The organism is Bradyrhizobium sp. SZCCT0153, from assembly GCF_018129995.1.
GTDB lineage: Bacteria > Pseudomonadota > Alphaproteobacteria > Rhizobiales > Xanthobacteraceae > Bradyrhizobium > Bradyrhizobium japonicum_G.
Map to the genome: position 1 here is coordinate 1 of NZ_JAFCKS010000012.1, position 115343 is coordinate 115343.

Sequence of the window (115343 nt, forward strand, 5' to 3'; positions counted from 1 at the left end):
CGCGCGCATCAGCCATCCGCAAGGCGACGGGGGCAATAGTGCATCGCTCCCCGGGGAGAGCGCGACATAAGCCGTAAAGCCACTGCGCAGGGCTTCGCAGACGGCAAAAACAGCAGAGAAATCAACGAGGTGTTGCCGTTGTGTCCTCCGTTGTGTCGCGATCCGGCTGGCCAAAAATATCTTCCATCCATAAGCATCCCCACCGTTGGGAAATTTCCCAGTATCCGGGCCGCCGAGGTGCGGGCTGCCGGAAAACCCACACCCTCCCGCTCCAGCACCGCGCCCCGCGCAAGCTCACGCAGCGCCTCGGCGACCTCATCATCGGCGCCCCCGTACTCGCCCGGACATCGCAGCTTGATCTCGCTCAACCAACACCCGCGACGCCCTGCGACAACCGAGTTATCTGCATCACCAACCGATACTTGCGATCCGGTCCGGCGGCCTCACGGCTGCCGGACCGTTTCAGCTTTGGGGCTCTAGGCCATGTACGTCTACGCGCCAGCCGCCTGATGTCCGCTCAACTTCCAACAGCGGTCAAAAAGCGGACGTGTGCCGAGGTCTCTGAAGGGCCAATAGGCGACATCACAGTTTATCTTTTCAAGTGCGAAAAGCTGGTGCAGACAACCTCGTAACAAGGGCCGTCATCGAAGCAAATCATTAAGTGCCGAATATTCTCTTTCTGCGATCTGTCGGCAATCTGAGACCACAATTCAGTACGCCCTAAATCCACGAGCTTGCCGTAAGCTGACCGGATCATCTCTCGTGTTAGAGAGGTGAGATAGGTGCACTTGAACAGCTCGGTCCCCTCAAAAGAAAGATCGTGATATTCAACCACATCAACATCATCCCTCAGCACCACTAAGGAAATGGCCAAGCGCGTGATACGCTTCGGCAACTGCTCAATTCTTGTAGATTCAACCTGAGTGGGAGGGACCGGGACCTCCCAAAGTGTTGCTGTCATGAACCTAGCCTCTGCGAATTATCTCGTCCGATCCCCGTTCAGCTTGCATGCAGTCCTCGATGACTGCAATGGGTCAGAAGCAGCCCTCAGCAAGCACTGCCGTGAAGGTCAGCTATGGCGCAGAAGCGGAAGTCAGCCCATAGCAGAATGACCTTCCTGACTTTGCCGACCGTGGTCGGGCTCGTCTTGGTTGTCTCCGCGATCTGGCGGTCCGACTTCTCCGGAGTCGCTTTCACCAGCTTCTCGACCAGCTCGCGTTTCTGCTCGGTGGTGAGATGGCGACGATGGAGGTTGGCACTGACGACATACTCGTAAGGATCAATGTTTCGAACGTCGAGAGGCGACAGAAGCGCCCAATTGATCTCTCCGTTGCCAGTGATCAGGTTGGTGCCAACCGCCTCCATTGCGTCGAGCCTGTTGATGCCATCAAGCAAGACGTCATTGTAGAGCGCAATCCCTTCGCGCAAACCATGTCGCTTAATGTCCTCGCCCAGCGCGAGCAGCTCGTTCTTCGACATGCGCGGAAACATCTCAGCGGCAGGGTGAATCGGCAGGACGTCGCGCCATGATTTCGATGCAGCTTTCGCCATGATGTGATCTTCTCCGATCTGCTTGCTCATTCTCCGCTTGTCAGTTTTCCTGACCTGACAAAGAAAAAGCCCCGGACGATGCCGGGGCTTGTGTGCGCGTGGTGATGATGGTGCGTGTCGTGTCATTGCGCGGCCTGCTCGCGGGCACGGCGCTGCTTTTGATTCCGGTGGAAGATGTCGGTGACCAGCGGCTGCGACTTTGCGGCTTCGGTGCGCGCCGTTCGCCACTCCCTGTCCTCTTCGCGGCTGATCAAACGTTTGCTACCGACAAGATAGCCGCGCGGCATATCGGCACGATGCTTGTAGAAGGCCTGCAGCGAGATTTTGTTGCGGCGGCAGAACTCATCGACGGTGTACGAACCATCATCGTCATCCGCGTCATCGTCGGCGTCGGACTTGCGGGCCGGACCGGCTTTCTTCTTGCCGCCAGCGGTGCTGATCTTCTTGCCAGTGGTCTCGGGACGGGCCATCGCGCTCTCCTCCAAATCGGCGAAGCAGACTTCGCCTCATGCATAAGCATCGACCCATCGACGGCGAACGCAAGCCCCGCCGAAAAATATTGCGGTCTACAAGTCTCGGCGGGCTTTCACTCGCAATCATTGATCAGATTTCCTGACAACCCGCGACGATTGAAGACACAAAAAAACCGGCGGAGACCGCCGGTTTTCTCAAACGTTGCGCTTCACTCACGCCGCGCGCATCGGCGTCACGTTGTCCGGCAGCTCATCCTGTAGCAAGCCGATGCGCGCGTGATCATCGGCATGCTCGGTGATGTAGCGGCTGTAGTGCATCTCGATCATTTTGACGCTGGTGTCGTGCAACGCCGCGACTAACCGCACCGGCGCTCTTTGCAGCAACCGCCTCACGATGCTGGAATGCCTCAAGGCGTAGGCCGTCGTTTCAGGTCCGGCACCGATCGCTTTGACGACTTTGTCGATCTGACGGTGATAGGTTTGGCCGGGATTGTCGGGCCACCGCGTGCCGTCACTCTGCAGCAATAGCGGCGCATCGTCGGCGCGGCCCTTGGTGGCCTCTCGCAACTTCACCGCCAGCGCAGGCGTGATCGGCACACTGAAGCGCTCAACCCGGCGCGCCGCACGATTCTTGCTGCCGCCCTTGCCGGATCGCGGCATCGATAGTTTCGGCTTGGTCGGATGGTCATGCAGATCGGCCACCAGCAAGCGGATCACTTGGCTCGGCCGCGCGCCCGTGATCGCCAGCACGTCACTGAGCAAACCGAGCGAGGCATCGAGCCCGTAGGCTTCGGCGACGAATTCCCGGACCTTCCGATCCGTCAAGATGACGTTGCGCGCCTTGCCCGCGTCGGGCAGCGCGGACAAGCCGATTTGCCAAGCGGACCGATTCTCGGCGATGCGCTCGGTCTTGTCGAGCTGCGCGGCCAATTCCAGCGCGGCACAGACGCAACGACAGAGACGGTTGACCGTTGACGGCGCCATCTTGCTGAGCAGCCCATTGCGCCATTTCGTCAGTTCATCGGCGCCGAGCAGGGCCACCGGCTTGCTGAGCAGCACGCTGGTGAGATGCAGGCGCGGCCAGAGCGCGTTGTAGGCGTTGGCTTGCCGCGCCTCCAGATCGCTGCGGTAAGCCTTGAGCGCGGCATCGACGCTGAGCGGCGCGGCCTCGGTGCCGCCATCCTCGCCACGTGCCAGCTTGCGCGCGGCGTCCTGCGCTTGATGGAATGACAACACCCGCTTGCCGTCGCTGTCCTCGAAATCGTCGGCGAGTGCGAAGGCTTTCGTCCAGTAGGCGCCGTGGCCGTCGCTGCTTTTCAAGACCCATGTGCCGTTGGTCTTGTTGCGCCGGTATAGCAACGCGACGCCACGTCCGAGCGATGGGCCGTTGTACGGACGGCGGCGGATTTGCAGTTTCGATCTTGCGGTAGGACTTTCGAGTGCCGAGTGTCTGACCTTGCGCGCCATGATGATCCCCGTGTGTCTCGCGATGTGTCGCGATATGCATCCGAAGGCTTAAGGAAGCCCTTGGAAGCATGTAGCGATAATGCGCGACGGATCAATGGCTTAGCGGGCATGGTGCCCGCCTCAGGCATCCATACGCCTGTTTATTTTCCCCTGCGCAGGGAAGGCCGGATGTCCTGGCTACACCTGTATGCCGCTGTGCAGATTTCCTACTGCAACTTCGCACAGTGGACCGCGGGTGCCAGCCGGCACCCGGTCTTCCCTGCGCCCTCTTTCATGAGGGTGAGTCGATCAAGCAAAGCTCGGGCGAAATTCGCCGCGAGGATGCGAGCCCATGTCGGTCATTCGACAACGCTCTCGTGCCCCGGACGCTGCGCAGCACGAAGTGATGCGCTGTAGAGCTTGGGGCCCATGCCGCCGTGATCCGTGTGGTCTTCTGGGTCCCGCCTCTGCGCGGCAGCGCAAGAACGCTGCAGCGCTTCCGGGACACGAGCGCGGCGGACGCGCTCGGCGCCTTCGCACAACCGTCATGGTCTCTAACGCGCACTAACCAACACCCGACTTAAAACTGTCATAGTCGCCGAATGGAACCTGCGCCCGAGCGCTCTTTACACGTCCTTAAGCGCGCCTGCATTGGATGCCCTCGGAAAGTGCGTTGGGGACTGCCATGACTGCCGCGAAGAAAGTGTCGGGAAAACCGGCCGCCGAAATGTTTGACGACATCCCGGTGCTTCAACGCAAATGGCATGCCGCGTTGAAGCCGGGCGAACGGCTGCCGCGCTACGAGGACGTGATGCTCGGCAGCCTGGGACGGCTCGCCGACCACATCGCGCTGCTCAAGGGCGACGGTGCGCTCGAACTGTCGCGCAGCGGACGTTATGTGCAGAAATGGCTGGGCGAGGAGCGCTGGGACATACCGGTCGCCGGGCTCGCGCCCGATTGCGCCGCGGCGCTGTCGGAAGCGGTGGCCGGCGCACTCCACAACGGACGGCCGCACCAGGCCAGCGCACATTGCGTTCGCGACGGCATGGTCAGGACCTACGATCTGCTGGCGCTGCCGACGTCCTCGCGCTGGGGCGCGACGCTGGTCGGTGCCTACGTCAACGAGCGGGGCGCGCAGTACAACCTGCTGGATGCGATCTTCGCCTCGACCGACGACGCCGTGGTGTCGCTGGCGACCCTGCGCGACGCCGGTGGACGGCCGTTCGACTTTCAAGTCGTGCACCACAATCAAGGCGCCTCGAAGCTGCTGGGAGCAGGACCGCATACCCTGCAATGGCAACGACTCCTCGATGGTGAGAGCCTGCTGTCTTCGCCCGAGGTGATGGATCGATTGCGCGAGGTCATTGCGGACGGCGCCCCTCGTTGTTTCGAGATCGATAGCGATGGCCGGAACCTGCGGCTGAGCGCCACCGCCTTCGCCGACATGGTTTCGCTGACGATCTCGGATGTCACCGTGTTGAAGCGGCGCGACGCCTCGTTCCGCCTGCTGTTCGACAACAACCCGATGCCGATGTGGGTGTTCGATGCCGAGACCAAGCAGTTCCTCGGCGTCAACGACGCGGCGGTCCAGCATTACGGTTACAGCCGTGCCGTCTTCCTGCGCATGAGGCTGCACGAGATCTGGCCGCAGGACGAGTGGGACAGCCGCGCCGAGGCGCTCGAATGCGTCGGCGACACCTATCACTCCTCGCGCAACTGGCGGCATCTGCGCGCCGACGGCAGCGAGATCGAGGTGCTCACCTTCGGCCGCCGCGTTGCCTTCGACGATCGCGACGGTTATCTGGTCGCGGTGGTCGACATCACCGAACGGCGCAAGGCGGAGGCGCGGATCGCCCATATGGCGCACCATGACGGGCTCACCAACCTGCCGAACCGCGAATATTTCCAGGAGCGCCTGAAGCAGGCGCTCGACCAGGCCGCGGGGAAACGGGTCGGCGTGCTCTACATCGATCTCGATCTGTTCAAGAACATCAACGATTCCTTCGGCCATCCGGTGGGCGACCGCCTGTTGAAGGAAGTCGCCGCACGTCTGGGCACCACGGTCCGCGGCGCCAATATCGCGGCGCGGCTCGGCGGCGACGAGTTCGCCGTGATTCTCGCGGCCGATGTCTCGCCGAACGAAGCCAGCGCCTGTGCGAGCCTGCTGATCGACATGCTGAAGGCGCCCTACGAGCTCGATGGCCAGGAGATGGTGATCGGTGCCAGCATCGGCATCGCGCTGTCGCCGGGTGACGGCGTGACGTCGGAAAAGCTGATGCGCAACGCCGACATGGCGCTGTACCGGGCGAAGTCCGACGGTGGCGGCGTGCATCATTTCTTCGAGCGCGAGATGGATCTGCAGGCGCAGAAGCGTCGCGACATGGAGCTCGATCTGCGCCGCGCCTTTGCCAATGGCGAGTTCGAGCTGCACTACCAGCCGCTGGTGTCGATCGCCTCCGACCGCATCTCCGGCTTCGAGTCGCTGTTGCGCTGGCTTCACCCGGACAAGGGCATGATCTCACCGGCGGAGTTCATTCCGGTCGCAGAAGACATCGGCCTGATCACCCAGCTCGGTGAGTGGGTGCTGCGCGAGGCCTGCGCCGAGGCGGTGAAATGGCCGGTCGACGTCAAGGTCGCGGTCAATCTGTCGCCGGCGCAATTCCGCAGCCGCAATCTGGTTCAGGTCGTGATCTCGGCACTGGCGCGGTCCGGCCTGTCGCCGAAGCGGCTCGAGCTCGAGATCACCGAGTCGATCTTCCTGGCCGAGACCGACGCCAATCTCGCCATCCTGCATCAGTTGCGCGAGCTCGGCGTCAGCATCTCCATGGACGATTTCGGCACCGGCTATTCCAGCCTCAGCTATCTCCGCAGCTTTCCCTTTGACAAGATCAAGATCGACCGCTCCTTCGTCAAGGATCTGGCGCTGCGGCCCGATTGCGGAGCGATCGTGCGCGCGATCTCCGGCCTCGGCCGCAGCCTCAACATCACCACGACCGCGGAGGGCGTCGAGACCGAGGATCAGCTCGACTGGCTCCGCGCCGAAGGCTGCAACGAGGTGCAGGGCTTCTTGTTCAGCGCGGCGCGGCCTGCTGCCGAGATCGCAAAGCTGCTCGCCGATTTCGGCCGGCGCGCCTCACGGGCGGCGTAGCCCTTCGGGATAGCAGTCATAGACCAGCGCCTTGAACGCGGGCGTGATGCGGCCACGCTCGTTCTGGGTCTGCTGCATCAACAGATAGACCATGTCGAGCTTGGGATCGACGCCGAAATAGGTGCCGCTGCCTGAGTCCCATTTCAACTCGCCAAGCGAGCCCGGCGGCGGAGGTTTCGCATTGCCGGGATCGGTGCGCATCGCGAGGCCGTAGCCATAGCCGAAGCCGTCGCCCGGGAAATAGAAATAGTCGCGGGCAACGCCGGAGCCCGGCCCGATGTGATCGGTCGTCATGGCCTTGAAGGCAGCAGCGCTCAGATAGCGCTTGCCCTCGAACTCGCCGCCGTTGAGCAGCATCTGCGAGAAGCGCTGATAGTCGCTGATGGTCGAGAGCAGCCCGCCGCCGCCGGACTGCCATTCGGGATGGTCGAGGCGGTCGCGCTCGGCGGCGAGCAGGATGTAGTCGTTCGGCAGCGGCCGCGCCATCCGCGCGAGCTCGTCTTCCGTCGCCAGCGTGAACTTGGTGCTGCTCATGCCGAGTGGATCAAAGATGCGCTGCTTGAGGAATGCGTACAGCGTCTGCCCCGAGATGATCTCGATGACGCTGCCGAGCACGTCGGTGGAATGGCCGTAGCGCCACAGCGTTCCCGGCTGCCGCGCCAGCGGCAATTTCGCGATGCGCTCGGCGAATTCCCTGTTGTTGAATTGCCCCTCGAAGATGTTGGCGGCCTTGTAGGCCTGCTCGACCCATTTGCCGCCGATATAGTCGTAGCTGATGCCCGAGGTGTGCCGCAGCAGATCCTCGATGTTGACGGGACGGACCGGCGGCACGAGATCCACCGCCAGCGTGCCGTCGGGATTGGTGACCTCGAGGCCCACCTTGGTATCGGCAAAGAGGGGGATGTATTTCGAGACGGGATCGGCGAGCGCGAGCTTGCCGTCGTCGATCAACATCATCGCGCCAAGGCACGTGATCGGCTTGGTCATGGAGTGGATGGCGAAGACCGTATCGGGCGTCATCGCGAGGCCCGTCCTGGTGTCGCGCACGCCGAACGTCTTCAGATAGACCGGCTTGCCGTGCTGCTGGACCAGGATCACGGCGCCCGGCAGCCGGCCGCTCGTCACCTCGTTGTCGAAGTACGCCGTGATGCGGTCGAGCCCGTCGGACGACGGCGCCGGGATGTCGGCGGCGCGGCCTCGCGCCATCGTACCTGCAAGCAGCGCGGCCCCGACCAGAAATTCACGACGCATCATCCGGGCTTCCTCCCTCGCCGGGATCAAAGCCGCAAGACGTCGGGGGCGTCAACAAGCCTTCGATTAAAATCGCGTCACGATTTCAGAAAGGACCGGTCGCGGGCGGTCCTCGCTCGGCTTGGTCGGCTTGCCGATATGGACGAAGCCGGCAAGCTTCTCGTCCGGCTTGAGGCCGAGACCGTCCAGCACGTCGCGATCGAAGGAGAACCAGCCGGTCAGCCAGCAAGCGCCGTAGCCGAGCGCGGTCGCGGCCGTGACGATGTTCATGACGCTGGCGCCCGCCGACAATTCCTGCTCGAAGGCCGGCACCTTGGGATGCGGCCTGGTGAAGCTGACGATGCCGATCACCAGCGGCGCATCGGTGAGGCGTTTGCGCTCGGTCTCGACATCCGCCGCGGGCGCGCCGGGATTCTTCCGGGCAAAGACCTTCGCGATCACCTCGCCGGCGCGCTGGCGCGCATCGCCCTCGAAAATGATGAAGCGCCAGGGCGCGAGCTTGCCGTGGTCGGGCACGCGCGCCCCGATGGTGAGGATCGTCTCGAGCTCGGCCGGGGAGGGGCCGGGGCCGGACATCTCGCGCGGCTTGACCGAGCGGCGGGTCTTCAGGAGTTCGATGGCGTCGGGCACGGAGATCTCTTTCGTCATAGGGAGTGGCAACTCCTGTCACCGAGATAGGTCGGCGACGAAGCAACCGGAAGGTTGTTTCGAGAGATTGTAAAAAGACGGACGGCCGGATTTGCGATGCGGCCTCGGTCAGCGTTTGAGGATTTTGCCGACATAGTCGTAGACAACGGGCACGCCGTCGATCGTTTCCGGCAGCAGGCTGTCGTCTTTCGGAGCGGTTCCAAGATTGACCTTCAGGGCCGGGTCGTCGCCCTTCAAGCCGATGCCGACCCCGACCACGTCGAGGCCCTTTGGCATCAACGCGCTGAACCGTTCCTTGGCGCGGCGAACCGCCGCCATCTTGGTCTCGTTCATGGCCGTAATCTAGTTGCCATGCAGGTCGATTGCCAGCCTCTTGAGCACGATTGCGAGCGGATTGGCATAGGTGAGGCCGCGGCCGTTCGATCCGCCGGTTTCGCTGCCGGCGAACAGCAGGGCACAGCCGCGGTTCTCCCCATCCAGGATCAGCGAGCCGGAATCGCCGCCCGCACTGAACGAGGTGGCGCCGGTGGATTCGATCTCCACCTGGTCGTCGAACGAGATCATTCCGAGGTCATACTGGATCACGACCTTGTCGAGCTCGATCGCGCTGATCCGCCCATGGGTAACGCCGGTGGTCCGTCCGACCTTGGATACCGCCATTCCGGGGGACAGGGGCGCGATGCGCGCCCCGGCGAGCGTGCCGATGCCTTTGTAGTCCAGCGGGTCTGCGTCGATGCCCTTTGACAATGCAGCGATGGCAGCGTCGAGCAGATTGGCGCCATTGGGCCGCAGGTCCACCCATTTCGTGAGCTTGGCCACCGCATCCTTCATCTTGCCCTTGTCGAAGGCGCCCGCCTGCAGAATGGCGTCGCCGGCTTTGGCGTCGTTTTCGTTCGCGAGCACATGGTTGTTGCTCAGGATGACGTCATGGCCGGTCTTGCGTTGCCTGGCGATCGCACCGATTGTTCCCGCCGTGATCTTGAAGTGTCCGACGGAACAGCCGCACTGAAGCGGCCGCTGGCGCTGGCGATACCAAGGCAGGGCGTGCTTGGCGATCCGGCCGACGAAGCGGACATCGACCTCGTTCTTGGCGCGCTTGCGGATATTTTCCAGCAATCCGCCCGATCGCTCCAGCGAATGGCGCTGCAATCTGACAGCGAGCCTGACGTCATTCTCGGTTTTTCCCGGTGCAACACCCAGCGCGACCAGGGGTTCGGCATTGGTCAGCTTGTGCAGCGCGAAGGTGGTGACCGAAAAACCGCCGGCGGCGCTGATGGCGGCCACGGCGGGAGGCACGACCTCGCTGGCGATCTCCAGCTTCAATGCGCGCGCGGATTCGAGCTTCATGCTGATCCCCCCGTCATGACGACGGAGGGATACTACATCTTCAGGTTGCGAAATCGAGTCGCAAAGCGTCGCAGGGACGCGCGGCTGCTAGCCGGCCGCACGCGCCCGTTTCACGTCCGGCGGGGTCGCCTCGTCGACGAGGGCGGCGATGGCCTCCACCGTCGTCGTTACCTTCTGGCCGTCGCTGCCGAGCCGGCGGACGGAAACCGACTGCGTCTCGGCCTCCTTCTTGCCGACCACGAGCAGCGCCGGGATCTTGGCCAGCGAATGCTCGCGGACCTTGTAGTTGATCTTTTCGTTGCGCAGGTCGATCTCGGCCCGAAGCCCCGCGCGCCGGACCTGCTCCAGCACCTGCTTGGCATACTCGTCGGCCTCCGACGTGATGGTGGTGACCACCACCTGCACCGGCGACAGCCAGAGCGGGAAGTTGCCGGCATAGTGCTCGATCAGGATACCGATGAAGCGCTCCATCGAACCGCAGATCGCGCGATGCACCATGACCGGCGGCTTCTTGCCGCTGTCGTGGTCGATGTAGAACGCACCGAACCGTTCCGGCAGGTTGAAGTCGACCTGGGTGGTGCCGCACTGCCAGTCGCGGCCGATGGCGTCGCGCAGCACATATTCGAACTTCGGCCCGTAGAAGGCGCCTTCGCCCGGATTGATCTCGGTCTTGATGTGATTGTTCTGCGACTGGATCTCGCGCAGCACGGTGGCCATCACGCGCTCGGCGTGGTCCCACATCGCGTCGGTGCCGACGCGCTTCTCCGGCCGCGTCGACAGCTTCACGGTGAGATCGCCGGTGAAGCCGAAATCGGCGTAAGTCGACAGGATGAGCTCGTTGATCTTCAGGCACTCGTCGGCGAGCTGGTCCTCCATGCAGAAGATGTGGGCGTCGTCCTGGGTGAAGCCGCGCACGCGCATCAGCCCGTGCATGGCGCCGGACGGCTCGTAGCGATGCACCACGCCGAACTCGGCGAGCCGCAGCGGCAGGTCGCGGTAGCTCTTCAGGCCGTGCTTGAAGATCTGCACGTGGCCGGGGCAGTTCATCGGCTTGAGCGCGAACCAGCGCTTGTCCTCGGCTTCGTCACCGGCCGACTGCGCCGCGAACATGTTCTCGCGGTACCAGCCCCAATGGCCCGAGGTCTCCCACAACGACTTGTCGAGGATCTGCGGCGCGTTGACCTCGTTGTAGTCACCGGTCAGGCGCCGGCGCATATAGGCGATCAGCTGCTGGAAGATGGTCCAGCCCTTCGGGTGCCAGAAGACGACGCCCGGACCTTCCTCCTGGAAATGGAAGAGGTCGAGCTCGCGCCCGAGCTTGCGATGGTCGCGCTTTTCGGCCTCCTCGATCTGCTTGAGATAGGCGTCGAGGTCCTCCTGCTTGGCGAACGCCGTGCCGTAGATGCGGGTCAGCATCGGGTTGTTGCTGTCGCCGCGCCAATAGGCGCCGGCCACCTTCATCAATTTGAAGGCGTTGCCGACCTTGCCGGTCGAGGTCATGTGCGGGCCGCGGCACAGATCGAACCAGTCGCCCTGATAGTAGATCTTGATCGGCTCGTTGCCGGGAATGGCGTCCACCAGCTCGACCTTGAACGCCTCGCCCTTGTCGCGGAACACCTGCTTTGTCTTTTCGCGATCCCAAACCTCCTTCGTGAAAGGTTTGTCGCGCGCGATGAGCTCGCGCATCTTCTTCTCGATCGCGGCAAAGTCTTCCGGCGTGAACGGCTCGTTGCGGAAGAAGTCGTAATAGAAGCCGTTCTCGATCACGGGGCCGATGGTGACCTGCGTGCCCGGCCACAGCGTCTGCACGGCTTCGGCCAGCACGTGGGCGCAGTCGTGGCGGATCAGCTCGAGCGCGCGGGGATCGTCACGGTTGATCAGCTCGATCCCGGCATCGGCTTCGATGGGATCGTCGAGGTCGCAGACCGCGCCGTCGAGCGCCATCGCAACCGTGCGCTTGGCCAGCGACGGCGAAATGCCCTTGGCGATCTCGAGGCCGGTGATGCTCTTGGCGTATTCTCGCCGGGCGCCGTCGGGGAAGGTGAGGGTGATCTTTTCCAGCGGGGTCACGGGCCTCAGATTGCTGAGGCTGTACTGAAAGCCGGATTCGGATTTGGGCTGCTCGGACTTGGGTTGGTCCTTGGGCTGGTCGGTCATTGCTTTTCTCCTGAGGCTCACTCCTGCGAACGAGCGCAGGTAAGCGGGAACGAGCGATATATCAGGCGATTCGGCCTGCGCAATCCGGCATTTCCAAGAAAGTGGCGCGCAAAAGCCGGGGCGGTGCTCCAACTATTTCGCACGGCGCCCTTTAACCGGCCGGAGGCGTGTTCTACATGCAGATGCATGGAAAAGTCACCTGCCGCCGGCCGTTTCGCGCCAACCGCCCTGATGCTCGGCAACCTCGTCACCGGCTGCTCGGTGCTGGCGCCGGCGGGGATGCTGCCGGAATTGGCGACGGGGCTCGACGTCAGCATCCGTGCCGCCGGTCTTCTGCTCACCTTCGGCGCGATCATCCTGTGCATCGGCTCGCCGCTGACGGCCTGGCTCACCAGTCGTATCGAGCGGCGGACGCTGCTCACCACGACGCTGGCGGTGCTCGCTTTCGGCAATCTCGCCTCGGCCTTTGCACCCGACTATGCGAGCCTCCTCGTTATCCGCCTGGTGATGCTTGCGGTCGGCGCGCTCTATACGCCGCAGGCCGCCGGCACGGCGGCGCTGATCGTGCCGGTGGAGCGGCGCGGCAGCACCATCGCCTATATCTTTCTCGGCTGGTCGCTCGCCGCCGCCGTCGGCCTTCCGCTGATCACTTTCATCGCCAGCCGCTACGGCTGGCGCGCGGCCTATGGCGAGATCGGCGTGCTCGGCTGCGTCAGTTTCGTGCTGTTGCTGCTGCGGCTGCCGGCGGGGTTGAAGGGGACTCCGGTGGATCTGAAGACCTGGAGCGCAGTCAGCCGCAGCAGGACGATCCTGCTGTTGCTCGCGATCACCATGCTGCAGATGTCCGGGCAGTTCGTGGTGTTCACCTTTATGGGCCCGCTGCTCAAGAGGCTGACCGGCGCCGGGCCCGATGCGATCGGCATGGTATTCGCTCTCTACGGCCTCTGCGGCTTCCTCGGCGTCGTCATCGCGACCCGCATCGTCGACACCTCGGGACCCTATCGCACCTCGCTGCTGTTCACTTGCCTGCTGCTGGCAGGGATCACGGGCTGGGCGCTCGGCGCCGGCACGCTCGTGTTGATGGCGGGTGCAGTCGCGATCTGGGGCCTCGGCTTTGCCTCGACCAATTCGATGCAGCAGGTGCGGCTGGTCGCGGCCGCGCCACAACTCGCATCGGCGACCGTCGCACTCAACACCTCCGTTCTTTATGTCGGCCAGGCGGTCGGCTCTGCCGTCGGCGGATTGCTGTTCGCCCGCGAACTGCTGCATGCGCTCGGCTTCGTTGCGGTCGGTTTCGTCGTGCTCGCGCTGATCCTGGTGGTCCTGACCCGGCCCCGGCCGGCAACCGCAGCTCCCGCCTGAATCCCGCCTTTTCGCGTGCGCAAGGTGCTTGGCAAACCGCGCGCCGGGGCGCTAGAAGGCCGGTCATGGGGACCAAAGAGAGTTGACTGAGATGAGGATGATTCTGGCGGTTGCCGCGGTGCTCTATTCAGCCTCCGCGTTCGCGCAAGCCGACAAGCCACCGATGGTCGGGGACAAGCCCTTGGTGCAGGTCAAGCCCAAGGGGACTAAGGCGGGCACCAAAGAGGCAACGGCCAAGCCGGCCGCGGCGCCGAAGGGCAAGCCGCAATCGATCGCGGCCCGACTCCAGGCCTGCCTCGACCTCGATGACGGCACCAAGGACCGGCTCAATTGCTACGACGCCATTATTCCACCGACGCCGAAGCCGAAGCCGGCGAAGGCCAAGGGCTACGCCGATTGCCGCTTCTTCAAGGAAGAGGACGAGCGGCTGGCCTGCTTCAACGGCTTTGCCGAGAGCATTCCGAAACTGCCCAAGACCTAAAGCCGAAATCTGAGGCCAAGGTCTGAGGCCAGGGTCTGAGGCCAGGATCTGAGCCCAAGTCTTGAGATCCGGGAGCCGGACGGTCAGTCGCTGATCCGGCTCAGCACGGCCCTGAAGGCAACGCCAGGCACTTGCAGTGCGGTGCCCTCGAATTCCGCGGTCTCGCCATCCTCCCGGCCGGCGAGCGTCAGGGTGATCCGGTCGATGCCGAACAGCGCCTTGAAGGACGGGTCGTCATTGTAGCGCTCGGTCGAGATCTTGACCTTGATGCTGTCGCCTTTGCCCGTGTAGGTGCCGACGAACGCGAAAGCGGAATTGCCGCCGCGCATCTTGCCGTCCGTCACATAGACGACGCCGCAACCGGTGCCGTGAACCGTGTGGAAGTCGACCTTGTACAATCCTTGACGCACGACCTGTCCCCGCAGAATTCCTATGGCAGCTTGGCCGGCAAACTATGTTCGTTGCCAGCGGAAACAATCCGGTGGCTCCCGGGGATGTCGGTCATCAACATCACATTTTGATCAAGGTCCGAGTCAGTTGCAGGCACGCTTGGCCAAATACCGACTGGCGCAATATTGCAAGCCTAACGGCTCGACGCGGATGGATTGGTGGATGCAACGCGCGTCAACGCGAGTGACGGCGTCGCCGACATCTTCACCAGCACGTCCTTGAGCGGGTCGCGTGTCCAGGCGCGCGTCACATAATCACGATGGGTGATGCCGTCACCGGTTTCGACGAACACCACGCTGCCGGGACGCAACGGGCCGTCCATGTCCTCGGAGACGCTGATGCCTTTCTGCCGCAGCATGCTCATCAGCTCGCGGTCGCGCCGAGCGGTGTAGCGGGTGTAGGAGCTGACGAAGAAGCCGGAGCGGTGGCTTTCGATCCAGGAGGCAAACTTGTCCATCTCGCCATAGACGGCGTCGAGCAGCACGACGCCGCGGACACGGTCGCTGATGCCGCCGACCTCGAGGCTCCAGGCCGTTGGCAGGAAGCCGCCGCTGTAGCCGACGATCACGATCGGCATGCTGGCGAAGGCGCGGGCGCTGTTGGGATCGCCGGTGAGGCGGGCAAGATGGTCGGCCGATTCCGCCATGAAGCGCTTGAGGCCGCCGGGTTGCCAGAACTTGCCGGCGCTGGAATCGGCGGCATCCACCGCCATTTGCGGTGCGAGCAGCACGGCATTGGCGCCGGAATCGGTGATCTGCTGCGGCACCAGCTGCCGGTCGCGGACGTCTCGCTCGAGCGTCGCGCCATTGCCGTGGAAGAACACCACGATCACGCCCGGCTTGCGGACGTCGAAATGCTCGGGCACGTGCATCAGCACGCGGCTGTCATTGTAGGTCTCGTCCTGCCAGAACACGCGGCCCGAATAGCTGCGGTGGCCGCGGCGCTCGCCCTTGGAGATGTTGAGGAAGGGGGCGTCGGAAGCGGGGTTGTTGCCGAAATAGGGGAAGGCGGACGACTTCATGCTGACGAGCGTGGTCAGGTCTTCGCGCAGCGGACGCTGATAGGGAGCCTGCGGTGCCAGCGAGGCCACCTTGTAGGGCGCCTGCTCCGGCTGCTGCTGCACGGCGCGCTTGGGCGAGAAGTCCGACATCTGCCGTTGCAGGAAACTCTCGCTGGCCGAGGGGAAGCGCTCCCTGAACTGCGGGGCCGGGAAGCGATCCTCGAACGTGTCGCTGCTTGCGACCTGCTGGTTCGTCTTCGCAACGACCTGCACGTTGGCCTGCGAGTTCGTCGCAAGCGCCGCCGGATTGGGCGCGTTGCCGCATTGAACCAGCGTCAGCGACAGCGGCACCAAGGCTGAGATCAAGACGAAACGGAGCGCACGACCGTGCAGACCGGACGTCGTCCGGTCTGCACGAATGTCAGCTCTCAGGTTCGGAACGGCCCCGATCATCCACCCATGACCCCAAGTCATGTCCACAAGCCCAGCGGCAATGTTTAGGCTAATTGAGCCGACGGGCGTTTAGGCGACGTTAAGTGTCCGGACAAACTTCCCCACATCCGGAACGCTCAAAAGGACCACGCAATCGTGTCCTGATTGTGGGGAAGGAAAACGGGCTTCTCCGATGCTTGCGCGGGTTTATTGCCCGAGGCCATGCGCAAGGGGTGTTTGAATACCTATCCGGCCCGCCTCATTTAACCCTTGTTAACCCTGCTTGAATTGACTGGACCAAACTGCACGATGCTCCCACGAGGCGTACGCCTGAGGTTGAGGACCCCGATGACGGCATCAGATGCGGGTACGCCGCCCTGGACTGGCCGGCTGACCGGAAGCGGCTCCGGGGTTTCCGTTCTGGTCGCAACCGCCATCGTCGTTGCCGACATGATCGGGGTCGGCGTCTTCACCAGCCTCGGTTTCCAGGTCAAGGACATCCCGTCCGGCTTCTCGATCCTGTTGCTGTGGACCGTCGGCGGCATCGTCGCGCTGTGCGGGGTGTTCTCCTACAGCGAGCTCGGGGCGATGTTTCCGCGCTCGAGCGGCGAGTACAATTTCCTCGGCCGCGCCTATCACCCCGCCTTCGGCTTCCTCGCAGGCTGGGTCTCGGCGACGGTCGGCTTTGCGGCGCCGGTCGCGCTCGCCGCGATGGCCTTCGGCGAATATGCCAAGTCGGTCGTGCCCGATCTGCCGCCGATCCCGCTCGCCATCGGCGTGGTGTGGCTGGTGTCGCTGGTGCAACTGACCGGCGTCAGGCACTCCTCGACCTTCCAGTTGATCTCGACCATCCTGAAGGTCGTGCTGATCGTCGCCTTTCTGGTCGCGGGCTTCATCATCGGCGTGCCGCAGCCGATCGCCTTTACGCCGCAGCCCGGCGACCTCGCGCACATCGTCAGCGCGCCTTTCGCGATCGGGCTGGTCTTCGTGATGTACTCGTTTTCGGGGTGGAATGCCGCGACCTACATCATCGGCGAGATGAACATGCCGCAGCGGGACCTGCCGCGCGCGCTGCTCGCAGGCACGCTGATCGTGCTCGTCCTCTATGTCGTGCTCAATGCGGTGTTTCTCTATTCCACGCCGGTCAGCTCACTCGCCGGCCAGCTCGACGTCGCCAGCGTCGCCGGCAGCGCCATCTTCGGCGGCCTCGGCGGTCGGATCGTCGGCGCGATGATCTGTTTTGGCCTGATCTCCTCCATAAGCGCGATGATGTGGATCGGTCCGCGGGTGATGATGACGATGGGGGAGGATATTCCGGCCCTGCGCGTGTTCTCGAAGCGATCGGTGGGCGGTGCGCCAGCCTATGCCATCCTGTTTCAGCTCGCGGTCGCCAATCTGCTGCTGTTCACGCGCAGCTTCGAGGCGGTGCTCGACTTCATCCAGTTCGCGCTCTTGTTCTGCTCGTTCTTCACGGTCGCCGGCGTCATCAAGCTGCGCATCACCGATCCCGACCTGCCGCGGCCCTATCACGCCTGGGGATACCCGTTCACGCCGCTCATTTTCCTGCTCGTGACCGCGTTCATGATGTACTACCTGTTGACCGAGCGGCCGGTGCAGTCGCTGGCGGGGATGCTCGTCATGCTCTCGGGCCTGTTGATTTATGCCGTTTTCCGCAGGCGGCCGGTCGCCGCCGGCACGTCACACAATCGCGAATAGACATGTTTCGACCCATGAGAATTGCGGCCGTCGCTCTCGCCCTGCTGGCTGCGGCCGCCTCGTCCGTGCACGCCGCCGACGCAACCTTCGATGACTCCGCGCGCTTCCTTGCGGGCATGCAGCCTTCGGCGGATTCGCCGCTGGTGCCGCTCACGAAGGATCCGGGCTGGCAGCGCCACGCGAAATTCTTCGATGGCGCCTTCGCCCAGCTCGAGCAGCGCCAGCTCTCGAAGATCCGGAGCTGGGCCGACGTCAACCTGGCCGCACCCCGTCCGACCATGTTCTACATGTTCAGCGGTCCGGATTTCCTCTATGCCAATGCCTTCTATTCCAAGGCGAGCACTTATGTGCTCGGCGCGCTGGAGCCGGTCGGCGCGGTGCCCGACCTGACACGGCTGCCGCGCGGCTCGGTCGGTGCCGCGCTCTACAATGTCGAGCGCTCGCTCGGCTCGATCCTGAGCTTTTCCTTCTTCATCACCAAGCAGATGAAGGTCGATTTGCACACCAACCAGGTCAACGGCACCTTGCCGATCCTCTATGTCTTCCTGGTTCGCTCCGGCAAGACCATCCGCAATGTCGAGATGGTCGCGCTCGACGACAAGGGCGGGATCCATGTCGGCAACGACAATCCGGGACCGAACGCGACGCGCGGCGCCCGTATCACCTTCGCCGGCAGCGACGGCGAAGCGCGCACGCTGTATTATTTCTCGACCGATCTTTCCAACCCAGGTGCGCGCGCGGCGGGCTTCCTGAAGTTCTGCGGGACGCTCGGTCCCGGCAACAGCCTGATCAAGAGTGCGTCCTATCTCTTGCACTCCGGCAACTTCACCGTCGCGCGCGACTGGCTGCTCGCCAACAGTGCGACCATCATCCAGGACGATTCCGGCATTCCGCTCGCGAACTACAATACGCGGCAGTGGCGGTTCTTCCCGTTCGGCCGCTACCTCGGACCGATCAATGAATTCCCCGGCCGCTACCAGGAGCGTTACGCCGAGCTGTTCACGCGCGCCCAGCCGATCGATTTCGGCGTCGGCTACCGCTGGCGCATGCACGAGTCGAACCTGTTGCTGTCGGTGAGGGTGCCGGGGTCCGAGACGACGCCGGGTGCGGAGACCACCTCATCCGCCGAACCGGCGCCCAAACCACAGCGTCCGAAGCGGCCGCGTCCGCCCGAACCGGTGCCGCCGCCGGCACGCTTTTTCTGGTTACGGTAGAACTCGCCGACGTCAGCCCACCGGGCTCTGGGCCACGACGACCAGAACCTCGGCCTTCTGCCGGCCGAGGCTCCTGACCTCGTGAGGGGTCTCGCCTGAGAAGTACAGGCAGTCGCCCTTGCCGAGGACGAGATCTTCGCCGTCGAGCTTGATCGCAATCTTGCCGTTGACGACGAACAGCAGTTCCTCGCCTGCATGCGAGGCGCGCGTCGCCGATTTGTGCGGCGGGCTGAGGAGGAACGGCTCCATCATCTTGCGGGTGCGGCCGGTCGCCAGCGGGACCACGCCGAACGTGTCCTGAAACAGCGGCACGTTGCCGCCTTCGCGGCGGAACAGCGTATAGCGCGGTGCGGGCTCGGCGTTCGGGTCGAAGAAGTTCGCGACATTGACCTCGAGCGCGGCCGCCATCCGCAGCAGCGCTGCGAGCGAGGGGATCTTCAGGTTGCGTTCGACCAGCGAAATGTAGCCGCGCGTGAGGTCGCTCTGCCTGGCGAGTTGATCCAGCGTCAGGCCCTTGGCGATCCGCGCCTGACGGATATTGGCCCCGACGGCTGTCGCTTTGCTGACGTCAAGCACGCATGAGTCTCCTGAACTGCTGATGCCTCTTTTGCAACAGATGCCGGCCGACTGCCAGCCCGGCGGTCCGCACCGCGGGCGCGGGTCCCCCGACACCTGTATTCCAATGGAAAACTTATGCGCAGAAATTTCGAGCACAGCCGCGGATATTGTGAGCAGACAGGCTGGTATTTTGCAGAAGATCGCCGAAAAATGGTGCAAATGATGCGTATTGCCGCGATCCGCAGCATCTGCCGCGTTCTGCGTCGTTGATTTCCAACAGTAAACATGATCGATTTTACCGCCTTGGCTGCCGATGGGCTCCACGGACAGAACCAACTGCTTTCCCTGGCGCCGGTACTTTTTGGAGAGATCGATGACCGTAGCAGACGACGTCACCCTGAATGTAGCGCCGGACGAAGCGGCGAGCTTGCGACGGATCGTGTGGTCGAGCGTGATCGGCACCGCGGTCGAATGGTACGACTTCCTGATCTATGGCACGGCGACCGCGCTGGTCTTCAACAAGGTCTTCTTCGCCGCGGGCAACCCCACGCTCGCCACCATCGCGGCCTTCGGCACCTATGCGGTCGGGTTCCTGGCGCGGCCGCTGGGTGCGGCAATCTTCGGCCACTACGGCGACCGGGTCGGCCGCAAGGCGATGCTCGCGATCACGATCATGGTGATGGGCATCGGCACCTTCCTGATCGGCCTGCTTCCGACCTATCAGCAGATCGGCATCGCGGCGCCGTTGCTCCTGATCGGCCTGCGTTTTCTCCAGGGCATCGGCCTCGGCGGCGAATGGGGCGGGGCGGTGCTGATGGTGGTCGAGAATTGTTCGACGCATCGCCGCGGCCTGCTCGGCAGCATGGTGCAAGTCGGCAATCCCATCGGCAATCTCGCCGCGATCGGCATGTTCGCGCTGGTGGCGAGCCTGCCGGAAAGCGAGTTCATGGCTTACGGCTGGCGCATTCCTTTCCTGCTGTCGATCCTGCTGGTGGGCGTCGGCCTCTACATCCGCCTCAACATGGAGGAGACCGCCGCCTTCCGCCAGGTCCAGGCCAAGAAGGAGGTCGCGAGCCTGCCGGTGGTGGAGATCTTCAAGCACCATCGCGGGCCCTTCTTTACCGCGGTCGGACTGAAGATTTCGGAGATCGCCTATGCCAGCATCGGCGGCGTGTTCGTGATGTCGTACGCCACCGCCAATCTCGGCCTGTCGCGCTCGGTGGTGCTGAACGGCGCGTTCGCCGCCTCGCTGGTTGCGCTGATCGCCATTCCCTTATTCGGCTGGCTGTCCGATCTCCTCGGACGCAAGACGATGTTCTATGCGAGCTGCCTGTTCTCGGCGTTATTTGCCTTCCCGCTGTTCTGGCTGCTCGACACTCGCAATCCCACCATCGTCGTCTGCACCATCGTGATCGCGATCACCTTCGGCCAGATGGTGATGTTCGGCATCGGCGCGCCCTGGTACTCCGAGCTTTTCTCCGCGCGGCTGCGCTACAGCGGCGCCTCGCTCGGGTTTCAGGTCGGCGCGGCCCTCAGCGGCGGGTTGACGCCGCTGATTGCGGCCTCTCTGATGGCCTGGAGCGGCGGTGCAACCTGGCCGGTGTCGCTGCTGCTGATCGCCTGCGCCGTCGTCACCGCGACCGCGACCGCGTTTGCGCCGGAGATGGCGAACAAGGAACTGACCTGATCCCGCGGCGCGCCGCTTGTTGCGGCGCACCCATCACCTCTCGAGGGGAAATTGTCATGCTTGATATTGTCAGCGCCGGCCCGGCGCAGAGCGGCGCAGCACAGCTCGGCTGGACCGGCGTGGTCCGCTTCCTTCATCTTGCCCCGCGCGCGTTCCTGCCGATGCGCGCAGCGGAATCGATCACGCTTGTTGCCGGCAGAGGGATTGAAGGCGACCGCTACATGGTCGGCCGCGAGGAAGGTTTTTACTCGCACAAGCCCGAGGAGGGCCGCCAGGTCACCCTGTTCGAGCTCGAGACGCTGATCGCGCTCAAGCGTGATGCCGGCATCGAGCTCGGCCCCGAAGAGCACCGCCGCAACGTGACGGTCGAGGGCGTGCCGCTGAACCATCTGGTCGGGCGCCGCTTCTGGCTGGGCGAGACCTTGCTGGAAGCGACCCGGTTGTCGGTGCCGTGCCGGCACATCGAGGAGATCACCGGCAAGGCGATCTTCGATCCCCTGATCAATCGCTCGGGCCTCAACTGCAGGATCCTGCAAGGGGGCGCCGTCAGGCTCGGCGACACCGTGCGGAACGCAGCATGAAGTTGCGTCCGATCACGACGATCAAGACGGTGGTCGCCGGCATCGAAGAGGCTGGCGCCGGGATAAAGCTGTTCACGCTGACGGATCCCGATCAATGGGAATTGCCGCCCTTCAAGCCCGGAGCGCATATCGATCTGCACCTGCCGAACGGTCTCGTCCGCACCTATTCGCTGTGCAACGAGCCCGCCGACAACACGCGCTATGTCATCGCGGTGAAGCGCGAGACCGATGGACGCGGCGGCTCGCGTACGCTTCACGACGAGATCAGGATTGGCGAGGTCATCGGCGTCTCGCTGCCGCGCGGCGGGCTGGAGCCGGGCGGGCAGATTGCGCGCCATGTGTTCGTCGCAGGCGGCATCGGCGTGACGCCGTTCCTGTCGATGGCGCGGCACCTCGCACGAACGGGGGATGCCGACTTCACGCTGCATCTGATCGTGCGCGAGGAGGTGCCGCTTGCGTCTCACCTGGCGCCCTTGATCGATCAAGGTCGCATCGTCGTGCATTGCACGTCCCGGGGAGGACGTCCGGATCTTGCGGCGCTGGTTGGGGAGAGCGCAGCCGAGACGCTGGTGGCCTGCTGCGGGCCGGAAAGCATGATCGGCGATTTCGAGCGCGTGACCGCAGCGTGGCCGGCGGCGAATGTTCATATCGAGCGCTTCGTCGCGAAGCCACCGGCCGTCGACCCCGACGCGAAGCCGTTCACGTTGGCTCTGGCGCGCTCGGGAACCGAAATCCCGGTTCGCGCGGGCCAGAGCATGCTGGCCGCCTTGCAGGAAGCAGGTGTCGACATCGCGACGTCGTGCTGCGGCGGCATCTGCGGTGCCTGCAAGGTGGGGTGGCTCGAGGGCAAGCCCGTACACCGCGACCGCATCCTGTCGCCGTACGAGCGCGAACGCTATCTCATGGTCTGCGTCGGCGGATCGGACGCCGATCGGCTGGTGCTGGATCTCTGACGTCTGGCCTACCAGTGCACGCTCTGGCTCGGCACGATGAACGCCGTCGTGCTGGGCGGCGTGGCCAAACTCATCGCCAGATACCATCCGGAGCCGACAACCAGCACCAGCAGGGCGATGATGGCGAGCATGTCGAGGGTCCTGGGGTCGTGACGCCCCCTGGAGCCGAGATTTGGGCCAGGCCTGAAGCGGAAATGAGGGCTGATTTTCCAGCGCATTGTTGTTTCCTCCCGGGGGAGCATCAGAACAATGCGAGCGGTGAGTTCAGGTTCCAGTCAACGCCGCGTAAGCACGGGCAAAGCACTGCAGCATGCTTACGCGGCGTTGACTCCGCGCCACCGGCCGTAACGCCAGGGCAAGTACCAGCGTGCACCCTGTGGCGCGATCAGGGGCACGTTGTCGATGCCCGAGGTGCCGAAGGGGTTGCAGCGGAGCAGGCGCGCGAGTGTCATCCAGCCGCCGGCCCACAGTCCGAACCGCTCGATCGCCTCGTCGCCATAGACCGAGCAGGTCGGCAGGTGCCGGCAATTGTAGCCAACCAGCGGCGAGAGCGTGTGGCGGTAGAGCCAGATCAGAGCGCGGCCGAATCTGCGCGGCAGCCGGAGCGCACCCGCGACGGGATTGGAGCAATGCTCGCAGGCTGAATGCTTCATGGGCGCTTTGCTGCGATCGTGGGCGAGGTTTTGCGCGGTTCCGGCGCAGGGAACCTTAAGCTGTTGTTTGCGCGCCATATTTTGCATGGTTTTTGGGAGCAGTGCAGCAAGTACCTATGGACGATCTGTATTCCCACGGATACCATTTTTGTGACGTTCATGTGAGACTCACTGGAACGTCAGAGCGGGACTTGCCTGAATCGGCTCGAACTTAAAGGCTTGGGCTTAAAGCTTGGGGCTTGGGGAAGGGACCAGTTTGAAACTTCTGAAGTCGCTCAATCTTCGCGGCTGGTTGCTGGTGGGAACCGCCGCTTGTGGAGTCGTGTTGGCTGGCGCCGTCGCGACACTCGGGTCGTCAGCCCGAGCCGGTGCTGCCCTCGAAGAGCGCAAGCTGCCGATGAAGTTCAACTGGATCGCCTGCGAGCCGAATTGCCGCGGTTGGGTCAGCGCGGTCGGCATCATCACCGCTGATACGCCCAGAGATTTCGAGGAGTTTTCGCGTGGACGCCAGCTCGGCGGCGCCACCGTGGTGCTCGATTCCAGCGGCGGTTCCGTCAACGACGCCATCACGCTCGGCCGCCGCTTCCGCAATCTCGGACTTCTGACCACGGTCGGGGTCAGCGTTCAGAGCCGCGGCGGGCAGACGGTCCGTGCGGCGGTCGCGCCTGAGGCCTATTGCGAATCCATGTGCGTGTTCCTGCTGCTGGCCGGCAAGAAGCGCTACGTGCCGGAGGCGGCGCATGTGCGGGTCCACCAGATCTGGATGGGCGATCGCGCCGACGACGCCAAGGCGGCGAGCTACAGCGCGCAGGACCTGATGATCGTTGAGCGCGACATCGGCCGGCTTGCCAAATACACCTTCGACATGGGCGGCGCCGGCGACCTGCTGTCGCTCGCGCTCAGCATCCCGCCGTGGGAAGATCTGCACGAGCTCGACACCGGCGAGCTCAAGCTCACCAATCTCGTGACGACCGATCTCGTGGCCGACGTGCTGCCCCATGTGGATATCTCCGCCCCGGCCATGGTGGAGCTTGCACCGAAGACGCAGGCCAGGTTCGGTTCGGAACCGGAGCAGCCGGCCAAGTCGACCAAGACGGCGGAAGCCCTGGTGCCGACGGGTGGCGTGGTGGCGACGCCGGGTGCAGCGTCCCAGAAGTAGCCTCAGACCCCTGATTTCATTTTCGGTCGCTGTGAAGCGACGCCCCCGGAATCAGCTTTGTGCCGAGGCCGGCTGCCTGGCCTTCGCCTCGATCTGGCCGATGGCATCGACCACGGCATCGAAGGTCAGGAGCGTCGAGGCATGGCGCGCCTTGTAGTCGCGAACCGGCTCGAGGAACTTGATCTCTTCCCATTTGCCTTGAGGAGGCAAGCCGTTCTCCTTCAGCATCTTGCGAACGGTTTCGCGTAACTCACGGAGTTCACTCGCAGTCGAGCCGACCACGTGACTTGCCATGATGGATGAGGAGGCCTGTCCCAGCGCGCAGGCCTTCACGTCGTGCGCGAAGTCCGTGACCCTGTCGCCCTCCATCTTGAGGTCGATCTTCACGGTCGAGCCACACAATTTGGAGTGGGCGGTCGCAGTGGCGTCGGGATCCGACAGCCGCCCGAGGCGCGGAATATTCCCGGCCAGCTCGATGATCCGCTTGTTATAGATGTCGTTCAGCATGTGATGGAGTCCAGCACTTCCTCGCCCGATCGGCCTTGGCGGGCGGCGTCCACGGTCCTATATAGGGACGGAACTGGCGGAAAAACAGTCCAGCGGCGTGCCGGCGGTGATCCAGAACCTCGCGGCTGGCGTTACCAGCAGGCCTTTTTCGCCGATATTGTTCTGTTCAGGCGTCCGGCGGCTTCGCCGCCCCGTCTGCCGGTGACACTCCGGCCGCAAGGCCGTCGAACGGAGTCGATATGGACGCTGCAATCAAATCCATCCGCCCCAACAAACCTTCCGACAAGCAGACCGAGGGCCGCCCCGCGGAGCTTGATCCTGCCGAATTCCTCGCCGCCGCCGTCCGCGCCGACCAGCCGCGCCCCGCGCGCGCCGAAGCCGAGCAGGCGGTCAAGACGCTGCTCGCCTATATCGGCGAGAACACCCAGCGCGAAGGCTTGCTGGACACGCCGCGTCGCGTGGTCGAGGCTTTCGACGAACTCTATCAGGGCTACCACCAGTGTCCGGCCGAGGTGCTCGACCGCACGTTCGGCGAGACCGCCGGCTACGACGATTTCGTGCTGGTGCGCGACATCGAGTTCACCTCGCAGTGCGAGCATCACATGATGCCGTTCTACGGCAAGGCGCACATCGCCTACACGCCGGTGGAACGCGTGGTCGGCCTGTCCAAGCTTGCCCGCCTGACCGACATCTTCGCCCGCAGGCTCCAGACCCAGGAGCATCTGACCGCGCAGATCGCGGCCGCCATTGATGAGGTGCTGAAGCCCCGCGGCGTTGCCGTGCTGATCGAAGCCGAGCATACCTGCATGTCGGTGCGCGGCGTCGCCAAGCATGGCGCCTCCACCTTCACCAGCCGATTCACCGGAATGTTCCGCGACAATCCGGCGGAGCAGGCCCGCTTCCTGTCCCTCGTGCGAGGCCTGCAGCGCTGACCTCGCGAATAAATTGGCGAGGTTACTGTGTCCGCTCACTCCCATGAGACCGAGGAAGGGCTTTCCTTCCTGCCGCGGTTCGACGCAAGCGGCCTCGTGACGGTCGTTGCGACCGACGTCGCTACCGGCGACGTGCTGATGGTTGCCCACATGAATGATGAGGCGCTGCGCAAGACGATTGCGACCGGCGAAGCTTGGTACTTCAGCCGTTCGCGCAATGCCTTGTGGCGAAAAGGTGAGACCTCGGGTCAGACCCAGCGCGTGGTCGAGATCCGCACCGATTGCGACCAGGATGCAGTCTGGCTACGGGTCGAGCAGATCGGCGCGGCATGTCATACCGGGCGCCGGTCATGCTTCTATCGCAAGGTCGAGGCTGATGGCGGCGGTGCCAGGCTTGTCTTTGTCGATGCGGGCAGGCTGTTCGATCCGGACGTGGTCTACAAGAAATAGCCCTGCCGTCATCCGGGTTCGTGCTTCGAGCGCCCGGAACGGGGGCGAGAGCCGAGTTAACCCCGCATTAACCATACCTGTCCCACGGTGAGACGACAGGCGCCGAATTGCCGGCGCTCTCAACGCCGCGCGGGGCGGGCACTTCATCATGTCGGTCGACAATTCCAGTGCCTCTCAGACGGCGGTTCTCGATCCGTCGCGGGCCCGCGTCGCCGGTGCGATCAAGCAGGCCTCGAACATCACCGGCGTCAGCTTCCAGTACATGCTGACCACCGCCAAGATGGAATCGGATTTCGATGCCGCGGCGGGAGCCACTACCTCGTCGGCGCACGGGCTCTACCAGTTCATCGACCAGACCTGGCTCGGCACGGTGAAGGAGGCTGGCACCCAGCTCGGCTACGGCAATTATTCCGACGCCATCTCCAGGACCTCGTCGGGTGGCTACACCGTCGATGATCCCGCCATGAAGCGGTCGATCATGAAGCTGCGCGACGACCCGGAAGCGGCCTCCAGCATGGCGGCAGCGCTGACGCAGTCGAACAGCTTCAAGCTCACCGGGCTGCTCGGCCGCAGGCCGAGCGACAGCGAACTCTACATGGCGCATTTCATGGGCGTCGGAGGCGCGGCGAAATTGATCGCCAATGCCGAGGACAATCCGCAAGCGGTCGGCGCGCGGTTGTTTCCCAACGCTGCATCCGCCAATCGCTCGATCTTCTACGCCAAGGACGGCCGCGCGCGCAGCGTGTCCGAGGTCTATTCGGTGCTGGACGCGCGCTACGCCAGTGCGGCAAATTCGAAAACCACCCGAAGCGCGATGGCCATGTACGGCGGCGCTCCGTCGACCACGCAGGTCGCAAGTGCCAACGGCGTGCAGCCTGCAGCGCCGGTGATCGACAATGCCGCCTATCTCCAGACCTTTCCGAACACGCGCGCCGTGACGCCCGTCAGCGCGGTGTCGTCGACGACGGTCGCGGACAATGCGCCGAGCACGCCGGCGTTTCGCTCGATCTATCAGCCCGGCGATGCCACGCAGCCGGTCTCGACGACCGTGCAGACATTGTGGGGCAACAATGCCTCGCTCACCGCGGCCGCATCAGCGACGCCGGATGTGCGGCCGCCGCAGCCGCTCGATCTCTTCAGCGATCGCAGCGGGACGTTCTCAAGCTAGTCCATGCTCTCGTCTCGCAGGCACCGCGGGACCGAGCCGGGCCAGTGAAAGCGCTTTTGTTCCCTTAACAAAACGTCAATAAAACCAGCCAGTTATGGTGAACGCTTTGTTAAGCGTCGTGGTTTATTTTGTGTTGCGGGTGACAAGCCGTCACCGTTTTCGTTGGGTTGCGTAAGCCGGAAGCCCCATGATTGTTCGGCAGTTCATCAATTGGATCAGGACGGCGCCCGCCGGCGAGCGGGCCGAGGCAACACGGGCGTTGGCCCGGGCCTGGCTGATCTCGGATCTTTCCACAGACGACCGCATCGCCGCCGAAGGCGCGCTGCTGATGCTGCTCGACGATCCCTCGCCGCTGGTGCGGCAGGCGATGGCCGAGGCGTTCGCGCGCAGCACCGACGCGCCGGCATCGATCGTGCGGGCGCTGTCGGCGGACCAGCCGACCGTCGCGCTGCCCGTGCTCGAACATTCTCCGCTGCTGATCGACGCCGATCTCGTCGATATCGTCGCGACCGGCAACGACGAGGTGCAATGCGCGGTCGCGCGCCGCATCGCGCTACCGGTTTCCGTCTGCGCCGCCATCGCCGAAGTCGGCTGCGCGGCGGCTGCGCTCGAGCTGATCGAAAATCCCCACGCCGAGCTCGCGCCGTTCTCATGGGACCGTATCGTCGAGCGTCACGGCCATCTTGCCGCGATCCGCGAGGCGATGCTGGTGCTGGAGGATCTGCCGTCTGCCACGCGCGCCGCGCTGGTGGCAAAACTCTCCGAGACACTGGCGCAGTTCGTCGTGGCGCGGAACTGGCTGAGCGCGGATCGGGCCGAGCGCATAGCGATCGAGGCGCGTGACCGCTCCACCATGAACATCGCGGCGCGCTCGCGCGGCGAAGACATGCAGGGTCTGGTGCGCCACCTGCGCATCACCGGCCAGCTCACCGCGGGGCTTATCCTGCGCGCGCTGCTGTCGAGTAATCTCGACCTGTTCGACGCGGCCCTGGCCGAACTCGCCGATCTGCCGTTGGCGCGCGTGTCCGCATTGCTGCACGATCGCGGCGGCAGCAGCCTGCACGCGCTGCTCCGACGCGCCGGCCTTCCCGAGGCGACGTTTGCGGCGTTCCAGGTCGCGCTCGATGCCTGCCACGAGCAAGGTTTTGTCGATACCGACGACGGCGCGGCGCGACTGCGCCGCCGCATGGTCGAGCGCGTGCTCACCCATTGCGAGACCGACCACGGCGCGACCGAACCGCTGATGGTCCTGCTGCGCCGCTTCGCCACCGAATCCGCGCGCGACGAGGCGAGGCTGTTCTGCGACGAGCTCGCCGCGGACGAGGCGATCGACCCGGTATACGGCGATCTGATCGCGGCATAATACAAAGTCTGCGATGGGGCAGGCCGGAAGATACAAACTCCGTCATTGCGAGCGCAGCGAAGCAATGCAGAATCCCTCGGTGGGGACAGTCCGGATTGCTTCGCTACGCTAGTAACGACGCGAGGAGAAAGTCGGGCCCTTATGCCGCGGGCACGATGCTCGGCGCCAGGATCGCCTCGAGATGCTCGGGGCGGTCGCGATTGACGTGGGCGAGATAGTCGTCGGCGACCTTGCGCAGGCGACGGCTGAGCTCGGCGGAGACGCTGATGCTGTCGAGCTTGGTGTTCTCGTGCACGATGGCGAGGATGGCGTTGATGTGGTGCGTGAACAGCTCGGCCGGCACCTTCTCGAGGTCGGGGGCGTGCTCGATGACGCGGCACAGGCTCTCGGCAATTCCCGCCGCCGCCGGGTAGCCGAAGGTCGCGGCATCGCCCTTGATGTCGTGCGCGGCGCGAAACAGCTCGTCGCGCCTGTCCTTGCTGAAGCCGTCGTGCCGGACGGCGACGTAGGCGGCCGACAGCCGGGCGACCTCGGTCGCCATCCAGTCCTTGAACTCGCTGGAGAGGCCCGCGAGCGCCTGCTCGGCGCGGCCGACCGGATCGTCCATGTCCTTCTCTTCGACTCGGCGCATGACCTTGCGCAGCGGGTTGGGCTGCGTGATGACCTGATGCGTGGCGAAGGCCGTGACCTCGATGTCCCTTGCGCTGTTCTTCGCCATGATGTCGGCCTCGATCGTGAGAGACGTTGCGCTAGATGGAGGAGCGGGCCTTGTCGAGCAGCGAGGGCTGCTGCAGCACCTCGTGCTTTTCGCCGACGCGGCGCTCGGGGCCCATATAGGCGGAGTTGGTGTTGCGGCGCCGATCCGGGCCGAAATAGGTCTTGGTCTTGATGAAGGGGCGGGGACTGGCGACCACGTTGAGGATGCGCTGGTAGAGTCCCTTGGCCGAAATCGGCTTGGCCAGGAATTCGGTGACGCCGGCATCGCGCGCTACCGTGACGCGGCGCTTCTCGGAATGGCCGGTCAGCATGATGATCGGCGCGTAGGGATTGCCCTTGGATTCCGGCTGCCGGATCATCTGCGCGAGCTCGAGCCCGTCGAAGATCGGCATCGCCCAGTCGGTGATGACGATGTCGGGCACGTAATGGCTGTACATTTCCAGTGCGGTCGCGCCGTCCTCGGCCTCGTAGACTTCGCGCGCGCCGAAGGAATGCAGCAGCGTCCGCAGGATGCGGCGCATGTGCGGATTGTCGTCACAGACGAGGAAGCGCAGCTTGTTGAAATCGATGCGGAACATTGAGCCCGGGCCGAAGCGGTCAAGTTTCGTTAACCATATCTCGCCGGGAGTTAATGAAGGGTTGCGATTGGCCGCCTGGCCAGGCGCTCAGGAACCGAACTGCTCGCGCAGAATGCGCTCTTCCAGGCTGTGACCGGGGTCGAACAGCATGCGCATCGAGATGGTCTTGTCGGACAGCACCTCGACGCGACGGACGTCGCGCACCTCGTCGTGGTCGGCGACCGCCGCCACGGGCCGCTTGTCGCCCTCCAGCACCTCGATGACGACATAGGCGGTGTTCGGCAGCAGCGCGCCGCGCCAGCGGCGCGGCCGGAAGGCGCTGATCGGTGTCAGCGCCAGGAGAGCGGCGTTGATCGGCAGGATCGGGCCCTGGGCCGACAGATTGTAGGCGGTCGAGCCGGCCGGCGTCGCCACCATGATGCCGTCGGCGATCAGCTCGGACATGCGCTCGCGCTCGTCGATCAGGATACGCAGGCGCGCGGCCTGGTAGGTCTGCCGGAACAGGGCGACCTCGTTGATGGCGTGATGCAAATGGACGCGGTCGTTGACGTCGGTCGCGCGCATCAGGAGCGGGTGGATTTCGGATTCCTGCGCCGCCTCGAGCCGGGCCCGAAGGTCGACCGTCGAGTACTCGTTCATCAGGAAGCCGACGGTGCCGCGGTGCATGCCGTAGATCGGCTTTCCCGAGTGCATGTTCTGGTGCAGCGTCTGGAGCATGAGCCCGTCGCCGCCAAGCGCGACGACGACGTCGGCTTGCTTCGGGTCGCAATTGCCGAAGTCCCTGGTGAGCTGGCCGAAGGCGGCTTGGGCCTCGCTGCTCGGGCTGGCGACGAAGGCGATCCGGTCGTATCGCGCTGGCTTTGTCATGGCTTCCGGGCAGGGCCGCTGGCTGGAGAAAGTTCCGCCGCGCTCGTCTATACGACCTGGGCCTCGATTGTCGAGGATGACCACCGGTCAAGGCAAACGGGCGACTGCCCATCCCGATTCAGGAGCAGAACCGGGCCGATTTGTGCCCGATGAGCCGCTCTGGGCGCCGCAGCACCGGCGATCCCCCAAACAGTCGCAATTCTGCGCTAGCCTTACGATCCGCACCGGTTCTCGCAGCCGGGCAGGGAGAACGAACATGGTCACGAGCATGCTCCGCCGCGCCACCCTGGTGCTGGCGGTATTGGCTTTCGCCCTCGCGGGATTTGCGCACGCGGACGATCCGCCGCAGCCGCGCGCCGAGGCGGCCGCGTCAGCCGGACAAAAGGGCGGACGTGGCGGCGGCGCGCAAAACGCGGCACCGACTTCATCGTCGGCCGCCGAGCTGCATCGTCTCCCCCCGGATTCGACCACGAAGCAGACGCTCGAACTGCCCGGCCGCACCCTCAGCTTCGCCGCGACCGCCGGCTCTATCCGCGTGTTTGACGGCAAGGGTGAGCCGCTCGCCGACATCGCCTATACGTCCTATGAGCTCGACGGCGCCGACCGCGCGACGCGTCCGGTGACGTTCCTGTTCAACGGCGGGCCTGGCGCCTCCTCGGCATGGCTCCAGTTCGGCGCTGCGGGTCCGTGGCGGCTGCCGCTCGATGGCGAGGCTCTGTCGCCGTCGGCCTCGCCCGAGGTGAAGCCGAACGCGGAGACCTGGCTCGACTTCACCGATCTCGTCTTCATCGATCCCGTCAGCACCGGTTACAGCCGCTTCGTCGCGAGCGGCGAAGACGCGCGAAAATCGTTCTACTCCGTCGACGGCGACGTCAATTCGATCGCGCTGGTGATCCGCCGCTGGCTGGAGAAGCACGATCGGCTGACCTCGCCGAAATACGTCGCGGGCGAAAGCTACGGCGGCATTCGCGGGCCGAAAGTGGTGCGCCAGTTGCAGATCCAGCACGGCGTCGGTGTCAGGGGATTGATCCTGGTGTCGCCGCTGCTGGACTTCCGCGAGTTCACCGGCACCAGCCTCCTGCAATATGTCGCGACGCTGCCGAGCTATGTGGCGGTCGCGCGTGAAGCCAAAGGACTGGTCACGGGACCTGTGAAGCGCGCCGATCTCGCCGACGTCGAGGCCTATGCGCGCGGCGAATTCCTGGTCGACCTCGTCAAGGGCGAAGCCGACAAGGAGGCCACCAATCGCCTCGCGGACAAGGTCGCCGGGCTCACCGGCATCGACCAGGCGGTGAGCCGCCGGCTTGCCGGCCGCTTCGACGTCGGTGAATTCCGCCGCGAGTTCGACCGCAAGCAGGGCAAGGTGACTGGACGCTACGACGCCTCGGTGCGCGGCTACGACCCCTATCCGGATTCGAGCAGCTCGCGGTTCGGCGATCCCTCGGGCGATGCGCTCCAGGCGCCGCTGACGAGTGCCGCGGTCGATTTGCTGACGCGCAGGCTCAACTGGCGGCCGGACGGCTCCTACGAGGTCCTGAACGGCGCTGTCGAAGGCCACTGGGATTTCGGCCGCGGCATCAACCCGCCGCAGTCGGTCTCCGAGCTGCGCCAGATCCTCGCGACGGATGCGAAGCTGAACGTGCTGGTCGCGCACGGTCTGTTCGATCTTGCCACGCCGTATTTCGGATCGAAGCGCGTGCTCGACCAGTTGCCGGCCTTCGCGACCCAGCGGGTCAAGTTCGTCGTCTATCCCGGCGGCCACATGTTCTATTCGCGCGACGGTTCGCGGCAGGAGTTCCGGAGCGAGGTCGAGGCGCTGATCAGGGAGTAGGCCGACGCTTGCGCGGCGGATATCTCCGCGCGATCTCGCGCGCGACGACTTTGGCCGGCTTCACATTGGCGCCGGCGATCCAGATGTCGCTGACCTTGCCGCGCTGGTCGCGCACGCGGCGCACCGGCTCGCCGTGGCTGGAGTAGCCGGCGGCCCAGGCGAGCGTGCCGGTGTCGCGGCCGGTGACCTCGATCTCGGCGGCATCCATGAACGGATTGTTGAACTGGGGATTGGCGACCAGCACGCGGTTGCCGATCGGCACGAGGTCGCTCGCGCCCCAGATCGTCCACCAGCGTCCGGTCCAGTCGCGCACGCGCCGGGCGGGTGCGCCGCGGCTCTGGAAGACGCGCAGGATCTGCATCGCGCCATCCATCCAGAACGGCGCCGCGCCGTCGATGGAGTTGCTGAGGATGCTGATCGCGAGCTCGCAAGACGGGATGGAGCAGGTCCGGGAGATGTAACCCTGGAAGCCGCCGCCATGGCCGAACCAATCCCAGCCCTCGGTCTTGCCGGCGTTGACGCCAAGGCCGTAATAGCCTTCGAAGGTTTGCGGGATGCGCCAATGGTTTCGCGTCATCTCGCGGCGGCTCGCGACCGACAGCACGCTCTTTTTCGCATTGGGGGCGAGCTGCGCGAAGAAGCGGGCCGTGTCGCCGGCGGTGGCGACGAAGCCCGCGGCTGACGCCATGGCATGCGCGGGATTGTCGCCGGGGATGACGCATCGCTCTCCCAGCGGCACTTTTCGCGTGTGGCCGCGCGCGAAAGCCGCGCCTTTGGGCAGCGGAGCGTCCGGCTCGGTCTCGCGAAGCCCTGCGGGCTCGATGATCTCGCGTCTGATCCAGACCGGGTAGGGCTCTTTCGTCACCGCTTCAATCACGAGGCCGATCAGGCCAAAACCGTGATTGGAGTATTTGAAGCGCGTACCGGGCTCGATCGCGGTGGGTTGCTTCAGCTCTGCGAGCAGCTCCTTGGCGTCGAGATAGGGACGGCTGTCGATGAACTGGCCGGAATCGGCGCCGTCACGCGTCAGTCCCGCGCTGTGCGAGAGCACCTGTGCCATCGTCGTCTCGGCGACGCGGGGATGCAGGCCGCCGACATATTGGCCGATCGTGTCGTCGAGCCTGAGCTTGCGCTGCTCGCGCAGCTTCACGATTCCGGCGGCGGTGAAGCTCTTGGAGTGCGAAGCGATGCGGAAGCGGTGGCGCGGGGTGAGCTTCTCGCCGGTGTCGAGATTGGCGAGGCCGAACGCATGCTCGGCGACGACCTCGCCGCGATGGGCGAATGCAACGATGACGCCCGGCTGCTGGATTGTCGTTAACTGGAATTCGATCCAGGAGCCGATGTAGTCGATCGCGGATCGCAGCCACGGGTCCATTGCGCACCAATTTGCGAGAAGATTGATGCGAGAGGCTAGCCGAGAAAGCAGAACGGGCACAACCCCGAGGTTGTGCCCGTTCGCTTCGTTCGAAGATGTGACGTCTAGTAGACGAGGGTCGCACCGGTCGGCTTGTCGAGCGCGGCGGCGAGCGAACGATACTCGGAGCTGTCGGCGCCGGCGAGCGAGGCGATCTTGTTCAGATGATATTGCGCCTGTTCGCGGTTGCCCTGCTCGAGCTGCCAGAGGCCGTAATACTGCCAGGTGCGGACGTGGTTCGGATCGTCCTTCAGCGCCAGCTCGTAATAGACCTTCGACGACTGGTAGTCGCCGAGCTTGCGATAGGAGTAGCCGATCAAATTGGCGACGTCGGCGACGTCGTCACGCTTGAGCGACTTCAACTGGTTGATCGCGCCGGTGTAGTCGTGGCTGTCGTAGATCGTGGTGTAGGCGGTGCGATAGGCCGCGAGGAATTTGGGATCGCTGATGGAGGAGCTCTTCTTCTTGCCCTTCTTGGTCGAGGTATCGGATTTCGGTGGCGAAGAGGGCTCGTCGCTGCCCGCGGCATAAGCGCTGGTCAGCACCGGCGCCGCTGCCAACGACACGGCGACAAGTCCCGGCACAAGAAGCATTGAGAGTTTGCGCATCTAAGTTCTCCCGTATGGAACGTGGCGATCCTACACGATTGCCCAAAGACCGGAACACCCGTCGGGCAAAAACATTCCCGGCATCCCGGCCTATTCGCCCTGCGGGCGGATGACAAACTTGTCATCCAGATGAACGGAAGCCTGCTGCGGGCTTCAGATTGGGTTCAGTGCGTGCCCTCTAGGCTCCGACCTACGATCGAAGGGTAGGCGAGAGGGCGCCCGCCTCAAGATCCTTCCAAGAGGAGACGAACCATGTTGAAGACCATTTCCGCAGCCTTGCTCGCAGTTTCCGTGATCGCAGCTCCGGCCTTCGCCGCCGAGGCCGGCAAGACCACCACGACCGCGCCGGTGATCAAGGCGGACCAGAGCCAGGCCAAGATGTCGACCACCGCCGCGAAACCCGACGCCGGCGTCAAGGCTGACGCCAAGGTGGATACCAAGTCGAAGGCGATGAACGCCAATGCCGCGGTCACGCCCGACGAGCACAAGACCGTGCGCGCGCACCGTCATCACCACAAGCATCTGTCGGCCAAGAAGTCGCCGAAGGCGCAGCCGGACGTGACCAAGCCGGCGACCGTCGAGAAGCGCAGCTAACGCCTGATCCCGCGCGGCGGCATCCCATTGCCCGCCGCCGTGTGTGGATTCAGGTCCGACCCGTCGTCTCGGCGCCCGTGCGAAAGCGGACGTCGGCGGCGGGCCGGTGCGTTGTGCGCGAGCCCTGCCGGCAGGAGCGAATTCCCTTCCCGCAACCTTGGGGCTAGAACGTCTTCCGAGTCTGATTGAGCGGAGAGCGCGACCGGTGGGGCGATTGGCTAAACGTGCGGTGAGCTTGGCATTGATCCTGGTATTGCCGTTGGCGCTCGCGGCATGTTTCGGCAGCGACGGGGACCGTCCAACCCTGATGGAGGGGACGCAGGCCGGCGGGCCACAGCCGTTCCCCGACAATTTCCGCAGCGATACGCTGGCCCTGATGCGCAGCTATCTGAACAATCCCGTCGGCGTGCGGGACGCCGGCATGGCCGAACCGGTGCTGCGCGAGGTTGGCGGCCGGCAGTTCTACGTCAGCTGCCTGCACTTCACGCCACGCGAGACTGACGGCACCTACAAGGCCATGCGGGAGCGCGCGGTCATCTTCGTCAACGGCCGGGCGGACCGCGTCGCCGATCGCACGAGCGAGCAGTGCGCGGGCGCGGTTTACGCACCCTTTCCGGAACTGGAAAAGATGACGCGGTAGCGCAAAGCCCGCCTTCATCGCCTGGTGGTAGGACAGAGGCCGCCGGCGCCGTGGATCACATTTCGGCGAGCCTTGAACGGGGTGATTTGACCTTGCGACAAATTGTTACGGCAGGTTTTGGGCGGACGACAAAATGAGTCGGCACAAGGCCACGTGATGGAACAAAATCGCGTTGTTGCCGCTCCGTCACAGTCACGAACGATCAACGTTCCGGCATCGCCGCGAAGCAACCCAATTCACGCCACGTTGTTTCCTGAGTGTCGTAATTGAAAGAACGGGGATGATGATGAAAACGATTTTGCTGGGTGCAGCTGCCCTGCTTGTGCTGGCGGCGCCGGCCGCAGCAGCCGACATGCAGCCGCGCACCTACACCAAGGCTCCGGCCTATACGCCGCCTCAGGTGATCTACAACTGGACCGGTTTCTACATCGGCGGCCATGTCGGCGGCGCCTTCGCCGGCGACGGCACCTTCCAGTCGAGCGACGCGCGCTTCCTGGGGGGTGTCCAGGGCGGCTTCGACTATCAGTTCGCGCCCAATTGGGTGGTGGGCATCGAGGCCCAGTATTCCTGGCTGCCGACCAACAACAACGGCGTCACGTTCCCGCTGGGTACGCAGGTAACGTCCAACACCGATCAGATCGGTTCGGTGACCGGCCGCATCGGCTACACCTGGGGACCGGCGCTGGTCTACGCCAAGGGCGGTTACGCCTGGCGCAACAACAGCCTGGGCGTCAACGTCGCGGGCGTGCCGCAGACATTCACCACCACGGGCAACAGCAAGGACGGGTATACCGTTGGCGCCGGCCTCGAGTACATGTTTGCGCCGAGCTGGTCGGCCAAGGCCGAATACCAGTACTACAACTTTGGCAGCACGACCTTCACCTCCACCTCCGGTCCGCCCGATGTCATCGGCGTTCGCGGCCGGGAGGACGAACATACCGTCAAGGTCGGTGTGAACTACCGCTTCGGCTGGGGCGGTCCGGCAGCATCGCGCTACTGACGCGTCGCCAGCGACCACGATCTGCCAAAGGCCGGCTCACACCGGCCTTTGGCTTGCCGCCCGGTTTGCCAGCCGTCTGTTTGTATTGCGTGAACCATCTGGCGCGTCATTTGCAAGCAAACGTTCCGGCGCGCGCTTTCTCACGCGCGTCATGGAGCTTGGGTAAAGCAAAAATAATTTTTGCCGCTTACGGAACTCGCGCTCCGGAACGCGTTATATGAGAACCGGGCTGGTGGGACGACGGACATGCGTATCTTGGTGTCGGCAGTGGTGGTCTTGTGCTTTGTCTCTCTGCCGTGTTCTGCCCAAACAATCCTCAAAATCGAGCCTCTGATGCTGGCACCCTATGAGGTGGCCTTCGTCAAGGACGCCTCTTGTCCCTCCGGGAAGGTGCTGAAGGTCACCGGCGCGATCCGTGGGCTGCACCGGCGGAAGGCCTGCGTGGCCCTGGCGGGCGAGCAGGCCTCGCTGGCGACCGCGACGCCCTGAGCCCCCGTCGGCTTTGACTTCCGGCTTCGGGCCGGATCCTACGAATTCAGCTCAAGCTCCACCCGGGACTGGCGATCGGCCTCGGCCTTGTTCTTGGCGGGGTCCTCGCCCTGCGCGGCGCGGCAGGGCTTGATCTCATAATCATTGTCGAGCACCCGGCGTGGCCCGGCGCGGTCGTCGTCGGCGATGACGTCCACGACCAGACCGCTCCGTTGCGCGATCTTCCAGACGTCGGACTCGCTTGGATAGGCCTTGCTGATCTGGGCGTCGTTGCAGAACAGGGCGTAGGGCATTCTTCCCGCTCCCGGAAAGCCCCTTAACGACTTCAAAGGGCTTGGGGTTCCGGCCGGCGGACCGATCACGCGGCCGTGATCAGGAGTGCGTGGGTTATGAGTCCTTAACGACTCCTGAATCCCGAAAAAAAGAATCCCCGGGACTCATTTGGCGGAATCAGCGGATGTTTTCGGCCATGACGAGCGACCTGAAAACCTCCTGCGGGCACATGCTCCTGCCGTTGACGCTGGCGCTGTTAGGTGCCTGCGCGGCCAATCTCTGGCTGGTGTGGTCCTGGCTGTAGGCCCTGGCGGGCGGTCCGGCTCTACTTTTCGGCCGGCGGGCCGGGCGAGACATCTAGGATGGCGGCGCGCAGCTTGGTCAGGGTGGCCGCGCAATATTCCTCGCGCTCGCGCTCGAACCGTTCCTGATGCTTGCGGAAATTGGCGATGCGGGCCTGCATCTCGGTTCGGAAGTCGTAGCCCGCGCGCGGCGGTGGGAGAAGCGAGGGCTGCGGCGGCGGAGCGGGCCGCTCGGACTCGTCGACGGACTTCGTATCGACGGACTTGGTATCGACGGACCTGGCGGAGACGATCTCCACCGGCGCGGCGGGTGCAGCCGTCGGGATCCCCAGCTGATGGAGGTCATCCTTTTTGCCGGTTACCGATTGGACGAAAGCCATCGTCTGCGCGATCAGCTCGTCGCGTTCCCTGATCCACTTCATTGGTGCACCTTTGCTGTGGCTATTCCAGCAAAGCCGGCCGGCCAAATCAAGAAGATGTCCGGTGGGGATTGCATATTCTTCCCGCCCGCCCGACAGTGGGGGATGGATGCCAAAGCGGACCATTCGGACGAAGCGATGGGCCTGAGGCTCGTCCGCGCGTTCCTGTTGCTGTCGCCCGACAAACGGGCGGAGGTGATCGCGTTCGCGGAGGAATTGGCGCGCGCCCAACGCCGTCCCGATGAGGCCGCGGAAGTCTCGCCGAGGTGAGCGCTACCGCTCTCGCGGATTGAGGTTGGGCTCGAACGGCGCCCCGACCACCCGAACCGGCGTCGGAGCGGTCACGTCGATCGCCGCCCTCTCAGCCATCTGCCTTGCCGGAGCGGGCCCGGGTGCCGGTTCGAGCAGCGCAACTGCGCCGGCCAAGGCGCCGCAGCACAGCGTCACCGTCGCCAGCAGAAACATGTTTCGGTTTTCTTCCCTGATCCGCATGGGCCGACAACTGCCGACGCCGGCGACCGGTTCCGGCCGCCGATGCCTGATTGCGCCCTGAAAACAGGCTGAAGCTGACGCAAAGCTTACGCCAAAACTCCAATTGGTTAGTTTTCCGTAAGACTACCCGCGGCATTTGGCATCAAATCTTAACGTCCGCTGGTTCCAATGCCCGTTGCTGGGATTATGCGTCGGCGGAACGGCTGTGATGAGCTTTTTGAACAATCTGAAGATCGTGTGGAAGGTCGCGCTGATCGTGGCCGTGATGGGATGCGCGCTCGTCGCCGTCGCCGCATTCGGTACGCGCCAACTCTCCGCGACCGTCGACGGCTTCGCCGAACTCTCCGCCTTGCAATCCTCGGCGCTCAACCTGACGCGGGCCCAGCGCCGTGCCGAGACCTATCATGCCGCGCTCTATGCGGTCTTCACCGAGGCGACGGAGGCGGGCAACGCCAACCGCCTCAAGACCGCGGCCCAGAATCGTGACGAGATCAGTCAATTCCTGGCCGCAGCGGAGCAGGACGATCCGGCACGCGCAAGCGACATCAAGGGCATCGGCGACCAGCTCAAGGGTGTGTTCAGCGGTTGCGACCCGGTGCTCCAGGCCGGCTCGCAAGCGAGCAACCCGGAAGAGAACGCAAAGGCCGCCGCCCGGGCGCACAAGGAGTGCGATCCGTTGATCGACGCGGCCTTGGCGCGCATCGTCAAGTTTACGGGCGAGACCGCCAAAGCGGTCGCCAAGCGCAAGGAAGCTATCGAGCGCGACGCCAAATCCGCGACCTCGACCGTGATGGGCGTCAGCGCCGGTGGCCTGATCGTCGGCATCGCGATTGCACTGTTCATCGGCCTCAAGGCGATGTCGCAGCCGATCGCCCGGCTCAAGCTTGCCATGGAGGGGCTCGCCAGCAACGATCTCAAGTTCGATGTGCCCGAGAAGGGCCGCAGCGACGAGATCGGCGACATGGCCAGGACGGTCGAAATCTTCAAGACCAACGGACTCGAGGTCGAGCGCCTCAAGGCCGCGCAGGTCGAAGTTGAGAAACAGGCCGCCGAGCAGCGCAAGCGCGACATGGTCGACCTTGCCGACGGCTTTGAGCGCGCGGTCGGCGAGATCATCGAGACGGTGGGCTCGGCGTCCACCGAGCTCGAGGCATCGTCCTCGACACTGGCCACCACGGCGCAGCGCGCGCAGGAACTGACGTCGGTCGTCGCGCTCGCCTCGGGTGAAGCCACCGGCAACGTGCAGTCGGTTGCGACCGCCACGGAAGAGCTGTCCTCCTCCGTCAACGAGATCAGCCGGCAGGTGCAGGAATCCGCGCGGATGGCGGGCGAAGCCGTCACCCAGGCCCGCACGACGACGGAGCGCGTCAGCGAGCTCTCGGTCGCGGCGACGCGCATCGGCGACGTCGTCGAGCTGATCAACACCATTGCCGGCCAGACCAACCTTCTGGCGCTCAATGCCACGATCGAGGCGGCACGTGCCGGCGAGGCCGGCCGCGGTTTTGCGGTCGTCGCCTCCGAGGTGAAGACGCTGGCCGAGCAGACCGCGAAGGCGACCGGCGAGATCAGCCAGCAGATTTCCGGCATCCAGACCGCGACCCAGGAATCCGTCAACGCGATCCGCGACATCTCCGCGACCATCGAGCGGCTTTCGGAGGTGTCCTCGACCATCGCCGCGGCCGTCGAGGAGCAGGGCGCTGCGACCCAGGAGATCTCGCGCAACGTGCAGCAGGCCGCGCACGGCACCCAGCAGGTCTCCACCAACATCACCGACGTGCAGCGCGGCGCGGCCGAGACCGGCTCGGCCTCCTCGCAGGTGCTTTCCACCGCCAAGATGCTGGCGACCGACAGCAACCGGCTGAAGGACGAAGTCGGAAAATTCCTCCGCACGGTGCGCGCCGCGTAGTCTGCGCGGCGGCGGCCATCCGTTGCGCCGGCAATAGCTACCGCGCCAGCAGAAATGCAAGCGCGATGACGAGCAGCACGGCCGTCATGATGATGGCCGTCGCCGCGCCAGCGGCGATCCTGGCCTTTTCTTTTGTTGTGGTGGGGCGCATGTGGTCCGGACGAGACGGGTGATTTGAGCGAGTTCGCTTCGGACGATTTCGGACAGCTCGCTTTGCCTGTATAGTGCGGCTGCGCCGGAATTTCGACTAGCGTCCTGTCCAATGACCGCCAATCGTCCACCCGTGCTTGCCCATGAGCGGTTCGTCGCCGACCGCGACAATTTCGCGGGCCTCGATCTCGCCGCGCGGTTCGAGCGGATCGAGCGGACAAACCTGTGGGGCGCGGCCACTTCGGTGTCGGGCCTCGGCTCGGAGGACTGCGCGACCGCCGCGATCGGCGAGGCGCTTCCCGCACTGCTGCAACGGCTCGGCGCGCGCTCGCTGCTCGATGCGCCCTGCGGCGATGCGGGCTGGATCGGCCGCCTGAAGCTCGATCTCGACTACACCGGCATCGACATCGTGCCGTCGCTGATCGAGGCCAATCGCGAGCGCACGGCGCGGGGCGAACTGGCCGGCCGCTTCCGCGTCGCCGACATCACGCGTGATGAGCTGCCGACTGCCGATTTGATCCTGTGCCGTGACTGCCTGGTTCATCTGAGCTTCGACAACATTGCCCGCGCCATCACGAATTTTCGTGCGAGCGGCGCGCGCTTCCTGCTGGTCACGACGTTTCCCGAATGGACCGGCAATCGCGATTGCGAGGACGGCGACTGGCGTGCCTTGAACATGGAGACGGCGCCGTTCAACTGGCCGGTGCCGCGCGAACTGATCAATGAGGGGTGCGAGGAGGGCGGCGGCGGTTGGCGCGACAAGAGCCTCGGGCTTTGGCGGCTCGATGAATTGCCCGATCGCGTCCGCATTGCCACGGGGATGTGACGGACGCAGGCGGAGCCTCCGTTGCTTCGGCGATCGCCGCTGCGCTACACTTTGGATTGCATCAAGCCGTCTCGCGTTGCCGTGACGATTCCGGAGCACACCATGAGACCGAGTGTTGTGGTCGTGGCCATGCTGATCTGGTGCTGCGCGCCGGCACTGGCGCAGCAGGACGGCGGCGCGCTCTACGCAAGCCATTGCGCCCAATGTCACGATGGCGGTGATGCCCAAAGCCGTGTGCCGACCCGCAGTGCCATGCAGGCGATGTCGTTCGATCACGTGCTGGGGACACTGACCTCCGGCGGCATGGCGGCGATGGTGAAGGAGCGCAGCGACGAGGAACGCCGCGCGATTGCTGCCTTCGTGACCGGCAAGGCCGCGACCGGCGGCGTCGCAGCCGACGCGGCAGGACGCTGCACGCAGCAGGTCAGCTTCTTTCCGCAACCGCTCGATGGTCCACGCTGGAACGGATGGGGCGTCGATGCTGCCAACAGCCGCTTCCAGCCGTCCGACATGGCCGGGTTGACCGCGGAAGAGGTGCCGCGTCTGCGGCTGAAATGGGCTTACGCCTTTCCCGGCGCCTCGGTGTCCTTTGCGCCGCCGACCATCGTCGGCGGCCTGCTGTTCATCGGCGGCACTGACCGCAAGGTGCACGCGCTTGACGCGCGAAGCGGCTGCACGCTGTGGACGTTGGCGACCGATGCCGCGGTGCGCGCCGCGATCAGCTTCGCGCCGGTTCCCGGCACCGATCAGTTCGCGATCTTCTTCGGCGATTTGCGCGCCAATGCCTATGCCGTGAACGCGCTGACCGGCGCGCTGATCTGGAAGACGAAGGTCGAGGAGCATCCGGCCGCGCGCATCACCGGCGCGCCGACGCTGCACTCCGGCGTGCTCTACGTGCCGGTGTCCTCGCTCGAGGAGGCCGCCGGCTCGCAAGCCAGTTACGAATGCTGCACCTTCCGCGGCAGCGTGGTGGCGCTGGAGGCCGTGACCGGCAAGCTGGTGTGGCAGGCCTACACGATCCCCGAGGTGCCGCATCCGACCGGCAAGAATACCAGAGGCACGCAGCTGTTCGGCCCGTCCGGCGCCGCGGTATGGTCGGCACCGACGATCGATCCGAAGCGCAACGCCGTCTACGTCGCGACCAGCAATTCCTACTCGAATCCGCCGGCCGCAACCGCCGATGCGATCCTCGCGTTCGAGCTTGCGACCGGAAAGCTGCTCTGGAAGCAGCAGGCGACCCCGAAGGACGCCTTCATCGTGGCGTGCTATGCCGCGGACAAGACCAATTGTCCTGAGGATCACGGGCCCGATCACGATTTCGGCCAGTCGCCGATCCTCGTGACCTTGCGCGACGACAGGCGAGTTCTTGCCATCGCGCAGAAGTCCGGTGTCGTGCATGCGCTCGACCCTGACGATGGCGGCAAGATCCTGTGGCAGACGCGGATCGGGAAGGGCGGTGCGCTCGGCGGCAGCGAATGGGGCTCGGCCGCCGACCAGGACCGCATCTATGTCGCGAACTCCGACGTGCGTTTCCTGCGCGACGGCACGCGGCAACTGGATTCTACACAAGGTGGCGGCCTGTTCGGCGTCGATCTCGCCAGCGGGAAAATTGCGATGGAAGTGTCTCCCGTCGCCTGCGGCGATCGTCTCCAATGCAGCCCCGCGCTGTCGGCGGCGGTAAGCCTGATCCCCGGTGTCGTGTTCTCCGGCGGCGTCAGCGGCTTCCTGCGCGCCTACGCCACTGCCGACGGCAAGCTGCTGTGGGAGTTCGATACCGCGCGAGACTATACGGCTGTGAACGGCGTCCCCGCTCACGGCGGCGCGATCGACGGCCCCGGGCCGATCATCGCTGGCGGCATGCTCTACACCAATTCCGGCTACGGCCAGTGGAGCGGTGTTGCCGGCAATGTGCTGCTGGCGTTCGAGGTGGGGAAGGAGTGAGGGCGAACACCGTCCCGGATTTGCGCTCCGCTCCATCCGGGCTGAAGCACCCGTCGGCCAACGAACGAGGAAGGAGTTTCGATGATCGACGCCCGATGCAATTGCGGCGCTCTTGCGCTGTCGCTTCCGGGGCCATCAAGCCTCGTCGTTGCCTGCCATTGCATTGACTGCCAGCGACGAACAGGTGCGCCGTTCGGTGTCGGCGCCTTCTATCCGATGGAGGCCGTCACGATCTCGGGAACGCCGAAGGAATACGTCCGTACAGCCGCAAGCGGCGGCAAGGTTCGCAACTATTTTTGTCCCGACTGTGGTTCAACAGTCTATTGGAAGGCCGATAATCTGCCAGCGATGATCGGCGTTGCGGTCGGCGCGATCGCGGCTCCGAACTATCCGGCTCCCATGCGATCGGTTTTCGAACAGTCGAAACATGTCTGGGTGGAGATCACCGGCGCTCTGCATCTCCAGCAAAGCAGCGCGCCAAAGACATCGGAATGAGCGTTGCGGGTCAAAGCTGGTGCCGGCTGAGGGGATTGAACCCCCGACCTTCGGTTTACAAAACCGCTGCTCTACCGCTGAGCTAAGCCGGCGAGGCTTGGAGGAGCGGGCAGGGACCGGCGTCCGCCGGGGGCTGTCCGCCCGTGCGCGCCGCAATACCAGACTTGATTGGAAAGTGCCAGAACCCGCGGTCCTTCTCATAGACAAGAATCAGGCGGCCCCGAGGGCCGCCTGATCTGTTGCGCTCGGTTCAAATCGCCTTACTGGCAGATGTGGCGGCGGCCGTCTGCGCCCTTGAACCAGGTGCCGGGCGTGCAGACGAAGCCGTTGCGCTGGGCGTAGGTGCGATTGTCCCACCCCCGATTGTCCCAGCCGCGATTATCCCACGAATTGTCATAGGCGTAGCTGTTGTCCCAGCCGCGGAATGGAGCGGTTGCGATCGCGCCCGCCGTTCCGATTGCGGCGCCCGCCACGCCGGCTGCGACGTCGGTCGGCCAGAAGCCGGTGCGGCTCCTGTTCCAGTCGTTATCCCAGTCACCATTGGTCTGGCGATAGGACACCCGGCGATGGCGATAGCCGCTATCGGCATACGGATTTCCCGGCCCGGCGTTCTGGCAATTGGCGTTGGGAAATTGCGCCGCGCAGCGGCCGGGATTGGTGGTCACCGTCTGCGCCATGGCAGCGCCTGCCAGCATGGTCGCCGCAATCGCCGTGGCTCCGAGAAGTTTGATGTTCATGTTGTCTGGCTCCCGTTTTGTTGACGGGGGCTAAATACCGGGGGCCGCGGACGTTCCGGTGAAACCCGCTGATTTCCACTGCTGGATGGTCAAACGGATGTGAGCACGCGGCATTGTTCCGGCGAGAGAGTCCGGCGGTGTTAATGCTTCGCTAGTTCGCTTTGCAGCATTTGAGCGGCGTGCGATCCTTGCGCATTAGGCTTACCGGCATTTGGTGAGCAGGCCTTAACCCTCTCTACGTCGCGGTCGGGTAGGTTGTCGCCGGATAACCGGGATCCTCTCATGCGCGCTCTGGCGCTTGCTGCCTTTGTGATCGGACTGCCAGCGACGGCGTTTGCCGGCGGCGGCTTCGATATCGTCGTTCCCGGCCGCCCGGGTGTGCCCATCATCATCAACAACATCGACGCGTCCTATGCCGTGATCGAGGGGACCTGGGGCCTGGGGAAGAACGTTCAGGTGCAGCCGACGATCTATGGCGGGCGCTATATCGAGGAGCGGCAACCCACGGACGTCGGCCATTATTATCCGACCATGGGCCTCCGGCCCGGCTATGGCCGGCTCGAGGTCGAGCCGCCCGCGAAGCGCAAATTGCCCAAGCCCGCCGAGAGCTATCACCAGAGCTGGGGCGCGTCATCCGCGCCGCTGCCGCCACAGATGGATGTGCCGGTCGATCCGCCGCCGGTGATCCTCGCGCCCGAGATCAACGACCATCCGCGGCGTCCTCGGCCGCGGCCGCGTGCAGAGATGCCCGGCAAGCCGCCGGGTTAAGAAACGACAAAATCCAACAAACGGAAATCAACAGGAGAGAGTAATGCGTCAGATGATTTCGGGACTGGTCGCGGCGGCTGCCGTGATGTTCGTCGCCACCGCGCCCGCCGCGGCCTGCGGCTTCAATCCGTGCCAGCCGATTGCCCCGGTTTATTCCGGCTGCAACACCGGTTGCGGCGGCTATGGGGCCGGCTACGGCTATGGCGCCTATGAGCGTCTCGCCGAGCCGACCACGCAGTATTATTACGTCAACCAGGGCCCGACCTACACCGGCCCGGGCGCCTTCGCGCCGTATCCGACCTATCGTGAAGACGCGGTCGTCGCGCCGGCCAATTACGGCTACGGCCACGGCTATGGCTATGGAAACGGCTATGGCTATCGCGCCGCCGCGGTCGCAGCGCCGGGGGCCTATCCCTATCGTCGGCCGTACTATCGTCCGTATCGCTATGGCTACGGCCCGCGCGCCGGCTATCTGCCGCGCACGCACTACGGCTACGGTCCGCGCTATGGCTACGCTCCTCGCCATGCGCCGTATTACGGCGGCCACCGCGTGCTGCGCCGCTACTACTGATCGCTTGATCGCTTGAATGACGAAACGCCCGTCCGCGCGATGCGGACGGGCGTTTTGTTTGAGATTCTTGCTTTGACGTGTTTTCCTTGCGCGAACCGGTATCCACTTCGCTCGAAAAAGCCCTACCGCTTCATCAACCCGAGGCGGCTCGCGCCGACATAGAGCGAGAGCACGGCGGCATTAGAGACGTTGAGGCTCTTGATCTCGCCGGGCATGTCGAGCCGTGCCACGACGCTGCAGGTCTCGCGGGTCAATTGCCGCAAGCCCTTGCCTTCCGCGCCGAGCACCAGCGCGAGTGGCTCGCGCAGGACGACCTCGGAGAGGTCCGCGCTGCCTTCGCTATCGAGGCCAACGGTCTGGAAGCCGCGTTCGTTCAGCTCGGTGAGCGCGCGGGCGAGATTCTGCACCGTCACCATGGGCACCAGCTCCAGCGCGCCTGAGGCGGCCTTGGCCAGCACGCCGGTCGCCTCCGGGCTGTGGCGCGCGGTGGTGACGATCGCCTTCACCGCGAACGCTGCGGCGGAGCGCAGGATCGCGCCGACATTGTGCGGGTCGGTGATCTGGTCGAGCACCAGCACCATGCCGTCCTGCTCCAAGTCCTCGATGTCGGGCGAGGGCAGAGCATCTGCCTCGGCAAGCAGGCCCTGGTGCACGGCGTCGGGCGAGAGCAGCCGGTCGATCTCCTGAGGCCGGACGATTTCGGGCGTGATGCGGGTTTCGATGTTTTCGTCCGCAAGGCGCCTTGCGGCGTTCTCGGTCAGGGTCAGCTTGCGGATCTGTCGCGCGGGATTGGCGAGCGCCATGGTGACCGTGTGCCAGCCATAGAGGATGACAGGCCCGTCGGTGTCCGAATCGCGATTGCGCCAAGCCGGCCGGCCGGCCGATTTACCCGGTCTGTTGAAGGGCTTAGCCCCTCCACGGGGCCCCCTGGGGATGAATTTTCGATCCTTCATGGGCTTGCTTGTGTCATGGGTCCCCGAATATGGCAATTTGGGTGGCTTCGAAGGCGATTTTAACCGTTCGCCTCGGTTGACTTTACCCCACGGCTTCGCCGATAACCGCGCCCGGTCGCGCCCCCATCCGGGCTGTCGCGGCCTTCACGTTCCATGGCCGTCTTCGGTCCGCCGGCAAGGTCCGGCCGATTGTGCTGCCGTCGAGCGGGGGAGTGTCCCGAGTGGCAAAGGGAGCTGACTGTAAATCAGCCGCCTCATGGCTTCGCAGGTTCGAGTCCTGCCTCCCCCACCAGCCTTCGCTCGCTTCGCGAGCTACGGCTGGGTAAGCGAGCAGAATGTCAGCGCAAGACATGTACCGAGCGGTTTGAACGCAGCTAACAGGCGCAGTCGGCCTGATCGCGTTCTCGTCCTATCTTGTGTGCTCTTCGCGTTCGTGGATCACGTTCGCGCGCCCGACCAGGAGATCATCGACCATACCGATGCGTTTGGTGTCTTTGCCGGCGTACGGCATGGCGTGCAACACGTAGCGCATCGCGTTCAGCCGTGCGCGTTTCTTGTCGTCGGATTTGATCACGATCCAGGGGCAGTCCGCGGTGTCGGTGTGGAAGAACATTCCTTCCTTTGCCCGCGTGTAGTCGTCCCATTTGTCGAGCGAGGCGAGGTCGATCGGTGACAGCTTCCACTGTTTCAGCGGATGACCTTCACGCTCCTTGAAGCGCCGCCGCTGTTCCTCGCGGCTGACCGAGAACCAGAACTTGATGAGATGCAGGCCGCTGCGTGCGAGGTTGCGTTCGAATTCCGGAACCTGGCGCAGGAATTCATCGTACTCTGCGGGCGAGCAGAAGTTCATGACGCGCTCGACGCCGGCACGATTGTACCAGCTCCGGTCGAACAGCACGATCTCGCCTGCCGTCGGCAGATGCTGCACGTAGCGCTGGAAATACCATTGGCCGCGCTCGACGTCGCTCGGCTTCTCCAAGGCCACGACACGGGCTCCACGGGGATTGAGATGCTCCATGAAGCGCTTGATGGCGCCGCCCTTGCCGGCGGCGTCGCGGCCCTCGAACAGCAGGACCAGTCGCTGTCGGGTCTCCTTCATCCAGTTCTGCAGCTTCAGTAGCTCGGTCTGGAGAACGAACTTCTGCTCCTCATAGTCGCGGCGAAACATACGGGATTTGTAGGGGTAGCCGCCCAACCGCCAGTCCTCGGCGAGTTCGTCGCTGGTCTGCCGCTTCGCACGTTTGCTTTCCTTGCCGACCAGAAGTGCCTGAAGACGCCTGGCGTCATCCGGCGCGGCGCCTGTGAGCATGGCCTGGACGGGGTCGCTGTCGGGCGGTAACGCGGGGAAACCATTGAGGACGTTGTCCAGCGCCGCCAGTTCTGTCTCGAGCGCGCCCGCGGACGATTGCTCCACCAGCGATCTTTCGACGGGACTGAGCTTGAGTGCTTGCGCGCGCGCCGCCGTCTTGCGCCTGACGGGCTTTGCTTGCGCTTTCCTGGGGCGACCTTGCCTGGGCTTCCTTGGAAGAGATGGCATTGCCTGAACTCTCGCGTGATCTGTGCGGGAGCTTCCTTCTAGCCGGGAAACGCGGCTAAACGGCTTGACGTGAATCAAAACACGCCAGGCCCGGTCACCCCATCATCTCCCGCACCATCGGCACCACCTTCCGCCCATAAAGCTCGATGCTCTTCATCAGCTTCTCGTGAGGTAGCGGGCCCGCCGAATACTTCAACTGGAAGCGCGAGACGCCAAGCGCCTTTGCCGTCTTCGCGATCTTGCGCGCGACCGCTTCCGGCGAGCCGACATAGAGCGAGCCGTGCTCGGCCTCGCTGATGAACTCGTCGCGGCCCATCGGCGGCCAGCCGCGTTCCTTGCCGATGCGGTCGCGCATCGCCTTGTAGTCGGGCCATAGCTCTTCGCGCGCCTGTTCGTCGGTGTCGGCGACGTAGCCGGGCGAATGCACGCCGATCGGCTGTGCGGGCCGGCCGAACTCCTTGAACGCGCGGTGGTAGAGATCGACGTAGGGGGCGAAGCGCGCGGGATCGCCGCCGATGATCGCGAGCATCAAGGGCAGATCGTAATGCGCGGCGCGCACCACCGATTGCGGACTGCCGCCGACGCCGATCCAGGTCTTCAGCGTGCCGTTCTCGACTGGGGGATAGACCAGCTGATCTCGCAGCGGTGGACGCAGCTTGCCCTCCCAGGTCACCGGCTGCTGCGACAACAGGGCTGCGAAAAGATCGAGCTTCTCCTCGAACAGCGCCTCGTAAGAACGCAGGTCGAAGCCGAAGAGCGGAAAGGATTCGGTGAACGAGCCGCGGCCGAGGATCACCTCGGCGCGCCCGTTCGAGAGCGCGTCGAGCGTGGCAAAGCGCTGGAACACGCGGATCGGATCGTCCGAGCTCAGCACCGTCACGGCCGAGCCGAGACGGATGCGCCCGGTGCGCGACGCGATAGCGGCCAGCACGGTCTCCGGCGAGGAGATCGCGAAGTCGGCGCGGTGGTGCTCGCCGAGGCCGATGAAGTCGAGGCCGATCTCGTCGGCCAGCACCGCCTCGTCGACCACGTTGCGGATCACCTGCGCGTGGGCAAGCATGGCGCCGGAGGCGTCCCTGGTGACGTCGCCAAAAGTATCCAGTCCGAATTGAAGCGGTGCGGTCATTGATAAGTTCTCTGTCGGGCGCAAGCGGCGTCCGTCCTGTGGGAGGAAACTGTTTGCTGTGCAGCTAGGGCGCGACGGCCGTTTCGACAATGCTGCTCCGGGAAAGGCATGGTTTCCGGTTTTTCACCGCACCGGCGGGCTCAATCGGATCTGGCGAACATCTCGACCAGCGTTTCGCGCAGCCAGCGCTGCGCCGGCACGGTGTCGTTGCGCTGGTGCCAGAACAGGCTGACGATGCGCGGCGGCGCCTTGAGCGGAAGCGACATGGCATGCAGCAACGGCGCATGCCTTGATTGCGAGCGCAGGTCGCTCGGCAGCACGGCGATGAGGTCGGACTGGCGCACGACCTCGTAGGCGGCGCTGTAGTGATTGACGGTCGCGACCAGGTTGCGCGACAGCCCGCGCGAGGCGAGGAAGAGGTCGTAGGACGGCAAGGTCTTGCCCGCGAGGCTGACATCGACGTGTCCCGCGTTGAGGAAAGCGCGCGTGCTGAGCCGCTTCATGCCCGCGAACGGATGGCCACGCCGCATGAAGCAGGCATAGTCCACGGTCCACAGCGAGCGCGAGCGAATGGCCGCCGGCTGCTGCGCCTCGTTGACATAGACGCTCATGACGCAGTCAACCCTGTTGTCCTCGAGCTGGTCGGCGATCTCCAGGATGGTGTTGGGGACGGTATGGACCCGCGCCTTCGGCGCGACCTTGCCGAGATGGCTGAGGAGATCCGGCATCACGAGCGAGGAGACGTAGTCCGACATCGACAGGCTGAACTCGGTCTGCGCGCGGCCGGGATCGAACACCTGCTCGTCGAGTGCGCCACGCACGCTTTCCAGTGCCTCGCCGATCGGCCCCCACAGCACCACGGCACGCTGGGTGGGACGGATTCCGGTACCGGATCTCACGAACAGGGGATCGCCGAGCGCGTCGCGCAGCCGCGCCAGCGCATTGCTGACCGCGGGCTGCGTCATCGTCAGCGCGCTAGCCGCGCGCGTGACGCTGCCCTCGGTCATCAGCGCCTCGAAGACTTTCAGGAGGTTGAGGTCGAGCGCGCGGAACGACACGAACATTCACCATGGTGATATATTAGATCATGATTATAAATTATGACGATAATGTCACCTTGTCTATGGTTCCCAAGGAACACGCGGTGCGCCGGGCCGCCAGACTGAGGGGACTTTCATGTCGATGATATCGGCGCGCATCGAGCGCCTTCCGTTCGCACGCTTCCACAAGCATCTGCTGCTGATGGGCGGGCTCGGCTACATGTTCGACGCGATGGACGCGGCGGTGCTGGCCTTCATCCTGCCGGTGCTGCGCACGGCGTGGAATCTGTCGAGCGTGCAGATCGGCGTGCTCGGCAGCAGCACCTATATCGGCTTCCTGTTCGGCGCGTTGCTGGCGGGGACGCTGGGCGACCTGATCGGCCGCCGCGCGGTGATGATGTCTGCACTTGCGCTCTATTGCGCGGCGTCCATCGCGAGCGCCATGGTCGATGCATGGCCGTCTTTCTTCGCCGCCCGCGTCGTCGCAGGCATGGGCACCGGCGCGGAGAGCGCGATCATCGCGCCGTATCTTGCCGAGTTCGTGGCGCGGCGCTACCGCGGCAGTTTCACCGGTGCCCTGGCGGGCTTCTTCTCCTTCGGTTTCGTCGCGGCGGCCTTGCTCGGCTATTTCATCGTTCCCGCTTATGAGAACGGCTGGCGCATCGTGCTGGTCATCACCGCGGTGCCGGTCATCATGCTGTTGTGGTGGCGCAGGGCGCTGCCGGAATCGCCGCGCTGGCTGGAAAGCCGGGGCAGGGAGAAGGAAGCCGAAGCCTTGCTGGACGGGATCGAGGCGGGCTTTGCACGCCAGGGCTATGTCCTGCCGCAGCCGGTGGTCGAAGCCGTCGCGCCGCAGGGTGCGACCGGAACGTTGCTCGCCAATTTCGCCGCGCTCCTCGCAGGCCGGCAGGCGCGCATCACCATCATGACCTGGATCATGTGGCTGACGATCACCTTCAGCTATTATTCCTTCTTCGTCTGGATACCCGGCCTGCTGGTCCAGAACGGAATGAGCATCACCAAGAGCTTCGCCTATTCGATCGCGATCTATTGCGCTCAGATTCCCGGCTATTTCAGCGCCGCGTATTTCAACGAGCGCATCGGCCGGCAAGCGACGATCGCGTCCTACATGGTGCTCGGCGGCGCCAGCGCGCTCGGGCTCGCCTTTGCGCAGAGCGACCAGCACATCATGCTGGCGGGAATCTTCCTGTCCCTGTTCATGAACGGCACCTATGCGGGCGTCTATGCCTATACCGCGGAGGTGTTTCCGACGCCGGTCAGGACCACCGGTGCCGGGCTCGCCTCCGCGATCGGCCGGATCGGGGCGATCGTCTCGCCGATCCTGGTCGGCTATCTCTATCCCAATTTCGGCTTCGCCGGCGTGTTCGGCGTCACCACCACCGTGCTGCTGCTCGGGGCGGTGACCGTCGTGCTCATGGGCGTTCGCACGCGCGGCCGTTCGCTGGAGGAGATTGCGGCGGGTGAGGTTGCATGACGCAGGTGAAACGCCAGGCCGATCCGTTGCTCTGTGCCGTCGCGGCGGCGCAGGGCAGGGCGGATCAACCAGGTGCGCTGTTCGCGGCGCTGGACCAGGCCGTGAAGTCGGCGATCGGGCACAAGCTGTTCACGATCCTGACCTATGACGGCGACAGCGGTGAAGCGGCGCGGGTCTATTCCAATCTCCCGGGCCCGTATCCGACCGGCGGACGCAAGCGCCTCGTGCCGGGCCCGTGGACCGAGGCCGTGCTCGAGCGCGGCGAGGCCTATATCGGCCGCACCCAGGACGATCTGCGCATGGTGTTCTCCGACCACGAGCTGATCGCCACGCTCGGCTGCGAGAGCGTGCTCAACATGCCCGTGCGCTGGCGCGGGCGTACGCTCGGCTCGCTCAACCTGCTCCACGAGGCGGGCTGGTACGGCGAGGACGACGTCGCCGCGTGTCTCCCATTCGCCCAGCTCGCGCTGCCCGCGTTGCTGACGACCGACAGGTCCTGACCAGACAGGAAACGACCATGCCCAGTACCCTCTTCAAGAATGCCGCTCTGCTCGATCCGCTTCAGCCGGACCTGCTGGAGGGATATCACGTGCTGGTCGAGGACAATTCGATCAAGGAGATCTCGGACCGGCCGCTCCATGTCACCGCCGATCGTACCATCGATCTGAAGGGCAAGACGCTGATGCCCGGCCTGATCGACCTGCATGTGCATGCGGTGGCGGTCGAGCTCAACCTGGCGCAGCAGGTCCACATGCCGAACGTGCTGGTGACGCTGCGCTCGACGCTGTTGCTGCGCGGCATGCTGCGGCGTGGTTTCACCACCGTGCGCGATGCCGGCGGCGCCGGCCATGCGCTGAAGCAGGCGATCGAAACCGGGCTGACCGACGGCCCGCGGCTGTTCGTCTCCGGCCGTGCGCTCAGTCAGACCGGCGGCCACGGTGACATGCGGGCGCGGTCGGATTATCTGGCGAGCGATGCACCATGTCCGTGCTGCGTGCGCGTCGGCGCCCTGGCGCGCCTCGCCGACGGTGTCGATGGCGTGCGCAGGGCGGCGCGGGAAGAGCTCCAGATGGGGGCCGACCAGATCAAGATCATGGCCTCCGGCGGCGTCGCTTCGCCGACCGACCCGGTCGGCGCCTTCGGCTACTCCGAGGACGAAATTCGCGCCATCGTCGAAGAGGCACGCGGACGCCAGACCTATGTGCTGGCCCATGCCTACACCGCTGCCGCCATCGAACGCGCGGTTCGCTGCGGCGTGCGCACCATCGAGCACGGCAATCTGGTCGATGAACCGACTGCGCGCCTGATGGCAGAGAAGGGCGCCTATGTGGTGCCGACGCTCGTCACCTACGAGGCGCTGGCCAACGAGGGCGCCCAATATGGCCTGCCGCCGGAGAGCGTGGCCAAGATCGCCGATGTCCGCGACGCCGGCCTGCGTTCGCTCGCGATCTACCGCGATGCCGGTGTCAAAATGGGATTTGGCAGCGACCTGCTTGGACCTTCCCAGCGCCTCCAGAGCGATGAATTCCGCATTCGCGCCGAGATTCTCGGGCCGCGCGCCGTCATCGCCAGCGCGACATTGATCGGTGCCGAGGTGCTCGGCATGGAGGGCAAGCTTGGCCGCATCGCGCCGGAAGCCATTGCGGACCTGCTCGTGGTCGACGGCAATCCGCTGCGCGATGTGGCCTGCCTGCTCGGTCAGGGCGAGCGCATTCCGCTGGTGATGAAGGCAGGCAAGGTCCAGTTCGACAGGCTGAACGCCTAGCCCCGGCGCTACCGCCACATCCCCCGCATCCGCGCGCCGATGTCGATCTTCGGTCCTTGCGCCGCGGTGCGGCCCGCGCCCGCTGCGGCCTTCGGCCAGGCAGTGCGCTCGAACAGATGGACCAGGGATTCCGGGATGAAGCGGGTGCGCGAAGCGTAGACGTGGCGGTCGCCCTTGGCGGCCTGGCCGTGAGTGAAGAAGCGCTGCGGCACGACGAGGTGCAGGTCGTCCTTGGCGCGCGTCATCGCGACATAGAGCAGGCGGCGCTCCTCCTCGAGCTCCGCGCTGGTGCCGGCGCCGAGATCGGAGGGCATGCAGCCGTCGACGACGTTGAGCACGAACACCGACTTCCACTCCTGGCCTTTGGCGGAGTGGATGGTCGAGAGGATCAGATAGTCTTCGTCGCGCAAGGGAGGCCCGGACTTGTCGCTGGTTGCATCGGGCGGGTCGAGCGTGAGCTCGGTCAAAAATTTCTCGCGCGAGGCATAGCCGCTGGCGATCTGCTCGAGCTGCATCAGGTCGGCGCGGCGCGTCTCGGAATCCTCGTGGATGCGGTCGAGATGGGGCCCGTACCAGAGCCGCACGCGTTCGAGATCGACCGGCCATTCCGAATAGCGCAGATTTTCGACCGTGCGCACGAAGTCGGTCCAGTCCGCGCCCGTGCGCGGCGGCACCGGGAGCTGGCCGAGCGCAGCGAGCGGATCGGTGCTCTCGGCCATCTGGTCGAGCACGCGCTGCGCGGTCGCAGGCCCGATGCCCGGCAACAGATGCAGGATGCGGAAACCGGCGACGCGGTCGCGGGGATTCTCGGCGAAGCGCAACAGCGCCAGCACGTCCTTGACGTGGGCGGCGTCGAGGAATTTCAGGCCGCCGAATTTCACGAACGGGATGTTGCGGCGGGTCAGCTCGATCTCCAGCGGGCCCGAATGCGAGGACGTCCGGAACAGCACCGCCTGGTGCTTCAGCAGCGCGCCCTGCTCGCGGTTGGCCAGCACCTCCTCGACGATGTAGCGCGCCTGGTCGGCCTCGTCGTGCACGGTGACGAGCTGCGGCTTGTGCGACGAGGTGCGGTCGGTCCAGAGGTTTTTTGTGAAGCGCTCGCGCGCCAGCCCAATGACGCCGTTGGCCGCCGCCAGCACGGGTTGCGTCGAGCGGTAGTTGCGGTCGAGCGTGATCATTTCCGCGCGGGGCGAGAAGCTTTGCGGAAAATCCAGGATGTTGCGCACGGTGGCGGCGCGGAACGAGTAGATCGATTGCGCGTCGTCGCCGACCACGGTAAGGCCGCGCCCGTCAGGCTTCAGCGCCAGCAGGATCGAGGACTGCAGGCGGTTGGTGTCCTGATATTCGTCGACCAGCACGTGATCGAAGCGGCCGCCGATCTCATCGGCAATCAGCGCATCGCTCATCATCTGCGACCAGTAGAGCAGCAGGTCGTCGTAATCGAGCACGTGCTGGGCCTGCTTGGCCTCGACGTAGGCCGCGAACAGGCCCTTCAGCTCGGCGGCCCAGCCGGCGCACCAGGGATAGTGCACCCCCAGCACCTTCTCGATCTCCATCTCGGCATTGACGCAGCGCGAGTAGATCGACAGGCAGGTGCCCTTGGCGGGGAAGCGGCTCTCTGTCTTCGACAGGCCGCGTTCGTGCCGGACCAGATTCATCAGGTCGGCGGAATCCTCGCGGTCGTGGATGGTGAAGGCGGGATCGACGCCGATCCGCTCGGCATATTCGCGCAGCAGCCGCGCGCCGATGCCGTGGAAGGTGCCGGCCCAGCTCAAGGCGTCGCGCATGATCGCGGCATTGTTCTCCCCGAGCACCTTCCGGGCGATGCGCTCGACCCGGCCGGCCATCTCGGCGGCGGCGCGGCGCGAGAACGTCATCAGCAGGATGCGGCGCGGGTCGGCACCCGCGACGATCAGATGCGCGACGCGGTGGGCCAGCGTGTTGGTCTTGCCGGAGCCGGCGCCGGCGATGACGAGCAGGGGCGCGCCCACGGTCGCACCATCGGCCACGCCATGCTCCACGGCGCGGCGCTGCTCCGCATTGAGCGTCTCCAGATATGTCGCCACGAATCGCCCCGGGTGAAAGGGTGAGAGTCGGCTATCGCGGTGCGAATCGCAATGCGGCTGGACGGAACCGGTGTTAAGACCTAGGGACAAGACGGCCCGAAGTTCCAGCCCGAAAAGCGCACACCCGGCATGACCGACCCCCGGCCCGAGCAGTTCGAGATGCGGCGGCTGGAGTCGCTCAGCAACACCATCTTTGGCGTTGCCATGACGCTGCTCGCCTACGACCTGCCGAAGGCGGCTGTGTTCACCGGCGCGCCCGACTGGAACGATCTTGCCCGGGTCTATTCGGGCAAGCTCGCGGGCTTTGCGCTCAGCTTCATCATCGCCGGCGTGTTCTGGATCAGCCATCACCGGCGGCTGGCGCGCCAGCCGGTGGGCAGCCGCGGTGCGGTGATGCTCAATCTGTTTTTCCTGCTGTCGATCGTGCTGCTGCCTGTGACCAACGGCCTCTACACCAACTACGCCATGAGCAGCTCGGTCGCCGTGCTCTACGGCCTGAACCTGACCGCGATCGCCGGCCTCAACGCCTGGCTGTGGTGGGTGATCCTGGGGAGCTGGCGCCAGGAACTCATGGCATCGCTGTTTCCGCTGCTGGTGTTCATCCCGGGCACGATCGCGGCGGCGTTTGCCCCGCACATCGCACCCTTCGTGTGGTTCATCGCCTTCGGCGGGCTCCTGATCCAGCGCTTCTACGCGGCGCCGACCGGAGCGGACTCGTAGGCCAGACGGTCATTCCTTCGATGTCGTCGCACCGAACCCGTCGGCCGGCACGTAAAGCTTGACCGGTCGGATTTCGTAGACCGCAGTCGGATTGACCTGGCGCAGCGTCCGCGCCGCGGCGAGCGCCTCTTCATCCGTATCGTATTCGACGAGGTGGAAGCCCAGAAGCTGCTCCTTGGTCTCGGCAAACGGGCCGTCCAGCACCATGCCTGCGCCGGGGCCGCGCAAGGTGCGGGCCTTTCGGGTCTCATCCAGGCGGGCGGCCGGCCCCAAATGTCCGCTTGCCCGCAAGGGAGCCTGAACCTCGATGACCTTGGCCACGACCGCGGCGTCCGTCTCGGGCGTCCAGGACAGGATCTCGTCTTCCACGTGATAGGCCAGGATGGCGTAAAGCATCGTCACCTCGTTGATTTTTGCTGCGCGCGTCCAAAGGACGTATCACCACCGTCGCGGCCGACAATGGGCTGCGGAAAATATTGCGTCCCGGGCCCGGCGACGAAACCTTCCGGAAACCCGATTGCGGCCCAAAGGTGTGAACGGCGCCCGAAACTGGCGCGACTGATGGCCACCAAGAACACTTCGGAGGCGGCCATGTCGACCATCAAGATCATCTGCGACGCGCGTCGGGCGGGAAAGTCCGACGCAGCGGATCTGCACGACCAGTCCGGCCACCATCGCTACTACGGCAGCTCGGCCGAGAACGGCGGCGAGCGGATCGTCGAAAGCCGCCGCGGCAAGCAGCCGCGTGCACCGGGTGTCAGTGGCTTCTAGAACCTTCCGGCCGAAGTGACGCGCGACAATGAGTGTCCTGCAAGTTTCGATGGCCGCGCTGCCATTCCTGCTCTCGCTCGCGAGCCGGACCGGCAAGGCAATCGTCCCATGCCTGCTGACCAGCATCTTCACGGTGCTGCTCGGCGGCGAACCTCACCGCGCCGCCTTGGCCTGGTGCGTCGGTACGCTGATCGCCGCCGTTGCACTGCGCGAGCGACTTCGCGCGAACTGAACCGGCCGCCATCGGGCCGACCTCCCCATCAAGGCAATTTCCAAAGAAAAAGGCGCGGCGGGGAGGCCCCGTCGCGCCCGATTTCTTGCTCGCTGGTCCAGGGCTGAGAGCGCCCCGATGCCAACCTCCATCTGGAGCTTAGCGGGCGATCCCAGCGAGGTGACAGCGCTTGGTAAGAGACACTGGATCACCTCCTTTCGTTGGTTTCGGGACGCCCAATATAGGGCGAAATCCAGCCGTCGTTAAGGGGCAGGGCCGAGGGCCTGGAACAAGTCCGCCCACGAGGTGGGAAAGAAGGGTCCGGGGCGGTTGAGACCGCCGCCCGACCGTGTTAGGTGAACGCGAGATGCGGGTGTAGCTCAATGGTAGAGCAGCAGCCTTCCAAGCTGAATACGAGGGTTCGATTCCCTTCACCCGCTCCAGTGTTTCAATGGCTTAGCACGAACCCTCAGATTTCATTCTGACAGCCATTCTGACAACGCGGCTGACTGCCGGTCCCCGACAGTCGCTCGCGCAGCAGCCAGACCCGATCGCTGCCCCAGAAAAGCTCGCCGGTTTCCTGCAGCACGAATGTCGGGACACCGAAGACACCCCGCTCTTCGGCTTCCGTAGCGATCGTCCGGCATCGGCGGACCCCTTCGCCGGATAAAATCAACTCGTCGAAGGCGCGGCCTTCCGCGCCTGCTTCGATGAGGAGGCTCCTGATCGCTCCCGCGTCTTCGATGTCGAGGTCTCTGCGCCAAAAGCGCTCGCAGAGTGTATCGTGATAGCAACGGAATACAGATTCGTCGGTCTGTGACGCGAGCAGCATTCCCGTATGCGCGAGCGTAGGGTCGAAGATTTTAGTTGTACCGCGGATGATCCAATTGCGGCGCGCAGCAAGCCGCCGCGCGTCCATGTAGGCATAGCGAACCTTGCGCCAGTCTCGGTCGGTCCTCTCTTCGACTTCGCCGCCGTAAGCTCCCTGAAGGTCAATCGTGAAGGGTTGCCAGAGCAGTGTCACATCGAAATCTCGTGCGAGCGCGTAGGCTTCTTCCTTGACGAGATAGGAGAACGGGCTGCGGTAATCGACGTAGAGGGTGACTTTTGTGGACATGGCTAGTTGGTTCCGGGCGATCTGGCGGCGCCCGACGCGTACTGCGGACCGCCGAAGAGATTCGTCCGCGCTTGCTCGCTCTTCGTCACGTCGACCCACTGATCCAGCAACAGTTTGATACCCCGCTCCACTGCCGGCCGGGCGCGGATGGCCGCATACCAGCGCGAGACCCGCGGCAGGTCGTCGAGGCTCTGGTTGGCCATCTTGTGGATGCGGACCCAGGCGAAGCAGGCAATGTCGGCGATCGAATACTCTCCGGCCAGATAGTCGCGCCCGTCGAGCCTTCGCTCCATCACGGTCAGCAGTCGTCGGCCCTCGTTGGTGTACCGTTCGATCGCGTACGGCACCTTCTCGGTGGCGTAGCGATGGAAATGTTGTGCCTGGCCGAGCATCGGGCCGAGCCCTCCCATCTGCCACATGAGCCATTGCATCACCTCGCATCGCGCGCGCGCGTCCGAAGGCATGAAGCGGCCCGTCTTCTCCGCGAGATATATGAGGATCGCACCCGTCTCGAACACCGTGATCGGGGCGCCGTCCGGACCGTCGCCGTCAACGATCGTCGGCACCTTGTTGTTGGGATTAAGCGCCAGATAATCCGGATCGAACTGCGCGCCGCGAGTAATGTCGATCGGATGCACCGTGTAGGGCAGGCCGATTTCCTCGAGCATGATCTGGACCTTGTGACCGTTCGGGGTCGGCCATGTGTAAAGGTTGATCATTGAAGGGCCCTTCTATTTGAGGCGATGCGATCACGCCGTGCGGATTTCCTGCAGCGCGAGTTCTCGCACCATCGCTTCCCGCATGATGAATTTCTGAACCTTGCCGCTCACTGTCATGGGGTAGGCGTCCACGAAGCGGATGAAGCGCGGAATCTTGTAGTGGGCGATCGCCTCGCGACAGAAGGATCGGATGCTTTCTTCGTCGCACGTCTGCCCGTCCTTGAGACGGATCCAGACGCAGACCTCCTCGCCGTACTTTGGGTCCGGAACGCCGAATACCTGGACATCCTGCACCTTCGGGTGCTGATACAGGAATTCCTCGATCTCGCGCGGATAGATGTTCTCGCCGGCGCGGATCACCAGATCCTTGATGCGACCGGTGATGTTGCAATAGCCGTCGGCGTCGATGGTGGCGAGATCGCCCGTGTGCATCCAGCCGGCTGCGTCGATCGCCTGCGCGGTCTTGTCCGGGTCGTCCCAATAGCCTCGCATGACCGAATAGCCGCGCGTGCAGAGTTCGCCCGGCATGCCGCGCGGGACGATGTCGCCGGCTTCGTCGATCACCTTCACTTCCACGTACGGCTGGATGCGGCCGACCGTTGACACGCGCCGTTCCAGGGGATCGCCCCGATCGCTCTGAAAGCTGATCGGGCTCGTCTCCGTCATGCCGTACGCTATGGTGATTTCGCCCATGCCCATCTCGCCGATCACGCGACGCATGACCTCGACCGGGCAGGGAGCGCCGGCCATGGCGCCGGTGCGGAGCGACGACAGATCGAAACTGGAGAAGGTGGGGTGTTCCAGAATCGAGATGAACATCGTCGGGACGCCGTGCAGCGCCGTGCACCGCTCGGCTTGGACGGCCTCGAGCACGCCCAGCGGATCGAAGGCTTCGCCCGGGACGATCATGGCCGCGCCATGCGTGATGCAGGTCAGGTTGGACAGGACCATTCCGAAGCAGTGATAAAAGGGAACGGGAATGCAGAGCCTGTCATCGGGACCGAAGCCGAGGGCTTGCCCACAGAAGTAACCGTTGTTGAGGATGTTGTGATGGGTCAGCGTCGCGCCTTTGGGAGCGCCGGTCGTGCCACTGGTGAACTGGATGTTGATCGGATCGTCGAAACGTAGCTTCACGCGCGGAGGAGAGGCAGTCGAGCCGCGGCGGCAGACGCCCTCGAATGAAAGCAGGCCTGGAGTCGTCGTCTCGCCGATCTGAATGATCGTGCGCAGGTCCGGCAGTTTCTGAAGGTTCAATCGTCCCGGAATGCCCGTCGCGATCTCCGGTGCGATCTGACGGAGCATGCCGATGTAGTCGCTCGTCTTGAACGCGGTCGCTGTGACTAGCGCCGCGCATCCGACCTTTCGCAGCGCGTACTCCAACTCCTGCGGACGATAGGCGGGGTTGATGGTGACGAGGATCAATCCGAGCTTTGCGGTGGCGAACTGCGTGACCACCCATTCGGCGTTGTTGGGCGACCAGATGCCAACGCGTTCGCCCGCGACGAGACCGAGCGAAGCCAGGCCGCTCGCGAAGCGATCGACGACCGCGGCAAGCTCGCGGTACGTCCATCGGACGCCTTGAGACCGCACCACCAAAGCGAGGCGATCGGGGTGGGCGCGGACCGTGGCATCGAAGCAGTCGCCGATCGTCATGCCCAGGAGGGGCGTCATCGACCCTCCGCTGACGTAGCTCGGTGTGATCGACGAACCGTCGGTTGCCTGGCCGCCGTGCATCAGTCCCTCCTGTTTTTCGTTCTTTTCGATGGCCTCTACTTCACGTCCTCCTTCGGATGGCGCCTAGGCGGGCAAGGGCCAGGTCACGTCCTTGCCCTTCAATTCCTTGTAGCGTCGCGTGTGGGCGCGGATGCTTCCGAGATCCGACATGCCACGCGACAGCAGGTCCTTGTCGAGGCGGGCCGCGGCATCGATGGCGGCCATCGTGGTCGCCTGAAGCGCACGCTTCGAGAAGGCGTACGCCGCATGGCAATCTGGCGGCACCAGCGCCGCCCAGGCGACGGCTGTCTCCAGCAGCTTTTCCGGCGCGACCGTCTGCTGGACGACGCCGAGACGCTTGGCGGCGGCGAGATCGTAGATTTGACCGAACAGCGTCATCTCGAACGCCGATCGCGGACCGATGGCATGCTTGATGATCTCGCAGTAGACGGCCGGCATCGGAATTCCAATTGGCACCTCGTTCAACGCGAACTGCAGCGGGCCTTCGCTGGCGATCCGGTGATCGCAATCGATCGCGGTGATGAACCCGCCGGCGTAGGCGTGGCCGTTGATCGCCGCCACGGTGGGCCTCGGATACGTGAAGAGGCGCAGGTTCGTCGCGCGGTATGCGTCAAACCAGGCATCGATCTCCTTGATCGACCGGCGTGCGAACATCGGAAAATGATGATCGAAGTCGAGGCCCGCCGTGAACACCGCGCCCGATCCGGTCAGCACGACGGCGCAATCGGCGAACTCGGATTCCAGACGATCGAACGCCGCGTGGAGCTCGGCGAAGAAGGCCGGATTCTGCGCGTTGACCTTGTTGGTGTTCATCGTCACCACGGCTACGTGGGGGTGCTTGCGTTCAATGGTCCAGGGCATCGGTCATCCTTCGGTTCGGGGTCTCGGGTTGCGGAAGATCAGGCCACCTTGAACTGGCGACGCGCGTTGTCGGTCGGGGAATGACGAACGGGCGTCGACGCCGAGGTGGAGGCTGGCGATGCGCTCGTCCGCCCGTCTTGCTGGTCTTCAGCGCCGCAACGATCGAACCTCGGATTCCCGATCCATGCGGCGTTCGGGTGCTGCATCCAGGCGTCGATGATCATTCTAAGGAGCTCGCGTCTGACGGTGTCGAGGTCGAGGCCTACGACCGGTCAGCGCGAAAGGCGGACCTGCTCAACCGGCTTCGGTCGTGGTCTCAAGTGGCCACACCGCCATCATTAGGCGCGTGGATCGGCCGGCGTCTTGAAGAAATCGGACAGCCTGCGCGCGGGGCCTGCACCAGGCCTGCCGGAACGCGCCGGGAGTGACGCCGGCGTGTCGCCGAAACTCTCTGGTCAGATGAGCCTGGTCGGAGAATCCGAGATCGGAGGCGATCGCCGACAGACCGTCGCCTCCCGCCGCGATTTCGTAGACCGATCGGCGGAACCGCTGCATGGCGAGAAAACGCTTCGGCGGGCAGCCCGTCGATGTTCTCACTCGCCTCTGCAGCGTCCGGACCGATCTGCCTACGCGGTGCGCCAGGTCCCTGACGCGGCCGTGCGGCGTATCCAGGGGGGCGCCGCCCGCAATCGATCCGTGCCTTGGTTGCCGCGAAAGTGCGAGCAGGGTCCGATCCATGGTGTCGAGGATGTCGAAGCACGATGGACCCTCCCGGACGAGGCGCGCGAGCGCATCGCGACAGGCGACGATCGCCGGATCGTCGACGCTCGGTGAACCGGACCAATTCGGCTTGAACTTGACGCCCACGATCCAGCCTACGAACGCTCTGCCTTTTCTTCGGTGATCGAGGCTGGGCTCGCTGAAAACTACTCTGCCGCCTGGACCGTCCTCCCGAAATACGAAGGTGATCTCCTTGAGCGGGGAAGCGAACGACATGCGGCTTTCGGTCAGCCGTCCCCGGTCCTTCAGGATGTAGATCGAGTCGACGCAGCCGGCTTGATCGTCGCGCGGCGCGAACTCGGCGTAGAACGAGGGGAGGGCGAAAACCTGCTCGTTATCTTCGGCGCTCCAGGCCGTCCTCGCTCGCGGATGTGGGTCTTTCGCTGACAAAGTCGAGCTCCAGTGATGCCGGGGCGGCTTCCTTGACGTCATTTAAGTAACACTGTTATATTTCGATAGCAAACGTCTCTGCGCACCGCCCGGTCCGGCACTTGAGCGGCGACAATGGCGCGGAGGTCGGGCATGAGTGCCGCCCGCCATGGCCTCGCGAAACGGAAAACTATCGATGGCGGAAGCTTCCGATCCGAAAATCGAACAGCGCAAAGCCGCCGTGAGCGCTTTCAAGCGCGAACTGATCCGCGAGGCCGCCAAACGCGTTTTCGTCGAAGTCGGCCTGCACAAAACATCGGTGCGGGAGATCGCCAAAGCGGCGGGCTACACGACCGGTGCGATCTACGCCCAATACGCAAGCAAGGAGGAGGTCTACGCCGACATCCTGCGTGAATCCCTGACGAGCATGGCCGAAGCCGTCGAGCAGGCGGCCGCAGCAGCCCGGGTGGGTCGGAAATGTGACGCCGCCTTGCGCGCTTGGTTCGAGTATTTCCGCGAGAGGCCCGCGGAGTACGATCTCGGGTTCTACCTGTACGGCGGTGCCAAGCCCGCAGGTGTCGGCAAGGACCTGAACCGCGAACTCAACGTCCGTCTGAAGCGGGTCTATGCTGCGGTCGCGGACGCGCTCGAGGCCGACGGTCTGGTCGACGCATCCAAAAAAAATGAGGTGGCAGTCGCCGGGGCGTCCTGGATGTTCGGCCTGCTGCTCATGTACAGGACCGGTCGTCTGAAGATCCTGGCAGTGGACGTCGACGTGCTGATCGACGATTGTCTAGCCACGCTCTACCGAGGCACGGCACGCTCCCGGTCCGGACGGTCCCGCGGCTGACCCGCCTCCTTAGCCGGGCTGCATTGATGAATTGATTGGGGGATCAAGTCCGTCCTGATCGAGGCACGCTTGGCATCGACCAACACCCGCCGTGCGTCTGTGGATTGCAGACAAGGCCTCCAAAACCTACCGCATGTCGATACGCCACAGGGGCATTGCCGCCATTCTGACAGCAAGAAATTCTGTAACGATCTCAATGGGCCAAAACTGCCGAAAATGTCAGAACGGCCGCTGAAAACATTACAGCTTTTCGAGACTTCCAAGCTGAATACGAGGGTTCGATTCCCTTCACCCGCTCCAATGTTTCAGTCAGTTGTAGTTCAGCCCGTCCGCACAGTCGCGACTGAGCATTAAGCACCAATGCGAGCGCTTGATTGCGTCCAGCTCATATTCATCAGCTCAGGGATAGATCGCCGCATCAACGGATGCACGGCGTCAACGAGGATGGCGTGGCAATCCGACAGCAACGGGAACTGGCTGACCGGCTTTGCGGCCGGAAGCAGGAAGTCTCGCTCGTCGAAGTCGATCTTGATCTTTTGCTCGGTTGTAACTCAGTAACGATCCGGGAAACGGGGCCTGCTATTTATCGTGGTGCAATGCAAATTGACCGTGCCGTAGCTTTATCCTAGGTCGCTCCTGCCATCGCTGCAAACCGGGAGCGCTCAAGATCAAGGTGGCGCCTGATCTTCGGCGTCGCGGGGGCACGCTATCGCAAGCCGCCATCTGCGGTATACTCACTGAATTGCTGGGCGAAGGTCCGGGCGAACGAACCCCGACCGCATAATTCGGGACATTGGGCTAATGGCGATCAGGATTGCGGCGGTGAGCTCCGCCACCATGACAGATAACAGCAAGGAATTCGTGGTTCAGACCACGGGCAAATACACCGGTGCGCTGGAGCTGAGATTCGCCAGTGACTGTGTCGATGATCTGATCGCAGCACTGACGCGCGCGCGGGGCGGCGTACAGCCCGCGATGCCGAATGGCGGTGGGTCGGCCTTCGCTGCCGAAGCAGTCGCGCCCGGTGCGGACGCGGCGGCGCGGATCGAACCTGGCGCAGCTGACAAGAACAAGCCAAACGAGGTGAGATTCGAAATCCCCCAGAACTGCACGATTTCCGCGGACTCCGGCGGTCGCGGCCTTGTGCTGTTCATCCTCAATCACCGGCTGGACCGGCAGGCCGGATACGCGTTCTCTCCGGACGCGGCGAAGCAATTGGCCGGAGGGCTCACCAAGAGCGCCGAGGCGTTGTTGGCGCAGCAGGCGAGACCCAAAAACTGAACGTCAAGCAGCGGAGCGTTGGCTTCGCTCATCTCCAACTCCATTACTGCAAGAATTTACGATGATAACTAACGCCATCACGCTCAGCGTCCGCCCGAAATGGCCCGAGATCGCCGATCACTATGCGGTCTGGTCGCAAGGCCGCGAGATCGGCAAGATCCGCCACGCGCTCGATGCCGGCGGGCCTGATCACGCGTGGGAGTGGTTCATTCTGATCCCGATGGGCATGCCGGCATGGGCAAGCGGGGCTGCCCGCGACAGGGATGCGGCGATCAGGGCCTTCAGCGCGGCTTGGGGACGGCTGCTGAAGGAAACGCAACCGGAGCGGTTGCAAAGAGCATGGGAGCTTGGCCGGGCGGCGCAACTGCGGGCCGCGACACCACAGCCTGCGCGGTCCCCGGCCGGCAGTTGAGAGCGGGACCGTTCACATCCTCATCGTACGGTCGAAGCCATTGATCCACCTGCGGAAAGCGACCTTTTGCCAGATTTTCCCGATCGCGCGACTTCTTGGTTGGAAGGCAAGCTCTCTATAAACATTGCATTAATTGTAAATAATTGCTTAAAGTTCCCTGTTTGGCTCGTTTAGGGCAGGGGCCGTTTTGATTAATTCTTGTACCCGGAGGTTTGCGTAGGCCGGCACGCGTGGCGCGTGAGCCGGCCTTTTTGTTGCGCAACCAAAGGTGGCATTTTGGCCTCTTCCTGCGAAGCCCTGGAATTTTTTTGCGAGTTTTTTTGGAGAGTTTAAGTCATGGCAACATTCAAATACGATCCGGCGACGGGGACGTACATTCTTGTCGATGACTCTCAGTTGATCTTCGACCCGACACTTGCGGCCATTTCCATCAGCACCGACCAGGCCGACTACGCACCGGGCTCGACCGCCTATTTCACCGCAAATGTCGGCGTCGGCGACGCTGTCACCTTTGAAGTTACCGACGTGGGTGGCAACGCCGTGTCCGGCACGAATATGCCGTGGACGATTACAGACGGCGGCGCCGGCGATCTTGACAACGTTGCAAACGGCGTCGTTCAGACGGCCTGGAATGTCGGCTTGGACGCGGCCGGGGAGTCCTTCGTGCTCAGCGCGATCGACCAGACCGCGGGTCTGATGGCCACAACCGCGTTTACCGATTCCAGCGGCACCGCGACGACAAATATTTCCTACCAGGTCCAGGTCGACCTCTCGACCGTAGGCTCGACTGCCCTGGTCAATCAGGCAACCATTGAACAAATTCCGGTCGGCTCAACCGGTTCTTCCGGCACCGGCCAGTTCCCGGCGTTCTTGCGGATACACAATCCCGGCAACGATCACACTGAACAGGGCTACAACACCGACGGCGACACGAATCCGAGCACTGGCGCGCAGAATTTTCAGTTCGATCAGGTTGCCGGCAATTTTACGCACTCGGTCCAATTGGGCTCGATGGCGATCGTCACCGTCGACGGGACGGACTACAGGGAGTTCCGGCTGGATCTGGGCGAGAACGTCAACAATCTGATCTCGCTGGATGTTCTGAAGCTCTATGATTCAAACAATCCGGCACTCACCAGCTATGACCCGATAGGCGCTCTTGGTGGCACCGATACCGGCTTTGGTGCGGCGGCGACGCTGATCTGGAACATGGATGCAGGTGCAGGAGGGGATGTCTCGCTCAAGCTGAACGACCTCTCGTCGGGCAATGGTCATCCGGACTACAGCTTTCTCATCCCGAACTCCTTCTTCGTCGGCCTCAGCAACAGCTCCTATATCTACCTGTATTCGGTCTTCGGTGGCGTGAGCGGCGAGCGGGTCGACGGCACTTTCGAGGAGTGGTCGTACCGGGCGTCGGGCAACGTCGAGCCTCCGCCCACCCCGCATGCGACCGTTTCCATCACCAAGGACACTGTCTGTCCAGAGGAAGGGCAGAGCGTCGCGGGCAAGACCTTGCTCACCGGTGAAGACGTTAAGTGGACTTATGCAATCACGAATACCGGAACGGTGGGCCTGAACAACGTCGTTGTCACGGATGACAGCGGGACGCCCGGCAACGCGCTCGATGATTTTGCGGCGACCGGTGTCAGCGTGACTTTCAACAGCCAGCAGTACAACGTTGGTGACCTGAATCATAACGGCATCTTGGATGCCGACAATCTCATCACCACGGATGTCAACGAAGCCGAGACCTGGCAGTACTTTGCGACAGGGACGACGGTTCACGGCACCTACTCGAACATAGCGACTGTCACAACGAGCGCGACGGGTTACGACCCGGCCAATCCGCCCGCCGATCTGAATCCAACCGCATTCGATGTCAGCGGTTATACTGGCGTAACCGTGGCGGAAGATTCGGTCACGGTTAAGAAGGAAGTGTCGGTCGACGGCGGCGCGACCTGGTACGACGCGAACGATCCGACCGGTCCGACGCTGATCGCGGGTCATGATGATCCGCAGTATCGATTCACGATCACCAACAGCAGCGACGTTGCGCTGGACGTCCACCTGACAGACGCCGAGCTGCAGATTGATCTGACTGTCACGGTTGCGGGCGGCGGTGGCTCCGAACTCGTGGACGCTATCGGGGGCAATGCCATTACGGCTGCCTGGGCCGAGGGGCAGCAGACCAACACGGCGACAGTATCGGCAACCTACACTGACGCGTGCGAAAATCAGGCAACCGCTTCCGGCTCCGACGACGCCAACTACTTCGGCGCGGCGCCGTCGATCACGATCGACAAGAACATCATATGCGCGGACGACAATAGCGTGCTGTCGGCCGACAGCGTCGTTAACCTGCTCAAGGACGGCGATGGTATGGTTGAGTACCAGATTGTCGTTACCAACAACGGTAACGTCGATCTGGCAGGGCCGACAGTGACTGACACCAAGCTGACGTTGGGTAGCCCGACGGAGTCGATCTCCGCCGACGGGATACTGGAGGTGGGCGAGACCTGGACCTACACGGTGACAGCCGCATGGCTTGCTGGCGGACCCAACACGAACACGGCTAACGCCACCGATAGTTTCACGGACAGCGCCGGCAATACCGCAAATCTGGATGAAAGCGATTCCGCCATCTACTTCGGGCTCGATCCACACATCACGTTGGACAAGAAGACGAACGGTGCCGATTCCGCTACCGTCCTGGTCGGGCAGGCGATCACCTGGACCTACGCGGTCACAAACGACGGCAACGTTGGGCTGACCGGTGTCGGAGTTTCCGACAACAACGGCACGACCGGCACGACAGCCGACGATTTTGCAGCGGCCACGTTGTTCGGATCCAGCTCGGATCTTCTTGGGTCGGATACCACTCACAACATCGGCGACCTCGACAATGACAACGTGCTCGATGTCGGCGAGACCTGGCAATTCACGGCTACCGGAATCGCGGGGTCGACTGCCTACACCAACATCGGCACCGCCACGACCGATGCGGTCTCAGACGATTGCGGGGATTCGACGACGCCCACCGCAACCGATACCAGCAGCTATACGCCGATCGGTGTGACCTTGGCCGGCTTGACCAAAGGCTATTGGTCGACACATCTTACGTTGTGGGATGCGTCGTCCGGCAACGAAAAAGGCTCCGGCGCGGAGATCAACCTCACTCCGAAGTACGATTGGGACCACGATACAAAGATCGGCTTGAACGATCTCAGCACGCTTACGACGAGCGGCCCCGCGAGCAGTCTTGGCCTCGTTAAGGGTGCAAATAACGGAGGTGGCGACTCCGGGCTTCTGATGGGCGACCTGAACCATGACGGTTGTGTCGGCGGTGACGGATCGTCAGATCACCTGTTCTTCGATCTCGCCTCCGCGCAGATACTTGCCAACAGCTCCGTCTCTGGCGATGCCCGCATCATACTGGCAAGTCAGGCGGTCGCGGCGCAGCTCAACGAGTACAATGACTACATCTACGATCAGGCGCACGGCGGCCCTGCATCAGGCTTTGATGCATCGCCCACCGGCCTGATCGAAGAGGCCGTGGCGTGGATGAAGGGGTTGGGGCCCTTTAGCAACGGCGACAGCAAGATCAATTTCTCGGCCGGAAATGATCTGGGTTCGCCCGCAGTTCAGGCCATCATCAACGATGCGGCCGGAGTGGATTATACCTTGAGCGGCAATGCGATCACGTTCAAGAGCACGGCCATGTCCTCAAGCGACGCTTCGTGGTCGAAGCTTGCTTCGACCGGCTTCTCCTACAAATCAGATTACATCGCCGCCAACACGGACAGCAATTCCTTGAACGATGTGATCACCACCGTGTATGCGGACGGCGAGGGGCTGAAGAACGCTCTCGCCGCCTACAACCACGGACTGGACGGGTCGACTGGAGGCTTCGTGATCTCGACAGATGGCAGCCTGATTGGCTGGCAGGACAGCCTGGGCGGCACCGTCTACGACGTTCACGCGAACACGACGGACGCGTTCTGGGGCATTCTGGAAGACCAGAACCTGATCGGCCTGCACCCGATTGCGGGAATTGCCAATCACGCCTAGGCGTGACGGGTTGCCGGAGTCCAACGGAGGCCCCGCGGCGAGTTCGTCGCGGGCCTTTTTCTTCGTTACACGATCAAGCTCCACGATATCGTGCTCTCGTGAAGCAGGCTCGGCGCGATGCCGACGACATCCACGATCGCCTGCGGCGCCGCGCCGTTGTGTGCGTCGAGCACGACGTTGGTGCCGCCCTTTGCATCCGAGATGAAGCTCAACCATCCGTCGCTCAAGGGATTGCTGCCGGCATAACCGATCGAGCTGAGCAGCTGCCCCACGTTGATGCTGTTGTTTCCCGACACCCAGTTCAGGATGGTGTCGGTCGTGCTCGAGAGGGCATTGAATATGAAATTGTCGCTGCTGCCGGTGGCTTGCGCGGCGTAGAGGATGTCGGCCCCCTTGCCGGTGACGATCGTGTTGTTGCCGAGGCCGGCCTGAATCGTGTCGCCGAAATCGTTGGCGATGATCGTGTCGTTGCCGACGCCGGCCCACACGTTCTTGATGATGGAGGTGGAGGCGATCTGAAGCGTCTTGCCTGCGATCGTATCGGTCGCTCCCGGATTGAGATCCAGATAGGAGCCGGTGGTCACGGCCGCGGTGTTGATCTGTGCGGTGCCGCTGGAGTCCGTGAGCACGACACGGTTGCTTCCGGCCATGGTCGCGAATTCGTCGGTGTAGACATAGGTGGTCGGGGTGGTCGGTGCATCGCCCAGTGCCGTCAGCGTCCAGCTGTTCAGCGTGCCGCTGTTGCCGGATACGCTGTCGGTGACCGTCAGGGTCCAGGTGCCCTTGGCATCGTCGCCCCAGAAGCTGTTCGCGGTGGTCTCGAACACGATCCCGCCGCCGGTGCCGCCCGTGGGATGCGAGACGAGTTTAGCGCTCATGCCGTCGGGCCCGGTCAGGGTGACCGTGAGGTCGCTGGGGCTCGCATGCGTGATGTTGAGATCGATCACCATCTTCTCGACCTCGAGCGACGAGGCAAAGGTGATCTGGCTGCTCACGCTTCCGGTGCCATCCGGAATCGCGGCGTTGTCGCCGTGAGTTGCCGATTCCGTCGACATGTCGGCGTAGGTCTTCTGATAGCGCCAGCTTTCCGCGAGCCGAACTGCCGCCGTCGCGTCGACCAGCCCGAAACCGTAGTCCTCGCTGTAGTGCAGGCCGCCGCCGTTCCAGTCGTGGGCACCGTTGACGTGCCAGCTGGCGTTGGTCGGGTCGGTCTCTTTGGAGGAATAGGCCAGGATGTCCTGAATGTCGCGAAATCCCAGGTTGGGATTGGCTTGCAGCATCAGGGCGATGACGCCGGAGACGGCCGGCGCCGAATAGGACGTGCCGGAGATCGAGATGTAGTCGCCAGTGGTGTTGTAGCCGGCGCTGCCGACCCGGTCATCGGTGTACGCGCCGCCCGGGGCGGAAACAAGAAGCGCCGCGCCCGGCGTGCTGAAGGTCGCGACGTGTCCGGTGGGATCGACGCCGGCAACCACGATGACATAGGGGTCATTCTGGTAGTTGTGATAGTTGACGTTGTCGCCCGATCCCCGGCCGTTGCCGGCTGCGAAGACGACGCTGGTGCCGAGACCCCCGCGACCGTACATGACCACGTTGAGGATGGCCGTCTTGGACGAGGCGAACGCAGAGGAGAAGAAATTGTCCGAGTAGGCGGTCGAATAACCCCAACTCGCGTTGACGACATCCATACCGCTCGAGAGCGTGTGATTGAGGGCATCGGTAATCTGGCCCGGGCCGCCGCCGGTGCCGTAGCTGATACGGAAGCCGGCGATCCCGGCATTGTAAGCCACGCCGACAGTGCCGCTGCCGTCGCGCGCGGCTCCGATCACGCCGGCAACTGTCGTTCCATGATTGTCGGTAGACGTGCCGTAGGCATCGCTCCCGCCATTGGTCGCGTCGTAGTCCAGAGCGAAGAGATAGTGCGGATTAAGATCGGTGTTGTTGTAGTCGATGCCGTCGTCGATGACGCCGACCTTGACGCCCAGACCCGTATAGTTCTGCCAGGCCTTGGCGACATTGATGCCGCCGGTGCTGCTGGTCAGATTCCATTCCTTGTAGAAATATGTGTCGCTTGGCAGCGCGCTGTTGCCGGTGGGTGGGTTCAGAGTCGGCGACATCATCGTTACCGCCGCAAAGCTGGTCGTCGTGGTGCCCTGGCCGGCGGTCGTGCCGGTGCCTGTTGTGCCGCTTCCGCCCGTCGTTCCGGTGCCGGCGGTGCTACCATTCGTCGTTCCGCCGCCGGTGGTGCCGCCACCCTTTTTCCCGGCGAAGCTCTCCGGTGCGCCTGCGTCTGAAGTCGAAATCTCCATTTCGACGCCGCGGTCCCCTGCGTGGGCCGCCGGTGTGTCCATCGATCCGACGTTTGCCGAGGCGATGTTCAGTCCGACGAATTCCCATTCCAGAGCATTTGTATTCGCTTCAGAGAAATTCCCGTACTGATCATTCACGCCCCGCTTCGCCATTGAGTCTCCTTGCATGTGCGACGGAAGAAAACGCGCGTCATGTCGCGCGTTGGTGCGGAGAGCGGACGACGGAGCAAATTAAAGGTGGGTAAATTCAGCGGTTAAACTGGGATCATCGGTTCCGGAGCGCTGACCGCCGTGGTCCAAGTTTCGCAATTTCTTTAAGGGCGCATAAATCGAATTTATGCCCGTTACGATCGTCGCCTTTGTGCGGTAAAACTGTGCTGGATTTGACTTGATTTCGCTTCTGACGGAGCGTCGTTTCCCCACACCCGATGATAAGTGGAGCGGGCACCGATCCGATGATCCCGGCAATCGAGCGCGTGGGCTGCGAGGTCCGAGGTGCCGCCCGGGCATGCCGCAGTCTCCCCGGGGGAGCGCGCGAAGGAAGCCGCTAAAATCGTCTGACGGAGCCCGAGACGTCGGCTTCACCTGTACCCGCCCCGGCCTCCTTTCTGCGCACGCGCGGTCGCGGGTGCCGGCCGGCACCCGGCCTTCCCTGCACCCTTTCTTCCGAGACGGGGGTTTAGGGGCAATCTCGGGCATGGTGCGCCGCGAGAATGCCAACCCATGTCCGCCGTTTGGGCGCCCGCTTGGCTTGCGCGAGCGCTTGCCGCTTTAATGTGACCGGGAGCGAATTTAAGTGCGCCTCAGTCGAGCTAAATACCGTAAATGAGCGGCAGGCCGTAACTCTACGGGCGACTTTAACTTTCAGCGAGGATTGATTTCGCGGGGCGTGACAGCTGTGCTAAACATTGTCTTGCATTAGGCAGGAATTGTAGCTGTTGCCAGAAGTCGTTAATTCGGCCGGGCGTTGTCGCGCCGGCATAAGTTTTGATTAGAGGGGCGGAAATCCGCCGGATCGTGTGAGTGCGCCTTTCAAAAGGCCGGACGAACTCCGGCGCTTGCTGCAGACATGCCAGGGTTACTTCCTTACGGCGGGCATCTTCAGCCTTGCGATTAACCTGCTGTATCTCGCCGGCCCGCTCTACATGCTGCAGGTTTATGACCGTGTGATCTCGAGTGCGAGCGAGATCACGTTGTTGATGCTGACGATAGCGTTGCTCCTTGCGTTCCTTGCGCTTGCCGGGCTGGACGCGGTTCGTGCACGGGTCCTGACCCGCGCCAGCATACGCCTTGACCAGAAGATCGCCTCGCGGGTGATGACGGCAATCATCGATCGGTCGGCCGGCGCGAACGGCGCCCGCAGCCAGGCGCTCCGCGATTTCGATACATTCCGTCAATTCGTGACCGGGACGGGCATCCACGCCGTCTTCGATCTGCCGTGGGCTCCCATCTACATCGCGGTGATCTTCGCGCTGCATCCTTTTCTGGGGGCGTTTTCCCTGGCATGTTCGGTCATCCTGGTGCTGATGGCGCTGCTCAGTGAGTGGCTGGTGAAGTTGCCGCTCACGGAATCGAACGAAGCGGCCGCACGCAGCTACGGCTTCACCGAAATGAGCCTGCGCAACACGGAAGTGGTGCGCGCCATGGGCATGACCGGAGGCCTGTTACGCCGCTGGAGCCGCGATCGCGACCGGATGCTCGAGCGTCAAGTCGCAGCAAGCGACCGTGCCGCCGTGATCCAGAGCCTGATCCGTTTTCTACGGCTCGCCATGCAATCGCTGATCCTCGGCCTGGGAGCCTATCTCGTCATCGAGCGGATGGCGACGGTTGGTTCGATGTTTGCCGCCAGTATTCTGCTCGGTCGTGCACTACAGCCGGTCGAGCAGATCGTCGGCTCCTGGCGTGGCCTCGTATCAGCGCGCGGTGCGTATTTGCGCATTCGCGAACTGCTTGCGGCTCATCCCATTCCAGATACCGGTCTGACACTGCCGAAGCCGAAGGGACGCCTTTCGGTCGAGGCGCTCACCTTTGTCCCTCCCGGCGGCTCTAAGCCGATCTTGCGCGGCGTCACCTTTGCGATCGAAGCGGGAGAGGTCCTCGGGGTCATCGGGCCGTCCGGAGCGGGAAAATCGACCTTGTCACGTCACCTTGTCGGCGTCGCCATGCCTTCGGCCGGCGCCGTGCGACTGGACGGCGCCGATGTCTCCACCTGGGTCAAGCGGGCGATCGGAGACCATGTCGGCTACCTGCCACAGGATATCGAGCTGTTTTCCGATACGATCGCCGCGAACATCGGACGCTTCGAGGAAGGCAGCGACAGGGAGGTCATCCTCGCCGCGCAACTCGCGGGCGTACATGAAATGATCCTGAGGCTTCCGAACGGTTATGACACCCAGGTGGGAGAAGGCGGCGCCATTCTGTCCGGCGGCTTCCGCCAGCGAATTGGTCTGGCCCGCGCTGTCTATGGCAGTCCCAGCCTTGTCGTGCTCGATGAGCCCAGTTCGAACCTCGACGCCGAAGGGGACGTCGCGCTTGCAGATTGCGTTGTGCAATTGAAAAAGCGCGGAACGACCGTCGTCATCGTCTCGCATCGTCCGGCGACGATCGGCGTCGTGGACAAGATCCTCGTCCTCAGAGAGGGCGTCGCCGAAATGTTCGGGCCACGTGCAGAGATCATGTCACGCCTGACTCGCCCCGTGCCTGTGCACGCGGTGCAAAGCTCCAGCGGTTAGGCACGAGGCATGGCCATTCTAGAACAGACGCCCAGGAGTCTTGCAGCTGTCCGCGGCCGGACGGGTCGCGCCGGCGGACCGCCAAGCGACTCCATTAAAAACATCGCGCTCGCAGGCTGGGTTATCATCGCAATCTTCTTTGGCGGAATCGGCGCATGGGCTGTCACGGCTCCGCTCAACGGTGCGGTGGTGGCGAACGCAGTTGTCAAGGTGGATGGCAATCGCAAGAGCGTACAGCACCTCGACGGCGGTATAGTCAAGGAATTGCGTGTCAGGGAGGGCGACAAGGTCCGCGCTGGCGATGTCCTGATCGTGCTGGACGAGACCCAGGCGCGCGCGGAATACGAGGTTCTGACCCAGCAATGGGTTGTGCTCCGCGCGACGGAGGTTCGTCTACTGACGGAACTCGACCATGGCTCCGAGCTCAAGATGCCGTCAGATCTGAAGGCGCACTCCGATGACCCCTATCTCAAGAGTGTATGGAGCGGACAGGTCAGCCAGTTCGAAAGCCGCCGGGCGGCCCTGGATGGGCAGCGCAGCGTCATCCGGGAGAAAATCAATCAGCTCGGATCGCAGATCGTCGGCGCCGGGGCGCAAGTCAAGGCATTTACGGATCAGATAAACTCCGTCCACAGCGAGGCGAAAGATATCGCGCCTCTGGTTGAACGTGGACTGATTGCACGCCCGCGTATTATGCAACTGGAGCGCTCCGCCTATGGCCTGGAAGGTCAGATCGCAGATGCAAACGCCAACATGGCCAAGGCGCGTCAGGCGATCGCCGAGCAAGAACAGCAAACGGCGCAGCTCGACAACGATCGTATGACCGACGTGACAAAGGACCTGCGCGACACACAGGCAAAGATTTTGGAGGTCATACCAAAGGCCGTGAACGCAAAGGCGGTTCTTGGCCGCATGGAGATCCGCGCTCCCTATAGTGGGCAGGTGGTCGGACTTAACGTCTTTTCCGTCGGCGGCGTCATTCAACGTGGCGACAAGATCCTGGACATCGTCCCGGAACTGGATGGGTTGACGATCGAGGCGCAGGTGGCGGTCGAGGACATCAGCGACGTGCATCCAAACGCGCGCGCCGAGGTTCATCTTACGGCCTACAAGCAACGCATCGTGCCGATCATTCACGGCGACGTCGTTCAGATCTCGGCAGATCGTCTGACCGATCCCAAGACCAACAACCCGTATTATACGGCCTTCGTACGAATCGATCAGGATGAGCTTGCGGGCATGCCGAACATAAGACTTTATCCGGGCATGCCTGCGACCGTTATGATCCCGACTGTGCAGCGCACCGCATTTGAATATCTGGTCGGCCCGCTAATTATGTCGTTCAATCACTCGTTTCGTCAGAAGTAAAGGCCGTCGGCCTTGTTCAACGCATGTGCTCCGACAGCTGTGAGGCAATGAACAATGCACCGAGCGGTAATGGCTCCGGCAGCATTGCTCTGCTGATGCAGTATGTGGTCGTTACTCTTCTTTTGAATGTGCTTGCAGGCTGCGGGGGAACCCGACAGGCGCTCGAAACTGAAAGCGAAGACGCGTCAATCAACCTGACGGAGGCGCTTGCAGATTGCCGCAACGCTTTTCCCGATCAGATTGCGCAGGCCGTGCCGCGCGCCGAATGCATCGTGAAAGCAACGGAGCTTTCGGTCCGGCCGGGCTTGCGGTTTCCGGAACTGCTCGACCGTGAAAACGCCTTGCGCAAGGCGCTGGCCGTTCAAGTCCAGGCTGGCAAGGTCTCGCTGCTTGAACGAAATGACCAGATTGCAAAGGCCCACATGGCCATCGTCTCGGAGGAAGCGGAGAGGCTGAAAGCAGCGCCGTCGGACGGGCAGGGGAAAGGCCCGATAGCCGTCGTGCAATGGCGGGGATCCAATTCGAACGCGTGCGCCGGGCTCGGGGGTAATTCTCCGAATTGCTATTGAGGTCGCCTGGAGGTTGTGTGGCGTTGCCACGATCCCGGCGCAAGGCGTGATCGCGAAATCATGCTTTTCCGCATCGCCGCAAGGTTCATTTGAAAGGGTCATCAATCGATTTGCTTGATTGCCTCACGCGCCGGACGCCGACGGGCGAGCCGTCCGAGACGAACTGCAGCTCATAACTCCGTCCTCGAGAGTCTGTTGCGGTGCAGTTGACGCTGGAGACCCGCCGCGCGGCGAAGTTGCCGAACTGGCGGCAAACACCGGTCGATACCTCTTCCGAAGGCACCGGGAGGCCATGGATTTTCGGCCGGTCCTTGGAATTCAGAAGCATCCGGTCGATCGGAAGCTCGTAGGAGTTGTCGTCGAAGCGCTTTCCGTTCTCGCCGGAGAAGGACACGACGTGGGCGTCGTCCGTTGAATCCTCGAGAGCTACCGCGAAACTGACGCGTCCGGCTTCACTGTGTGCGTAGGCAACAGCCTTGCAGCCGTAGTCACGACCCGCGATCTTGAGGGTGGTGCACTTGCCGGACATGAGGGCAAGAATGTCGATCATAGGCTGATGACGCTCGACGCGCCTGGTGGTGGGGGCGTCAGAACGCTGCTCGGCGGCTGGCCGGTCCCCCGGAGCCTGAGCGAGGCATGGAGCTGTCAGTAACACTGACGATACCCCGGTCACCAACAGCCGGGCGCCCGACCGGAGCAGAAAGCGCGAAAAACTGTTCAACCCAAACCCCGCTGCCGGGGCGAGAGCGGCAGGGGAGAAAAGTCCCGTCCGGTCATGCTCTTACCCTGCTTGTCCCACCCGCATGGTGCCATTCTCGCGATCATCGATCAATCGCAATAGAGCCGGGCGAGGCTGCCTCGCCTGTTTACTTGGTCCGGTCAATGCATTACGGCGTCCGCACCGGCCGGCCGCTGCCGTTAGAGCCGGCGGGCCCGTTAATCGCTAACTACCCTGTCACACCGACGTTGATCCCTGGATTAGGAACGCGTTTCGTTGAGCGATATTGGTTGTGTACGTCGCTGGCTTGAGCCTTGCATGCTCGTCCGGCTGGTTGGCTAATCTGTGAGGGGCTGCACTGGGCTGCGCCGGTTTCCGGGTCAATTATTGACGGGAATCGAATAAAAATCCTAATCTTGCCTACTTCTGGTCGCCAACGCTGACCCCTACACATAAAAATGGAATTTACCCGTGCCTAAAATCAAGAACAAATTGGTTGCCAGCTTTGGTTCGCGCTTGAAACAGCTGCGAGAAGATCGGTCGATGACCATCACAGAGCTGGCCAGACGGATCGACGTGACGCCACCCGCCATCTGGCACTGGGAGAAGCGGGGCAGGGTTCCGAAGCCCGCTACGATAAAGGCTGTGGCAAAGGTGCTCAACGTCAGCTCTGAGTTTCTTGAAAACGGTGTCCACCTCGTGAGTGAGCAGGATCAGGGCCCGTCCGACAGTCCCTTGATGCGGATCGATCAGATGAGCCTCGAAAAACTGATCCGCGCCATCGAGGCAAAAGGTTTCCATGTCCAGATCTCTTCGACCGGAGATCGCGAAAGTAGCGCGGAATAGGGTCGGCGTAATACCCCGTATCGACGAGCAACCGTTGCCCCAAGCCTCGGGATGAACTGCGCGATCCTACCGGGCGCTCGAGCGGCGCGGGTTGAACCATGGGCGGCCGCACCGCGTAACTCTTGCGTGGGTGTCGAGACCAGCGCCGCTAATGCGGATGCAATCATAGCGGGTTCCTCTCTTGCGCCTTGCGCTTCTGGCAGCGGTCCCGGCCATGCTGATGGGGATACCGCGTTTGTGGAGGCCCACTTTCAGGTTGCCGTATGCCCAAGCACAGACACGCAACCATCTTCGATGACGAGGTGGTGACGCCGCTCGCGACAGGGCGATCTTCGGCACAGTAGTCTCGCTGCGCGATTGGGCTTCAAACGCCGTTCCGGGCTTGAGATCGAGCAATCGCAAAATAGGCTGCAATTCGACAATGCCACTAAATAACGCACACACTCGTTTCGTGGTATCGGCCATGTTTTACAACTATTGATATCGTGCCGCTGCGAATAGTAACGCGTTTCAAATCGCGGATGCTCACGACTTTAAACACGGCTAGAACGAGTCCATGCTGTTGAGAACACACGATTACTGAGTGGAAAAGAGCCGTATTTTCAACGCGCGGGCAGCGCACTCCCGCTGACCGCGGAGTAAACTCATAGGAGCCGATCTCGCAAATAACCGATGATCGCTGAAGGGGCCAAAACGCTTGTGGGCGGTCTGCGGCCGTGTCATAATTTCGCAGTTAAGGTCGATTTAAGGTACCATAAAATTTATTTACGCCGCCAACTCGTCGTTCGAAGGAGGCGCTGCAATGAACAAAGACTTTAGCACCTTAGAGGGTTGGCATTCAGCTCCCCTTCTGTCGCGTGCCGTTACCGGCGCAGACAGTCGAGTTCTCCCCGACAGACACTGCTAGCGTCCCTATCTCAAGCGCGTATTTGCTTGAGCTGTCTTTGCGTTCGTCAATGCGGCAAGCCGTTTCGGTCCATTTTTTTATGGAGCACCACGATGGGTATAGCCCGGCGCTGGAACAAGGAAGCTCACAAACGCTCCGCGTTTGAAACCCTTCTCGACAAGGTCATTCGCGAGATCCTTCCGGGGCGCGACAGTAAACGGCGGCGCTGGGGCGGCGCGGCAAAGCCGGCCGCAAAGCCGCGGCGGCAGAACTTCACGCTGGAAGCGATAGAGCCGCGCCTGCTGCTCTCGGCCGATTTGACTTATGGCGCTCCTGGCAGCATCCCGGGCGGCATCACCAATGCAAGTGACATCAGCAATTACGTTGCAACTCTGACGTCAACGACCTTTGTGCTCAAGGCCGAGGCTAACGGCAGTGGCGACGTGTTTTGGAACCTCCATGGGACCGGGTTGGATGGGACCGGTGACACGGGGATTGCCGCTTCGAAGCAGATCACGACAGCCGACGATCTGACCGTCAATATCAAGCGCGACGATCTCGGCGTGTTCAATGACAAACTCAGCCTGATCGATTTCGTCGGCGACAAGGTCACGATCGACACCGACAGCCTTTCCGTGCTCAACACGAAGTTTACCGGCAATAAGATCAACATCGATTTTGCCGGCGGCAAGGACATCGACCTGGGTTCGCTGATTGGCGTTACGCTTCCGATCCCGCTTGCCAACGACCAGGTTGTGATGACCGGCAATGGCGGCACATTTACCGGTCATGATTTTTCGCTCCACAGCTCGTCCGATATCGTAAACGACGCAAGCGGCCTGCAGATCACGGATGCAGGGGGCTCGTTTGAACTCGTCTCGGACTCGAAGATCACGATCGATCATGACTCGGCCATTAACGCGACCAACATCACTTTGAAGGCCGATGCCAAAAGCACGGGGGGATTGTTCCAGGGATTGTTGGCCGACGCGAAAAGCGAAGTCACGCTTGATAGTTCGAGTCTCACCGCGACGGGCGGTACCGTGGCGCTGCTGGCCCACTCCGACGCCACCTTCGTCGAGAATGGCGACACGTACTTCAGTGGCAGCCTCTCCGGCACCGCCGTGCTCAGCATATCGGGCGCGCTCGTCGACGTGAAGGGAACAGCATCCATTACGGCAAAGGATGCCAATCTCGAGGCCAGGATTCACACCGACATCACTGCGACCGCCAGCGATCCTGGAGCCACCGTAGCGGCAGTCGTTGTCACCGTGTTCAACACGCCCGAGATCAAGATTGGCGATACCGCCGACATCAACCTCACGGGAAATCTGACCGCGGAGGCAAAGTCGGACATCACGGTGAGCAATACCATCGTCCCGAACGGCTCCTCCAGCTCCGATTCCGACGCGGCAATCGCCACCACCATACTGCACAGCGACCCGTCTTTGACGGTCTCCGGCGGCAACATTGACGCGGTCGGAACGGTGGAGTTGAAAGCGACGAACACCATAAACGTGACCACAACCGCTGATGGGTCGTTGGGCGATGCGGGGGCCACGGTTGCCTTTACTTTGTTCACCGGCGACACCGCGGCAAGTGTCACGAACGGCACCATCGAAGCGGCGAGCATCGCGATCTCCGCCACCAGCGACCGTACTGCCACAACGCTGGCCCGGGCGACCGCGGGGGGCGCTACGGAGAGTGCGGGCGACGACAACGAATCCGAGAAGCGTCTCGCTGATCCCAACGACGACGGAGATACAAGCGATCAGGCGAGTACAGACGAAGGTAGCGTGACGTTTGCGGCCGCAGTTGCTGTGTCGGTCCTTACCGGGGACACCACGGCCAGTATCACGGGCGGGTCGGTCGCGGCTTCGGCAGGGAACCTTGATCTCACCGCCAGCGGCAAGGTCGATGTCGTCACCACTGCGGACGGCTCGAGCAAAACCGATTCGGGAGCGACAGCGGTGGGTGCTGCCGTCGCCATCAATGTCGTGACGCCGACGGTAGCGGCAATGCTCGCCGGAACGGCCGACGTCGATGGCACGGATGTTAACGTCACCGCCCTGATACCGGATAGCAAGGTCGAGGCGGATGCGACTTCCGGCGCCGGGGGAGGGAGCAGTCTCGGCGTAGCCGGCTCGCTGGCCCTCAACGTCGCGGTGCTCAACGTTTACGCCAAGGTTGATGGCGCGGTGCAGGTCAACGGCGCCAATGTCATTCTCATTGCGGAATCGAGCACAACGAGCACGGCCTCGGCGAAGGCGACGGTCGACGGCAGCGGCGACGCAACCGGCGTCGGGGCTTCGGTGGCGATCAACATTGCCGATAATGATACGAATGCCCTGCTGGCGGACGGCGCGACTCTGGACAATGCCAATAATCTGACCTTGGATGCGGAATCCAAGCATGTGATGGAAACGGACGCCAAGGGCGGCGCCACCGGTGGCACGGCCGTAACGCCGATCGCGGCGGTCTCGGTTGCGACCTACGACACCGAAGCGCGTATTGGCACGGGTACCCAACTCACCCTATCGGGCGCTCTATCGGCGACCGCCTTGCACATTGGTTCAGTCACGACGCTGGCGGACGGCGAGGCGGCCGGCAGCAGCGCGGCGGTAGGCGCGTCACTTGCGTTTGCATATGAGAAGGACACCGTGATCGCGACCACGCTGCGGGATATCGCGGCCGCGGGCTCGGCAGCATTCATTTCCGGTTCGATTGGAAGGACGAGCACCTTCGCCAAGGCGAGCGCCAGCGGCGCTTCCGATGACGGCGAGGATGCGCAGGCCAAGGGCGACAGCAAGCGCGGCGCCGCCAACGATCGTGCCAGCAAGAGCGGTGCGACAGGTTCCGGCACCGACAAGAAGGCGGAGGCCAAGACGTCGTCCAGCAGCGATAGCGGCGGCGACAGCATCGCGGTCGCGGCGGCGATCGCCATCAACATCGTGGACAGCGAAGCTCGATCGGAACTCCCGGCCGGCGTGACGATTTCGTCCGGCGGCGCGCTGACGGTCAGGTCCGGAAGCAATATCAACGGCTCTGCCGAGGCGGACGGCAGGGCGGCCGAAGGCGGCTCGGCCGCAGTCGGCGCCGCCGTATCGGTCAACTCCGTCGATGCCAAGAACACGGCGCGGGTCGCAGGCGCAGTGACGGCCGCCGACGGGTTGGTGGTCGAGGCCCTGATGCTCGATCGTGCCATCGATCTCCAGACGGGCACGATCAAGATCGTGGACGATTCCGACGATACGATCTTCCTCGGAACCGGCCACGGCCTGACCACAGGCCAGAAGGTCAAGTATCACAAGGGAAGTGGCGGTACCGTGGTCGGCGGCCTGGTCGACGGCAAGGAGTATTTCGTATTCGACGCAGGCGGCGGCAAGATAAAGCTGTACGACAATGAAGCTGACGCGAAGCTGGGTGGTGCAACGGGGCTCGTCGATCTGACCGGACCTGGTGCGGGCAGTGATCATAGCTTCGGCACGTATATCAACGTGCCGCTGGTCGGCGAAATCGAGAACCCCCTGGATAGCAGCAAGGTTCGATTCGACCCTGACCCGAATAACATGCGCGTCATCCAGACCAACGATGCGCACGGGCTGAGGACGGGTGATGAAGTCGTTTATCACAAGGGCGTGGGCAGTCCGATCGGTGGGCTGACGGACGGGCATACCTATTACGTCATCGCGCTGGATGACACCCGTGTCCAGCTTGCCGCTTCGCGCGACGACGCCCTGGCCGGCAAGGCGATCAAGCTGACGTCCGACGACGACGCCACGCACGACGACACGCTGACCGAAGCCACGCATAGCATATACGCGAGCTCGGTCTCGGGCGCCGGTAGCGACGACGTCGGCGTTGCAGGGTCCGCGGCGATCAATCGTGCCGCCGTTGTGACCCTGGCGGAAGTTACGGGTGACGTCGTGCTCGCCGATGGCCTGGACGGCGGCACGTCAGTTGGCGCCGTGATCGTGCACGCGCAATCGACTTCCGACAATACGGCCAAGGCGGACCCCGCGGGTGATGGCGCCGTCGGCGGCAGCGTCGGCGTAGGCGCATCCTTCGCGCTCAATATGAACTTCAACGACACCACGGCCCAGATCACCGATGGCGCCGACATCAGCGGCGGAACCGCCGATAGCCTCGATGTCGCCGCCACCGGCCGGCATCGCACCTCGACCGAGGCGAGCAATGGTGCCAAGGGAAGCACGGGCGTCGGCGCGGCGATCGCGGTGGCCATCTCCGACGCGGACACGACCGCTGAGATCGGTACCGGCGCCACGTTGAACACGGCAGGCCTCGACAGCGTTACCGCAACGCACTCGAACATCATCGAGACCAAGGTGAGCTCGAAGGCCGAAGGCGACGACGCCGCGGTCGGCGCCTCGGTCGGTGTAAATTACGTCACCGATGACAACAAGGCGCATGTGGCCCGCAGTCTTCATTCAACGGGCGGTGCCGTCTCGCTCATCGCGGATCTGACCATCGTCGATTCGCTGGAAGCGCATGCCAGCGCGGGCGGTGGGGATTCCTCCGGCGACGATGCGGATTCTCAAGCCAACAGCAGCACCAATAACAACTCGAATACGCAGAACAACGGCGGCAACCGGTCCATGGAGTCCGCCAGCGACAACACCAACAGCGGCAATTCTTCCGCGAGTTCCGAGTCCGGTTCCGGGGGCGGCGGCGTCGGCGTCGCGGCTGCCGTTGCGATCAATATCGTGAAATTGACGAATGCCGCGACCGTCACCAACGGAGCCGACCTGACTGGTGCCGGGGCGGTGACGATCGCGGCGCGCGCGAGCGTCGACAGCAAGGCCCAGGCCGATGGTCTGTCCGTCAATCTCAGCGACAGTTCGGGTACCAGCGTTTCGGCCGGGGTGGCGCTCAACTTCGTGTCTCTCGCCAATACTGCAACGGTGGATACAGGCTCCGTCATCACGGGCAATGGCATCACTCTCGAGGCGGTCACCACGAACGCCGAACGTAACGATTTTGTCGCGACGGCCTTTGCAGCCAGCGGCAACAAGTCGAACGACCCGTCGATCGCCGGCGTATTCGCGCTGAACGTGATCGATGTCGATACCAGGGCGGAAGCGCTTGACGGATCGGATCTGGAGTCCACCGGCGGCGTGACCGTGACCGCCGAGCACAACATGGGGCTGCAGGCGATCGCCGCTACCGTTGCATTCTCGACCGGCGGCGACGTGGTGGGTGGCGCCATTGCGCTTGATATCATCGGTACTGGCGCTGGCGGTTCGAACACGATCGCCAGCATCGGCACGCCCGATGGCGATGCCAGTGGTGCGATCGTCCATGCGGACGGGGCGGTGAGCGTCTCGGCGACCCACACGATCAATATGATCGGTGTCATCGATCTTCCCGACAGCGTCAACAAGCAGATCGACGACCCCGGCATCAGTCTCGGTGCGGCGGCCATCTCTGCTGCCGGCGGCGGTGGCAGCGCTGCCGTTGCGGGGTCGGTATCGATCGGAGTGATCACCACCACCACGCAGGCAAGCGTCGAAAACGGCAGCTCGGTTACAGGAAAGAGCGGGAGCGGAGCCTCGGCGGGGTCTCTCGTCGTAAGCGCGACGGATACCTATCATTGGACTTCGATCGCCGGCAGCGTCGCAGTGTCGCTCGATGGCGTCGGCGTCGGCGCGGGCCTTGACTTCTCGTTTATCACGAAGGACACGCGAGCCTATGTCGGCGTCGGCGCTGATGTGAACGTCTCGGGCGATGTATCCATCACCGCCGAATCGACGGAAGACATCATATCGGTTGCGGCGAATGCGGGAATCGGCGCGGGATCAGTCGGCATCGGGGCGACGTTCGGGATCCATGTCGTCAATACCGGCACGCGCGCATATATCGCGGACGACACGTTGGACGGTAACACCATCGTCACCGCCGGCGGAAACGTCACCATTTCGGCCCATGGCGCAGCCACGCTCAAAATCATCGCGGCCGCGATCGGCGGCGGCAACAGCGTCGGCGTAGGTGCGGGCGACGAAACGCTGGTTCACACCGACGTCGTCGAGGCCTATGCCGGCAACCACGTCGTAGTGCACGCGCACGGCGGCGATGGCTTGCGCATCAGCGCATTGTCCAGCGAGGATCTGATCGGCATCACGGCTGCCGGCAGCGGCGGCAGCAGCGTTGCCGTTTCGGGCGCGGCAACGATCAACGTTCTGGAAGAGACCACCACCGCGCGCATCGGCCGCGGCGCCGTGATCGACGCCACCTCACCGGGCGCCAGCACGCCGGACATTTGGGTCCACGCCAGCGATGATACCACCATCATCACGGTGGCCGGTTCGCTTGCGATGTCGGGATCGGTCGGCGTCGGCGTTGGCGTCGACGTGACCAAGATGGACAAGACGACAACGGCCTATATCGATTCGGGCGTCACCGCGACCGCCGATGGCGACATCGATGTGACGGCGCTGGTGTCGGAAGATATCACCTCGGTGGCCGCAGGCCTGACGCTTTCCGGCTCGGTCGCGGTGACGGCGGACGTCAGCGTGCACGTGATTACCAATCATACCCGCGCCTTCATCGGCGACGATCCCACCGAAGCCACTCTCTCGGCAGGTGAGGGCAATGTCTATGCACGTGGCACCGTTCGCGTGTGGGCAAACGACACGTCCGAGCTCGACAAGGTGATCGGCGCTGCGTCCTTCTCCGGCACCGCCGCAATCACGGCCGCAGCCGGCGTGACGGTTTCCAACAAGACCACGGAAGCCTTCATCGGGGCTGGCGCAAGAGTGACGGGCGAGGGCCACAGCCTCCTGGATGCGCCGACGGGCGGGTTCGATCTCAACGCTTCCAACGCATCGGCACAGTCCAAATACGACAGCGTCAATTCCGGCGAGATCAGCGTCACCTTCGGTAACGACGGCACGCACGATACGATCACGCGTAGCGACGGCGTTAGCTTCGCGACCCATGATCATTTTACAGCGGGCCAGACGATCAATATTTCGGGTGCTGGCGGAAATAACGGCGACTTCACGATCGACAGCGTGTTCGACGATCACATCGTCCTTACCTCGAACAAAGGGCTCACGGGAACCCTGACCAAGACGATCGTTCAGTATGATTCGAACGCGCCTGGCATCGAAGCCAAGAACTCCGCGGGCGCAAGCGAGAGCGATCTCAAGAATTCTGGCGAAATCAATCCGCCGACCCCCATCGGCAGCGGCGATGGCGGCTCCAGCGTCAAGAATACCGACGGCAGCAATGTTGCGGTCAGCGACGACGATTTGGGCCGGAATGTCCATCTGAGCGTCGCAAAACAGGCTACCGGCGGCGTGATCGTTGCCGCGACGAACAACGACGACATCGAAAGCTACTCGATCGGCGTATCGGCCTCGGGGACCGCTGCGATCGGCATCGCGGTTTCGGTGAACGTCATCAACGCGACCACGAACGCCTTTATTTCCGATGGTGCGAAAATCAACAAGGACACGGTCGATCCGGCCGGCGGTCAGTCCGTGACCGTCGTGGCGGCCAACGATTTCCGTCATACCGCCGCCGCCGCCGCCGTCTCCGTTGGAACCGTTGGCGTTTCGCCCGCCGTCGATGTCACCGTCACCGACAACAAGACGAAGGCATGGATCGGTGCGGCCGACGTCACCGCGAAGGACGATGTGCACGTCATAGCGGATGCCAGCGAGAAAGTGCTGCTGGTCGGCGTCGGCCTTGGGGGCGGATTCGTCGGCGTCGGGGCTGGCGTGAACGTTCTGTCGCTGAATGGCGAGACGACGGCTTCCGTTGCAGGCAAGGTGCGGGCCGGCGGCGACGTCGTCCTGCGGGCCAACGATGACACCAAGGTCACCGTCATCAGCGGTGGCCTGGGCGCCGGCTTTGTGGGCGTCGGCGCGGGTGTCGGCGTCATGGTGATCTCGAAGGACACCGAAGCCTTCATCGCCGATGGCGCGGATGTCACGGCCCTTGGCGGCGGCACCGGCGAATTCGACATTCGGTCCGGTGACCTCGACGGCCTGCACGATTTCAACACGGTGGAAGCCCACGGCGTGCTTCTTGATGCGCGTTCCACCGAAGACGTATTCCAACTGGCGATCGCCGGATCCGGCGGCTTCGTCGGAGTGTCGGTGACGGTGGCCGTAACCGTCATCGAAGCGGAGACCGACGCCCGGATCGGGAATGGCTTCATCAATAAGAATTATGATGGTTTGTCCGACCCCGCCGACCTCCGGCAGGACGTCTTCGTCGACGCCAGCGACAAGGCGACGGTGCAAGCGGTCGTCGTTGCGGCGGCCGGCGGATTTGTCGGTGCGGCAGGCTCGATCGACGTCGGTGTCCTGAACAACGACACCAGCGCCAGCATCGCCTCGGGCGCCGACGTTCATGCTTTGCATGACGTCCAGGTCAACGCTGTTGCCTACAAGTCCATTGACTCCGTGGTCATCAGCGCGGCCGGTGGATTCGTGGGAGCCGCCGGCGCGGTCTCGGTGTGGAACATCGGCTCCTCGCTGAACTCGACCTACCAAAACCAGGACAGCCGGAACAAGGACAGCCGGATCGACGATGGGAGCAACGCCGGCGCGACCGATACGAGCCGGAATGTTCTGGAGAAGCAGCAAGACACCAATAACGACGGCACGGTGGACGCTGGCGACAAGACGATCACCGCGGACCAGGATGCCCAGGACAACGCGGACAAGAGCACGTCCATGGGTTCGGACACCATGGACAACAGTCACGTGAACCAGCAGGGTAAGTCCGGGAGCCGTATCAGCACCGCCACCGGCAGCGCCCAAAGCAATATCACGTCCAGCAAGCTCAGCGACAAGGCCCAGGCCAAGCTCACAACTCCGCCTCCCAGCGGTACGTCCGCGATCATTGAGGGCGGCAGCACCTCGGTCACCGCCGGCGGCGCCATTGACGTGCAGGCGACGGAAGAACTGCATTTGACGACGGTAACAGGCAGCGTGGCCGTTGGCGTCGTTGGTGCCGGTGCGGGTGTCAGCGTTCGCAATGTCCACTCGAACGTCACGGCATCGGCCGGCGGCACGCTCTCGGCCGACGGCGCCATCACTGTGCGTTCCCACCTGGACGAAAATCTGCCGATAACGGCTTTCGCCTTCTCGGGTGGACTCGTCGGCATTGGTGCAGCGGTTTCAATCGTCAACGATGACAGCACGAGCAGCGCCTCGATCGGCGACGGCTCCACGATCGTCAAGGCGGACGCCGTATCCGTAACGTCCTACAGCAAGCAGAATCTCGTCCTCAACGTGGGTGGTATCTCGGTTGGCGCGGTCGGTGTGGGCGCCAGCTTCACCCAGGGAACCGTGAATGGTTCAACCTCGTCTTCGATCGGCGATGACGTCCAGATTGGTCAGTCGGAAACCGTCGGTAATCTCACCGTGTCGGCTGATTCCGAAGTCATCGGCACCGTCCACACTCTCGGCGTTGCGGGCGGCGTCGCAGCTGGCGCCACTATCAACTTCGGCTTCATGACCGTTAAGCCGAATGTCAGCGCGATCGTCGGCAGCGCCGACATCAAGGTCACGGGTGAATCGCTGATTTCGGCCACCTTCAAGGGCAATGTCGACGCGACGGCCGAAGGCGACGCTACGGGCGCGTTCGCCGGCGGTGCGGCATTCGCGATCGCGGACCTGGAGCCGACCGTGACGGCCACGCTCGGCAATGGCAACGACGGCACCTTCGTCGGGAAGAACCTGACCATTCAAGCCCAGGTCACGCGGCCGGATGGCTACGGCGCAACTGCGACATCCTTCACTGCGGCCTTGGGCGGCATTGGAATATCAGGCGCCGTCGCGGACGCCACGGATAGCCCGACAATCACGGCGTCCGTCGGTTCCGGCATGGACATCGACAACACTGGAATCGTCAAGCTGACCGCGGATGGCAACAGCAATGCCGTGGCGGACGCCGCGGGTATTGCCGGCGGCGTGGCCGGTATCGGCATCACGATCTCCGGTGCGCATACGGAAGGAAAGATCAAGGCTCATCTCGACGGCGAAGTGAAGGGGCCGTCGGAGACCGCGGGCGCCTCGACGCTCGACGTCACGGCCGAGTCGAGCGATGTCGCCAGTGCGAAGTCGCAGTCCGTCACCGGCGGTCTTTTCGCGGCCGGCTTCAACTACTCGAACGCGACGATCAAGCCGGTCGTGCAGGCCTATATCGATACCACCGGCGTCATCAGTGCGAGTTCCAACATCACGGTCTCCGCAACCGAGCATCCGGAGGGCGACGCCGTGACCAAGGGTGTCGCGGTGGGCGGCATCGTGATTGGCGGCTCCCAGTCGGACACCTCGGTGGTTCCTGCGGTGACGGCCTATATCCAGTCGGCGAAGACCGAAGCCGGTCCACTCGGAAATATCGCTGTTACCGCTCTTGCGGAGCCGAATTTCGGTCAAGTGCCGGATTACCTCATCACCCACAGTGACGACGGATCCAACTCGCTGACGGTCACGAACCACGGCCTGAGCGACGGTGACGTCGTTGCCTACGACAACAACAACCAGGCAGCCGTCGGTGGCCTGCAGGGTACCGTTGGCACAGGGCTGCCGGCACCGAACGACAAGGAGTACCGTGAATACAATGTCATCGTTGATGACCAGGACCATGTTTCCCTCGGCGCCATCTTCAACGGCGCGACGTCGATCGATCCCGCCACGGACATCATCACGTTCGATGCGCCGCACAACCTGAAGACCGGCGAGAAGGTCATCTACACCAAGGGTACGGATCCCGACCATCCGTCCACGTCCGTCGACGGATTGGCTGATGGCAGCACCTATTGGGTGCTGGCGCTCGATGCGAACCGCATCAAGCTACTGGACTACGATCCGAGCGGCGGGCTGCATCTCACCACGTTCACGCCCACGATCACTGGCAACGAGATTTCGTTGGCAAACAGCTTCACGAATGGCGAGGCCGTCACCTATCACGCGCCGCCGTCGCTCACGTTCAATACCCGGCAGGTCGATGTCGACGGCAGCCTGACGAGCTACCACGACCCATTGCTCGGCGACATCAACAACGTTGCCACGCTCACTGCCGACACGAGCAAGGACAACATACAGTTCGTCGATCCGTCGACGGGTGTCGTCGCCGACCCGCACTTCGGCCTCAACAATTCCGTCAGGTACAGCGCGACGGCCTTAAACGGACCGGCGAAGGTCATCGAGGGACTGCAGAACGGACAGACCTATCTCATACTGAATCCCGGTGGCACCGGGACCGATACGATCCAGCTCGGCGCGACCGCGACTGCCAATCTCGACTTCGCGCAGCATGGCGGCGGCGACACGATCACATTCCATACCGCGCCGGGCGCCGGGCAAAACTGGTTCGATCGTGGGTTCCAGGGCGGGCAGACGATCACCATTATCGGCGGCGGGGGTAATAATTCTCACACCTATCATATCGCCGCCAACGGTGTCAGCGCGAACACCCTGACGCTGACGGAGTTCAACACCGTTGCTGCCGTCTCCAACGTCTCGACGACGGTGAACAGCAGCAAGATCGCAATTGCGGGCGATCCGACCCTCGGTCTCACGTTCGCCAAGAATGCCGGCGGGGATACCATTACGGCGGCTGGGTACAATTGGGCTGACCACGGATTCCTGGCAGGCCAGCAGATCACGATCAGGGGGGCGGGCGACAACAACGGCACTTATACGATTGCCGCGGGCGGGGTCAGCGGAACGACGCTCAAGCTCACCGTGTCAAATCAGGTCACCAACGGCGCGTTCACCAAGACGATTGGCAACAGCACGATCCAGAGCCTGATCAAGGTCAACGACTTGCCGATGACCGGAGATGGCGTAAGCCTCGACGGCAAGACGTTGTTCGTCATCAAGGACGGATTAAACGACGCCACTACGTTTGGACTGTCGCTCACCCAGGGCGGGCCGGCATTGACGCTGGCGGCGCAGCCGCTGGCAACGAACAATCATCAAATCGGCCACGAAGCGATCGACCTTGGCACCGGTGCAGGTGCGCAGTTCCTGAGACTCGATATTACGTCGACCGGCGATATCGGCGGCGGTCAGAAATTGACCGGGCCGGGCGGCGTTCCTCTGAACGTGACTTCGCCGCCTTCTGGCGATGGGACCTCGTCGGCGAAGTCGAACAGCTCCGGCGGTGGAGCTGTCAGCGTCCAGTTCAACAATGCCACCATCAACAATGATCCGACCGTCAGAAGCTATGTCCATTCTGACCTGATGCGGGCCGGTCACGACATCACAATCACCAGCTCGTCGACGACCTCATCGACCGCTGCCAGCACGAACGCGGGCGGTGGATTGATCGGTATCGGCATCGCCCCGTCCAAGAGCACGCAAAACGTCACCAGCGACGCCTATGTGGATGCCGGCAGCCATTTGGTCGCCGGGCGCAACTTCATTCTGTCTGCATTTGACCAGAACAATTCCGATAACAGCGGTCGCACCATCACGGGCGGGCTGGTCGGCGTAGCGGTCTCCAGCGTGGACTCCACCATCGGATACAACACCACCGTATCCATCAAGGGCGGTGCCGACGTCCTGGCCGGCAACAACGCGGTGGTGAAGGCGGAGTCGCGGTCCTTCCAGCATACGAGCGCAGATGCGACCGGCGTCGGGATCGGCGGCGACGGAAATGCCGATGCGGATGTGACGAACAATGGCAATACCACGGCGCTCATCGACGTGGCCTCGTCGCTTGCGGGGCGTACCGTATCCGTGGCGGCGAAGATCACGCAGCTGGACGTCTATGCGCGGGCGGACGGCGAGGGCGGCGGACTTGTCGCGATCGGAACGGCCGATGCAACGGTCCATTCGAGCCAGAATGCGGACGTCACGCTCAAGGATCATGGTGCGATTACCGGCTACGAAGGCGTCGATCTCGTCACGCGCTACGCCCCCGGCACTGTCCCGCCTGACGTTATCAGTACCACTGCGGATTCCTTCGCGCGGGCAACCGGCCTGTTCGGCTACGTCTCGGCGGATTCCGTCAATCACACGACGCTCAATTCGAAGATTCTGACGGAGGCCGCCTCGCTGATCACGGCTGGACCGCGCGATCCGTCGAACGATCCGGCCCTGGAGGACAAGGATGTCGGCGGCGGCCAGTACAATCACCTGGCCTTGTTCGTCAGCGCCGAAAACGGCGACATTCACGTCAACACACCCAACGATACGAGCCTGCGTTCGCTGGCAGTCGACGGGTCCGACTCTCCCGACAATCAGAGGCACGTCGAACCTGTCATCGACTTCAGCGCCAACGTGCTGATCCTGTCCGGGAAGTCGCCGCAGCTGGAGATCGACGAAAACGGCAATATCTCCAAGATCGTCAACCTTCATCTGCTGAACATCGCGTCTCAGAATATCGACGACCCGGCCTATGACGGCAGCAACAACATCACGGTCGACAACATCGTCAACGATGATCCCGGTCAGGCCTATCTGGCTACGGGCAACGTTGACAACAGCGCAATCCTGAACAGCGCCGGCCCCGGCACCTGGACCTTCCGCGATACCTTCAGCAAGGTCGAGATCATCAACAATTCAAAGAAGAACTTGATCGTCAACGGCATCAAGGTGGTCAACACCACGGTTGATCCGATCGTCGACGTCTCGAACACGAAATCGCGGACGTTGGATTTCAACATCAAGCGCGACGTGGCACCCACCTTCATCGATATCGAAAATACCAATGACGACCCGCCGAGCATCACGCTGAACGGCGTGATAGAAAATCCGATCGGTACGACGCGAGTGACCGTTGCTGACGGTGACATTCTCTCGACCAACAATCGCGTGAATGACAGCGACCCCGGCTCGCTGATCCGGACCAATATCCTTGACCTCGAGGCACACAACGGGAATATCGGAACCTCCGCGAACCGCATCAATGTCGACGTCGTCGACAGCGGGACCGTGCCGGCACCAACCGCGTTCCTGAGCGCACGCGTCAGCGTCGCCGACAACTCGATCACGCTCGGCCAGCACCAATTCTTTACGGGAGAACTGGTGAAGTACGAGTCGGCGACCCCGCTCGGTGGGCTGGTCAGCGGCCAGTACTATTACGCCATCGTGTCGGATGATGGTCTGAGCCTGCAGCTCGCCCAGGTCCTCAAGGACGGGCCTGGCGCCGTCGTCGACATCACGTCGGTCGGCGCGCTGACCAATTCGCATACGCTCACGCCGGCTCAGCGATTTACCGTCGTTGCCGACGGCACTCCGAGCGCTGCGGGGAACGCCTATCTCGACGTCAAGGCGCGCTTGCGCGACACGGCCAACCACGTGCGACAGGACGTGTCCAATCCAGACGTGACGTACAATGTCATCGTCGATGCGGTGAACACGTCGGGCAATGCGGACCTTCTGCTCAGGGGCAGCGTTCAGGAGACCGACGTCAGCGTCGTGACCTACACGGGCACCCCGGCCGGCAAGATCGGCGGTGTCGACGTCATCTATCCAGGCGGACCGGGCTTCCCGGGCGAGCTGCACCACACCTTCTTCGACACGCCGGATGGCACCGACGGTGGCGATCTCAACATGGGCCTGTTCGCGAACGCAGGTGCGGGGGCCACGCATATCGACAGCACCTACGACATCCGAGCACTCAACGGTGTGGGAGCTCTCTACCGCGCCGGCATCACGTCGGAGCGGAACATCATCGTCGCGGCGGCGGATGCGAACTCGGCCAGCCCGTACATCATCAACGTCTACGGCATCACCGAGATCGTTGGCGGTGCGGCCGCCGATCCGGGTGATGTTCACCATATCGATGTGCTGACGAACGGCGATATCACCATCGCCGAAAAGACCGGCGACCTGCGGGTTGGCGAGATTCGCTCGACTTTGGCGAATGTGACGCTGAACTCGCCGGCGGCGATCATCGACGCGCTCGATGACGGCATCTCTCCGATCCTGGCTACCGCGGACGTCACCGCGGCAAACAACATCACTATGACGGCCGGCAATAATCTGATCGGCGACACCGACGACAAGTCCGGCCGTGGCGGCATCGGAACGCCGGGCAATTTCCTCGAGGTCAACGTCGATTCCGACGGCCTCGTGCTCGGCGTGATCAATGCGACCGACATCGCCTCCGATACGGCGCCGTTCAGTTACTTGTCACCGCCGTTCGACCCGGCTGGTGCCGGGACTTATGGCGTGTTCCTGACGGAAACCGCTGGGGACATGAAGATCGATATCATCCAGACCAAGGGTGACGTCGCACTCACGTCGGTTGCGGGCTCGCTCGTGGACCGCAGTGGCGGCGTCGGCGGCGATGATTCAGCGAACGTGATCGGGAACACGATCAACCTGTTCGCCAACGGCGGCAACATTGGCGAGACCACGGGTGGCGACATCACCGACCCGCAGGCCAACGGAAATAACGACCTGGAAATCGATTCGCAGGCCTACGCTTACGGCACGATCGGGGCGCGGGCTACCGGCAGTATCTATCTGACCGAGACCCTGCCGACCACGGGCAGCTTCTTCGCGCGCGATGCGCAGGTCGTGCTGCTGCAGTCGCTCGGGACCGCGGGTGTCGGCAATGTCCGCTTTACGGTCCGCGAGAGCGCCCAGCAGGGCGAAGACTTCAATCTGCTGGCGTCAGGGCCGGTACTCTTCCTCGAGGGCGCGACCGAGCAGGTTGCTCATGGCCTCGTCAACGCAGCCAACGGCTCGATCCTTCTCCGGATTGCCGACAACATTACGACGGATATCAACTCGCAGATCCTGGCCAGCAATAACGTCGACATCTACGGCGACTTCGCCCGGACGAGCGGTGCCAATCTCGATTTCGGCGATCTCAACTACGGCACCGTCATGCACCTGCATGGCGTCATCGCGCACGGCCCGACTGCAAGTGGTTACCTGACCCGCATCTTCGGCAACGCCGACACCGACCAGATCTACTTCGACGAAACGTTCCTTGGCGGCGAGAGCGGCACCGCCACCTCGTCAATCCCGGGTGGTGGAAACGTCCAAGTCATTCCCGACGGCGGCTTTACGACGAATTTCGGCGTCGGCAATGCCGGGAAGATGTCGGATTATTCCGGCGGCAAGACCCGTGCCTTCGGCAGCAACACGCCAACGCAGATCATCAATGTCACCGCATCGATGACATTTGCGCAAAATGCCGGCGGCGACACGATTAGTGCGGCGGCCGGGACATGGGCCGGCTTCGCGATCGGCGACATCGTCACGGTCGACACCGGGCTGGCGGACGATCCGAACAACCGCAGCTTTACGGTTCTGAACGTGACGGCGACAGTTCTGACGCTGTCCGCGGTGAATTTCGTGAGGGCCGAGACGGTCACCACGAAGGTCAGGAACAACAAGGTGGCTCCGGGAGGCGACAGCGAAGACTTCTTCATCGTCAACCAGCTGCAGTCGATGATCATCACCCAGGAGACGCAGACCGGCGTCGAAACGGGCGACACGCTGACGCTCGACGGCCAATCGGCCTCCGATACCTATGTGATCAACTCCACCGGAACGCACGGCGACGTCCGCAATTACGTGGTCAACGTGCTCGATACCGGTGCTGCCGCCGACGGGGTCGACAGCCTGTCCGTGTATGGCCGCGACGACAACGCGGCCAATGATACGAGCGCCGACTATCGCGGGGCCAACAAGGGCTTCGACGACGTGTTCCTGCTGCGCCGTACGACCGGGATCGCCCAGGAGACTGCGAACCGGCCAGTGCTCTATGCCGACGACTCGGCGTTCGTGGCGCTGTTGCATGTGAGCAACCTCGGCCAGGCGCAAGTCTCGGATCCGAACAATGATCCGAACATTCGGTCGCAAAGCGTTCAGCGCATCAATTATGACAGCTCGATCAACGGTCGCTTGATGGTGTTCGGGCAGGGCGGCAATGACTACTTCGCCGTGGACGACAATGCCGCGATTACGACGCTCGATGGCGGGGCTGACAACGACTCGTTCCAGGTCGGACAGATCTACGGCTATCAGCGCGACGGCAGCATCCATTCGCCCGCGCCGCTCGGCAACACGCTCGGCGGCTCGGTCGTGACGCCTTACGATCAGTTCCCGCAACTGGTCAATTCGCTCACGCCGCAAAGCATCTATGGAACGGTCGCCACGACGCGCGGCTGGCTCTCTGCGGGTGCGACCTCGCCGCTGGTGGCCGAGGGCGGCACGGGGGATGACACATTCACCGTCTACAGCAATCAGTCGCCGCTGCGCCTCGAGGGCGACGACGGCAACGATCTTTTCACGGTCCGGGCCTTTGCATTGGCCGAAACCAACCCAGTCACGGGCGACATCGTCTGGGTCGATCCGGTCCAGGAGATCGCGAAGCCCAAGCTCACCAGGGGCTTCTCGACGGCGGCCGAGACGGCCATCCGGACGGGCGCCGGTGCCAACCAGGTCGAGTACAACATCAACGCGCCGGTCTCGGTCGACGGCGGCAACGGCTTCGACAAGCTGGTGATCCTCGGCACTGAATTTGCCGACCACATCGTCGTTACCGAAAAGGGCATCTTCGGTGCCGGTCTGACTGTTACCTACCAGAACATCGAGGTTCTCGAAGTCGATGCGCTCGAGGGTGATGACATCATCGATGTGCTGAGCACGCAGCCGGGTGTGGCGACACGGGTCATCGGCGGCCTCGGCAACGACACGATGAACGTCGCGGGTGACGTCACCGGGCCGGTGGTGTCGCGCGACATCGAAGGCACCAGCGGAATGGTGAACAACCGCGTCACGTCGGACGACTCGACCTATGACGGTCTGGTCGCCGACGGCATTGACCTCAGCGTTGCCCGGCCCAACCAGGGGCAGGTGATCATCGACGAGGAAGTGCTTGGCGATGCCAGCCGTGGTTTCACCGACATCAGCGAGAGCGGCACGCAGGACGTCTACGGCGTCTACCTGCAACACGCGCCGGTCCACGGCACGCACGTGTACGTCACCGTGTCGGCGGCGATGCCGCCCGAGGAAGAGCATGTGAAGGACGGGCTGCTCCACTCGGGCGATATCCTGGACGAGCTCGGCAATGGCCTGGCTCCTCTCGACGCAAATGGCCTGCCGCCCGGCGACAGCATGCTGCTGGCGGAGGACGACTCGAACGTCGGATCGATTGCGGCAGCGAACTACGACCGCGAGATCTACCTCAACGGAACACTCATTCACGTCCCGGCGCGGTCCATCGTCCTGGTGTTCGACGACACCAACTGGGACAAGGCACACGAGCATCTGGTCCACCTGATGGCGGTTGATGACAACCGGCCGGAAGGCGTGCGGACGGTGGTGACGAGCCACAGCGTCCTCAGCGACGATGCCTCCTTCAACCATGCGATCGTGCGCAACGTCGAAGTAACGATTCACGACAACGACCAGCCCGGCATCTTGGTCACGCAGTTGGATCCGACGACGACGAATCTGGCGCTTTATCCGGCGAAGTATCTCAACCACCCGAGCGATAACAACACGATCGTGCTCGAGGGCGACGCAACCACCCAGGTCACCGACCTCTATGCCGTCGAGCTCGAGAACCAGCCGGTCGGCGGCTCGGTCACCATTGCGCTGAAGCCGCAGGACAGCCGGATGACGCTGAGCTCGTCCGACGGGCGGTTCGGAGTGGGCCTGGACCAGTTCGGCGTCCGTTCGGGCGTCTATTACCTCACGTTCAGTTCGGGCAACTGGAATAGCCCCGTCATCATCACAGCCTCCGCCGTGAACGATGGCCAGGTCGAGGATCCGCACAACACGACGATCGTGCACTCGATCTATGTCGACCAGTCTTTGAACCTCACCTTCGCGGGGAACACGGTCAGCCGTCTGGATGCGGCGGATCTCGGCGCCGATTGGCTGACCGATGGTTACTCGGTTGGCCACAAGATCACCATTTCCGGTGGTCCGAACGCCGGCGCATATCTCATTACCGCGGCAACCGAGACGACGCTGACCTTGAAGACTTTGTTGAACACCATCCCGACCTTCACGGGCGGCGTGTTCCTGAATACGGTCAACCTGGACGGTCTCGCATCGACAACGAACACGGCATACAGGAACGCGGCGTTTAGCAGCGATACGCCGATCTACGCCAAGGTGTTGGACGACGAGACAGCCGGTGTGTTCCTGCTGGAGAGCGCCGGCCGGACGCTTGTCACTGCTGGCACGACCTCGGACGGGCCGGGGCCGGGCGATAGTTATACGATGCGCCTGCAGAGCCCGCCGAAGTCCGACGTCAACGTCGATGTGGTAACGGATGGACAGACCGACCTGGTGACGGGCGGACGGGTCAGTCTGCAGGAAACGGGTGGACTCCAGCCCGTGCAGCTCTTCACCGGCAACATCACGGTGACCAGCGTCGATGCGCACACGGTCATCATCACGCGCGCCAGCGGTTCCGAGACTGGCAGCTTCATCGGCGACGGCTTCCTGCCCGGCCAGCGTATCCGGATCGAAGGCACCGGCATCGCCGGACTTGATAACGGCGATATCAATTCGCCGAGCGGCTTCTATACGATCGATTCGGCAAATGACGCCGTCACCGCGAGCACCATCCGTCTATCGGATGCCGGCGGCGCTGTGCTGCCGACAGCCTTTGGCACGTACAATACCGACGACAACAAGACCGTGGCGGTCGATATGGTCGTCGAACGCGGTCGCTACACTGGAAACGTCGACTACAGCGTCACGAATGTTCCGTTCCAGCTCTTCACCGGCAATATTAGCGTGTCGGGCAACGTCATCACCCGCAACGATGTCGGCAGCTTCAAGAACGACAATTTTGCCATTGGGCAGGTGATAACCATTCTCCAGGCGGACCAGAGCCCCCTGGGGACGGCATTTACAGTGACCGGGGTGAGCGACTCGCAACTGACCCTCAGCGGCATCCCGGGCGCGGGACCGTCGTACCAGAACGTCAGCATCAGGAAGATGCTGGACGTGCTTGTCCGCAAGGACGGCACAAGCTGGCTCGACAGCGGCTTCTTCGAGGGCGAACTGATCAAGATCAAGGGCATCGGCGGCGACAAGATCGAGAAGATCGATCTCATCACCGGCACCACGCCGGACAAACTCGATATGCTGGTGCTGACCGACCACCCGGCATCGGGCCTCTACAGCGGATCGCTCGGCGGCAACGGAAACAACGTTCCGGTCACGGTCATCCAGATGGCCGCGCGCGTGACCTATACGCCGCCCAGCCCGCCCAAGCCCGATGCGAGCTATCCCGACACCGGCAATTGGTATCAGCAGGTCACGGTTCAGCTGATCGCAGACCCGTGGTTCGATATCCAGCCGGGTCACGAGAACTTCCGCGCCTTCCCGAAGGTTGCGCACCGGCTCGATGGCATTCGCGGCCCGCTGGCGGTTGAAGGCGGCACCACTGCGGCCGACCGCTCGCTGGTGCAGGCCGTGCTGTTGCCGGGCGAGGCCAATGGGCCGCTCTTCAACATCCCGCCGCAGCCCCCGGAAACGCAATCGATCGACGTCCTCAACATCTACAACGACGGAACAGTCGCCAACGATACGGGCACGCTGACCTCGACGGCCCTGTCGGGCTTCGAGATGGGCGGGACTCTCGACTTCAGCAAGTTGCTGGCGGGGGCACCGGCGCCGTTCGGCGAGTCTGTCAAGTATCCCGGCGGCATCAGCTACGGATCTATCGTCGTCGATCCGGTCACGCATCAATTCAGCACCGACGCAAGCCATTCGACGATCGAGTCGGTGAACATCTTCCTCGGCTCGGGCAACGACCGGCTGGACATCAACAGCACGCTGATTCCGGGCCCGGATCACAACGCCGATGGCACGATCGGGCTGGTCTCCGAACACGGCGGTCTCACCACCGTGCATGGCGGCGGCAACGCGCCGATCCAGATGACGGCCGGCATTGCGCCCAGCAACGCCTTCAACATCACGCCGAGCCTGGGCGGCAAGATCGGCACGCTCGAGCGCACGGACGGTCGCTCGTGGGTGGATGCCGGCTTCGCGGTTGGCCAGCAGGTCATGCTGAGCGTCGACACGGTTGGCGGCTCCGTCACCGGTTCCTACACGATTACTGCGATCCTCGATCAGGACCTCAAGCCCGGCAGCATCCTGGTTCTGCTCGGCGCCAATGGGGCCCCCGCACTGACGGTTCGGACCAATGCCACCGGCACGATTTCCGTGACCGACTGGCTGCAGGTGACCAGCGCCTTCGACGTTCAGGCGGATCGCATCATCCGTCGCGACGGACTGTCTTGGGACAATCTCGGCTTCGCGGCCGGGCAGCAAGTGTCGTTCTCGCTGTCCAACGGCAGTGTCGGAAATGCCACGGTCCTTGGGTTCGACAACGCCAGCACGCCGTCCGGCACCGGCTACGGCAGTGCATTGCTTCTTGGCAGCACGACGCTGACCCCTGCGACTGGTCTTCTCGGCACCGTCGCCGTGACCAGCCGTAACGTGGTGTCCGGTCCGTTCACTGTCGCGGCGAAGTCTCTGACGCGCAGCAGCGGCAGCTGGATTGCCGACGGTTTCGCCAAGGGCCAGGCGATCGCCATCGACGGACAGCCGGGCGTGTGGTTCGTGACCGACGATCCCACCAGTACGAAGCTGAAGCTCACGGGTGGCGATTTGACAGCGCTGCCTGCGATCCAGAAGGTGGCAGTCATCCGCATCGGCGGCGATGCGATCAACGTCAACGGCACGACGGAATACATCAACGGCACCAACACCGTCGCGGCGGCTCTCGCCGGCGATCCGCAAGGAACGACCAACCGCATCACCCGGTCGGATGGCCACGGTTGGGCTTCGGACCATGTAGGCGACAGCGCGTTTGCGGTCGGCCAGCAGATCACCATTACCGGTGAGTGGACATATGGCGGCGTCGCATTTGCGCGCAATGCCAACGGTGACACGATCACGCGCAGCAGCGGAAGCTGGATATCGGACGGCTTCATGGCCGGCGAGACGATCGTGCTCTCGGGTACGACCAGCACCAACGGCAATCTGACCAACAACGGCAACTTCACGATCAGGAGCGTGACGGACTCGACCCTCACCCTGACGGCGGTCAACACGGTCGTGCCTACGGCCGGCACCGAGCCCGTGACGATCGGTATCAGTGGCAATTTCCTGGTGACAGGCTTCGACCAGAGCTCCGGCGGCGTTGCCGGCGACACGTTGCTCGTCAAGGGCGCCGTCGGGCTGCCCATCTTTGCGGCCCCGATGACGGTCAGCGTCGATGCGCCGCTGGTCGTCTACGGCGACACGACGCAGGATGGTATCTGGTACAACGGCAAGGCCGACAAGGCCTCCTCGCTCGGCAAGTTCAGCAACAAGCCGCAGCCGCATATGGACAACGTGCAATTCGTCATGGGGACGCCGTCCCTGGGCCAGGCCAACCCCGAGATCGACGGCTTGGGCCTCGAATTCTCGACGTTTACGACCCTGGAAGGTACGTTCGGCGTCATCAAGCGCACGACCGGCGATTGGAACGGCAGCACCGATCTGACCCGCTTCCTGGTCGACGGCCTCATTACGATCGACGGCACGCCGATTGGCAATGTGAAGACACTCACCAGGACCGACCCAGCCCACCCGCTGGTCTATAACACCCTGATCCTGAGCGATCTGACGCCCGCCTTCACGACATTCGCGAATGGCAACCACACGATCAAGGAGTGGAACAGCGGCACGATCAAGCTGCAGCCCGGGCAGGGCGTGTTCGACCCAGGCTTCGTGCCGGAAGGCCTGATCGCCATCGGCGGGTCCTACCAGGTCGCGTTTGCCCGCGCCAATAGCGGCGACACCATTACGCGGCTTGACGGCGGCAGCTGGCTGACTGAAGGCTTCGCAAAGGGCCAGACGATCTCGGTGTCGCTGACCACCTACAACAATGTCAACTTCACGCTCGTGGACGTCACTGCGAATACATTGACCCTGGAGGTCAAGAACAGCGTCATTCCGACGACACTGGCCGATCCGGGAGCGCCGACGATTACCGAAGGCGCGCGTATCGCCGCTGACGTCGGCGCGGTTGCGGTTGCGGGTTCGCAGTATAGCGTAACGTTCGCGAAGCACGCTGGCGGCGACACTATCACCCGGAATGACGGCGGCAGCTGGATCGCCGATGGCTTTACGGCCGGCAAGAACATTGCCGTGTACGGCACGCCCGACGACACCAACTCGCCGTTCTCGCCGGCGAATCCCGGTCCCGGTAACAAGCAGGTATTCAAGGTCGTCGGCGTGACGGCGAATGTGCTGACGCTGGATCCGTTGAACAGCGTTGTCGAAGAAGGTCCGGAGCAGGCGATCATCTCCGGGCAGGGCACCAAGGTCGATACGCTGTTCATGTTCGACCTGAAGCCCGCCTTCCTGACGCTGACCAACAACGGCAATTCGACGCCCACGCTCACGCGCACCATCGTCGAACGCAACAGGCTTGGTCAGAACGCCGATTTCTACGTGTTCCCGCTGGCCAACGAGTACAGGTACGCCGGCAACGACGTGATCGACGCACACAACCTGTTCGGCGACGTTCCGGCCGGGCAATTGCCGACAGTCGGTATCACGGCTTATGGCGGCAAGGGTGACGATACGATCATCGGCAGCCAGGCCGGCGATCATCTCGCCGGCGGGTCGGGCAACGACACGATCATCGGCCAGCGCGGCGTCGACCACATCTACGGCGACTCCGGCTTCAACGTCGACGTCATCACGCGCGTGCTCAACGTGGCCCAGACGGCGGGCAACAGCGGCACCACGGTGCTCGACAACGTTACCGACGGCGGCAATGACTTGATCTACGGCGACGCGCCGGGATCGACGGCAACCGATGCATTCGGCGACTATGACGACGTGATCTTCGGTGACTTGGGCGACATCGGCCAGGCCACCTCCGGCTGGCGCGATACCACCAAGCCGGTCTTGCTCACGCCGCAGCGCATCGAGACGACGCTATTGTCCCGCACCATCGTCAGCCAGTCGCGGCAGTACGGCGGCAACGATACGATCTTCGGCAACGGCGGCGAAGACATCCTGATCGGCGGGATGGGCAACGACTCGATCGACGGCGAGAACGGCCGCGACCTCGTGTTCGGCGACAACGTCGCGCTCAACCGGACGACACATCTTGGCGACTTCCGCAACGGGCGGTTCGAGACGCTTTCAGGTACGCAGATCTACAGCACCGGCCTCAGCACCGACGCGTTGGCTGCCGGCCTGGATTACGCCAATGGTCTGCCGCAAGCCGATCCGCGCGGCCATGGCAGCTGGGGTGACTACCTGATCACCCTGTTCGACCACGGGAACGACACCGTTCTGGCTCCCGCGGGCTCGTACGGCAACGACTACATCGCCGGCGGCGCGGCTGACGACATGATCTTCGGCGAGATGGGTAACGACGTGACGCAGGGCGACGGCTCGATCGAGTACGTATCCCACACGCTGATCGACAATGGTGACGGCACCGCCGGCTACTCCACCGCGATCGGCGGGCGGGTCGGCGTCCTCAACGTCGCTGGAAACATCGCCGGCAATCCGTTCCGTGACGCCAACAATGCCCTGTTCCTGCGTCCGTCATTCGATGGAGCAGGCGACGGCCAGGATTACATCGAAGGCGGCGGCGGCAACGATATCCTGTTCGGCAACCAGAACCAGGATGACCTGATCGGCGGCAGTTCCGATCTGTTCAATCTCAATTCGCCGGCCAAGCGGCCCGACGGCTCTGACCTGATCCTCGGTGGTTCCGGCCGCGCCATCGCGCGCAACGCGATCGGCGACGCGACGATCGACGGCAACTCGTTGATTGCAACGACGCCGAATGGTCATGCCAACGACTCCGATTCGATCGTCGGCGACAACGGCGACGTCATCCGCCTGGTTGGCATCAAGGGCCAGGTTGCGCCACCGGTCGGCGCGCTGGTCATCGCCGGCACGGTCACGCAGGCGGGCAACCCGGTCCAGACGCTGAATGGCTTCCTGTCGTTCAACTACGACAATTACAACAGCGCGGTCGGTTTCGTGCGCATCATCCCGCGGGTCGACCGGTTGCTCGACTATACGCCGGGCGGCGTCGATTTCGACCCCGTGCACCAGCCATCCGATATCGGTGCAGCCGATGAGCTGCATGGCGAATCCGGCGATGACTTCATCTATGCCGGCAAGGGTGACGACTGGCTGTACGGCGAAGGCCAGGACGACGATCTGATCGGCGGCTATGGTAACGACTGGATCTCCGGTGGTACCGGTTCGGACGGGATCATCGGCGACGACGGCCGCATCTTCACCAGCCGCAACAGCCTGAGCGCCGATTCGGCTAATGCGACCTATCTGGTCAGCGTGGGCGAACCGCTATTCGGCATCGCGCCGCTGCTTTCCAGCGACGCCGATCCGAAGTACAGCAACGGCAACGCGCTGAACGAGTACATCTTCACGCCGGGCAACATGCAGACCGACACTATCAATGTGAGCGGTGCCCTGAAGAAGACCGTCGATCTGACGCCGTTCAGCTCCGATCCGACCTTCAACGGGACCGCCGACGAGTTCTCGGTCGCCGGCACCAAGAACAACGCGGCCGCAAGCGATGGAAAGACGCATCGGCACAACGACGACATCATCTTTGGCGGCCTGGGCAGCGACTGGATCCACGGCGGCTCCGGCGACGATTCGGTGTCGGGAGCCGAGGCGCTGAAGCTCTCCTACACGCAGACGCAGGACAGCTTCCTCGATCTGAACGGCATCGCCGAGACCGATTACTACCATCCGTACAACCCCGGCGACGCGCTGCGCTTCAATCCGACGGATCCGGACGGCAAGTTCACCCATCCGCACATCGCGAACCGTACGGGCGAGTTCGCGCTGTACGATGAGAACAATCCGATGCGGAAGATTCTCCTCAAAGCGGATGGGACCGCCAGCAGCACGGGGTCCGGCCTCGAGTGGTTCCTGAACTTCGACCAGACCGAGGGTGTCCTGCGGCCGGGCGGTACGACGCCGGGCAACCAGAACCAGTCCGTGACGTACGGGCCGGTCCGCGACGACGGCAACGACGATATCTTCGGTGACAACGGCAACGACTGGATCGTCGGTGGCACGGGCCGCGACCACACCTATGGCGGCTGGGGCAACGACCTGCTCAATGCGGACGACGACCTGACGACCGCGAATGGGTTGAACAACGTCCCGGAGACCGCGCCGACCTACGAGGATCGGGCCTACGGCGGTGCCGGCAAGGACGTTCTGATCGCCAACACGGGCGGCGATCGGCTCATCGACTGGGTCGGCGAGTACAACAGCTATCTCGTGCCGTTCTCGGAGTTCGGCATGGCGACGGTCAGTCGTACCATGCAGCCGTTCCTGCATCACTTCCTGTATGCGGAGTCGCTGAGCGACGGCGTCGACGCCACGCGCTACTCCGACCTGAACAATGGTGCGCTGCCGCCGGCGCCGACCAAGGCGAACGACCCGATCCCCAGCCGCAACGGCGAGCCGGCCGGCGAGCTCGGTCTGGTGCTGCAACAGGATGCGGCCTGGCACGCCCAGACCGGCGCACCGACTGACCCGCAGGCTGGTAACACGCCGGGCACGCAGCGCGATGTGCTGCGCAGCGCGAGTTACGCGCCCAATACCGTGACCGGCATGTTCGCCGATAGCGGCAGCTGGTCCGTGGCCAACAGTGCCTACCAGAACGCTACCGTGAAGGTGAGCGGCGACAACATCAGCCTGTTCGACCTCGATGCCTGGCTGCCTGGCAACTTCTTCGAAATCCAGTCGACGATGAAGGTTTCGAGTGGCGGCATCCTGCAGAACGGCTTCATCATTTTCGACTACCAGGGAACGACAAACTTCAAGTACGCGGGTATCGACGTCACCAACAACACCATCAAGATCGGCCAACGTTCAGACAGCGGTTGGACGGACCTTGCAACGCTTTCGGCGGGCAAGCCTGGACTGGGTTTGAACTCGCAGAACACCCTGCTGCTCACGGTCAACGGAACCACCGCAAGCCTCGCGGTGACGAGCGCAAACGGAGGCAAGGCCGCGAGCGCGCTGAAGGTGTCGTATACGTTCAACGCTCCGCTGAACACAGGAATGGTCGGCGTTGGCACGAACAACTCGATCGCTGCCTATACGTCGTACACGGTCCAGAGATTGCCGATCAGCTTCACCTATAATGTACTGGAGGACTTCTCGGACGGCGTCGCAAATAACTTCGCCGCCCAGACCGGGACATGGACCACCACCAGTGGAACGAATGGCCGCTATACCGCGGTTCCGCCATCGAACAACGCTGCCTTCACCACGCGGTCGCTGGCGGTGGCGCCGCTGTCTTATGTCGAATATTCGGCGACGGTGAACGCTGCGAAGGCCGGCACATCGGCGGGGCTCACCTTCGCTTACACGTCGACCAACGCCTTCCTCTATGCCGGCATCATCGCGGGAACCAACCAGGTGGTGCTGGGCCATCGCAGCAACGGCACTTGGTACGTCGATGCCGTCGCCAGCACGACCATCTCAGCCGGCAGCGACTACAATCTGCTCGTTGCCCTGTCCGAGGGCGTCGTGAACAACGTCAACGTGGTGCTCAACGGCAAGAGCGTCCTGAGCTTCAACTACAATATCCTGGTGCACGACGGCAGCCTCGGACTGTACGCGCGCAACGGCAACGCGTCCTTCGACAACGTGCTGATCCGCGGTGACGATATCGCCTATGCCGGCGGAGGTACGCCGCAGGTCGCCGCACTGGCGGCGCCTCCGGCGACCGATCTCGCCGTCGTGACGGCCGACCAGCTGGCGGCGATTGTCGCTACCGCCAGGCAGGCGTGGACCGCTGCCCTCGGGCCGACCGACCCGCGCCTGTCGATCCTCGATCAGGTCACGGTCCTGATGGCCGACCTGCCGGATCAGATGCTGGGCGCCACGACCGGCTCTACGATCGTTCTCGATCCCGACGCCGCCGGTTGGGGGTGGTTCATCGACCCGACGCCCGGCGACAGCAGGGAGTTCACGATCAGGCTGTCCGGCGAGGTATCCGAAGCTGCATCGTCGAGCCCGGCCGCCAGACGCATGGACCTCCTCACGACCGTCGTCCACGAGATGGGCAATGCCATGGGATTGCCCGAAGACCTCGGCGACGACGTGGCCGGCATGACCTTGCGCGCCGGTGAGCGACGGCTGCCGGAGCCCGCCGGGCATCCAGGGCCGGCTTCCGCGGCACTGCTGCAGAGCGCAGCTGTCGTTCAGGCAACGGCGCCGCAAATGACGCTGATCCCGGTTGCGACTGCGGCGTCGACGTTCACGGTCGCGCCGCCGGTGCAGGCGGTGGCCAAGGCGGACGAGCCCAGCGGCATTACGCTGATCTCGAACATCCTCCTGAGCCCGAACGCCAGATCCCAGATCGCGGAGTTCCGTGGTGCAACCGAGGATCCCGGCAAATCCTTCGTCTCGCTGTCGGCAAGCCTGACGGGTGGTACCCCGAGCAGCGCTGCAGTCTCGCAAGACGAAGTATCTTCGCCGGAGCATCACTCCTCGCGGATTATCAATAGCGCGAAGGAAGCAACCAGCATAAACTGGCATAACAGTCTTGATGCCGTGGAGAATCTCGCCTCCGGACCTTCAAATGGTTCGCAGGAGTGGCTCGACGACTTCCTGAACCATGTGGGGCAGAACAAGGCCCAGTGGAATCCGAACGCAAATCTCCGCGTACGCCCATCGTCGATTAATGATGCGGGCCATGCCTGAGCCCGAAATTGCAAGGGAAGGAGCTTAGTAATGACGGCGCAATTGTTGATTTATGAAACTGTTATTCCGTTGTCCGCCGCGCGTCACCGGGGTTGCGCAGTCGAGATCGCGAGAAATTATGGCTTCAGCAGCAAGACCAATTCGGTGCCGTTGATGGCTGTCGAGTTTCCCGCTGCCTCATCCGAATATGCCATTGTGTTTGCCGGCACCAAGGACAACGTCATGCCGGCCGTTATCCTCGGCGTGCGCGACAGCGAGAACCTGTTCCTTTCGCAGGATTCCAAGTGGGACGCCAAGTATGTCCCCGCTTTCCTGCGTCGTTATCCGTTCGTGTTCTCGACCAGCTCCGACGGTGAAAGGTTCGTCCTCTGCATCGACGAGGACTATTCGGGATTTAACCGTGACGGTCGGGGACAAAAGTTGTTCGATGACGACAACAAGCCGACCCAGTATGTCCAGAACATCCTGACCTTCCTGCAGGAATATCAGACCCAGTTCAATCGCACCCAGGCCTTCTGCCGCAAGGTGCGCGAGCTCGATCTGCTCGAGCCGATGCAGGCACAGGTCGAACTCGCCTCTGGCGAAAAGCTTTCGCTCGCGGGGTTCATGGCGGTGAATCGGGAGAAACTGAAGGCTCTGCCCGGTGAAAAGCTTGCCGAGCTGGCCAAGACCGACGAGCTCGAGCTGCTCTATCTTCACCTCCAGTCGATGCGCAACTTCCAGGCCCTTCCGTCGCGCCTCGCGGTCGTGAAGGGAGCGACTGAGCCGGCGATTGGGCCTGACGATGCCGCAGGGGCGGAAACAGGCGATCGCCTGAATGGGGCGAGAGCATCCGCCTAGAGAACGGGTCACGCCGTGTCCCCGTGTGATTGCAACGCCTCACCGGCGCCTCCGTCGCCCGCGCCGCGATGCCGTCCGCCATTGCGGCATCGCGGGCATAGTCCCGAGAGCGATGAGTAGCCATGACCACTGCGTCCCCGATCTATTCCTTCACCGAGGACGCAGCGCGCGCCGAATCGATAGCCTGGGCGAAATTCTCGGCAGCCAAGGACAGTGCGGAGTTCTGCGCGAGCTGGCTCGCGATCCTTTGCATGCAGGTTGAGCGGGTTGGCGGAGGCCTGTTGTTGCTGGGGCCCGACAAGGATGGCTCCTATGTTCCGGCGGCGGTGTGGCCTCACCCTGGTCTGGACATGCAATATCTCAGCCCGGCCGCCGAACGGGCTCTGACCGAGCGCCGCGGAATCGTGCTGCCCTCGGAGGGGCATGGCGCGTTGCGTGAGCACCACGCCTTTATCGGCTATCCGATAGAAGTATCCGGCACCCTGCACGGGGTCGTCGTGCTCGATATCGGGCCCGGCCCGGAAGCTGCACTACAGCGGGCTTTGCGGCTGCTGCATTGGGCGAGCGCTTGGCTGATCGACCAGTTCCGCAAAGGCGCGCTGGAGGAACGCGACGCACGGCTCGCGCGAATGGGCCTTGCCATGGATATCGTGGCGACCGCCATGCAGGAGCGCCATTTCTCCGCGGCGGCGCTAGCGGTCGCCAACGAACTTGCTGGACGCCTGGCGTGCGATCGGGTGAGCGTGGGACTCGAGCGCTCGGGCAGCGTCGAAGTCAAGGCGATCTCGCATACTGCAACCTTCGACCCCAAGATGGATCTTGGTCGGCGCATCGGCAACGCCATGGACGAGGTGCTGGACCTGGACGTCGCGCTCGTGTTTCCGCCGCGCGACGACGTGGAGAGCGCGGCACTCGCGCATGCCGATCTCGCGCGCGAGTACAGGGATATTGCGGTCTGCTCGGTGCCGCTCGCAGACGGCGGTCATGCAACCGGCGTGTTGACCCTGGAACGGGCCGCGGGCGAGCCGTTCGACACCGAAACCATCGAGCTGTGCAAGACGGTTGGCGCGCTGCTTGGTCCGATATTGAAGCTCAAGCGTGAGACGGAACGCGGCGTCCTGAGGCATGCCGCGACCTCGTCGTACCGTGGCCTGGAGCTCTTGTTCGGACCGCGTCATCCCGGCGCGAAGCTCATCGCGCTTGTGCTGGTCGGCGTCATCCTGTTCTTCAGTGTCGCGGCGGGCACGTATCGTGTCGCGGCAAAGACGGTGATCGAAGGAGCGGTGCAGCGGATCGCCGCGGCACCGTTCGACGGATATATCGCACAAAGCTTCGTTCGCGCAGGCGACACCGTGCGTGCCGGGCAGGTATTATGCAAGCTCGATGACCGGGACCTCAAGCTCGAACAGACGCGGTTGTCGTCCGAGCGCGAGCAGCTCGACCGCAAGTATCGGCAGGCGCTGGCTGCACAGGAGCGTGCGACCATGACGATCCTCAAGGCGCAGATCGAGCAGGTCGACGCCATGCTGTCGCTGGTCACTGACAAGCTTTCTCGCGCCACGCTGCTTGCTCCCTTCGACGGCGTCGTCGTCGCGGGCGACCTGCAACAACTCCTCGGGACGCCGGTAGAATTGGGCAAGATGCTCTTCACAGTCGCGCCGTTGGACAGCTATCGCGTTATCCTGCAGGTCGAGGAGCGAGACATTTCCTACGTGAAGCTTGGTCAACAGGGCGAACTCACCTTGTCGGGTATCCCGCACCGGCGGATGGACTTCTCGGTCGAGCAAATGACGCCGGTGTCGACAGCCCAGGAGGGCCGCAACTACTTCCGGGTGGAGGCGCGGCTCCAAAATGCATCCGAACGCGTGCGACCAGGTATGGAAGGCGTTGGAAAGATCGATGTCGGCGAACGCAAGCTGATCTGGATCTGGACGCACAATTTCGTGGACTGGGTCCGCCTGTCGATCTGGAGATGGCTGTTCTGATTGCGAGGTTGTGGTGAACGCGCCGTTGCTCAGCAGTTGGTGGTATCGTGTCGCAGCGCGAAAGCCAAAGTTGCGCTCGCACGCGCGATTGCATCGGCACATCTATCGTGGCGAGGTCTGGTACCTCTTGCAGGACCCCGCTTCGTCGCGGGTGCATCGCTTCAGCCCTTCGGCTCGGCTGATTGTCTCGCTGATGGACGGAGCACATTCCGTCGAACAGTTGTGGGAACTCGCGAACAGGCACCTGGGTGAAGAGGCGCCCAGCCAGGACGAGCTAATCCAACTGCTCGGTCAACTGCATGCCGCTGACCTGCTGGAGAGCGATGTTACCCCGGACGTCGCCGAGCTTTTTGCGCGCAGCGAGCGCGAGCAAAAGGCGCGCCATTTGCGTTCTTATGGCAATCCGATGGCGATCCGCATCCCGCTGTTCGATCCGGATCGGATGCTCAATCGGTGGGCGGGTCTTGTACGGTTTGTCTGGAGCGGCTGGGGGGCCATCGCCTGGCTCGCAATCGTACTTCCCGCCTTCATCCTGGTCTGGCCGCATTGGCCGGAGCTCAGCCACAATTTCAGCGACCGCGTATTGGCGATCGACAATTTGTTCATTATCTATCTGGTCTTTCCGGCGATCAAGGCGTTGCACGAGCTGGGACATGCCTCCGCCACCAAAGCCGGAGGTGGAGAGGTCCACGATCTCGGCATCATCCTGCTGGTCTTGCTGCCGGTTCCCTACGTCGATGCGTCGGCCGCCACGGTTTTCAGGTCCAAGTACCGACGCGCTCTTGTCGGTGCCGCCGGGATGGGCGTCGAACTCTTTGTCGCGGCGATCGCGTTTTATATGTGGCTTCTGGTCGAGCCGGGTTTGGTGCGAGCGATCCTGTTCAATGTCATGTTGATCGCGAGCGTGTCTACGCTTCTGTTCAACGGCAATCCGCTGCTTCGCTACGACGCCTATTACATCCTTGTGGATCTCATCGAAATTCCAAATCTGGCGGCGCGGTCGACGCGCTACTGGGGTTATCTGATCGAGCGATACCTGCTCGGCGTCTCCGATCTGGAGCGTCCTGAGGCTTCGGGCATGGAGCGGGCGTGGTTCTTCTTCTACGGTTTTGCTTCGACCGTCTACCGCATCATGGTAACGATCATGATCGCGTTGTTCATCGCGGGACAGTTCTTCTTCATTGGCGTTATTCTCGCCGTCTGGGCGGTGGGGGCGATGGCGATTCTGCCGGTCGTCAAGGCGGTGCGGCATCTCGTCGAAAATCCCCGCCTGCACAAGCATCGCGCCCGTTCTATCGCGATCGCGGCAGGTCTCGTGCTCGGCTCGGCTGTCTTGCTGCTCGCCGTGCCGATGCCCTACCATTCCAACGTGGAAGGAGTGCTATGGCTGCCTGAAGAAGCAATGGTACGTGCCGCTTCGAATGGCTTCGTCCATGAACTTCTGGTTACGCCGGGAACGCAAGTCGCGCAGGGAGATCCGCTTATTGAGAGCCGCGAGCCGACGCTCGTTGCGCAATTGCGCAGGAACGAGGCCAAAGTGGAGGAGCTGCAGGCCGAGTATGCTGCGCAATTTGTATCGGATCGCGCCAAGGCGCAGCTTGTTCGCGATAGACTTCAGCTCGAGCGCGCCAATCTGAAGCTGGCTCGGGAGCGCGCTTCCGACCTCATCGCTCGTGCCCGCAGCGATGGCGTGTTCGTGGTGCCTCAAATGGTCGACATGCCCGGGCGCTATTACCGTCGGGGCGAGCTCCTGGGTTACGTTGTTGGAAACGCGACGCCGCTGGCGCGTGTTGTCGTGCCGCAGGAGGCGGTTGATAGGGTGCGCCTTACGACCGATCGCATCCAGGTTCGTCCGGTGGACCAGCCGCGCCTGATTTTGGAGGGACGTGTATTGCGGGCGGTGCCTGCTGGTGGCGAATACTTGCCCAGCGCGGCGCTTGGCGTGGAGGGTGGTGGAGATTTCGCGGTTGATCCGCGCGATGCGAAGGGACCCAAGACGCTGCAGCGGACCTTTCAATTCGACATCGAGCTCCCAGGCCTGGAGGCGGTGGATCATTTCGGCCAGCACGTCTTCGTTCGGTTCGAGCATCGGATGGAGCCACTTGCGGTCCAATGGTATCGCAGCGTCAGACTGCTATTGTTGACGAACTTCCATGTCTAAAAGCGTTATGGAACTAGATCATCGCGAACTGGCGGTTGGCCGTCCCTATCCGGAGCGCGCGGATCGCGAGCCGGCAGTGCACGATCGGGTGGCCGAATACCTGGCGAAGGATCTGATCCAACGCGCGTTCAGAGGGCTGCGGGATCCCGTTCGGGCCTTGACGCCTATCGTCGAGCACGCCGCCGCACATGAGAGCGCTCTGCGGATCATGAGCGACGAAGAATTGCGTCTGCAGGTGCCCATTATCCGTGCGAAACTGCGAAACTCGGGCTTTACGCCGCCGCTCGTCGGCCGATGCTTTGCGCTGGTGCGGGAGGCGGGGTCGCGGACCATCGGTCAGCGGCACTATGACGTCCAGCTGATTGCGGGATTCGGGCTGCTGAAGGGCAGATTGGTGGAGATGGCCACCGGGGAAGGCAAGACCATTGCCGCGACGCTGCCTGCGGCCACCGTAGCGCTTGCCGGCTATCCCGTTCATCTGATTACCGTCAACGACTATCTTGCCGAACGTGACGCGGCCGAGATGAGGACGCTTTATGAGTTCCTGGGCCTGAGTGTCGGGGCGGTGGTGCAGGGCATGCCGAAAGCCGAGCGGCGTCGAGCCTATGCGTGCTCGGTCACATATTGCACCAACAAGGAGCTTGCATTCGACTACTTGCGCGACCGTGTGGCTTTGGCGCACCGAAGCAGCAGTCTGCACCTCTCGCTCGAACGGTTGCGCGGCAGCCTGCAGCGTGACGAGGATCTCGTGCTGCGCGGGCTCTATTTCGGCATCGTCGATGAAGCCGATAGCATTTTCATCGATGAAGCGCGCACGCCGCTGATCCTGTCGTCGTCGACGGGGGCAGCCGAGGAAAGATTGCAATGCGATCAGGCCCTTCAGTTCGCGAGCTGCCTTGTTGCGGGAGAGCACTATGAGATCGATCTCGCAGAGCGAAGTCTGGCGTTGACCAAAGAAGGTCGCCGGGAGATTGGTAGACTCGCCGAGGGGCTGCAAGGCGTCTGGAGTTCGCATCGTGCTCGCGAGGAGCTCTTGACCCAGGCCCTCTCCGCGATGCTGCTGTTCAACCGCGATCAGCACTATGTCGTCATCGACGGCAAGGTGCAGATCGTGGACGAGTCGACGGGACGCGTGATGCCCGACCGCTCCTGGGAGCGCGGCCTGCATCAGCTTATCGAGATCAAGGAAGATTGCGAGTTGACAGAGCGACGCGAGACGCTCGCCCGCATCACCTATCAACGCCTGTTTCGTCGCTACATTCGCCTCTCGGGAATGACGGGTACCGCCCGTGAGGTCGCGCGGGAGATCAAGTCCGTGTACGGACTTGACGTCGTTCGCATCCCGCTGAACCGGCCCTCGCAACGCCGCGTTGCCCGTCCGCTGGTATGCACAACTCCGGCTGAAAAGCTGCGGATGATTGCCGACAGGGTGGAGCGGCTGGCTGTGGCCGAGGGCAGGGCGGTGTTGATCGGCACGCGCTCGGTAGGGGCGTCCGAGGAGATCAGCGCCGCCTTGAATGCACGTGGCATCACGCACGCGCTTTTGAATGCGAAGCAGGACCAGGATGAGGCGGAGGTGGTCGCGAAGGCCGGCGAGCCCGCGCGAGTGACGGTCGCGACGAACATGGCGGGGCGCGGCACCGATATCCGGCTTGACCCAGGCGTTGCCGCGCGAGGCGGCCTGCACGTAATCCTGACCGAGTACCACGATTCTCGGAGGGTCGATCGCCAGCTGTTCGGCCGCTGCGCACGGCAGGGCGATCCCGGCAGCTGCGAGGCCATCGTTTCACTTCAGGACGACGTGTTCATGATCCATGCAGGATCGATGACGCGCATGATCGCACGTCTCGTCGGCAGCGGCATGCCTGTTCCGCTGCGAATCTACCAGTCGTTGCGCTGGCTGGCTCAATTCCAGGCGGAGCGACGACATGGCTACGTGCGCGTCCAGAATGTAAAGCTGGATCGCCGGCTCGACCGGGTGCTTGCGTTTTCGGGGAGGGGAGAATGAAACAAGCTCGAGACAGCGACGACGCGGAGCGTCCGGCCGTA

82 protein-coding genes and 3 tRNA genes (1 of these 85 running past the window's edge) are annotated in these 115343 nt (G+C 63.4%); 46 read left to right on the forward strand and 39 right to left on the reverse strand.

What is annotated here, in order from left to right; translation table 11 throughout:
- Nucleotides 1-589 precede the first annotated feature (589 nt).
- From JQ572_RS32050 to JQ572_RS32065, 4 genes are all read right to left on the reverse strand, one after another.
- Entirely contained in the window at nt 590-961 is a 372-nt protein-coding gene (locus JQ572_RS32050; RefSeq protein ID WP_211386836.1) for a hypothetical protein, read from the reverse strand.
- Between the two features lie 86 nt (nt 962-1047).
- On the reverse strand, nt 1048-1581 hold the full coding sequence (locus tag JQ572_RS32055) for a ParB N-terminal domain-containing protein (RefSeq protein ID WP_211386837.1): 534 nt from the start codon (nt 1579-1581) through the stop codon (nt 1048-1050).
- 92 nt (nt 1582-1673) lie between these two features.
- Nucleotides 1674-2021 carry a hypothetical protein gene (locus JQ572_RS32060; RefSeq protein ID WP_211386838.1) on the reverse strand — a complete coding sequence of 116 codons (348 nt, stop codon included), beginning with the start codon at nt 2019-2021 and terminating at the stop codon, nt 1674-1676.
- 216 nt (nt 2022-2237) lie between these two features.
- Nucleotides 2238-3491, reverse strand: a complete 1254-nt coding sequence (locus tag JQ572_RS32065; RefSeq protein WP_211386839.1) for a site-specific integrase — start codon at nt 3489-3491, stop codon at nt 2238-2240.
- A 664-nt stretch (nt 3492-4155) separates the two neighbouring features.
- On the opposite strand from JQ572_RS32065, the gene JQ572_RS32070 reads away from it, so the two are divergent.
- Nucleotides 4156-6618, forward strand: coding sequence for a putative bifunctional diguanylate cyclase/phosphodiesterase (locus tag JQ572_RS32070; protein WP_211386840.1), 2463 nt, complete (start codon nt 4156-4158; stop codon nt 6616-6618).
- On the opposite strand, the gene JQ572_RS32075 is transcribed toward JQ572_RS32070, so the two are convergent.
- From JQ572_RS32075 to thrS, 5 genes are all read right to left on the reverse strand, one after another.
- A complete protein-coding gene (locus JQ572_RS32075) occupies nt 6604-7872 on the reverse strand; it encodes a serine hydrolase domain-containing protein (RefSeq protein WP_211386841.1) in 1269 nt (422 codons plus the stop codon). The genes JQ572_RS32070 and JQ572_RS32075 overlap by 15 nt on opposite strands.
- A gap of 63 nt (nt 7873-7935) precedes the next feature.
- Nucleotides 7936-8499, reverse strand: a complete 564-nt coding sequence (locus JQ572_RS32080) for a nitroreductase family protein (protein WP_211386932.1) — start codon at nt 8497-8499, stop codon at nt 7936-7938.
- A 126-nt stretch (nt 8500-8625) separates the two neighbouring features.
- Entirely contained in the window at nt 8626-8850 is a 225-nt protein-coding gene (locus tag JQ572_RS32085) for a hypothetical protein (RefSeq protein ID WP_211386842.1), read from the reverse strand.
- A gap of 9 nt (nt 8851-8859) precedes the next feature.
- A complete protein-coding gene (locus JQ572_RS32090) occupies nt 8860-9864 on the reverse strand; it encodes a chymotrypsin family serine protease (RefSeq protein WP_211386843.1) in 1005 nt (334 codons plus the stop codon).
- An 87-nt stretch (nt 9865-9951) separates the two neighbouring features.
- Entirely contained in the window at nt 9952-12021 is a 2070-nt protein-coding gene (gene thrS, locus JQ572_RS32095; protein WP_211386844.1) for a threonine--tRNA ligase, read from the reverse strand.
- Between the two features lie 186 nt (nt 12022-12207).
- On the opposite strand from thrS, the gene JQ572_RS32100 reads away from it, so the two are divergent.
- Together JQ572_RS32100 and JQ572_RS32105 are read left to right on the forward strand one after the other, a co-directional pair.
- Nucleotides 12208-13383 (forward strand): MFS transporter, encoded by a 1176-nt coding sequence (locus tag JQ572_RS32100; protein WP_211386845.1) that lies wholly within the window; start codon nt 12208-12210, stop codon nt 13381-13383.
- 91 nt (nt 13384-13474) lie between these two features.
- Nucleotides 13475-13864, forward strand: a complete 390-nt coding sequence (locus JQ572_RS32105) for a hypothetical protein (protein ID WP_211386846.1) — start codon at nt 13475-13477, stop codon at nt 13862-13864.
- Nucleotides 13865-13947: 83 nt separating this feature from the next.
- On the opposite strand, the gene JQ572_RS32110 is transcribed toward JQ572_RS32105, so the two are convergent.
- Together JQ572_RS32110 and JQ572_RS32115 are read right to left on the reverse strand one after the other, a co-directional pair.
- Nucleotides 13948-14274 carry a GrlR family regulatory protein gene (locus tag JQ572_RS32110; protein ID WP_211386847.1) on the reverse strand — a complete coding sequence of 109 codons (327 nt, stop codon included), beginning with the start codon at nt 14272-14274 and terminating at the stop codon, nt 13948-13950.
- 173 nt (nt 14275-14447) lie between these two features.
- Nucleotides 14448-15767, reverse strand: a complete 1320-nt coding sequence (locus JQ572_RS32115; RefSeq protein WP_211386848.1) for an alpha/beta hydrolase — start codon at nt 15765-15767, stop codon at nt 14448-14450.
- A gap of 327 nt (nt 15768-16094) precedes the next feature.
- Here JQ572_RS32115 and JQ572_RS32120 point away from each other — a divergent pair, with 327 nt between their 5' ends.
- The gene (locus JQ572_RS32120; protein WP_211386849.1) at nt 16095-17462 is read left to right on the forward strand and encodes an APC family permease; all 1368 of its coding nucleotides are present in this window, start codon (nt 16095-16097) and stop codon (nt 17460-17462) included.
- Nucleotides 17463-17476: 14 nt separating this feature from the next.
- Nucleotides 17477-18676, forward strand: coding sequence for a hypothetical protein (locus JQ572_RS32125; protein ID WP_249129605.1), 1200 nt, complete (start codon nt 17477-17479; stop codon nt 18674-18676).
- Nucleotides 18677-18688: 12 nt separating this feature from the next.
- On the opposite strand, the gene JQ572_RS32130 is transcribed toward JQ572_RS32125, so the two are convergent.
- Nucleotides 18689-19252, reverse strand: a complete 564-nt coding sequence (locus JQ572_RS32130; protein ID WP_211386851.1) for a helix-turn-helix domain-containing protein — start codon at nt 19250-19252, stop codon at nt 18689-18691.
- Nucleotides 19253-19607: 355 nt separating this feature from the next.
- On the opposite strand from JQ572_RS32130, the gene JQ572_RS32135 reads away from it, so the two are divergent.
- Genes JQ572_RS32135 through JQ572_RS32145 form a run of 3 tightly spaced genes read left to right on the forward strand, consistent with a single transcriptional unit; the run spans nt 19608 to nt 22455 of the window.
- Entirely contained in the window at nt 19608-20921 is a 1314-nt protein-coding gene (locus JQ572_RS32135) for an MFS transporter (RefSeq protein WP_211386852.1), read from the forward strand.
- A 56-nt stretch (nt 20922-20977) separates the two neighbouring features.
- Nucleotides 20978-21502: an MOSC domain-containing protein gene (locus JQ572_RS32140; RefSeq protein ID WP_211386853.1), complete on the forward strand. Its 525-nt coding sequence runs from the start codon at nt 20978-20980 to the stop codon at nt 21500-21502.
- Nucleotides 21499-22455 (forward strand): PDR/VanB family oxidoreductase, encoded by a 957-nt coding sequence (locus JQ572_RS32145; RefSeq protein ID WP_211386854.1) that lies wholly within the window; start codon nt 21499-21501, stop codon nt 22453-22455. Before JQ572_RS32140 ends, JQ572_RS32145 begins: the two co-directional genes overlap by 4 nt.
- An 8-nt stretch (nt 22456-22463) precedes the next feature.
- Here JQ572_RS32145 and JQ572_RS32150 read toward each other — a convergent pair whose 3' ends face one another.
- Together JQ572_RS32150 and yidD are read right to left on the reverse strand one after the other, a co-directional pair.
- Nucleotides 22464-22673: a hypothetical protein gene (locus JQ572_RS32150; RefSeq protein WP_211386855.1), complete on the reverse strand. Its 210-nt coding sequence runs from the start codon at nt 22671-22673 to the stop codon at nt 22464-22466.
- Nucleotides 22674-22769: 96 nt separating this feature from the next.
- Complete coding sequence (yidD, locus tag JQ572_RS32155) at nt 22770-23108, reverse strand: membrane protein insertion efficiency factor YidD (protein ID WP_211386856.1); 339 nt, start codon at nt 23106-23108, stop codon at nt 22770-22772.
- A 256-nt stretch (nt 23109-23364) separates the two neighbouring features.
- On the opposite strand from yidD, the gene JQ572_RS32160 reads away from it, so the two are divergent.
- On the forward strand, nt 23365-24267 hold the full coding sequence (locus JQ572_RS32160) for a COG3904 family protein (protein ID WP_211386857.1): 903 nt from the start codon (nt 23365-23367) through the stop codon (nt 24265-24267).
- 51 nt (nt 24268-24318) lie between these two features.
- Here JQ572_RS32160 and JQ572_RS32165 read toward each other — a convergent pair whose 3' ends face one another.
- Nucleotides 24319-24774 (reverse strand): iron-sulfur cluster assembly scaffold protein, encoded by a 456-nt coding sequence (locus JQ572_RS32165; protein WP_211386858.1) that lies wholly within the window; start codon nt 24772-24774, stop codon nt 24319-24321.
- Nucleotides 24775-25013: 239 nt separating this feature from the next.
- Between JQ572_RS32165 and folE the strand changes: the two genes are divergently transcribed.
- The 4 genes from folE to JQ572_RS32185 all read left to right on the forward strand — a co-directional run bounded on the left by folE (nt 25014) and on the right by JQ572_RS32185 (nt 28687).
- Nucleotides 25014-25706, forward strand: a complete 693-nt coding sequence (gene folE / locus JQ572_RS32170; RefSeq protein WP_211386859.1) for a GTP cyclohydrolase I FolE — start codon at nt 25014-25016, stop codon at nt 25704-25706.
- Between the two features lie 27 nt (nt 25707-25733).
- A complete protein-coding gene (gene hisI / locus JQ572_RS32175) occupies nt 25734-26156 on the forward strand; it encodes a phosphoribosyl-AMP cyclohydrolase (RefSeq protein ID WP_211386860.1) in 423 nt (140 codons plus the stop codon).
- A 106-nt stretch (nt 26157-26262) separates the two neighbouring features.
- On the forward strand, nt 26263-27324 hold the full coding sequence (locus JQ572_RS32180; RefSeq protein WP_211386933.1) for a lytic transglycosylase domain-containing protein: 1062 nt from the start codon (nt 26263-26265) through the stop codon (nt 27322-27324).
- A gap of 187 nt (nt 27325-27511) precedes the next feature.
- Nucleotides 27512-28687 (forward strand): DUF2336 domain-containing protein, encoded by a 1176-nt coding sequence (locus JQ572_RS32185; protein WP_211386861.1) that lies wholly within the window; start codon nt 27512-27514, stop codon nt 28685-28687.
- A 139-nt stretch (nt 28688-28826) separates the two neighbouring features.
- On the opposite strand, the gene JQ572_RS32190 is transcribed toward JQ572_RS32185, so the two are convergent.
- From JQ572_RS32190 to JQ572_RS32200, 3 genes are all read right to left on the reverse strand, one after another.
- Nucleotides 28827-29405, reverse strand: coding sequence for an Hpt domain-containing protein (locus JQ572_RS32190; RefSeq protein ID WP_211386862.1), 579 nt, complete (start codon nt 29403-29405; stop codon nt 28827-28829).
- Between the two features lie 31 nt (nt 29406-29436).
- A complete protein-coding gene (locus tag JQ572_RS32195; protein WP_008133731.1) occupies nt 29437-29982 on the reverse strand; it encodes a response regulator in 546 nt (181 codons plus the stop codon).
- An 87-nt stretch (nt 29983-30069) separates the two neighbouring features.
- The gene (locus JQ572_RS32200; RefSeq protein WP_211386863.1) at nt 30070-30849 is read right to left on the reverse strand and encodes an NAD kinase; all 780 of its coding nucleotides are present in this window, start codon (nt 30847-30849) and stop codon (nt 30070-30072) included.
- 256 nt (nt 30850-31105) lie between these two features.
- On the opposite strand from JQ572_RS32200, the gene JQ572_RS32205 reads away from it, so the two are divergent.
- Complete coding sequence (locus tag JQ572_RS32205) at nt 31106-32680, forward strand: S10 family peptidase (RefSeq protein WP_211386864.1); 1575 nt, start codon at nt 31106-31108, stop codon at nt 32678-32680.
- Here JQ572_RS32205 and JQ572_RS32210 read toward each other — a convergent pair.
- Nucleotides 32670-34055: a serine hydrolase domain-containing protein gene (locus JQ572_RS32210; protein ID WP_211386865.1), complete on the reverse strand. Its 1386-nt coding sequence runs from the start codon at nt 34053-34055 to the stop codon at nt 32670-32672. The genes JQ572_RS32205 and JQ572_RS32210 overlap by 11 nt on opposite strands.
- A gap of 104 nt (nt 34056-34159) precedes the next feature.
- Nucleotides 34160-34702, reverse strand: coding sequence for a tetratricopeptide repeat protein (locus tag JQ572_RS32215; protein ID WP_211386866.1), 543 nt, complete (start codon nt 34700-34702; stop codon nt 34160-34162).
- A gap of 252 nt (nt 34703-34954) precedes the next feature.
- On the opposite strand from JQ572_RS32215, the gene JQ572_RS32220 reads away from it, so the two are divergent.
- The 4 genes from JQ572_RS32220 (at nt 34955) to JQ572_RS35470 (ending at nt 37425) form a co-directional block, all read left to right on the forward strand.
- The gene (locus tag JQ572_RS32220) at nt 34955-35296 is read left to right on the forward strand and encodes a His-rich protein BRANT (protein WP_211386867.1); all 342 of its coding nucleotides are present in this window, start codon (nt 34955-34957) and stop codon (nt 35294-35296) included.
- A gap of 244 nt (nt 35297-35540) precedes the next feature.
- A complete protein-coding gene (locus tag JQ572_RS32225; protein ID WP_211386934.1) occupies nt 35541-35936 on the forward strand; it encodes a hypothetical protein in 396 nt (131 codons plus the stop codon).
- Nucleotides 35937-36222: 286 nt separating this feature from the next.
- The gene (locus tag JQ572_RS32230; RefSeq protein ID WP_211386868.1) at nt 36223-36936 is read left to right on the forward strand and encodes an outer membrane protein; all 714 of its coding nucleotides are present in this window, start codon (nt 36223-36225) and stop codon (nt 36934-36936) included.
- Between the two features lie 246 nt (nt 36937-37182).
- Nucleotides 37183-37425 (forward strand): DUF6719 family protein, encoded by a 243-nt coding sequence (locus JQ572_RS35470; protein WP_211386869.1) that lies wholly within the window; start codon nt 37183-37185, stop codon nt 37423-37425.
- A 38-nt stretch (nt 37426-37463) separates the two neighbouring features.
- Here the strand turns inward: JQ572_RS35470 and JQ572_RS32240 are convergent, their stop codons facing one another.
- The 3 genes from JQ572_RS32240 to JQ572_RS32250 form a co-directional block, all read right to left on the reverse strand.
- Entirely contained in the window at nt 37464-37718 is a 255-nt protein-coding gene (locus tag JQ572_RS32240) for a hypothetical protein (RefSeq protein ID WP_211386870.1), read from the reverse strand.
- A 305-nt stretch (nt 37719-38023) separates the two neighbouring features.
- On the reverse strand, nt 38024-38422 hold the full coding sequence (locus JQ572_RS32245; protein WP_211386935.1) for a hypothetical protein: 399 nt from the start codon (nt 38420-38422) through the stop codon (nt 38024-38026).
- A gap of 270 nt (nt 38423-38692) precedes the next feature.
- Entirely contained in the window at nt 38693-38911 is a 219-nt protein-coding gene (locus JQ572_RS32250; RefSeq protein WP_211386871.1) for a hypothetical protein, read from the reverse strand.
- A 208-nt stretch (nt 38912-39119) separates the two neighbouring features.
- Here JQ572_RS32250 and JQ572_RS32255 point away from each other — a divergent pair, with 208 nt between their 5' ends.
- The 4 genes from JQ572_RS32255 (at nt 39120) to JQ572_RS32270 (ending at nt 44229) form a co-directional block, all read left to right on the forward strand.
- A complete protein-coding gene (locus JQ572_RS32255) occupies nt 39120-40817 on the forward strand; it encodes a methyl-accepting chemotaxis protein (RefSeq protein ID WP_211386872.1) in 1698 nt (565 codons plus the stop codon).
- Nucleotides 40818-41079: 262 nt separating this feature from the next.
- The gene (locus JQ572_RS32260) at nt 41080-41793 is read left to right on the forward strand and encodes a class I SAM-dependent methyltransferase (protein WP_211386873.1); all 714 of its coding nucleotides are present in this window, start codon (nt 41080-41082) and stop codon (nt 41791-41793) included.
- Between the two features lie 102 nt (nt 41794-41895).
- Nucleotides 41896-43734: an outer membrane protein assembly factor BamB family protein gene (locus JQ572_RS32265; RefSeq protein ID WP_211386874.1), complete on the forward strand. Its 1839-nt coding sequence runs from the start codon at nt 41896-41898 to the stop codon at nt 43732-43734.
- Between the two features lie 81 nt (nt 43735-43815).
- Nucleotides 43816-44229, forward strand: coding sequence for a GFA family protein (locus JQ572_RS32270; RefSeq protein ID WP_211386875.1), 414 nt, complete (start codon nt 43816-43818; stop codon nt 44227-44229).
- Nucleotides 44230-44246: 17 nt separating this feature from the next.
- Here JQ572_RS32270 and JQ572_RS32275 read toward each other — a convergent pair.
- Nucleotides 44247-44321, reverse strand: a tRNA-Thr gene (locus JQ572_RS32275).
- 168 nt (nt 44322-44489) lie between these two features.
- Nucleotides 44490-44966: a hypothetical protein gene (locus tag JQ572_RS32280; RefSeq protein ID WP_211386876.1), complete on the reverse strand. Its 477-nt coding sequence runs from the start codon at nt 44964-44966 to the stop codon at nt 44490-44492.
- Between the two features lie 282 nt (nt 44967-45248).
- Between JQ572_RS32280 and JQ572_RS32285 the strand changes: the two genes are divergently transcribed.
- Both JQ572_RS32285 and JQ572_RS32290 read left to right on the forward strand, forming a co-directional pair.
- A complete protein-coding gene (locus JQ572_RS32285; protein WP_211386877.1) occupies nt 45249-45734 on the forward strand; it encodes a hypothetical protein in 486 nt (161 codons plus the stop codon).
- A 43-nt stretch (nt 45735-45777) separates the two neighbouring features.
- Entirely contained in the window at nt 45778-46305 is a 528-nt protein-coding gene (locus JQ572_RS32290) for a hypothetical protein (RefSeq protein WP_211386878.1), read from the forward strand.
- A 122-nt stretch (nt 46306-46427) separates the two neighbouring features.
- Here JQ572_RS32290 and rlmB read toward each other — a convergent pair whose 3' ends face one another.
- Nucleotides 46428-47258: a 23S rRNA (guanosine(2251)-2'-O)-methyltransferase RlmB gene (rlmB, locus tag JQ572_RS32295; protein WP_211386879.1), complete on the reverse strand. Its 831-nt coding sequence runs from the start codon at nt 47256-47258 to the stop codon at nt 46428-46430.
- Between the two features lie 206 nt (nt 47259-47464).
- On the opposite strand from rlmB, the gene JQ572_RS32300 reads away from it, so the two are divergent.
- Nucleotides 47465-47550, forward strand: a tRNA-Tyr gene (locus JQ572_RS32300).
- Between the two features lie 117 nt (nt 47551-47667).
- On the opposite strand, the gene ppk2 is transcribed toward JQ572_RS32300, so the two are convergent.
- From ppk2 to JQ572_RS32315, 3 genes are all read right to left on the reverse strand, one after another.
- Nucleotides 47668-48795 (reverse strand): polyphosphate kinase 2, encoded by a 1128-nt coding sequence (gene ppk2 / locus JQ572_RS32305; protein ID WP_211386880.1) that lies wholly within the window; start codon nt 48793-48795, stop codon nt 47668-47670.
- Between the two features lie 94 nt (nt 48796-48889).
- Nucleotides 48890-49921: an LLM class flavin-dependent oxidoreductase gene (locus tag JQ572_RS32310; RefSeq protein WP_211386881.1), complete on the reverse strand. Its 1032-nt coding sequence runs from the start codon at nt 49919-49921 to the stop codon at nt 48890-48892.
- 140 nt (nt 49922-50061) lie between these two features.
- Entirely contained in the window at nt 50062-50985 is a 924-nt protein-coding gene (locus JQ572_RS32315; protein WP_211386882.1) for a LysR family transcriptional regulator, read from the reverse strand.
- Between the two features lie 112 nt (nt 50986-51097).
- Here JQ572_RS32315 and JQ572_RS32320 point away from each other — a divergent pair, with 112 nt between their 5' ends.
- The 3 genes from JQ572_RS32320 to JQ572_RS32330 are packed head-to-tail and all read left to right on the forward strand — an operon-like array spanning nt 51098 to nt 54221.
- Nucleotides 51098-52456 carry an MFS transporter gene (locus JQ572_RS32320; protein ID WP_211386883.1) on the forward strand — a complete coding sequence of 453 codons (1359 nt, stop codon included), beginning with the start codon at nt 51098-51100 and terminating at the stop codon, nt 52454-52456.
- Nucleotides 52453-52956, forward strand: coding sequence for a GAF domain-containing protein (locus tag JQ572_RS32325; protein ID WP_211386884.1), 504 nt, complete (start codon nt 52453-52455; stop codon nt 52954-52956). Before JQ572_RS32320 ends, JQ572_RS32325 begins: the two co-directional genes overlap by 4 nt.
- Nucleotides 52957-52973: 17 nt before the next feature.
- Nucleotides 52974-54221 carry a metal-dependent hydrolase family protein gene (locus JQ572_RS32330; RefSeq protein ID WP_211386885.1) on the forward strand — a complete coding sequence of 416 codons (1248 nt, stop codon included), beginning with the start codon at nt 52974-52976 and terminating at the stop codon, nt 54219-54221.
- Between the two features lie 8 nt (nt 54222-54229).
- Here the strand turns inward: JQ572_RS32330 and JQ572_RS32335 are convergent, their stop codons facing one another.
- Nucleotides 54230-56287, reverse strand: coding sequence for an ATP-dependent helicase (locus JQ572_RS32335; protein WP_211386886.1), 2058 nt, complete (start codon nt 56285-56287; stop codon nt 54230-54232).
- Between the two features lie 129 nt (nt 56288-56416).
- Here JQ572_RS32335 and JQ572_RS32340 point away from each other — a divergent pair, with 129 nt between their 5' ends.
- A complete protein-coding gene (locus JQ572_RS32340) occupies nt 56417-57007 on the forward strand; it encodes a TMEM175 family protein (RefSeq protein ID WP_211386887.1) in 591 nt (196 codons plus the stop codon).
- A gap of 9 nt (nt 57008-57016) precedes the next feature.
- Here JQ572_RS32340 and JQ572_RS32345 read toward each other — a convergent pair whose 3' ends face one another.
- Nucleotides 57017-57403: a YciI family protein gene (locus JQ572_RS32345; protein WP_211386888.1), complete on the reverse strand. Its 387-nt coding sequence runs from the start codon at nt 57401-57403 to the stop codon at nt 57017-57019.
- Nucleotides 57404-57568: 165 nt separating this feature from the next.
- Here JQ572_RS32345 and JQ572_RS32350 point away from each other — a divergent pair, with 165 nt between their 5' ends.
- The 3 genes from JQ572_RS32350 (at nt 57569) to JQ572_RS32360 (ending at nt 58432) form a co-directional block, all read left to right on the forward strand.
- Nucleotides 57569-57778, forward strand: coding sequence for a hypothetical protein (locus JQ572_RS32350; protein WP_249129608.1), 210 nt, complete (start codon nt 57569-57571; stop codon nt 57776-57778).
- 28 nt (nt 57779-57806) lie between these two features.
- The gene (locus tag JQ572_RS32355) at nt 57807-58010 is read left to right on the forward strand and encodes a hypothetical protein (RefSeq protein WP_211386889.1); all 204 of its coding nucleotides are present in this window, start codon (nt 57807-57809) and stop codon (nt 58008-58010) included.
- A 348-nt stretch (nt 58011-58358) separates the two neighbouring features.
- Nucleotides 58359-58432: transfer RNA gene (locus tag JQ572_RS32360), tRNA-Gly, on the forward strand.
- Nucleotides 58433-58458: 26 nt separating this feature from the next.
- Here JQ572_RS32360 and JQ572_RS32365 read toward each other — a convergent pair.
- The 6 genes from JQ572_RS32365 to JQ572_RS32390 all read right to left on the reverse strand — a co-directional run bounded on the left by JQ572_RS32365 (nt 58459) and on the right by JQ572_RS32390 (nt 63590).
- Nucleotides 58459-59106 (reverse strand): DsbA family protein, encoded by a 648-nt coding sequence (locus tag JQ572_RS32365; protein WP_211386890.1) that lies wholly within the window; start codon nt 59104-59106, stop codon nt 58459-58461.
- A gap of 2 nt (nt 59107-59108) precedes the next feature.
- Nucleotides 59109-59825: a glutathione S-transferase family protein gene (locus tag JQ572_RS32370; protein WP_166468948.1), complete on the reverse strand. Its 717-nt coding sequence runs from the start codon at nt 59823-59825 to the stop codon at nt 59109-59111.
- A 30-nt stretch (nt 59826-59855) separates the two neighbouring features.
- Nucleotides 59856-61559 (reverse strand): AMP-binding protein, encoded by a 1704-nt coding sequence (locus JQ572_RS32375; RefSeq protein ID WP_211386891.1) that lies wholly within the window; start codon nt 61557-61559, stop codon nt 59856-59858.
- A 63-nt stretch (nt 61560-61622) separates the two neighbouring features.
- Nucleotides 61623-62420 carry an enoyl-CoA hydratase/isomerase family protein gene (locus JQ572_RS32380; RefSeq protein WP_166468950.1) on the reverse strand — a complete coding sequence of 266 codons (798 nt, stop codon included), beginning with the start codon at nt 62418-62420 and terminating at the stop codon, nt 61623-61625.
- Nucleotides 62421-62458: 38 nt separating this feature from the next.
- Nucleotides 62459-62644 carry a hypothetical protein gene (locus JQ572_RS32385; protein WP_166468951.1) on the reverse strand — a complete coding sequence of 62 codons (186 nt, stop codon included), beginning with the start codon at nt 62642-62644 and terminating at the stop codon, nt 62459-62461.
- Between the two features lie 70 nt (nt 62645-62714).
- Complete coding sequence (locus JQ572_RS32390; protein ID WP_211386892.1) at nt 62715-63590, reverse strand: helix-turn-helix domain-containing protein; 876 nt, start codon at nt 63588-63590, stop codon at nt 62715-62717.
- A 175-nt stretch (nt 63591-63765) separates the two neighbouring features.
- On the opposite strand from JQ572_RS32390, the gene JQ572_RS32395 reads away from it, so the two are divergent.
- The 4 genes from JQ572_RS32395 (at nt 63766) to JQ572_RS32410 (ending at nt 70180) form a co-directional block, all read left to right on the forward strand.
- Nucleotides 63766-64419: a TetR/AcrR family transcriptional regulator gene (locus JQ572_RS32395; RefSeq protein WP_162307596.1), complete on the forward strand. Its 654-nt coding sequence runs from the start codon at nt 63766-63768 to the stop codon at nt 64417-64419.
- 801 nt (nt 64420-65220) lie between these two features.
- Nucleotides 65221-65700, forward strand: coding sequence for a hypothetical protein (locus JQ572_RS32400; RefSeq protein ID WP_211386893.1), 480 nt, complete (start codon nt 65221-65223; stop codon nt 65698-65700).
- A 61-nt stretch (nt 65701-65761) separates the two neighbouring features.
- A complete protein-coding gene (locus JQ572_RS32405) occupies nt 65762-66112 on the forward strand; it encodes a hypothetical protein (RefSeq protein ID WP_211386894.1) in 351 nt (116 codons plus the stop codon).
- Nucleotides 66113-66448: 336 nt separating this feature from the next.
- Entirely contained in the window at nt 66449-70180 is a 3732-nt protein-coding gene (locus JQ572_RS32410) for a beta strand repeat-containing protein (RefSeq protein ID WP_211386895.1), read from the forward strand.
- A 65-nt stretch (nt 70181-70245) separates the two neighbouring features.
- Here the strand turns inward: JQ572_RS32410 and JQ572_RS32415 are convergent, their stop codons facing one another.
- Entirely contained in the window at nt 70246-72642 is a 2397-nt protein-coding gene (locus JQ572_RS32415; protein ID WP_211386896.1) for a S8 family serine peptidase, read from the reverse strand.
- A 905-nt stretch (nt 72643-73547) separates the two neighbouring features.
- On the opposite strand from JQ572_RS32415, the gene JQ572_RS32420 reads away from it, so the two are divergent.
- Genes JQ572_RS32420 through JQ572_RS32430 form a run of 3 tightly spaced genes read left to right on the forward strand, consistent with a single transcriptional unit; the run spans nt 73548 to nt 77158 of the window.
- On the forward strand, nt 73548-75221 hold the full coding sequence (locus JQ572_RS32420) for a type I secretion system permease/ATPase (RefSeq protein ID WP_249129609.1): 1674 nt from the start codon (nt 73548-73550) through the stop codon (nt 75219-75221).
- A 9-nt stretch (nt 75222-75230) separates the two neighbouring features.
- Entirely contained in the window at nt 75231-76589 is a 1359-nt protein-coding gene (locus JQ572_RS32425) for an HlyD family type I secretion periplasmic adaptor subunit (protein WP_211386898.1), read from the forward strand.
- Between the two features lie 47 nt (nt 76590-76636).
- Complete coding sequence (locus JQ572_RS32430; RefSeq protein ID WP_211386899.1) at nt 76637-77158, forward strand: hypothetical protein; 522 nt, start codon at nt 76637-76639, stop codon at nt 77156-77158.
- 85 nt (nt 77159-77243) lie between these two features.
- Here the strand turns inward: JQ572_RS32430 and JQ572_RS32435 are convergent, their stop codons facing one another.
- Nucleotides 77244-77837 (reverse strand): hypothetical protein, encoded by a 594-nt coding sequence (locus JQ572_RS32435; protein ID WP_433996209.1) that lies wholly within the window; start codon nt 77835-77837, stop codon nt 77244-77246.
- A gap of 510 nt (nt 77838-78347) precedes the next feature.
- Between JQ572_RS32435 and JQ572_RS32440 the strand changes: the two genes are divergently transcribed.
- The 7 genes from JQ572_RS32440 to JQ572_RS32470 form a co-directional block, all read left to right on the forward strand.
- On the forward strand, nt 78348-78722 hold the full coding sequence (locus tag JQ572_RS32440) for a helix-turn-helix domain-containing protein (protein ID WP_211386900.1): 375 nt from the start codon (nt 78348-78350) through the stop codon (nt 78720-78722).
- Between the two features lie 831 nt (nt 78723-79553).
- A complete protein-coding gene (locus JQ572_RS32445) occupies nt 79554-108308 on the forward strand; it encodes an LEPR-XLL domain-containing protein (RefSeq protein WP_211386901.1) in 28755 nt (9584 codons plus the stop codon).
- Nucleotides 108309-108338: 30 nt separating this feature from the next.
- Nucleotides 108339-109148 carry a SapC family protein gene (locus JQ572_RS32450; RefSeq protein ID WP_211386902.1) on the forward strand — a complete coding sequence of 270 codons (810 nt, stop codon included), beginning with the start codon at nt 108339-108341 and terminating at the stop codon, nt 109146-109148.
- Between the two features lie 122 nt (nt 109149-109270).
- Nucleotides 109271-111133 carry a GAF domain-containing protein gene (locus JQ572_RS32455; protein ID WP_211386903.1) on the forward strand — a complete coding sequence of 621 codons (1863 nt, stop codon included), beginning with the start codon at nt 109271-109273 and terminating at the stop codon, nt 111131-111133.
- A 13-nt stretch (nt 111134-111146) separates the two neighbouring features.
- A complete protein-coding gene (locus JQ572_RS32460; protein WP_211386904.1) occupies nt 111147-113294 on the forward strand; it encodes a peptidase M50 in 2148 nt (715 codons plus the stop codon).
- A complete protein-coding gene (locus tag JQ572_RS32465; protein WP_211386905.1) occupies nt 113287-115302 on the forward strand; it encodes a preprotein translocase subunit SecA in 2016 nt (671 codons plus the stop codon). Before JQ572_RS32460 ends, JQ572_RS32465 begins: the two co-directional genes overlap by 8 nt.
- On the forward strand, nt 115299-115343 hold the beginning of the coding sequence (locus JQ572_RS32470) for an efflux RND transporter periplasmic adaptor subunit (protein WP_211386906.1). Its footprint extends 834 nt past the window's final position; the window shows 45 of its 879 coding nt (coding positions 1-45); the start codon lies at nt 115299-115301; the stop codon falls past the right edge of the window. The genes JQ572_RS32465 and JQ572_RS32470 overlap by 4 nt, the downstream gene beginning before the upstream one ends.

Coding starts and splice junctions, on each gene's coding strand:
- JQ572_RS35470 (WP_211386869.1), top strand. CDS start 37,183: ATGCGTATCTTGGTGTCGGCAGTGGTGGTCTTGTGCTTTGTCTCTCTG.
- JQ572_RS32325 (WP_211386884.1), top strand. CDS start 52,453: ATGACGCAGGTGAAACGCCAGGCCGATCCGTTGCTCTGTGCCGTCGCG.
- JQ572_RS32135 (WP_211386852.1), top strand. CDS start 19,608: ATGACCGTAGCAGACGACGTCACCCTGAATGTAGCGCCGGACGAAGCG.
- JQ572_RS32230 (WP_211386868.1), top strand. CDS start 36,223: ATGAAAACGATTTTGCTGGGTGCAGCTGCCCTGCTTGTGCTGGCGGCG.
- JQ572_RS32190 (WP_211386862.1), bottom strand. CDS start 29,405: ATGGCGAAGAACAGCGCAAGGGACATCGAGGTCACGGCCTTCGCCACG.
- JQ572_RS32215 (WP_211386866.1), bottom strand. CDS start 34,702: ATGCGCAAACTCTCAATGCTTCTTGTGCCGGGACTTGTCGCCGTGTCG.
- JQ572_RS32070 (WP_211386840.1), top strand. CDS start 4,156: ATGACTGCCGCGAAGAAAGTGTCGGGAAAACCGGCCGCCGAAATGTTT.
- JQ572_RS32150 (WP_211386855.1), bottom strand. CDS start 22,673: ATGCGCTGGAAAATCAGCCCTCATTTCCGCTTCAGGCCTGGCCCAAAT.
- JQ572_RS32085 (WP_211386842.1), bottom strand. CDS start 8,850: ATGAACGAGACCAAGATGGCGGCGGTTCGCCGCGCCAAGGAACGGTTC.
- JQ572_RS32050 (WP_211386836.1), bottom strand. CDS start 961: ATGACAGCAACACTTTGGGAGGTCCCGGTCCCTCCCACTCAGGTTGAA.
- JQ572_RS32250 (WP_211386871.1), bottom strand. CDS start 38,911: ATGCGGATCAGGGAAGAAAACCGAAACATGTTTCTGCTGGCGACGGTG.
- JQ572_RS32240 (WP_211386870.1), bottom strand. CDS start 37,718: ATGCCCTACGCCCTGTTCTGCAACGACGCCCAGATCAGCAAGGCCTAT.
- JQ572_RS32205 (WP_211386864.1), top strand. CDS start 31,106: ATGGTCACGAGCATGCTCCGCCGCGCCACCCTGGTGCTGGCGGTATTG.
- thrS (WP_211386844.1), bottom strand. CDS start 12,021: ATGACCGACCAGCCCAAGGACCAACCCAAGTCCGAGCAGCCCAAATCC.
- JQ572_RS32455 (WP_211386903.1), top strand. CDS start 109,271: ATGACCACTGCGTCCCCGATCTATTCCTTCACCGAGGACGCAGCGCGC.
- JQ572_RS32375 (WP_211386891.1), bottom strand. CDS start 61,559: ATGCACGGCGGCCAGGCAACCGACGGTTCGTCGATCACACCGAGCTAC.
- JQ572_RS32140 (WP_211386853.1), top strand. CDS start 20,978: ATGCTTGATATTGTCAGCGCCGGCCCGGCGCAGAGCGGCGCAGCACAG.
- JQ572_RS32165 (WP_211386858.1), bottom strand. CDS start 24,774: ATGCTGAACGACATCTATAACAAGCGGATCATCGAGCTGGCCGGGAAT.
- JQ572_RS32465 (WP_211386905.1), top strand. CDS start 113,287: ATGTCTAAAAGCGTTATGGAACTAGATCATCGCGAACTGGCGGTTGGC.
- JQ572_RS32315 (WP_211386882.1), bottom strand. CDS start 50,985: ATGTTCGTGTCGTTCCGCGCGCTCGACCTCAACCTCCTGAAAGTCTTC.
- JQ572_RS32425 (WP_211386898.1), top strand. CDS start 75,231: ATGGCCATTCTAGAACAGACGCCCAGGAGTCTTGCAGCTGTCCGCGGC.
- JQ572_RS32075 (WP_211386841.1), bottom strand. CDS start 7,872: ATGATGCGTCGTGAATTTCTGGTCGGGGCCGCGCTGCTTGCAGGTACG.
- JQ572_RS32145 (WP_211386854.1), top strand. CDS start 21,499: ATGAAGTTGCGTCCGATCACGACGATCAAGACGGTGGTCGCCGGCATC.
- JQ572_RS32255 (WP_211386872.1), top strand. CDS start 39,120: ATGAGCTTTTTGAACAATCTGAAGATCGTGTGGAAGGTCGCGCTGATC.
- JQ572_RS32430 (WP_211386899.1), top strand. CDS start 76,637: ATGAACAATGCACCGAGCGGTAATGGCTCCGGCAGCATTGCTCTGCTG.
- JQ572_RS32355 (WP_211386889.1), top strand. CDS start 57,807: ATGAGTGTCCTGCAAGTTTCGATGGCCGCGCTGCCATTCCTGCTCTCG.
- JQ572_RS32280 (WP_211386876.1), bottom strand. CDS start 44,966: ATGAACATCAAACTTCTCGGAGCCACGGCGATTGCGGCGACCATGCTG.
- JQ572_RS32125 (WP_249129605.1), top strand. CDS start 17,477: ATGAGAATTGCGGCCGTCGCTCTCGCCCTGCTGGCTGCGGCCGCCTCG.
- JQ572_RS32290 (WP_211386878.1), top strand. CDS start 45,778: ATGCGTCAGATGATTTCGGGACTGGTCGCGGCGGCTGCCGTGATGTTC.
- JQ572_RS32100 (WP_211386845.1), top strand. CDS start 12,208: ATGGAAAAGTCACCTGCCGCCGGCCGTTTCGCGCCAACCGCCCTGATG.
- folE (WP_211386859.1), top strand. CDS start 25,014: ATGGACGCTGCAATCAAATCCATCCGCCCCAACAAACCTTCCGACAAG.
- JQ572_RS32105 (WP_211386846.1), top strand. CDS start 13,475: ATGAGGATGATTCTGGCGGTTGCCGCGGTGCTCTATTCAGCCTCCGCG.
- JQ572_RS32260 (WP_211386873.1), top strand. CDS start 41,080: ATGACCGCCAATCGTCCACCCGTGCTTGCCCATGAGCGGTTCGTCGCC.
- JQ572_RS32200 (WP_211386863.1), bottom strand. CDS start 30,849: ATGACAAAGCCAGCGCGATACGACCGGATCGCCTTCGTCGCCAGCCCG.
- JQ572_RS32090 (WP_211386843.1), bottom strand. CDS start 9,864: ATGAAGCTCGAATCCGCGCGCGCATTGAAGCTGGAGATCGCCAGCGAG.
- JQ572_RS32060 (WP_211386838.1), bottom strand. CDS start 2,021: ATGGCCCGTCCCGAGACCACTGGCAAGAAGATCAGCACCGCTGGCGGC.
- JQ572_RS32340 (WP_211386887.1), top strand. CDS start 56,417: ATGACCGACCCCCGGCCCGAGCAGTTCGAGATGCGGCGGCTGGAGTCG.
- JQ572_RS32065 (WP_211386839.1), bottom strand. CDS start 3,491: ATGGCGCGCAAGGTCAGACACTCGGCACTCGAAAGTCCTACCGCAAGA.
- JQ572_RS32310 (WP_211386881.1), bottom strand. CDS start 49,921: ATGACCGCACCGCTTCAATTCGGACTGGATACTTTTGGCGACGTCACC.
- JQ572_RS32055 (WP_211386837.1), bottom strand. CDS start 1,581: ATGAGCAAGCAGATCGGAGAAGATCACATCATGGCGAAAGCTGCATCG.
- JQ572_RS32270 (WP_211386875.1), top strand. CDS start 43,816: ATGATCGACGCCCGATGCAATTGCGGCGCTCTTGCGCTGTCGCTTCCG.
- JQ572_RS32320 (WP_211386883.1), top strand. CDS start 51,098: ATGTCGATGATATCGGCGCGCATCGAGCGCCTTCCGTTCGCACGCTTC.
- JQ572_RS32245 (WP_211386935.1), bottom strand. CDS start 38,422: ATGAAGTGGATCAGGGAACGCGACGAGCTGATCGCGCAGACGATGGCT.
- JQ572_RS32220 (WP_211386867.1), top strand. CDS start 34,955: ATGTTGAAGACCATTTCCGCAGCCTTGCTCGCAGTTTCCGTGATCGCA.
- ppk2 (WP_211386880.1), bottom strand. CDS start 48,795: ATGCCATCTCTTCCAAGGAAGCCCAGGCAAGGTCGCCCCAGGAAAGCG.
- JQ572_RS32415 (WP_211386896.1), bottom strand. CDS start 72,642: ATGGCGAAGCGGGGCGTGAATGATCAGTACGGGAATTTCTCTGAAGCG.
- JQ572_RS32210 (WP_211386865.1), bottom strand. CDS start 34,055: ATGGACCCGTGGCTGCGATCCGCGATCGACTACATCGGCTCCTGGATC.
- JQ572_RS32185 (WP_211386861.1), top strand. CDS start 27,512: ATGATTGTTCGGCAGTTCATCAATTGGATCAGGACGGCGCCCGCCGGC.
- JQ572_RS32120 (WP_211386849.1), top strand. CDS start 16,095: ATGACGGCATCAGATGCGGGTACGCCGCCCTGGACTGGCCGGCTGACC.
- JQ572_RS32385 (WP_166468951.1), bottom strand. CDS start 62,644: ATGATCATCGACGCCTGGATGCAGCACCCGAACGCCGCATGGATCGGG.
- JQ572_RS32350 (WP_249129608.1), top strand. CDS start 57,569: ATGGCCACCAAGAACACTTCGGAGGCGGCCATGTCGACCATCAAGATC.
- JQ572_RS32400 (WP_211386893.1), top strand. CDS start 65,221: ATGGCGATCAGGATTGCGGCGGTGAGCTCCGCCACCATGACAGATAAC.
- JQ572_RS32370 (WP_166468948.1), bottom strand. CDS start 59,825: ATGATCAACCTTTACACATGGCCGACCCCGAACGGTCACAAGGTCCAG.
- rlmB (WP_211386879.1), bottom strand. CDS start 47,258: ATGAAGGATCGAAAATTCATCCCCAGGGGGCCCCGTGGAGGGGCTAAG.
- JQ572_RS32395 (WP_162307596.1), top strand. CDS start 63,766: ATGGCGGAAGCTTCCGATCCGAAAATCGAACAGCGCAAAGCCGCCGTG.
- JQ572_RS32115 (WP_211386848.1), bottom strand. CDS start 15,767: ATGATCGGGGCCGTTCCGAACCTGAGAGCTGACATTCGTGCAGACCGG.
- JQ572_RS32450 (WP_211386902.1), top strand. CDS start 108,339: ATGACGGCGCAATTGTTGATTTATGAAACTGTTATTCCGTTGTCCGCC.
- JQ572_RS32405 (WP_211386894.1), top strand. CDS start 65,762: ATGATAACTAACGCCATCACGCTCAGCGTCCGCCCGAAATGGCCCGAG.
- JQ572_RS32265 (WP_211386874.1), top strand. CDS start 41,896: ATGAGACCGAGTGTTGTGGTCGTGGCCATGCTGATCTGGTGCTGCGCG.
- JQ572_RS32330 (WP_211386885.1), top strand. CDS start 52,974: ATGCCCAGTACCCTCTTCAAGAATGCCGCTCTGCTCGATCCGCTTCAG.
- JQ572_RS32195 (WP_008133731.1), bottom strand. CDS start 29,982: ATGTTCCGCATCGATTTCAACAAGCTGCGCTTCCTCGTCTGTGACGAC.
- JQ572_RS32345 (WP_211386888.1), bottom strand. CDS start 57,403: ATGCTTTACGCCATCCTGGCCTATCACGTGGAAGACGAGATCCTGTCC.
- JQ572_RS32285 (WP_211386877.1), top strand. CDS start 45,249: ATGCGCGCTCTGGCGCTTGCTGCCTTTGTGATCGGACTGCCAGCGACG.
- JQ572_RS32410 (WP_211386895.1), top strand. CDS start 66,449: ATGGCAACATTCAAATACGATCCGGCGACGGGGACGTACATTCTTGTC.
- JQ572_RS32380 (WP_166468950.1), bottom strand. CDS start 62,420: ATGCCCTGGACCATTGAACGCAAGCACCCCCACGTAGCCGTGGTGACG.
- JQ572_RS32365 (WP_211386890.1), bottom strand. CDS start 59,106: ATGTCCACAAAAGTCACCCTCTACGTCGATTACCGCAGCCCGTTCTCC.
- yidD (WP_211386856.1), bottom strand. CDS start 23,108: ATGAAGCATTCAGCCTGCGAGCATTGCTCCAATCCCGTCGCGGGTGCG.